Consider the following 115,343-nt stretch of genomic DNA (forward strand, 5'->3'; position numbering starts at 1 on the left):
GTGGAGTTTTTCCTATTTAGATTATACAAGCTGTATGCGTAAAATTTATGCCATCCCCCAAGTTTTCAACTTGATCCTGTATGGGCCAAAAGCCAGGGATATGATACTACCTTAATTACTGACGAGAATGGCCCGGCTACAATCGCTGATGTCAGCAAAGCAATTGCGGGTTATGCAGAAGCAGATACTTATGACCAGATGATAATATTTTTTTCTGGTCATGGAGTATGGAAATCGGTTAACTCTGAATTATGGCTGCTTTCTGGTGCTACCCGCAATGCCGGTGAGGCGATTAATATTAACGCATCTGCCTGGGCCGCGGAGAATGGTAATATTCCCCATGTAGTATTTATTGGCGATGCATGCAGGACAAACAGTTGTGATCCACTTTTAAATCGTGTACATGGAAGTGATATTTTTCCAAATGTTACCTCCTATGCAATCGTACCTGAGGTGGACCGATTTCATGCAACTAAAGTAATGAGTCCTGCCTATGAAAGCATGGAGAAAGGAGAGAGTGGAACCGCATTTGGAGTATTTACCCGCTGTATCCTTAACGGTTTACATGGTAATGTTATTGAAATTCTGCAACCTTATAAAGCAGATGGTGGCAGTACCAGAATTCTGCTTCCCAGAGCATTGAAAACTTATCTTGAAAAAGTAGTTCCTCAGGAAGTCAGTAAGTTGGATGCCAGGCATACACAACAACCAGTATCTTACATACAATCGGACTATCCTAAATTTTTAGCAAGGTTTGGTAAAGGAAATGATACGAATCTTTTTCCACCTCTAACCTTCCCGGAGGCCGAGTTTTATAATGCCGAAGAATCTACGAACCATTCGGGTATGGATGGCGTATTTATTGGTGGTAATTTGACACAGAATATTGATCCACGTTTATATGAAACCCCTGAAAGTTATTTAGGTAAGATTAACATACCTTTTTTACACTTTCTAATAGAACGAAGAGGAGGAGTTATTATTGATGGAGCTCATGATGTAACAATAGAACCAAGTTGGCCAAGTGCATACCTGTTTAGGAATGGCGAGATTACTTTTGCTGAAATACCGCCGTATTATCGTAACTCTTTTTTACTATTACGCCTGGGAAACGGAAACAGTGTACCTATAACCATACTAAAAGACTTTATAGTAATAGTTTTGTTAAAGGACGAGCAGGTAACGAATATAAGATATGAGCCTACACGGAATAATCAAAGTTATTTGGACAGTTTTGAGCGCCGGTCACTCATTCAGGAAAAGCGGGCCTTAATTGCAACGGCTATGGAGTACGGTGATTTCAAGATTACCGGAAGTATGCAGGAAGTGATAAACCAGGCTGGTTATTTACGTTATGACAATGCCTTTGATCCAACACTCGGATTATATGCAAGTTATGCATACGCTCAAATGGGGAGGCAAAAGGGAATAGGTAAGATTTATGAAGATATGAGCATGGAACCTGAACCGGTTCTGTTTGATGTTGAGTTATTGAATTTTTTGTCGACAATCAGATTTCAGCGTAGGTACTTTAACAAACGTAAAATTGGCATTGCTCCATTGTTAACGCAAGGCTGGTCATATTTTCCAATTGATTTCTCCTGTTTCCCTCAGCGGTTTGAAATATTGATCAAGGACCTGGTACCTGGCTTGTGGACAACATTTAATGCAAAGGGTACCCGTTTTATTTCAAAAACGTTACGATAGACATGGGTACAATCATATTCATACATGGAAGGGGGCAGCAGGGATGTAATCCATCGGAGTTAGAGAAAGTGTGGACAACAGCTTTGGAAGAAGGGTTGCACAAAACAGGATTATCGCTACCAGAGGACACCAGAATAGTGTTCCCTTATTACGGAGATATTCTTAATAACCTTGTTAAAGAAGGAAGTGGCACATTGGAAAAACTTCTGGAGAAGGGTGATCCAACTGAAGCTGAGATATATTTTTTGCGAGAGGTACTACAGGAGTTACTGGATAACGCGGGTGTAAACAGTTTACAAATCCTGGAGAATTATGATGAAAATGTTGCTGAAAGGGGGCCTCAGAATTGGGGATGGGTGATAGCAATGGCAAGAACGGTAGATAGGATCCCTGGTTTAAGAGATATGGCATTGAATCTGGCAACATCGGATGTTTACCAGTACCTGAGTTTGCCACAGGTTCGGCTGGCGGTTGGCAGACACGTATCGGAACTGATTGATGATAAACCTTGTGTTATTGTTGCTCATTCTTTAGGTACCGTAGTTGCATATAACGTGTTACATCAGCTGCCAACTGCTAATATTGATACACTGATTACACTTGGTTCTCCATTAGGTATTCGCGCCGTAAAAAACTATCTAACTAAACCGCTAATGATGCCATCCTGTATCGGCAAACTATGGTTTAATGCTTTGGATAGAAATGATATTGTAGCTCTTAAACCATTAACCAGACAACATTTTCCTGTAACTCCGGAAATCGTTAATAAAACTGATTTGGTAAATGGAACCTCAAATCGTCATGGTATTGAGGGATATTTAAGTGATCCGGAGGTTGCAGGGATCATTTATCAGGGGTTGAGAGAAAACATAGAGGGTTAATTATTATAATATCTTAAAGGAATCAGGATGAACATTAAAGGTAGATTCGAAGGTCTGACAAACCCAATTCTTCATTTCATCTTTATTAATGTTTGTAGATAACCATTGATAATCATAAGTAAAAGGACCATCAACGGCTATCCATTCTCTGACCATTGTGTAGAGCGTATTCCAGCCGAAAAAGTTGTTAAAGGTATCATTCACTCGTTCAACGGTGTACTTCTTACAAGCAGAATGGAATATATTTCCATTTTCATCATCAATAAATAATGCCTTATGTTTTTCAAATAGTTCATATGATTCAACCAGGCTAAATTTATTTTCTGGAAATTCAATCATATGTATTCCTGGCCAACAGAAAAATTGAGGGTGTTTGGCTTTATCTTCCTGAAAGCGCAGAAACTTTGAAAAAAATAGCCGGATTGGTAGGTTGGATGATGTGTACTGATAGCTTTCCTCTTGCTCGAGCAGTGTTCTAATACTTGGTGATTTAATCCAGTTTAATATAAAGGTTGCACTTTCGTGCGGGGAAAAACAACCTATAGAACTAGAGAGTTTTTCGCTAAAATAAATGTATTCGTCCTTTGAATAATTGCGAATCGCTTTTTTTACATCGGGATGGTAGTCTCTGATCATTTGGCAGATTAGCGTGAAGCGATAACCAGGGTCATTTGTGATAATAAAAACCTCATGATGGGTCAGATCAAATGGAAACCCATCTACTGGATTGATGGCAAGATCACAGACTAATAAAAACAACGCTATAAGAGGATGATCTGGAGTGGCAGGAAAAGCCTCTCCCAGAATTTCCAGAAAAAGAGTAAATGCATGATTATAAATTCCTTCAAGCATCCCGGCTTTGTGAAATGCATTAAAATCTAGTTTCCCGCCACTAGCAAAATATAGATACTGTAACTGTGAGAATCTGGCCTGTCCTTCAAATATGGATCTGGTTCCAAGAGGTGGCATAGTGTTGGGCGACCCATAGTAAAAGCTTTCAGTTTTTGAATCTTTTAATTTTCTAAAACCTTCACCCCAGTTGTTTATATTAGGTAAGAAAGATAAATCCGGATCAAAAGTTGAGGCTAATGTCCAGTTGGTGGCACCCCACATGATATGATAAGAATGGCCCCAGGATTCGAAGTATGGATTAGCTGTAAATCGTTCGATTCTAGAGGGATCAAAAGCTATTTGGCTGGCAAATTCTATGTCATACCAATTATTAAGTATTTGGTTAATGTTTTCATCTTTAGCGTCTGCAGCATTATACTTCAAGATTGATTTAAATGGTCCGATTGTCTCCAATACCTTTTTCAATATTGAGTATACAAGGTGATGCTGAACCGGAAACTTTAAACTGGAAACCAAGCCAAAATTAGAGCCAACATGCTGCCACCAGTGGATTGTCTCATGTAAATAGGTTGAGTAAGCCTGGAGTTGAGTGGCAGTAATATCTGAAGCCGTATAAATGCCTAAGGGCAGGTCATTTAATTCTCGTTGAATATCTTTTCTTAATCTCAGAACAAATTGCATTGGGTTATAGAGCCCTCTGGGTTCTCCGATATTTTCTGATGATAATAATTCAGGGTTTAATTTAATCATGGTTAAAGGATTTTATACCACAGGAAAGAGTTATTCTAATTTATCAATAATACTTTTTATTATTGATATTAATCAGTGTTAAAATTATTTAATATAATCCTCTTTTCTACTCAGATACAGTATTTTGCTCTCTTTAATATAAGATAATAATATTTTAAGGCCACTCATTGACTTAAAATTTATTATGTAAATGTTGCTATTGGCTTTTATATAGTATGTCTAACTACCGGATAACCGATTTTGTATAAATATTTATACCTGTTACTTCCAGAATTCCACTTCCGTTCGTCAATTGCATTTTAATAGCTTAATTTTTTAATTATTTTTACACCTCAACTAAAATCGGGTTTGCAAACTTGTCGCGGAAACCAACTTATAATGAGTATCAGCTTTTGCGCGGATTAACTGCGGGAGATACATTGCATTATTCTTATATCTTTAAAGAGTATTATAATGTGCTTTGCCACTACGCCGAAACAATCATCGGCGAACCTGGGCATGCCGAAGATATTGTGCAGGACGTTTTTGAAAGATTATGGCAGAAGCCATATGCTTTCGAGGATCTACGGCATCTGAAAGATTTCCTGTACAAGGCTACACGTAATGCCGCTCTTAATTTCTTAAAAGGGGCACAGCATAGTAAGGAACGACAGGCCAAATTTCTTCACGAACAAGAAGCATCCGGTACAGAGGAAGACCTGGAAATTATCCGCATGGAAGTTTTCAGAGTGATTTACCGCGAGATCAACAACCTCCCTGAGCAATGCGGGAAGATAGTGCGTATGAGTTATATTGATGGACTGAAAAACGAGCAGATAGCCGAAGCCCTTTCCATTTCTCTCCAAACAGTTAAAAATCAAAAAACCAGGGGTATGAAGCTGCTGAGAATGCGCGTATCACCTGCTGTTATTACCCTATTCTTATTATTTTCCCACCACTCATAATTTTTTTTCGATTCCTTTAGTACGATCGGAACATCATGTTGTAATAATGTAAATTGATTAGAACATGGCGTCTTCTTCAAACGATCCATTCCTCATTGCAGGGCTTATTTCCCGTTCGCAACAGGGGATACTGACGGCCGATGAGCAGGAGGTACTGGATGCCTGGATCGCTGCCAGTGAAAAAAACAGGGAGTTGTGGATGGAATTGAACAATCCCGATGTGCAACAACAAAACGTGCGTGCATTGGCCAGGTTTGACGAAACCGCAGCACTGGAACGTTTTCTTTCCAGCAAACCTGCAAATTCAAAAATACACCGGATGCAATTCCTTCGCACATGGAAATGGGCGGCCGCAGTATTTGTACTGGCATTAGGAGTATCAACTTATTTTCTGCTCTCACCAAATACAAGAATTGCTGGCTGGAAGTCTGCCCAACACGATATTCCACCTGGTAAAAATGGTGCTATCCTAACATTGGCAGATGGTACACAACTGGTATTAGACAGTTTGGGCGAAGGAAAAATCGCAACACAGAATGGAACACAAATTTCACTGAATAACAACGAGCTTAAATACGACGCTACCGCCGCAACAGACGGAATAGCATATAATACCATCACTACGCCTAAAGGTCGCCAGTATCATGTTGTTCTTCCCGATGGCACGGAAGTATGGCTGAATGCAGCATCTTCTATTCAATATCCTGTCGCTTTCAAAGGACGGGAACGAAGAGTAAAAATCAGTGGGGAGATTTATTTTGAAGTAGCCAGTAAGAGCTGGCAGCCATTTGTAGTGGAAACCAACCAAATGAAACTGGAAGTGTTAGGTACTTCATTTAATGTGAATACCTATGATGATGAGAAAACAATCCGCACAACACTGATGACAGGTGCTGTGAAAATTACACCTCGGCCAGGCGATATAAAAACCATTCAGCCGAAGGTGCTGGTGCCCGGCCAGACTGCGGATTTAAGCAGAGAAGATGCTTCACTGACTGTAACGGAAACGCCGGATACAGACAAAATCATAGCATGGAAAAACGGCCTGTTTAATTTCGATGGCATGGATTTATACAGTGTAATGCGCCAATTGGCAAGGTGGTACAACATAGAGATACAATACATTGGAAAGCCGGATAATGTAATCTTCAAAGGGAAAATGCATCGTAATACCAATTTGTCGGATGTATTAAAAGTATTGGAAACGATGGATGTTAATTTCGAATTGAAGGGGAATATTTTGTATGTAAAATAGCAGATAGTAAGATGTTGCTTAAACAAAACCGGAAGTGCTTGCGACACTCCCGGCAGATGTTCAAGTAATGTAATAATCACAATCAGGTTAAAGACTGCTTATTTGTTCACTTAAACACTCCGTCCTTATGAGAAGGACGGACTATGCAAAGCTATGCCAATTATTTTTTATTGCAAACGGGTTCCATATAGCTGGAAACGTGGCTCAACCAAATCTCTGTTAGTCATGAAACTAACATTCTTTCTTCTTACCGCTGCTCTGTTGCAAGTATCTGCCAGAGGCCTTTCTCAGAACATAGACTTTAACGGTAAAAACGTTGCACTGGAAAAAGTTTTTGCAGCTGTAGAATCACAAACCGATTATGTTTTCCTGTACAAGGCTACAGCTTTATCAATGGCAAAACCTGTCACTATCAGTGCCAGGGGAATTGACTTAAAAGCTTTTCTCAACAAGGTATTCGAGAACCAGTCACTGAACTACAAGATCATCGACAAAAACATTCTGGTTTCTCAGAAAGAAATCAGATCCGCTGAAACAATTCAAACTGTTGATACACTGCCGGCAAAACAGGAATTGATAAATGTCTACGTCTATTCTTCCGGTTTTACGCCACTGGGCAGTGCTACTATTAGCAATCTCTCCGACAAGCGGAACTATCTGACCTCGGGAAGTGGATTAGGGGTGGTGCCTGTAAAATTAGGTGACCAGATTCGGATCAGCTATATCGGGTATGTGGACCACGTATTTACAATAACAGAACCGATTATTACTGTAAAATCATACAGCTCGGAGCTGGTGCTCTCCGAAAACAAACTGGATGAAGTGCAGATCACTGTTTTGGGTACTACAAATAAAAGAATCGGAACAGCCAATATTGCTACAGTGAAAGCCAGTGATATTGAAAGACAACCTGTCGTAAATGCGCTGGATGCCATCGCAGGTCGTATTCCCGGCCTCCGGATCAGCCAATCGACAAACACAGCAGGAGCCAGGAAAGTAGAGCTACGTGGACGAAATGTACTGAACGAAAACATGTTTACTGATCCGCTGTACGTTGTTGACGGATTACCGATTGCTACTTTATCCGTTAATCCATTTGGTACGGATATCCCTGTTAGTGGTGGTTATTTAAATACCGAAAATCCTTTGTACATGATCAATCCATTGGACATTGAAAGCGTGGATGTGCTGAAAGATGCAGATGCTACCGCATTATACGGTTCCAGAGGTGCAAACGGCGTAATTCTCATCACTACCAAAAAAGGAAAGCCGGGTCCTACCAGGTTTAATGTAAGCTACTCCAAAGTTTTTTCGGGGGTGCAGCGTTACATGGATATGATGAATACCGAACAGTATCTGGCAGTGAGAAAGGAAGCCATGCTCAATGATGCAGCTTTTCCTACCATGGATAATGCCCCTGACCTTACAATCTGGGATCAGAAAGCTTATACAGACTGGCAACGCACTTTCTTTAAAAATGAGCAGTCGGATGATGTGCAATTGAGTGTAGAAGGTGGGCTGCTACAGAATACATATCGCGTTAGTGTAGGATATACCTCCACAACAGAAATGTACAACCAGGGCAGGGGGAACAATCGTTTAACAATGGGATTGTCTTTCAGCCACCGTAGCCCGAACGGTAAGCTGAAGGTAGACCTTTCTTCAAACAGTACTTATTCCAACAATGAAACTGCTACTGCGATAGACTTTTTCTCCCTTGCACCCAATGCTCCCGGTATTTATGATGAGAACGGGCAATACAATTTTGTTCCGTACAGAAACCAGTTTGGAACCATCTATCCATTCAAGAATATTAAAGACTGGGGAGAGAATCAAACGCTGAAAAGTCAGACTAATGTTGGATTTACTTACGAAATATTCAAGGACTTGTCGGCGGGTGTTAGTATTAATGGAGAATTTTTCAGCATTAAAACCGGCTATTATACTCCTAAAGCCGGGAAAGATCCTTTATTCTTTCCCCTGAGCATGGCATTTTTTACTAATGGTAGCGGAAAGAGCCTGTTGGTAAGGCCGAATATCAACTATATAAAGCTCTTTGGTGGCGCAAGAGTATCTGTTTCCCTGGCAGCAGATTACAGTTATGCTGATCAGGGTGTGGCATCAGTTATAGGAATGTTGTACTCTAACGATAATCTACTTAAAAGCCACTCAAATGCCCAGGCCGTAAAAGCCTTAAATAATTATGCAGAGCTGAAGGTTGCTTCCCTGTTAGCAACGGTTGCCTTCGACTGGGAAAATAAATACATAGTTAATTTAAACGGCAGAAGGGACGGCTCGTCACGCTTCGGTGACGGAACTCGTTTCGGGAACTTCGGATCTGCCGGAGTTTCATGGGTTTTATCTAATGAAGAATGGTTTAAGAATGCTAAAATGGATTGGCTGAGCTTTGCCAAAATCAGATCTACCTACGGTGTAATGGGAAATGCCAATGTGGGTGACTACCAATACCTCTCTCGCTGGTCGAATATTCCAACGGGTGCTATGGATAAATTGCCGGATTATGATGATCAGACCATTTATACACTCATACAACCCGTTAACCAGAAGTTTAGCTGGTCCAGTGCTAGTAAGTTCGAAGTTGGTGCCCAGATTGGATTTTTTAACAGCAAATTGAACATAGAAAGCAACTTCTATATCAATAAGGACGGAAAGCAGTTGACAAATATTACTACGCCGGTTTTCACAGGTTTTCCTTCTGTGGTGGGCAACTGGCCTGCTGTTATCCAGAACAGAGGGATGGAGCTGATGTTGAATGGAACAATCCTGAACACAAAAACCTGGGGTCTGACAGCACGTTTCCATGTAAGTAAGAACAAAAATACACTGGTGGCTTTCGAAGGGTTGGAAAGTTCTCCTTACCGCGATCTGTATAGAATCGGAACTTCTATAACTGCTAAGGCCTACTCACACTACATCGGTATCAACCCAATGAAAGGAACACCTGAGTTTGAGGATTATAACGGAGATGGGATTAAATCCAATGGGATGACTAGCTCGAACTTTCCGGACACAGACCTGGACGATCATTACCGGGTAATTGACCTGAATCCTAAATATTACGGAGGGATGGGCTTTCGGATAGACTTCATGAGGGTATTGTCGCTGGATGCACAATTCACCTTCGAAAATTCCCTGGTTCAGGATAAATTGAATAACCTCGGGTATGGAGGTATGTCCAACTCAGTGTTGTATAAAGAAATCGAAAACAGCCATTGGAAGCAACCGGGAGACAAAGCACTTTACGCAAAGTATTCCACTATGAATGGCGGCGCATTTTTCGGTTCGGATGCCTACTATGCCAAAGGTGCTTTTATGAGCCTGGATAATCTTAGTCTATCGTACAAGCTGCCTGCAATATGGTTAAAGAAGGTACACATGAAGGACGGAACTATCTCATTGAATTCATCAAAGATTTTCAAACTCTCGCAATACAGAATCACGGATGTTGAATTGGGCACTACACCACAGATTAGAAGGATTGCTGCTAATCTGAGATTAAGCTTCTAAAATCAATCGTATGAAAAGAATTATTTTCAATATAACTGCAATTGGTGTTTTATTGGTAGGCCTGCTGGTAACGGGTTGCAATAAAATGCTTAATATAAAGGACCCGGTAAATTCGATCACTACCAACCAGGTTTTCCTGTCCGATGATCAGGCTTCCATTGCACTCAATGGTTTGTATTCTTATCTGATCAATGGAGGAGAACAAGAAACCGGTTTGCCTGATGTATTGGGCAACAATTTGTATAGCGCCGGAGGTATTACGCTGGCGGCCGGGCATTTGGCGGATGAATTGTATCATCCATCACTCAGTGGGAACGATGCATATTATGTGGAAACAACCGCCAGGGTTACATTGTTGAAACTTGGCTACTCCTATAAATTATGGAAATCTGCCTATAAGGGTATTTTCAATGCCAACGCGCTGATAGAAGGTGTGAATGCTTCTACATCAAAAGAGTTTACGCAGGCTTATAGGAAACAAGTGCTGGGCCAGGCACTGGCAGTAAGAGCAATGGGATATTTCTACCTTGTAAACCTGTTCGGAAAAGTTCCTCTCGCCTTATCAATCGATTATAATAATACACAAAAACTCCCTTCTGCCAGCCCTGACGTTGTATATCAGCAAATTATCAAAGACCTGGAAGAAGCGTCAGGGTATCTTTCTGAAAATTACGATGGAAACAACACCGAGCGCATTCGGATCAATAAATGGTATGTTAAGGCAATGTTGGCAAGGGTGTATCTGTTTACTAAAGATTATGAAAAAGCCTACCAGCATGCTAACGATGTGATTAACCGGACAGATTTGTTTCAGCTTGAAAGTCTGAATAAGGTATTCGGCATATCCAGCCGGGAAGTTATTTTCCAGTTGAAGCAGATCAATGATGTGGCGTTACGCGGTAATGCCACACCTGAAGGCTACGTTTTGACAAACCGCTACCTTACGCCGCAACTAATGAATGCTTTCGAAGAGGGCGATAACAGAAAGACATCATGGACAGTGGCTATCACATCTACACCTGCAGGTTTTTCTCCGGCTAAGTATAAGATCAATATCAATAACAATGAGTTTGGAGGATACAGGTCCGAATATTATGTAGTCATGCGGCTTGCAGAAATGTACCTGATAAGGGCAGAAGCTAATATGTTGCGGAGCGCGGCCAATAAAAATACCGTGATCGATGATCTGAACACTATCAGAAAACGTGCAGGGTTGAATGATCTTCAATATACTTTAACCGATCAGCAGGTAACGGATGCCATCGCTCATGAAAGACGTATAGAGTTGTTTGCAGAATGGGGACATCGCTGGCTGGACCTGAAAAGGACAAACAAGGCTACGGAAGTGCTTTCAGAGATACCTTACAAACAACCATGGAGTCAGCACCAGTTGCTATATCCAATTCCTCCGGAAGAAATCCGCTACGCTAACCAGCTCACCCAGAATATCGGCTACAATTAAAAAGTAATCACCATTAAATCAAGAAAGATGTTTCAATTCAGCTATAAAAAATATTTCAAAGCGGGGGTGTTAGTAGGTGGTATGCTGATGTTTGGTATTTCCTGTAAGAAGGATTCTCCAAAAGAACTATTTCCAGCGTCTTTGACAATTGTAAATGGAATTAACGACAATTCCTCCTTTCTGACTGCCTATTTTGGAAATTCGCAACCCAAATTCTATATTAGGCTGTCTTATATTAGTAATGGTAGCTCTTTTGATTATGCTACCGAGAAAATGAACCAACCGCTTACGTTATTCAAAAACAACGATACACTACAGCCTAATAAACCTTTCCTAAAAACCAACTTAGAACTGGAGGCAGGCGGAATTTTTACGCATTTTGTTTACGGTAGCCCAACGCAGGTGAAACAAAAGACCATAAAGGAACAACTTCCTTCCCGTAGCCTGAACGACAGTGTTGCCAACCTTCGAATCATCAATCTTTTCGATAACAGACCTATCGATGTGGTGCAACTGGAGCCGGTACCAGGAACTATGGTTACGAATCTGGCATATGAGCAACTGTCCGATTTTATAAAGGTTCCTGTTAATGCATCTGTAATGAACTTTCGTTTCGAAGTGCGAGATCATGCAACAGGTGCTAAGCTGGCCACCTTGTCGGAAGTAAATATTTATCCGGGTTCTACTACGCAGAATTCCCAATGGTTGTTCAAGGCACGTACAATGCTGGTAACCGGAACATGGACCGCTGAGGGTGTTTTTTCGGCCAGGGCAAAAAGTATCGGTCATTTTTAATCCAAGTTTTAAATCATAAGTAACATTATATGCAGCCTATATTAAAGGTGGAGAACCTATCGCATAAGTATGCCAGTTCCTGGGCAATACGCGAAATAAATTTTGAGATCAATGATACCGGTGTTGTCGGATTGTTGGGTTCGAACGGAGCCGGCAAGTCTACCACCATGAATATCATTTGCGGAACTTTGCTGCAAACAGAAGGAAATGTTTCTATCAATGGATTAAACATCAAAGATGATCCTATTGAATATAAAAAACAGATAGGCTTTTTGCCACAGCAGGCGCCTTTATATATGGATTTTACAGTGCAGGAGTACCTGGAGTATTCCGCACAACTAAGACTGATGGATAAGCGTCAGATCAAAGGAGCAGTAGAAGAAGTGCTGGAGAAAACATCTATTACACAGATGAGATCACGTTTGATAAAAAATCTGTCTGGTGGTTATCGTCAGCGGGTAGGCATTGCGCAATCTATAATCAATAAGCCGAAAGTGGTGATCCTCGACGAACCCACCAATGGTCTCGATCCCAATCAGATCATTGAAGCAAGGAAACTGATAAAAGAAATTGCGCAAGACCGTGCGGTATTGTTATCGTCGCATGTATTGTCTGAAATTAACCTGCTCGCCAAAGAGATCATCATGATAGAATCCGGGCAGGTGGTATTTTCTGATACACTCGATGCTTTCAATAATATTCTCCAACCCAATACCATGGTGGCCAAAATGCTCCATATGCCTGCACCGGAAGAATTGATGGCAATAGAAGATGTACAGAAAGTAGAGTTGCTACCAGATAACAAATGCAGGATCTATTTCCAGCCTAACGACGATCTGGCTGAAAGAATTGTGAGGAAGAGTGCAGAGAAAAACTGGAGACTCACTTCTATTCACACAGAATCTTCCGGTATGGACGATGTATTCAAACAATTATCATCAAATTCTTCTTCAACCTTACACTAATGAGAGTAGTTTTTAATATAGCGCGGGCAGAATTACGGTATTTTTTCTTTTCGCCGATCGCATGGTTTGTATTGATTATATTCCTGATGTCTAGTGCGGGCATCATCATGGGAAACTTGGCGGATACTGCATTGGAGCAAGACACTATGCTTGAGTTGCAGGGGGATGCTTTCAGTGGATTCCTCAATATACCACTGACCAAATTGGTAATCGGCAAGGGGCTCGATACGTTGTTGATGATCTTCTTTTTGTTCATTCCGCTGTTGACCATGGGCGTGATCAACCGTGAATATGCTGCCGGAACAATTAAGTTGCTTCATTCATCGCCTGTAAAAACACGCCAGATTATCCTGGGTAAGTTTCTGGGTGTATACAGTTTTGTATGCCTGATGATCCTGATTTTCCTTACAGAAGTAATCGTATTGACCTTTTCAATTAAGAATGTAGAGTTCCTGCATATAATGGCAATGGTGCTTGGTTTCTTTTTACTGGCTGCTATGTATGTAGCAGTAGGGATCTTTATATCCAGTTTAACAGCTTACCCTATTGTTGCCGGGATAGGAACATTTGCAGGGCTGATTATGTTCACATCTCTGGCGCTGATGTTTCAGGGAACTGATTATCTGAGAGATGTTACCTATTTCCTTTCCAGCTCAGGGAGGGTAGAGAATTTGCTTTTTGGCTTAATTACAACAAAGGATCTTGTTTACTTCCTTAGTATTACTGCTCTTTTTATCATATTCACCATCATCAAAACGAAATCCGTTACTGAGTCGAAGTCATGGCGTGTATCGGCAGGCAGATACCTGATAGCGTTAGCGATAACGGTTGTTATACTCGTGGTTACCTCATTACATGGGTTGATAGGCTATTGGGATGTAACAAGAAGCAAAATAAATACGCTGCATGAAAATACCCAGGGAGTATTGAAGCAGTTGGATGGATCTCCGCTGAAGATAACACTCTATACTAATCTGTTAGGATATAATCTGGGCAGTGGCTTGCCCACAGCGCGTAATAACTATCTGTGGAACTTCTGGGCCAAGTATCGCCGCTTTTATAATAACATGGAGTTTGAGTATGTGTATTATTACGATGTGAACAAGGGCGATAGCTCAGTATTTCTGATGTACCCGGGTAAATCGATTGATGAAATAGCAGAGAAATATGCGGAAATGTTTAAAACCAATCTCTCTGGCTATAAAAAACCAGCAGAAATCAGGAGCTTGATTGACCTGGAGTCGGAATCGAAAGGTTTATTGATGCAGGTGGAGTATAAAGGGAAAAAGACATTCCTGAGAACGTACCAGGACCCGGAGGTTTTTCCAAATGAAAAGCATGTTTCCGGCAGTCTGTTGCGTATAATAAATGATACAACTCCCACTTTTAAATTTCTTACAGGGCACTATGAGCGTTCGCCGCTTAAGTCTGGCGAACGGGAATATGGAAACCATACCGTCAATAAAGCATCCAGGGGCGCGCTGATTAATCTCGGATTGAATTTCGATACCATCCCTGTCTTGAGTTCCAATAATTTTAACCACGATGACGTATTGGTGATATCAGATCCGAAAACAATATTGGATAAAGCCATTATCGATAGCGTTAAACAGTATATCGACAAAGGAGGAAATGCTATGTTCTATTCCGAACCAGGCAAGCAGTTTATCATGAACCCGATTCTGAATCATGTGGGGGTAAATGCGGATGAAGGCATCATTGTACAGGTAAATCCGCAGGATATGCCGCATAAGTTTGCCGGATTGATTTCTAAGAAAGGTACTGATATGGCTGATGAGCAATCGTTTTTCTACTTCAGGAACGGTATCATCAAGACCTGTAAAACAGCTATTACTGGTGCCAGTGTATTAAGCTATTCTGATACCACAGGATTTAAGGTAGAACAGATTACCACTTTACATAACAATGAAAATACCTGGGTAGAAAGAGGTGTGTTGGTAGTGGATTCCGCAGCGCCTGTATTCAATACCGCAGAAGGAGATTACAGAAAGGAAGCTCCTTATACTGTGGGCCTTCAGCTTACCCGCAAAATCGGCAACAAATTGCAGAAGATCATTATTTCCAGCGATGCGGACATGATGTCTTTGATTAAAGGGGACGGAATGGATTATGGAAATGCGTTCTACAGCTACACAGTTGATAACAGGCTACCTGTTTACCATAATTTCAAAGTGCCAACGGATATATGGTTGACGATCAAAAAGGTTCCAGCCAAAACATTGAAGACGGTGCTCCAATATGTGATACCTGCCTTGATTTTGGTTGCAGGTATCGTAATACTGATAAGAAGAAAACGCAAATAGCGGGTACTTTAATTGTTTCATAAAAAGTATAATTATGTATTTGCAGACAGATATGCAGACGATGGATGACTTGCGCTTGTTTTCAAAAGGAGACACACAGGGTATTTACGATATTTATAATCATTCATATACCCGTGGCGGACAAACCATAATGGAAGCCATGTTCAGGAAGCCGCTGAATAACAGGGAAGCGATCATCAAACGGATCAATACTATTGCTGCTTTCGTGAAAATGAAAGCCACTTTTCCTTTCGATGGTACTGTCTTGGACCAAGCAGAGAAATACATTTCTTTTGACGATAACCAGGATGGAGGAACAAAAGTATCGCTAAGCGAGAAGGAAGTACAGAACGGAATTGTTTCGATAATTGATCTTTTTCATACGTTCAAACAGTACCTGGAATCGGCAGAATTGGCAAAAGTAAAAGAGCTGGAGGAAGAACGGCTGGCAGCCATCGGAATATTGAATGATCCGGCTTTTATACCTGTATTTAACGAAAAACCGAATGCAAGAATTTCATTCGCCGCTGTTACGGCTTTTGATGTGTTGATCCGTAATAAGGAGAAGAGGAAAGTGCTGCAACTACTGCATTTTATATACCATATCGATGTATATATTTCAGTGGCACAGGTTACCCTGAAACATAACATGATATTCCCTGTAGTACATCCTAAAGGTACCAGTATTTTAAAAGTGGATGGTGTATACCATCCGCTTTTAAAAAATGCTGTTGCCAACAGCCTTCATATGTCGCCTGGCCGCAACCTGATTTTTCTTACAGGAGCCAATATGGCCGGGAAGTCAACCTTCCTGCGTTCGTTCAGTACTGCGGTTTATATCGCACATATGGGTTTTCCGGTAGCTGCGGCCTCTATGGAGTTTTCGGTGATGGACGGCGTATATACGACGATTAACTTGCCCGATAACCTGGGCATTGGAGCCAGCCATTTCTATGCAGAGGTACTGCGTGTGAAGAAAATAGGACAGGAGCTCAGTGAGGGAAAATCATTGTTTGTATTGTTCGATGAGTTGTTCCGTGGTACAAATGTAAAGGATGCCCTGGAAGGAACCCTGGCTGTTTGTAATGCTTTTACCAACCGGAAAGACAGTAAGTTTATCATCTCCTCTCATATTATCGAAGCAGCAGATGATTTGCGGAAAAAGGAAAGTGCTGCTTTTTATTTTCTTCCTACAGTGATGAGAGGTACTGTACCTGAATACACATATACCCTGCAGGAAGGCGTTACAAATGATAAGCATGGAATGATCATTATTAATAACGAAGGAATACTGGATATTCTGAAGCAGGGGAACAAAGGTGGAAAAAGGTTAAATAAGCAATTATGAGTTTTAAAATAGATCGCCAATCGGTAGGGGAGCTGAATTTGCTGGGGAAATTCCGGCAGGGATCAGTATATTTTTTATTCAATAAAGTAAAAACACGGATCGGGGAGAAACTGATGGATGAGATGTTTGTTCATCCGCTTAATGATGCTGCTGCTATTAATCGGCGGGTCGCGATCTTTAAGTTTTTCGAAGAGAAAGGTCTGGCATTTCCTTTTGAGGCCGACCAGGTTGCCCTGATGCGTGAGTATATCGATAATACAGGCGGAAAATCGCAATGGGCGGTGACAATGGATGTCCATCTGCAAAAACTATTAGCAGGCCTCACGAAGGATGGCCGTTTCAAAAACACGCTACTACAGTTGCAGGCAACAATTGTAACGCTGAAAAAGTGTTTTGGACTGCTGGAGTTACTGAAGCTGGAAAATGGCCCTTTACAGGATCGTGTAGATGCTTTAATCTCCATTATGAGCCAGAAGGATATCCGCAAAATTCTGGACAGCGATATCTACAAGTCAATGTCTACCAGCACTGTATCCGAATATGATTTCCTGCTGCGCAACAGGCATAACGAAGCAATGAAAGACGTATTGCAGTTCATTGCTGAAACAGATATATACATAGCAGTTAGTAATGTATCGCGTGAACGGAGTTTTTGTTATGCTACGGCAGTAGAGAAAGAGAAAAATCTATTCCAGGCCCGGAGTCTCCGACATCCCTGTATTTCAAAAGCAGTGGGCAACGACATACAAATGAAAGAGGGTAGTAATGTCATTTTCCTAACCGGTGCAAATATGGCAGGTAAATCTACCTGGATGAAATCTATTGGTATCGGTATGTACATGGCACATATTGGTTTCCCTGTTGCCGCTTCCGAAATGGTGTTTTCGGTAAGAGAAGGCATCTTCTCCAGTATCAATGTGGCCGATAACATAGCCATGGGGTACAGTCATTTCTATGCCGAAGTGGTAAGGGTGAAAGATGCAGCGCTGGCTGCAGCGACCGGCGAACACCTGTTACTGATGTTCGATGAACTGTTTAAGGGCACCAATGTAAAAGATGCCTTTGATGGCACCCTGGCGGTTACTGAAGGATTCTCAGAATATAACAATTGCCTGTTTATCGTATCCACCCATATCATCGAAGTGGGAGAAGCACTTAAAAACCTGTCTAACGTGCAGTTTCGATTTATGCCTACTGTACTGGAAGGAAATGTACCAAAGTATACCTATACTTTACAGGAAGGTATTACTGAAGACCGGCAGGGAATGATGATTATCGAAAACGAAGGAATCATTGCACTTATCAATAAAATGTAACCTGAGAAAAACACTCACCTGATAAGATCGCGGCAACATGCCGTGTTGATTACAATTTTAAAAATTACAAATATCATGAAGCAAATTTTTGCATCAGGGATACTTATGTCCCTGCTCTCCACATCTGCACTGGCCCAGGTACAAACTTTTACCGGATTTACGAGGCAGGATTTGAAAGATGATTTTATATATGCCGTAGAGTTGTTGAAGAAACAGCATCCTAATCCGTATAAGTTCACAGACACTATTACATTTAACAATAAGATGGATTCCCTGATGAACAGGGTGGATAAAGATCCATCGCTGTTAAGCAGTTTACGCTACTCTCCCGTGCAGCTATTCAATGATGTACATCTGAAATTGGATTATGATGAGGAGCATGTGGTGAATGTTTTGTATGGTATTAATCACTTTCCGCTGGCTACTACCACGTTTAAAGACAGGATTATTGTTAATGCCAAAGGGGAATCCATTCCTTTCGGTGCAGAGATTCTGAGTATTAATAGAATACCTGCCGCTAAATTGCTCGGCGAAATCGGCTACGCTACCTATAGCGATGGTTTCATCAAAACAGGCTCCGATCGCACTGCAACAAACTTAAGTTTGTTCATTAGTCTGGTTTTTCCTGAAGCCACCAGCTATGATATTGTATACAAAGAGTATGGTGCGAAAAATTCCACTACCATACAGTTGAAAGCTGTGGATGCCAAAACCGGATTCCATAACAGAAGCCTGGGAGAGCTACCCTTTAATACTTTCCTGAAGCGTGCCTATGTAACAAAAGAATATTTGGATAAAGAATCTACCGCTATCCTGACTGTTCTTACATTTATGCTGCAGGAAAATGCCATGTATAAGGAACTCAGTGATTTTTTCGCAGAAGTAAAGAAACGTAATATCGGAAACGTTATCATAGATATCCGGTCCAATGGCGGGGGTAACCCAAATATGTCTGCTTTACTATACTCCTTTGTGGCATTACAGCCGTTCGACAATGTGTTTAATTACCGGACAAAGAACATACAGATGCATGACCCCGAACACCTTTTGAATGGTTACGGAACAAAAATGGGAGAGGAGGAAATAAAGCAGACCGAAAATTTCCTGAAACAACGTTTCGATTACGACAGCGCTGCAGGATTTTACTATGGGAATGCACGCCTGACCGAAGGTTCTATTTCCAACTACCCTCCTGATAAGAATAATTTTAAAGGCAATGTATATGTACTAACCAGTGGAGGAACTGTAAGTGCAGCCACCTACTTTGCTGCACTGGTAAAGAATAATAAGCGTGGTTTGTTGGTAGGAACTGAAACCGGTAGTGGCGAAGCATCAACTACAGCGGCATGGTTTAATACCTATACGTTACCTAAAACGAAAAGCAAATTAACCGTTCCAATGAGTGAAATATATTTTATGAAAGCAAAGCAGGATAACGGGCGTGGTTGTCAGCCCGACAAAGAGCTGTCTTTTGACTCCTTTCAGCAATATATCCGTGCCGGTAAAGATCCGGAGATTCAATATACGCTGGATATAATCCGGGCTGGTAAGAAATAATACCTTGAAGATAATAAAGGAAGGGTGTCTCTTATGAGGCACCCTTTTTGGTATAAGGACACAGGTAATCATCTGGACTGTTGATCATAATTCGCAAATAGCTGAGTTGAAAACTGGATAAAATTGAACGGTAACTAATGCTATTTTACCAGCATATTGCAGAAAAGAAGTCATTTGTTTATTTTCAGCAGATAATTTGCTTATTTCATTCAAAACCACGTTATATCGCTATTTGCCAGGGATAGCCTGGCTTATTAACGAGCAACTATTGACCGTTATTAAAATCGAAATGATGAACAGGACTTCAAAGCTAAAAAGACTGGGTATCGCATTTGTCTGCTTTCTCTTTCCTTTACAAATGTTCTCCCAGGAAAATTTTGTTCCGCCATATAAAAACACCTGGACAAGTGCTCCTCATAATATTCCATCGCGTTCATCAACAGATGCACCATTGATGGGCAATGGCGACCTGCTGACAACTGTAGGGTATAAGCCCAATAACCTGAGATTCTATATTTCAAAGAATGATTTTGGCAGATGGCGTTCGAAATATGGCCATGGAGAGAAAGAATTTGACCTTGCCGGAAGCAGATTAGTAGCGCATATCGATATTAACTTTCATGAAAAGGCATCCAATTTTTCGGCCAGTCAGAATATCGGCAATGGACAAACTGAGATGCAAATTGGTCGGAATATTTCCGTCAATTCCTGGGTAAGTGCTACCCAAAACCTGATCTTTATGCAGGTGACTGCGCTGAATGAGGATGCTGTAGTGTCCGTGAATCTTGGAGCTCCGAAAAATGAATTGGCAAAAATAGCCAATGGGCAATGGAAAAATACTGAATGGCAAACCCGTTCTTTTGAAGAGGATGTGGATATTCCTGCTTCGGCAACAATTGCGGTAAAGACTCTCAATTATGATAATACATCCGAGATTCAAATAAAAAAACAACAACCACTTTTACTAGTAATAGCTGTTGAAAGCAACTTCTCACAAAAAAATACATTTGAATACATTAAAAACAAAATATCCGGTATAACAGAAAAAAGTATATCCTCACTACTTCAACAGCATAATGAATGGTGGAACCAATACTGGCAGAAATCCAGTGTAGTGCTGAACGATAGTGTAGTAATGAAGAGCTACTACCAGGGCCTTTATACAATGGCTGCCTGCAGCAGAGATCCGAATTTTCCTCCCGGCCTATTTGGATGGATTACCAACGACAGTCCTTTATGGAATAATGATTATCACCTGAATTATAACTTCGAAGCACCGTTTTATTCATTATATGCAGCTAACCGGTTGGAACAGGCATTGCCTTACGATGCACCTATTCTCGCATTTATGCCGAGAGGTGAATGGTATGCAGAGAATGTAACTCATACCAGGGGAGTGTTATATCCTGTAGGTATAGGGCCAATGGGGATTGAGGTGACCAGGCAACTGGATACATTCTATACAAGTCTGCATCCCGAAGGCATTGAAAAAGGTGGTATGTTCTGGCAGCAACGTTCCAATGCAGCCTATGCATTACTGAATATGGGGCAGTATTGGTATAGTACTTACGATACTGCATATGCCAGAAAGATCTATCCTTACGCTTTGGCTGTAGCTGAGTTTTGGGAGGATTACCTGAAGTTTGAAGATGGTCGTTATGTTATTTACAATGATGCGATACATGAAGGATCGGGGCATGATACCAATCCTATATTGTCGTTGGGTTTAGTCCGATATGTATTTAATCTGATGATTGATATGAATCGTAATATGCATTTCAATACGAAAGAGGTTGAGAAATGGGAACACATATTAAATCATATCAGTCAGTTTCCTACTCAGGTCAGGAATGGAAGAAACGTGTTTCGCTATACCGAGAAAGGAATGGATTGGAATTCCGGCAATGGATTAGGAATTCAGCATATCTATCCTGTAAACGCAATTACCTTGGATAGCGATGCTGAATTATTGTTGCTGTCCAGGAACACCATCGATGAAATGAGAAGATGGAATGATCAGAATACCAGTAATAGTTTCTATATGGCGGCTATCAGGGTGGGTTATAGTAAAGATACTATCTATAACAAATTGCATGATTATATTGCTAATAGCTACCCCAATGGCTTTATGATTAATAATGTGCATGGTGTAGAAAATTCGTGTGTAGTAACCAATGCTATTAATGAAATGCTGTGTATGAGTGTTGGAAATGTTATTCGTTTGTTTCCTTCTCTTCCTTCAAAAATTGATGCATCGTTTAGTCGGCTCAGAGCCTATGGTGCGTTTTTAGTTTCGGCAAAAAGAAAAGCCGGAAATATTTCTGATGTGGAGATTATAAGTGAAAAGGGAAAGCCGTTAACGCTGCTGAACCCATGGGGTAATAAAAAAGTGAAGGTATACAGAGATGGTAAACCTATTGGGTTTATGGTTGGAGAAAGGCTTACGATTGCAACAAGGGCAGGGGAAAAAGTAAGGATTATGCCACAATAGGATTTAAATCCTGGCTCTACTCAGATAAAATCCAAAGATTATAACTTTTAAGCATCTTGCATTATATTTAGCAACTAATCTATCGAATCATGTACAAGCATTTTAAGTTTTATTCAATTATCGGGGTTGGCGGACTACTAATGTCAGTAGCCTGCGGACAGAATTCCGCTTCTTCTGTTGTGAAATCGGATAGCACCAGCGTACCGGTTGAAACAGGTAAGGCGAATTCGGACTATAAACCCGCATTTGAAGGTCAGACCAGAATAGGCAGTGTAAAAACTGTAACGCCATATGAATTTAAGGTTTTGGATACTACCCTGAAATCACCATGGGGAATAACCAGTTTACCGGACGGTAGATTACTTATCACCGAAAAAGCCGGCAACCTGCGTATTGCCGCACAGGATGGGAAACTGAGTGAACCAATAACCGGACTTCCAGCTGTTAAACTGGCAGGACAGGGTGGATTGCTTGGCATAACCATAGATACTGATTTTAATAACAATAGAATGGTATACTGGACATTCTCTGAAGAACGCCCGGATGGTAACCTTACTGCTGTTGCGAAAGGTAAATTATCGGCAGATGAGAAAAAGATTGAAAACGCTGTTGTAATCTATCGCGCTACTCCGGCTCATAAAAGTACGCTTCACTATGGAGGCAGAATTCTTTTCGATAAAACAGGTAACCTGTTTGTGAGCACAGGCGAGCGTTCTGATCTGGAAACCAGACCATTGGCACAGGATCTGAAAGCTGCATTGGGTAAAGTGTTAAGAATTACAAAAGATGGAAAGGCTGCTCCTGGAAATCCTTATGAAGGAAAAGCAGATGCAAGACCTGAAATTTATTCTTACGGCCATCGTAACGTACAGGGATTAGCCATCAATCCGGCAACCGGTGAGCTTTGGGAAACAGAATTTGGTCCAAGAGGTGGTGATGAGCTCAATAGGATTCAGGCAGGTAAAAACTACGGCTGGCCAATTATTACATATGGTATAGAATATAGCGGTGCAAAAGTAGGAGATAGCTTGCAAGTGAAAGAAGGATTAGAACAACCTGCTTACTATTGGGATCCTGTTATCTCGCCAAGCGGTATTACTTTTTACAGTGGTAACGGAATCGCTGAATGGAAAAACAACTTGTTCATTTCAAGCCTTAGCAGAACTCATATTGCACGTATTGTAATTGAAAACAATAAAGTAGTAGGTGAAGAGAGATTGCTGGCAGATGAAGGTCAGCGTTTCAGAGATGTTACAGAAGGCAAAGATGGTGCCTTGTATGCTGTAACTGATATGGGCAGACTATATAAGATCTCGAAGAAATAGAATCTTTTTTGATTTAGACAGAAGCGTGGTACATTCATTTGAATTGTATCACGCTTTTTTATTATCTAGTTAAATAACATGATAAATCTTCTGAATCAATTTTCATTATCTTTAGAAAAAGAGATTGTTTAATACTGCAGTCGAATAATACAAAATAAATGGAACAGCGTTTTACAGTGCTCACTATTGGGGCAAATGACTACCAGGCGATGAAAAAATTCTACGAAACAACATTTGGATGGAAGCCCGTAGCAGAGAATAATGATATTTCATTTTATAAGATGAATGGTTTTCTGTTTAGTATTGGAAAGAGAAAGGAATTAGCCGGATTTATAGGAGTTAAGCCCGAAGGAAGCGGGTTTCGTGCTGTTACTTTTGGTTATAATGTTCCTACGGATGATGAAGTATGGTCACTTTATCATCAACTGAAAGAGAAGGGCGTTAAGATGCTGAGCGAGCCTACTGCACCCTCTTTTGGAGGTTTGTTTTTTTATTTTGAAGATATAGAAGGGAATATTCTTGAAATTGCTACAAATCCTTTTATACCACTGGATGAAAATAATAATCCGGAAGGGCATAAGGCTATTGATCATTTGTAATTGATGATCTCCAATAAAATAAATAACGATTTCCTGTTATCCTTATTTATATCCTCAATAAACTATACTAATTGAATAAGCTTATTCTGGTATTTTCTTTAATGTTTTTAGCCATTGGCTTATGTGGGCAATCTGTTCTCCCAGATAGACCTAACACGCTTGTTTGGGAAGTTACGAGCAAGAAAAAACCGCAGTATAAATCCTATATAATCGGATCTAATCATTTATATGGTGAAAAGCTGTTAAATTCCCTAAGAGGAGTTAAGGATCTTATACTTAAGTCTGATCTTGTGATTGCTGAATCATTACCGAAAACCAACGAGGAACGTCAATTATCCTTTGATCAGAAAATTCCATATAACACCTTATTTTCCAATCAGGAAATTGTTATTCTTGATTCATTTTTGACTACCCACCAGATAGCAAATATTAAAGCACTCGATAGTGCGCATTTTCCGGTAAGTCGGCTTTTATATATCGTTTTTTCTGAATTAACGGCCGAAAATAATTCCGATTTGCAACAGTTGGAAGAAGCGATGGATAATGTTATTGTCAGATGGGCAAAGGATGCTAATATTCCGCTGGTTGGGCTGGATAGTGGGATGACAATGAAGAAAGATGTATTAAGTCTTGGTATGGAAGATATTCAGATGGCAGAAGCTATTCGTTCTTTTGTAATTAGTCCGTCGTTACTTAAAACAGATGATTCATTGAGAAATATAGGGGGTAGATATGCAAGGATGGAAATTGATTATAGCTTCAAAAGTAAACCTGTCTATATTGAGAATGAGTCACTTCGCTATTTACTAGTAGAGAGGAATAAATATTGGATGTCACGATTACCAGATTACTTATCGAATAAGAATTGTTTTGTTGTTATAGGAATTGATCATTTGAAGTATAAGGAAGGACTGTTGGCTTCTCTTTCTAAGCTAGGTTTTAATATCAGGCCTGTAAAGCTTTCATTAAGCTTATAAGAAATACATTATAAAAAATTTTTGGGATTCTTATTCCCACATATCGGAGGGCTACTTTACAATTGTCTTTCGCCCTACTGCAATTACTCTTCAGTGGTCTGTTAATCATGATTACTTTCAACTTGTTCCTGAAAAAATAATTTGATTGAATGCAATTATCAGTAGTTACATTGAAAGTCAACCTCTCTGAGCTATTTAATCATTAGGGTTTCAACAAATAAATAAATATTTTGTATTGGGAGGTTAATATTTTTTTTGATAATAATTATTAATGTGTATATTCAGAGATATACTTGCAACAGATAGAAATTTAGAACCTGTATTATGAAATTGTTTGTGCCATGTATGTATCTATTAACAGTTTGTTTTCTCGTTGGTAAGTATTAAATATTAATATTCCCGGAGGTTTTAAGTTAAGTGCCCTATTGTGTTTGTGTAGCCAAACTAAGAAAAGAATCCCTGGAAAATAATGCCCGTAACCCAATGCAGTCTGATGGAATCTGCATGAAGTTTTTTCAGTAAACCTGTTTACTGATTTATTTCTCTATGAATACACGTGTATAACTATAGCAAAATCTGACACTTAAATGTAAATCTAAACTAAAAATCTAAGTATGAAATTCCCTTACAAATTCCCGCGGGTAGCGGGATTGGGCTCTACGCGCCTTATTGCTCCATTGACATTAATTTTGGTAGCTATTATTTTGCCATTAACGTTTAACTCATGCGAAAAGTCAAATCAGAGTAAGCCTCAGGTTAAAACTGAGCTCACTCCGGCTCAGAAGTTACTTGCAGCGATGCGAAACTATAGAAAGCAATCGACGGCAGCAAAAGTACAGACGGGAAGTAAAGCACGTAGTGCAAATTTAAGGACAGATCAAACTGATGATGTAACTTACTACATCAACTTCCCGACTATACCAACTGCAAACCAATTGAGCTTATACAACAATGCAAGTTCAATTCAGGATATTGTAAATTTACGTATTCAAAGTCAGGCAGTTGTAGAGTATACACAAAACTCGGCTAACGTTAGTTATCCTGTTACTTTTTCATTAGCGTCGGTAAAAAACAGTCTTCAACCATTAATTGAAGAATCGAAAGATTATTTACGCTCTAAAGGGCTTACGGATCAGGACATTCAGGATATGATAACCGCCAAGGAGGGAACAGAGGAGGATTTGATACCGTTTACAATTTCTATGGCCCAGATAGAGGAATCGCCACGCCCATTTGTACCTTATCCGGATGGATATACTTTTTACAATACAAATGGATATAAAATAGCTCATTGGAGTTTGACTGTAAATAGATTTTCAGGGGATACAACATGGACGCTTATAGGTACTAAACAGGAAGGGTATGAAGAACCCTATAGGGCTCTTAAATGGGCAGATGTTGGCCATTGTGCCCTGACAGCTATTGGATGGGATATATTTTGGGCATTAGGGCAATCAGTCTCCTCGACATGGACGATAGCAACCTTAAGAACAGCATTTGGAACAGTTGCCAGAAAAGTGCTTGGCCCAATTGGGGTTGCTATTGCGGCAGGGGAGTTTGCATGGTGTCTTTATAATCTCGATTAAGAATGTGGTCTAATGTATTATTAATTCTTATATTCTTATGGGCTTTAGTCAATAAGGGGTACAGTATTTACACTGCAATTATAAAGAAAGATAGCGGGAGAGTGAAAGTGGAGTTATTTTTTCTGATATTAATAATATTCCTTTTTGTGCTCCTGTATAGGATTTAAGTAAGGTGTTCTGAAATAACCGGGGCTGACCCAAAGAGTTTTTTGGGTCAGCCCCGGTTATTACTATAATTTTAATAATTGTGAAGCCAATTCCTCTTTAATTTCGTTATCAAAAATTTTATCAGTTGCCTTTTCTAAAAGGGATACAATTTCAAGTGCTTTATCCATACGCTCAGTAATCAAAGCTTTTGGGTTGGTTTCCTTTGGCCGTGAACTAGGAAAGTTATGTTTTGAAATTGGTTCTGATGTAGGTGCTTGATCAAAGCCTAATGGAAACCAATAAAAATACACGGTAGAATCTACTTGATTTCCGAAATGATTGTAACAATAATACCTGCAATCAGAGTTGGCTTTAATGGGCACTATGAAAGTATTCGGATTTGTCATATTCATAGAGCCTTTTGAGTTATAAGAATATGCATTACCACCCATTGCTTTAAACCATTTTCCAGCAGTATAAATTTCGCCAACAGCAAAAGAATGTGAAAAAGTATCTGCAATAGGAGGTTCAATATATACCATTAAAAAACCGTCAGTTTTGACAACTAACTTTGTTTCTTCAATTTTTTTTCCTTTGGCAATTTCCATACCATTCTGAAACATAGAAACTTTATTAATGGTCGTTAAGGTGCCAATAAAAGCATCCTTAATCTTACTTTCACCTTGAACCCAAAGGTGACCACTAATCTTTTCATCATTGGAAGTATCTACCTTGCTAGGTTTGAGACTAGGGTTGTTAATGGTTATAGTAATACTTGCATATGATTTTTGATTACCTAAAGTTGCCTCCACTACCAATGTGGAATTCGTAACTATTTTGGGATTTATTTTTATCGAGTTAATTTCACTTGAACCGACGAGATTTTTTGAGCCACAATATACTTTAAAGGATTTACCATTACTTTCCCATTTTAAGTGTATATCACTACCCGCTGCAAATTCTGTTACTGGAAGTTTTGTTATAGGATTATAACTATGTAAATTCTTAATGTATACTTCAGATGATAATGTCTTTTGAGTTTTCATGAAAAGTAAATTAAATTCGATTTTAGTATTGTTATTTATTTTATTATAAATTACTTACGTCCTTAGATTTTTATTAAAGTTTTCTGATATAATACGATTGAATTTGTATTCGGAATTTTACGAATGATAGATTCATCTTTGTTATTATTAAATTATAGATTGTTATCTAAATTAAGATCATCATTTAAATGAATTTTCGTCTCTAAAAAGGCCTTTTCTGAAATAATTAAAGAACCAGTTATCAACATATTACTAGCATTATACTTCTTTAGAGCTATTAAATTTTTTTTAATAGTATGATCTCCGGAGTTTTCGAGTGATTGTGGATATAAAACAGGCGTAGAACAAGTAATATGAATAGTTTCTATGAGTGTTTCTTTTCCCAGAGTTGCTACCAACACCAGTGTAGTATCATTTTGTATTCCATTAATAGTTGTTTCGCTTGAATTATTATTAATAGGAACAGAATTTCCATTACAATAAAGCTTTACTTGTGGGGCATTAGTATCCCAATCTACCTGTATCTTACTATCAGTAGAAAAATCGGTACATGGAATTAGTGGAGATTTAGGGTTAATAGTTATCAGATTTCTTAAATAGAAAAATGAATTTTTGCTTTTGGAGACTTTGAAAGATTGAGTTTTGGGTGTAAAATTTCCATTGGCAGTTTTATCGGAATATTCACATATCACCACCTCGGGTTTACCTTCAGTACTATTTACATTACCGGAAATTGTAATGAAGAAGTGTTTTGGAACTTCGCAAGGATTTCTAATGTTTGTAATTATAAATTCCAAATGGTCTTTTTTTGACTCAAAACACTTTGAAACTCCGGCTTTTTTATATTGTTTTGAGGATATCCAGTTAGTATCGCCAGATACCTTCTCTTTTGCATCTAAATGAAAAATGGTATAGGTATCATTTATAGTTGATTTACTATCGAAGGGGATATATATAATGATTTTTTTACAATAAATTTCCTTTCCCTTAGGATCAACCTTAATAATAATTTCCCCGGGTGCACTACATTGCAATGGAGATGGACTTGTGCTTATGTCATAACTTAATTCCATAGGAGAATCAGTTAGGATAACTGATTTTTTTTTATTCTTCATAGTCAAGATGTATTATTATTTGGATTCTGGATCTGTAATAAATCGTAAGTATCCGTCATGTAAAGTTGCTGGTGCTTTGTTGAGAACAGCCTCATTTGGTGCATTTGCTAAACTATAGCCTTGCCATTTATTATTGGAACCAGAGTTGGAATTTTGCCACCAAGACCAGCTACCATTCTTTTCGGAGATAGGCAGGTAATTTATGGTTTGAACAAATGGAGGAGTTACTCCTTCTTCAACAGAAGTATCCAGTACTCTGGAAAGTATTGGCCCAACTCTGAAATTAATTTCCATTGCCGTTAATGGCCCATTTACAAATTGAATTGGTATTTGTATTGATTTCACTGGTAAAATACCAGTTGTAGCATGTATAGAACCTCTCGGATCCATCAATAAGGTGATTATTTTACTTGTAGTTCCATCAAAAGGCAGGTTGATGTAATTGCCATCTACGCTACCAATTGGCCCGATTTCCCGCACATAGTTTTGTCCACTTTCAGGCGTTGTTACGCTGTTAAAAACTTTGTAATTGTCTGCATCAAAATAACCTATAACGCCGTCTTCACTTAAACGCATTTCACCCAGGCGAATGCTAAAATTGGAAGATGTAAATGGTGGAATTTGTGGAGTCGCTTCCATAAATTTAGGCCATTCGCAACTTTGTAATGGTGATTCTCGCAGGAGGAATTGTAATTTTGTTCTTACCAGCGCTAAAGGTCTGCCAATCAGAGTAGATAATATTAGGTCGGTTCTGTTACCTGGTGGATCAATTTTAGATAAGGTAATATCAATAACGCTCAATAGTGCTTTGAAATCCCTTTCTGATTTACCTTTCAACCCTATTATAAAAGCATAAAGCTGTTCCGATTTGGCTTTTATACTGTCGATAGTGATTCCGTTATCGTTTGGAGGAGGTACCCAATTTACAGTTTTAACTATTCCTGGTTGTACCAACAGTAACTCACCTGCACTTGTTCCATCTGGCAGAAATACCAGGATAGAACGATCCAGATAATTATGGATCAGCCATCCACATATTGGGTTTGCCTCCGGTGTTATATTGTTTTTAACATGGTCTATTAACGAAATATCCAATTTTGCATGTTGCAGCAATCGTGGAGGTAACTGAAAGGGAGCTTTAATGTGTGGAACCAGGTTTTCGGATATTTTTACTGCGTTATCAAGTACCACGGGAAAGTGTGACGCACTATTTATAGCACCACTAACATCTACAATCAGATCTAGCGTTCTTCCAAATTTATCATACAATCTAAGCTTTTTGATATAATATTGTCCGCTTCTGATACCATGAAATGGAAATTGACTTTTGTGAGATGTACTAATGGCTGGTACTGAATTTACAAATCCCTGGGCATATGTTGGCGTATCGTAGGGAGGGGAACTTGTATTATCGGCATACCCTATTGCTTTGGCCAATCGGATATTATCCTTGCCCGCTTTAAATGTTTCAATGGTTGGTCGCCTGAAAGCACGAGGATCACGCTGTGACAGGTATTCATTAACCTCCGATAATTCCTGACTTAGAAAACGCCAATTATCAATATCTTTTATCTGGTTATAAATAGCAGTTAGATCCTCGTTTTCTGGTCCGTATTGATCAACAAAGGCTTTTAATTTAGCCCCAAATGTAAATTGGGTATGCGGACTCAGGATAGATCTGCCTTTTAATGAAGCTGATTCTGATGTTCCCTGGGGCGACGATTTTAAATCATAATCGAAACCGTTGAAATTCCAGTTCTTTGTAGTTGTGCTATTCTTTTTCCATTCATATGGCACTGTAAGTGGAGTGATTTCCCATTCAAGGTATAATGGATTCCACTTTTGTGTCCACTTACTAAGTGAACAGGCAGGAAGAACACCAGGTGAATAATTCAAAGGTTTAGGATTTAGCATGGCTGATTCTACTACATTGGTAGTCAATCCTGTTTTACTGGCAATCTGTTTGGCATTAGCAGGATCCAATAAAAAGAACTCTTTGTAAATTTTTAATATTTCTTTTGGGAGAACCGTACTATTGGGCAATGTAGGAATAATATTGCCCAATGTACTTACGTCAATAGTTTTATAACTTATTTTGAATGAAGAAATTATCTGAGATGGCAATCTGACTTCCAAATTGTTATTTGAATTTGTGATGGCATCTGACTCTACCCCGGAAATCAACAAGCCAGGATTACCTGGTTTCCAGAAACGAGGTGCTGACACAGCTTTCAATTCAAAACCATTGGCAATACCTTTTTGTTTTGCGAATTTCTCTATACCTTTTAGGAATGCATCCTGAGCATTATCATTACCGGAATTATCAGGTTGAGGTACCTTCCCCTGTAACTTGTGGATTTTGTCTAATTGCTGTAAAACCTTGTCTAAGAATTCTTCAAATTCTTTTTGACTGAGAGTTGGAGCCATCTCGTCTTTGGAAACTTCGGTATTTTTCTTCTTCTTCTTCTCATTCTCATTATTCCGACTACTGAGATTTCCTAATTTCCACCATGCAGCATTAAGATCCCATTGTAAGTTGTTCAATTTTAGGATCTCAGAATCTAAATTTTTTTGATTTGCATTAAGTTCCAGCAACCATTTTTTATCGTTGGGGGTAATACTACCATCACCAGAGGTTCGCGACTCTCTGGTATCTGCATTACTTTTTCGTACAATTTTATATAGGGTACCACCGGATCTTTCATCAAACCATTCTCTTTGAACACGGTTTGCGACAATTGTATTGCCATTAATTTTATTAAGCTCAGGCAATAGGTCATATTGAAAAGCTTTCAATAGTTCAGTCATTTTATCCTTATTGGAATAGCCAAGAAGCTTATTTAACTGTTCTGATACCAACGTAGTAAATGCATCTACTCCTGTATTTCCAATAGCTACAGTTACATTATTAGTATTGCGTATGTCTTCTAATTGGTCTGGGATGGGTATAGATGATTTATTCCAGGGTAATCCAAAGGCCATCCCATTATATAAACTTTTATTTGCCGTACCTGGATTTTTACCTTGAGCAATAGTCCAATTCAACTTTTTCAAAACATCAGATATAGAACTTTCACCTGTAAATCCATTAGAACCTGTGGTTAATATATCACAGGCTTTATCTGCATACCATCCTGTAACTAAATAGCTTAAAGTGGTTTGAGCTGGTACATCGCTTAAATCATCGTAAAAAGAGAAAATACCCAGATTATTAGGTACGTATCCGGCATATTCAATGTTTCCGGGTGCTATCGCAGTCAGAAACATATTATCAGGCGATTTCTCCTTCCACCTATTCAGTGCAATAGGAACTCCAAGGTTAACAGTATAAACGCCCGAATCGGTATTTGTATCTGCACTAATGGGATAGCCTAAACTAATCGCTTTATGAGGTGAATTTTTACGATTAGGATCACTACTTTCACTCCACTTTTTCACAACATTTTTGGGAACCAAAAATAAACTGGAGTTGTCGAGTGTACTAGATGGACAATCACTTTCCAATACCCAGGAGCGTTGAACATTATTACCACCTGCATCCCGATGAATTCTTACAATAAGCCATCTATTAGGCACAAGAGGGAATTCTGTGTTGTCTGAATCTTTACTCATACGAAGTGAGCGGGGCAAAGTCCAGTGTAAATATGTTCCTGATCTGATATTTTTAATCTCTGAATCATAGCCTCTGGGCTGGGGGCTTTGAAAATTATTAAGGTTTGCGTAATTAAATCGCCACCATCTGAGTTGATCTCTGTTAAAAAGTACATTGGGGGCCATTAATATATCCAGTGCCATAGGCACAATCAAGGAGGTATCCATAGTGGGAGTTTTTTAGATGGTTTGACTATCAAATTTAATTGCCTCTACTGTTTTTATCATCTGGATGGCAAAAGTAGCGGGCGTTAGATTGTTAATTTTTAATTCCTTGGCAATCTTTTGAATTAGTCCGTTGGGATCTGATGGAGCAATGTTCAATACATTACTTTCAGCCGACCTCATACAATATTTTTGCTTAAAGCTTAAGTCCCGAATTGGTATAGTTTTTATTCTAGTGCCTATTGAACTATCATTCAGTACTTTTCTCAAGGTAATGCTTCCGTTAGAGCTTACACCAAAACCCAGTGACTCCTGTGGCTCACACAATTCTATTGTCTTGGGAACATCATCAAAAATGCATAATAGAACGTTGGGCGACAAATGATCTAAACGCATTATTGTTAAACTTTGATTATTCTTGTCTACAGCTTGAATTGATAAATTTGGCCAACCAGAAACCAGAGCAGATCGTAACAAAAATCCACACATCATTTTTGGACTAGTGGAGCGCGCGTTTTTTTTATTTTTCTTTATCATTTTCATTACCATAGAAGCTTTACCTAAAGCTTCTATGGTAAGCCTATTAAATAGGAATTGTTTACCGGAATCTACTCCCAGGCTCATGGCACCTTGAATACCAGCATTAATCCAATTCATGTCTAAATAAAAAAAGCGAATAGATTCAGGAGGTAACATTTTTTCATCAGCAACCAATTTATCGAATGGTATTGGATATAAAAGAGCAAAATGTTCTAACCAGTCGGCAACCGGACTTATATATTTTGTAATACTCTTTTTCAATTTCTCCTGAACATCAGGTTCTTCCAGAAAGGTGTGTATTGATGTGAATTCCTCAACTGAAGCGGTAGTCGCCCGCGAATTTTTTTGAATTACCCGCTTATCGGCTATGTTACCAATCTCCCTTATGACCCGAGGTGTGAGTAATGCCATGAAGTTTTCCTGGATCGTTGTATGAATTTTCTTTAATTTTTTATTTTTATTGGAGAAATGGCCTGAATGTAAGTGATTAAATAAGGAGGCTGCAGTATTATTGTTTTGATTTCTGAAAGCATTTAACTTCTTAATGAAATCTCTATCCGCTAAAGCCACCTCTCTGCCAGTTTCCCAGGCAGATGCAAGAGATACATCAAATACACCGTTTGTTTTATCATATATAAGTGCAGCATCTGTGGTTGGAAATGTGTTTCCTAAGTTTTTAGTTAGTACCGGGGTTAAGGGGCCACGATACCAGGCAAATGTATCTTCGCCACTACGAGTGTGATAGGCTAGTGGTACAAACCCGTTTTTAGTGCGCTTAATAATTGTTTCTCTGATCTTATTTGTGGTATTTGTTATTTTAGGTTCAGGTAATCGAAGAGAGTAAGAGGATCGGTCTAAATTAGTTCCATTACTACTGGATAGTACAAGGTTCCCTAATAAGGTTTTGAAATCTTTTAAATTGTCAGGTGCAGAGAGAAATGTCCAACTCGCAAGTGTAATCAGAGATACATTATCGTATTTGTTTAAGTTGGAAGTTGCAGATAAATACTGTTCCAGGCCTTCCAGTGATACAAGGTGAACAATGTTTTTTATGGCCTGAGAATTGTTGCCGGGAGTGGGTGCTGTAGCAAATCGATTTGCCGTAATTACGGAGAACAGTCCTTCTTCATGTAAATTCATATCAGGCCTGTTTGCTGTATTGATTTTACGAATATGTGATAGAAATGGTAGTTCTTCGAGAGTTGGAGCAATATCTTTAAATATTTTTGTAGACATATTAATAAATCTACAGGTAGTGTTACCATCAATATCTTTTTCTTTGCTGATATCACCAATTAGCGTAGTTGTTGCCGGCTTTAGAAATTCATTAATAGAAATTTCAGATGATTTGTCTGAATGACTTTGTCCATTATTTAATTCATTCTCAACAAATACCATAAGAGCGAGCCATGGGGTGCCTTTTTTGCTCAAGAATCTTTCCCATGGTAGTGCCGGATCTTTGAATACTATATGAGGTATTACTTCACCATATTTTCCTGTACTTCCTAAAGGAGGATATTTATTAATTATCTGGGTGGAGTCAAGTGTAAATTGGGGAGCCGAAACCAGAATTTCCTGCCTGGCATCGAAATTTATTTTTGATTTATCTGTTGTTAGTTCATGATTTACTGAGATGTAATAACTTCCCGCTTCTAGTGCCGGAACATAATTGTCGAAAAATTGCACATCATTTATAGTAACGTCTGAATTAGTATTTTTTTGATATCTCATAAAGTTTATGCTTGTTCCATTGGGGAATCGGTGAATAAATTTTTGGCATTAATTGCCATATTAGTCATAGGGTCGTTCTTTCCTGTGTAAATATTACTTTTGTTAAGTGCATCAAAAATTGCTTTTCTATTTTGGGAAACAGATGTATTAATTGTACTGATGTTAAGAATCGTTTCATTGCTGGCAGAAGGCCGATAGTCAAGAGATGGATCCTTCCTTATGTGCAAGGAGATTATTGCTCCCGGAACATACTCTTTAGATAGCTTTGCCGCAGAAATACTATCAGTTCTGTGACCGTTAGTAGGGGGAGGAACCTGAATTGTATATCCGGTGAGCTGTTTATCAATAGTGTCGGCGCTGGGCTTTGATGGGTTTTGAATAAAATTACCATTCTTATCCTTCAATGGAAGTCCCCATAAAGCAGCAGCTAAATTGTCATAATTAGGGGTGAATTTCCAGTCTGTTACATCTAGTGGAATACTCCCGTTAGCATTTTTACTAATTTTTACATTATGGATAGATGTAACTTTGACGAGGTTCATTGGTCTTATGGAAATATCCTGGCTAGGGGTATTATGTCCATAATCATTATTCGTACCATAGGTTAATCGGCTGGCCGGAATAACACTTTGTGTACTAAACTGAAAATTTCCTGCACGTACTACCCAAATTTTGGTAGTTTGGTCGGAGGTTGTTTGATTGCTGAAAATAATTTTTTTGGTACGCTTGTCTTTTTGCAGTTCCTTTACTAGCCCGGCTTTTGCATTTATTTTACAAACATCGGTTGGTTTGGGTAATAATTGGCTGAAGGATTTCCAATCAAGTTTTTGGTTATTGACGAGCGTTTCAGGAGCACCGAAATATATAGAGATTGTAACAATTGCCGCATGTATTTCTACTTTACCCCCAATTGGTGGACCCCAAAGATTAAGAGTCGCTCCTGTTGAAACTTTTTGTGTATAATGGCATAAATATAAATCAAAACATTTGGAGACTCCTACTTCAATATGAATAGTTGCCTGGAATGTAAATGGATGCCAGTTAACAAGAAAATTGGCCTCTGAGGTAAACCATGCTTTTATGCTATCATGTTGAAAAAGTAATTCCAGGCGATTACCTGCCATACCGCAAGAAGGTGTAATGGCAAAGTAGCTGTTACCTTTAATTGATACATCGGTTGATATCTGCCAATTAAAACCTAATCGTTCAACTTCTGGGAAATGGTCAGGAATTTTAAAAGCGGGGTGGTAACCACCTGCTGTAAAGACAAATTGACCGGCATTGTCATTATTCCCAAACCATAAATTGAAGGAAAAATCACCTGTTAAATGAATATCCGGGGTAAGTAAAAATGAATTTTCAGTGAGACTGGCGGAAACACCAAAATATCCATCTATCGGTTTTAAAACGGTTTCAATTTGCAATTCAATAAAAATAAATCTGTCGCTCATCTCAACTCCCAGCGGGAAGCTAAGCCATGCCAACCCCAATACTGCAAATTGTAAATCGTGCCCAAATTCAGCAACTAATAATAGTTTTCCTTCAATTATTTCGAATGAAGAAAATTTTACTCCCGTTGCTAACCAGTAGTCACCCGCTTTAGGAGTAATCCACTGAATTTTTTTTCCATCTGCACCGGCTTTCTGACCTTCCAAAATCTGCAATGTTTCCATTGCATGCTCTTTAGCGGTTCCGGTTTGTGGGCGACCAATAGCCATCAATGGGAAGTCCTGCACCTGGTTGAAATCTGGCATTACCAGGTTTCTGTTAAAACCTAACCCACCCATTAAGCCGGTTACCATAAAAAATGGTGGGCCTCCAAGTGGAATATTTAAATTAACGAAAGCAAAGAAGGAAGGCAAACCACTTTTCAGTTGCGCGTAAGAAGCTAGGGCAGACAGGCCAAATTTTTGTGTTTGTATAATAAGTTCACCATCAAACTGCATTACTATATCACTCTCCGGATTTTTCTTTGGAACCCGTATAGCTGCGCCTGCAATGGCTAAAGCAGTCGTAGTATATTCAATTCCTAGTCCATCTAAAATGAATTCGGGTTTGAAGACTTCTACGGATGTACCAAATGATAAGCCATTCAATGATATGGTTAATGGGCCAATTTCCATAGAAGCATCGATAGAGCAGGAGATACCCTGTTCAGCATATTTCAAGCTGATACTATCAATGAGGATAGGGCCAATTTGTTTTTGAATACTAAGGGTGAAGGCAGATGGTTTATCCTTTTCCTCCTCCTTCATTGTAGTTAAAGAACGTTTTGATTTTTTCTTATATTTTAATACAGGTAATGTTATCTGCTGATCCTCTTCCAATAATGTTATTTCATATCCGAAAGATATTCCAGGCTCGTAGGTAGGTAGATCTTTAATATCTAAATCTATATCACCCGGCTCTTTTGTAGTAATAATTAGATAGGCTTTTTTCAACATTAAAAGCCCTTTTAGTTTATCACCGACAAGTGGGATACGGCTGCCAATGTCTAAAGACTTCTTGGGTTTGAATTCGGCATAGGCAACAAATTGTCCTGAATCTGTTTTTTCACCCCGGAGTATAAATGTTCCAAAGTTGTTCTCATCAAATTTGATATCTGCATCAATATTTACGCTGGTATCTTTTAAATGTTTCTTTTTTTGCTTAATGATTAACGGGATATTCGGTAATGCTTTAAGATCCGCATCAATCCCATTCTTGAAGTGTTTACTGATTTCATCCTGTAACTTATTCTCTCTGAGTTTTGCTGATTTAGACATTGTAAATATTTTCCTTGTTATTACTGACTGGATATAGTAATGTATTCGCTTTGTTTAAAGCATAATACACCAGTGTGCATGAAATAATACCATTAAAATATCATTAGAAATAGATAAGCGATTAGGGATATTATTATGATTCAGTATCTACAGATTGGCAGCTGATTTTTAATAATATCAAAGTATGTGTCGATATATTTTCGCATTTGAACATTTCGTTTTGGGATATTTAAATTAAGATTTTGGAATCACAGACAGTAAAACATTTTTGCTTTTAAAAAGTTCAAATATTCGCAAGAATTTTTTTACAATATTTTTTTGAATCGATTCTGATGAGCTATGTCAACAGATGTGTTGTTGCTTATAAGTAAAGCAAAGAGAAGTGTTTATTCAATCAGAAAGTGTTCTTCAAGTATCAGAAGAAACTACACTAAGAGTAGCAATTTAGAAATTTGTTTTTACCGGCCATTTTGCATAATAGCCTACTACCTTATACTCCCCATATATACGTCCAAATACGAAAGCAAAGTAGCTTTCTGAATTATTCCTTTTCTCGGGGTATTGAATATATACTTCGTATAATTTTGATGCAGAGTCAATGGTTTGTTTCAATATTTTATAATAAGCATCAGTAGTATTAGAGTCAATTTCCTGAATATTATCTTCATCAGCCATTGGCAATAATCGCCTTACTTCTTTATGAAAGATGTCGGAGTAATAATCATTGAATTCGTTGTAATGAATTTCTCCATCCAATTCTCCATCATTCGTTGTTGGTAGTGGAAAATGTATTAGAGTTTTGATTAGTTCTTTATTGTTTTCTTTTACCGATTTTTGAAGAACGGAGAAGGTTGTACGAAATAGTTGGTCATCATTAATAGCTGCAGGAGGTGCTGTAACAATCTGCTTACTGGAAGAGGGGATATGGTCACAAGAGCTTAACAGAATTATTAATACTCCAGATATGATTAAAATACTTGGTTTCATACTTAGATAGGTTTTTTCGAATTCTACAAGGAAAAATGATTGGGTAGTTCCTGATCAACAATTCCTTTATGGAAACAAGAGATTTAATTATACTCTTTCAAACTTACTATTTTCATATTCAATTTTCCAAAAAAATAGTAAGTTTGTAACTTAATTGTTTCCCCTTTTTATACCAACTATCTGAGTATGGGATTAGATTTATATCATTGTATACCTTGTGTAAAGGAAGAAGATGTCACTATTTTCGAATCATTTACCCTTGATGAACTCAGCGACTGCCCTGAGTTTATAGACCAGCATAAGAACTTAATTACTGAGATTGTTGAACCCGAAGATTATTTCACTATTTCTATCTTTTCCAAATCTTCAGATCTCGAACATTATCTGGATAGATATAAGAAAGAAGAAAATACTATTTACCTTATTGGTAATTTCGATAACCTTGTAGATGAAATATCGAAGCACGAAACTGCAAACAACCTGCGAAGAGATGAGCGGTTTATTTTAACTACTACCTCCAAAATTGGCAATCCTGATATAATTTCAACAAACATTAATTATCCTGTTGGCGCCATCAAAAAGAAGGTAATTTATTTTAAAGAAATAGGTTATCAGCGCAAAGGGATGGAAATAAGGTTTTATGAAGACTTTACTAACTGCCAACCTTATTTCAAAAAAGCTGATGTCCTGAAGGCAGCTACTTATGTTTCCCGTAATAATAAAGAGAGGTCAGAACTCAATGAACATTTCAAAACTGCGTTTATTGATAACTTTATTGAAGGAACCAGTATCTTCTTTGGAAGCTGGTAAATAGTTAAAAACAATCAAATCGCGAGATTAGGCGGCGATTGAGCAATTCGTAAAAGATGCAAAGTACTTTTAAAAAGTAAGGAGGCTGGTTAATCAGCCTCCTTACTTAGTTAGAATTTTACAGAAAGTTTCTCTGAAACTAGTTTTCCATCTTTATAGTATTCGTAATACCATTGTCCGTTATGTCTGAACACCACACCCTTGTCAATTCCATTGTCGGCAATGAAATAGTCTGGCAAAGAGGTTTTCAGTAAGGTCATTACCTTTTTAGGAGTGGTATCTATCAGTTGGAACCCGTTTTCAGTAGCTTGTGCATACAGTGTTTGCCCCGCTTCTTTACTATTGATGATAGTTACAGGCTTCTCAGTAACCTGTGGAGCAGGAGCTGGTTGAACTACCACTTGCTGGGTAGCTTGTTGAGGTGCCACCGTAGTGCCATTGTAAGCATAATTTAAAGTGTCCAGGGAACCCAAAGCATTGGTTAAAGCTTCATTGTATGCCAATGCATAGTCTTTCTCTCTGCTTTTTCCTTCTTTACTGGTAAATAAAACGTTACCCTGACAGTCTTTTAATACTACAGTAAGATTGGTAGCAAGAAAGGCTTTTCTTGAAATTACATCCGCCATTAATGCATTACACTTGTTGGTAGCCAGTTCTTTAGGTAAGTCTTTGTTTTCGACATAGGCCGTAAACCCTTTCCCGTTCATAACCATTTGCACCAGGTTGTTCAGCCCATACTGATTGGGTTCTTTCAAAAAGCTAAATTTCTCAGGAACAATCACATACTTATAATTATTAATTGATTGTTGTGCAAATCCTGCAAAATGAAATAGTAAGAGAAAAATTAATGTAAGTCTTTTCATATCTTGTAATTACCTTTTGAAAGGTACAAAATTATATAAATCAACAAATGGCTAATCTAAATCTAATTGTTATAAAAACAGATAAACTACAAGAACAGGCTGCATTTTATACAATTTTAGGTTGGCAATTCGATTACCATAAACATGGAAATGGGCCCTATCACTATGCCAGCGTTGGTACAGTACCAGTTCTTGAAATTTATCCTTTACCGAAAGGTGTTACACAACCCGATAAAACAACCCGACTTGGTTTTGCTGTAGAAAACCTCCCCGTAATAATCGACCAGCTAAAATGTATGGGCGCCAATATTATTTCAGCTCCCGGGCATACCGAATGGGGCTTTACCGCTATTGTAGAAGATTTGGATGGTAGAAAGATTGAACTTACTGAAGTATAATTGCTTTAGTATTTTGGTTAACTATTGGTTAAGCCATCAACTTATTCCTTTTATTTACATTAATCTCTCCCTTATTGCGTTCATTGCAGTATGACGTTTAACCCAATGATGCATGATCGTAAGTCGATACGCCTGAGAGACTATGATTACTCTGATGAAGCATGTTATTTTATTACTATTTGCTGCCATGACAAACTCAATAGATTTGGAACAGTAAGGGATGACCGTATGTGTTTAAACCAATTGGGAATTTTTGCTCATAGTCAATGGTCACAATTACCTTATAGATTTGAAAATATTAGCCTCGGAGCTTTTCAGGTAATGCCAAACCATATTCATGGAATTATTTGTATTGAAGCAAAGCAAAGCTTCAGTTTAGGGATAATAATAGGTGCGTACAAATCCCTGGTTCTTAATTCAATACTTAAGTACTATAAGTCTCAAAATATCACATTAGGACAGCTATGGCAAAGAAATTATTATGAGCATATCATCAGAGATCAGAAAAGCTATGAATCTATTACTGATTATATTATCAGAAATCCCGAAACATGGAGTAAGGATACTTATTATAGTAAGTAGATTAAATTGGCTGGGGGAGCGAGCAAATGTTTTTAAGTTAAGGGAATTAAGCCCTCAATTTATTATTGATAAATTTCCTTTGCCGTAGGTAGGGCAGGGGTAAGTCCAAATGCTATTAAGTTAAGGGAATAGATTTTCTGTATTCCAAATATCTAATTGTTGGATTTATTTTCCATGGCCATTGGCTGGGCGGGGGCAAGCCCAATGCTAATAAGTTAAGTGGAAGGATGTTGATTGAATATTGGCTTCAATTTCATCGACAGGTTTCCTTTACCGTAGACTGGGCGGGGGCAAGCCCCGCCCCTACAGGATTTCATCGAAACTATATTTTCATCTGGTAGTAATATTTCATGTTAAATGTCAATCTACTAATTTCAATTCTTTAAAGAAATAAATCTACAATATAGAAACTGTAATGAGCTGAAGCCCTGTAGGGGCAGGGTTTACCCCTGCCCAGCCTACGGTAAAGGAAACCTGTCGATGAAATTGAATTCAATATTTAATCAATATCCTAAAAACATTTGGCTATCCCCGCCCAGCCAATGGCCACAGAAAATAAATCCAGCAATTAGATACCAGGTACTCGTTGAATCTATTTCCCATTTGGTTTACCCCTGCCCAGTCTACGGTAAAGGAAACCTGTCGATGAAGTTAAATTTAATATTCAATCAATATCCTAAAAACATTTGGCTATTCCCTGCCCAACCTGGGTAAATGATGAATTAAAAATCCAAAATTATATAGACATAGAAATATTTGGCATACCCCTTTACTCTAAGAAAAATGAGCCAAATAGACCAAAATCATTTGACTTTCTCCTAACTCACCATCAATTTTTCTCAGAAAACAAATAAACTAATAAGGATTCCTTAAATCCATCAAAAACTCAATTACCTTTGTTATTCAACTCGTTTTTATGATGAAAAGGAACCTCCTAACCCTGCTGTTGGCATTGCCAGTACTGACTTTATTTGCCCAAAATGTTCGTGAACCCAAAGGCCAGGCCGAATGGTCTAAACCTTATCAGCCTTTCAGAATTGCCGGAAACTTGTATTACGTAGGTACGTATGATTTGGCTTCTTACCTGATTGTTACTCCCCAAGGTAATATTCTGATCAATACCGGTCTGGCTTCTTCGGAAAGTCAGATCAAGAAAAATATTCAAACCCTGGGTTTTAAGTTGTCGGATACCAAGATTCTTTTAACAACTCAGGCGCATTTCGACCATCTGGGCGCTATGGCGGCTATCAAAAAACAGACTAAGGCTAAGTTTTATGTAGATGAAGGGGATAAGGAAGTGGTGCTGGATGGTGGGAAATCTGATTATGCATTTGGTACCAAGGTGAGTTCTTTTGCTCCGGTGGCCATAGATAAGGTCTTGCATGATGGAGATATTATAAGTTTGGGAGGAATGGATTTAAAAATGCTTCATCACCCCGGCCACACAAAGGGTTCCTGCAGTTTTCTTTTTGATGTTAAAGATGGTGCTAAAACCTATAAGGTGCTAATAGCCAATTTTCCGAGTATTGTAACAGAAAAGAAATTCAGCGAGGTAACAAAGTACCCGGATATTGCCAACGACTATGCATATACGCTGATTTCCTTAAAACAACAGTCCTTTGATCTTTGGTTGGCTTCCCATGCCAGTCAGTTTGGGCTACATGAGAAGCATAAACCGGGCGATGCTTATAATCCTGCTGCCTTTAAAGATTATGATGGGTATAGGAAAGCGGTTAAATATTGGGAGGATGCTTACAATGCCAAAATAGCAAAGGAATAGTCGTGGTATTTTAAAGACCGAAATTATTGAATATCTTAAGGTCTTTATTCTTAATTCCACGATTTATACAAAATGACAAATTTCGAGCTTAATCGCCGCCAGTTACTTAAAGCCGCTGGGTTAGCAGCTGGTACTACCATGCTATCTTTTCCTGCTTTTGCGAAAGAGGATAAACGTAAAGCCATGCCCGACTTCAAATACTCATTAAATATGAGTACCATCAGAGGGCAGCAGCTGGGATTTATCAAAGAATTGGAAGTTGCTTCCAAAGCTGGATTCAGATCGGTTGAAATCTGGATAGATACCTTCATGAAATATCTACAGGATGGAGGAAACGTTACTACCGCAAAGAAAGTAATTGACGATCTGGGGTTGACAATCGAAAATGCTATTGGATTTGCTAAATGGATTGTTGATGACGAGAAAGTAAGAGCAGAAGGACTGAAACAATTACAACATGAGATGGAGCTACTGGCAAAAATCGGTTGTAAAAGAGTTGCAGCTCCTCCGTTTGGGGCAAATGGCGCAGATGCAGGGATATTGGATCTGAATGTAATTGTTGGCAGATATCAGACTATCCTGGAAATGGGCAGAAATACCGGAGTAATGCCAATTCTGGAGATGTGGGGCGGGTCAACGAATTTGAAGAAGATTAGTCAGGTTATCTATGTAGCTACTGAATGTGGTGAAACTGATGCCCGAGTACTATTGGATACCTTCCATATTTTTAAGGGAGGCTCCAGCTTCGAAAGCGCGCCTTTGGTGGGAAGAAAGGCAATGGAGATTCTGCATATCAACGATTATCCGGCCGGAATAGCACCCGCTAAAATTTCGGAGCCAGACAGAGTATATCCGGGCGATGGAATTGCACCACTCAAGCCTTTATTAAAACAGTTGAGAAATCCGGCAAACCCGATTATATTGTCGCTGGAAGTATTTAATCCAAATTATTATAAGCAGGATGCCCTGCTGGTAGCGAAAACAGGGTTGGCAAAGATGAAAGAAGTGACTTCCAACCTGGGATAAAATTAAAGAGGATGTATCGTTAATGATACATCCTCTTTAATTTTTTATGGAAAAACAGTAATTGTTCGCCCTTCTAGTTTGAAATGTACTTGTCCTGAGTATTCCAACACTTTTAATACATCCGAAAGCTTCATAGAACGTGGAATTTTAGCGACAATTTTTCTCGAAATATCTTCTTTATAAACGATATCAACATCATACCAGCGCGATATTTGAGTCATTATATCCTTAATATCAGCATCCTGGATATAGAATAACCCGTTTTTCCAGGCCAGTGCTTCTTCCAGGTCAACCGCCTGTAGGGTGATATTGGTGTTATTGATAGTTAAAACCGCCTGCTGGTCGGGTTGCAGAATTTTTACATCTGTATTATTCAGTACTTTCACTTTACCCTGAACCAGGGAAGTAGCGCTGAAATTATCATCCGGATATGAGCTTATATTGAACTTAGTACCCAATACTTCCACATCAAAAGGTCTTGGACCGGTTACTTTCACACGAAACTGCTTTTCGGGATTGGATGCCACTTCAAAATAGGCTTCTCCTGAAAGCTCAATATTCCTGTTATTACCAATAAAAGCAGTAGGATAGCGTAAAGAAGATGCTGCATTCAGCCATACATGAGTACCATCGGGGAGCACAATCTGAAATTCTCCACCTTTAGGAGTAGTGATTTTATTATAACTCACGGTACTGGTTACGGTTTGCTGGTTGTAGGCTAGAACTCCTTTGCCTTTGCTGTCGTTTATGACAGCTGCATTTTTCTCTTTTTCCAGGGTGCCGTTTACGGTACTATCTAGTGTAATCACGCTGCCATCGGCCAGTTGAAGGGTGGCCTTATTATTGGCAGGCAGAATATCGGGAGTGTTTTTGACCAGGATGGTAGTTTCAGTTGGTTTGGCAAAATACCAGGTGGTAGCCATACCCATCAACAGCACAGCGGCAGCTGCTGCAATCCAATACCGTTTCATAGAACGAATGGCGGAAGGAGAATCAGCAAGTGGGGTAGTTGTCCGGATTCTGGCCCAAACATCTTCCAATGCGTTCTTTTCTTCTATGTGATAGAAAGATTGCAGGGCCGCTTCAATTGATGTCCATTCGGTGGTATTCAAATAAAACTCTCTGCTTTCGGGCGATTGTTGTTCCAACCATTGCTCAAGTTCCCTGGCATCCGTTTCACTGATTGTGCCCTGAAGCCTTGCCAGTAGCAGGTCTGCCACCTTTTGCATGGTTTCAATGTTCTGTTGATCTTTTATAGAGAGATTAAACGACAATTTATTCCTTTTATAGCGTTTACAATTGTTACGCAAGTTAATAAAACACCTTTCTTTATTTATTGAACTAGTCTTAACCGTTTATTTTTTATTTTTTTTCTTTAAAATAATATTGTTTGCATGTATGATCCTAATTATTTAGCTTAGCCCGCTGATTATTGCAATACCAGCCGTCAACCAATTTTGGATAAGTAAACAGAGAGAGAAGTGCATTTAGAGGACATCATACCTGCGTTTAGAGAAGGAGACCCCCAGGCTTTTGATGCTTTCTTTAAAGAGCATTACCGGCCACTAGTCTTTTTTGCACAACAACTTCTTACTACTATTGGCGGGGCAGAAGATATAGTAAAAGATAGCTTCGTAAAACTTTGGCAAAAACGTATCGACTTCGATCATCACAAAAGTATTAAAGGCTTTTTATATACAACCACCAGAAATGCCTGCATAAATCTTCTCAGACATGAAAAGGTAAAAGATACCTATCAGAAAGAAATGGTATACCTGGATGATCAGAAAGGTGAGGAACGGATTCTTCAACAAATGATCCATTCAGAACTCCTTCAGTCTATTCACCGTGAAATAGAGAAACTCCCCGAAAAAAGACGACAAGTACTTCAAATGATTTTCCAGGAAGGCTTAAAACTGGAAGAAATTGCCGAAATTCTCGGTATTTCTGTATTTACAGTAAAGGAACACAGAGCTAAAGCCCTGGCACAACTACGACTGAAATTCTCAGATTACCAGCTGGCTTTATTTTTTGCCTTTTCCAGCGCCATTCTTATGAAAACCAGGCTATGAGATTTTCTTCGTATCTAGCATAAAAAAATGATATGGGACTATTTTCTGGTTTAATGGGAAATGCGGGTTCGGTAAGTATTGAACAACTGCAAAAAGACTACGGGAAGCTCCTGATCGACACTGAAACAATTGAGCTGGGATTTAAGCTAATCCGGGATACCTTTATTTTCACCAACAAAAGACTAATACTGATTAATAAACAAGGCGTTACAGGAAGTAAAATTGAATACCGGAGTATTGTATACAAAAGTATTTCCCGATTCAGTGTTGAAACAGCCGGTACTTTTGATCTCGATGCTGAATTAAGTATCTGGATTTCCGGGGAGGCAGAACCTAGCATTGTAAAACAGTTTAACCGCTCTGTTGATGTATATGAAGTACAGAAAGTGCTTGCTTTTCATGTGCTTCAATAAAAATATTGGTCGATTTGTCACCCGATTACTATCAATTGTAGTATTAACTGTATACCAGTTTAATATTATAGTATGAGATCCATTTTAAATTTGATTGGGGTACTTGTTTTATTCTCCTGTAGCAGCAAAGGCGATACAAAACCTGATAATAGCAACAATGGCGGAAAACAGAATACTTATTATGTAGCGCCGGTCGGCGATGATATAAACAGTGGTAAAATCAATGCTCCTTTACGCTCTGTCAATGCTGCACTGGCTAAAGCCTTACCTGGAGATACAGTAATGGTTAAAGGTGGAGTATATCATGAACGGGTTCGTTTCCCAAAATCCGGTATGGCAGGGAAACTAATAACACTCAAATCTGCCCCGGGCGAAAAAGCCATTATTGATGGCACCGGATTATCGGTGGTAGGATGGGAGGCTCTGGTAACTGTGCTGAATGGCAGGTATATTACTATTGAAGGCCTGGATATTTGCAACTTCACCTCAAATGGTAATAGTACAGATCCTGAAGGGATTTCTATTACAGGGAGTTCAAATAACATCACTGTCAAAAATTGCAACATCTACAATATTAAAAATAAGGCTACTCTCAATGAAAGCAGAAGTGCCCATGCCATTTTTGTAGTTGGTAATGCAACAGAACCAATAACAGATTTAGTAGTTACCGGTTGTACGATCCACGACATGGAAACCGGTACCAGTGAAAACCTTACTCTCGCGGGTAATATTGATGGCTTTTCTATCACCAATAATAAAATTTATCACACCGAAAATATTGGGATCATCATTGCAGGCGGAGATAACCTGAATCCCGCTGGTAATATTGCCACCAATTATGCCCGAAATGGTGTGGTAAGTGATAATGAGGTATATAATGTTTCTATGAGCAACAGCGCGGAAATCTGGGGCAAGGATAACTATGGTGCAATTGGTATTTATGTTTGCGGAGGTGCAGGAACTATCATAGAACGTAATAAGGTATATGGGTGCGACCGAGGTATTGGTCTTGTGAGTGAAAGCAATGTATTACCTACTAAAACCTGTATCGTTAGAAATAACTTCGTGTACAACTGCTACCGAACCGGTATCTATATGGGTGATTATTTGAACTATACGCATGGCGGCACTAATGATTGTTATGTAGTAAATAATACACTGTTTAATAATAACCGCTTCCCTGGAGCTTTTGGGGAAATTGAGGGGGAACTGAGATTAACTGAGAACTGCGTTAATAACGTGATTAGAAATAACCTCGTATATGCAGGACCGTCAGATCTCTTTGTACATAAATATACCGCCTCGGGCAGTGGTAATATAATAGACAATAACCTCTATTTTACAACAACCCAGCCTCAATGGATGTGGAATATAACTAATGGCGCAGCAATTACCGATTTTGCGTCCTGGCAGCAAACCAGCAAAGCAGATGCTGCATCTATTTATGGTAAAGACCCTTTGCTAATAAGTATTACTATTCCCGATCTGCATATTCAGGCTACTTCGCCAGCGAAAAATACAGGTGCTGTAATTAGTGAAGCAGTAAATGGTACACTGGATATCGACGGTAAGCCCCGTATTACAAATGGCAAGATAAGTATAGGGGCACAACAATAATTTAATTAAAGTCCAATTGGTTTGGGTGGTCTTTTACTGAGGGCCACCCATATTTTTTTAGCTGAGTGGTCTGTTTATCTTTGCTGAAATTTTAAAGCAATGGCTTATATAATGGTTGATGTTGAGGCGGATGGGCCTATACCCGGCGATTATTCTATGATTTCCTTTGGAGCTGTATTAGTAACCCCGGCATTAGATCAGACGTTTTACGGACAAATTCGTCCAATTTCCGAACAGTACATTCCAGATGCCCTGGCTGTTTCTGGATTTAGCAGAGAAGAAACCCTCAGGTTTGAGGACCCAAAGATCGTAATGCAGAACTTTGCAGAGTGGATAAAACGCGCTGCAGGGAATGATATGCCGATCTTTATCAGTGATAATAATGGATTCGATTGGATGTTTATCTGCTGGTATTTCCATCACTTCATGGGTAAAAACCCATTTGGACATAGCTCTCAAAACCTGGGCAGCTTGTACAAAGGACTGGTACAGGATGTTTTCAAGAATTTCAAACATCTCAGAAAAACAAAGCATACACATAACCCGGTAGATGATGCCAAAGGCAATGCAGAAGCTCTACTGACAATGAAGCAGGAATTAGGACTCAAAATCAGATTGTAATTTTTACAGCAGGCACAAATCTGTGTACCTGCTGTAAATATATGTTAATGTGGCAGTTTATCTCTGAACTTTCCATACACCCAGGTTCCCAGAATCGCACTTAATAAAGTAACCGCAATTACTGTGGCTCCGGTACCTATCTGAGCAAATAAGGGCCCCGGACAAGCTCCTGTAAGCGCCCAGCCCAAGCCAAATGTTAATCCGCCATAAATTTGCCCCTTATTGAATTTCTTGGGATGAAACACAATAGGCTCCCCGTAAATGGTTTTTATATTGAATTTCTTAATCAGCCAGACTGAAATAATTCCAACAACAATGGCACTACCTATTATTCCATACATATGGAAGGACTGAAGCCTGAACATCTCCTGAATTCGAAACCAGCTCACTACTTCAGATTTAATGAATACCACTCCGAATATCAGTCCTACGAATAAGTATTTTAAATTGCTGTACCATTTATGCTTTATAGCGCTTTCATTGATACAGATCGTATCTAACGATCTTGTTTCAAAATCCGTATTACTATTGTTCATTACGTTCATAATTAAAGTGAAAGAATAAATGGCAGGATAACATTAGCCATGAAGAAACCTCCTGCCATAAAGCAACAGGTAGCTACCAATGATGGCCATTGTAAAGTTGATATACCCATAATGGCATGGCCACTCGTACAACCACCGGCATAACGTGCGCCAAATCCAACTAAAAATCCTCCACCTATCATCATTATCAATCCTCTTGCTGTAAATAATGATTCCCAATTAAATAATTGAGTTGGTACCAGGGCACTGTAATCGTTAATTCCATATCCCGAAAGTTCAGTTACCAGGTTAGGATGTATATTAATAGCCTGAGGATTCATCAGCCAGTTAGCTGTTAGAATACCTCCAATAAAGATTCCTAATACAAAAAACAGGTTCCAGACTTCTTTTTTCCAGTCGTAGTTGAAAAACGGAATCTTAGCTGGCATACAGGCTGCACAAACATGACGTAATGATGCACTAATCCCAAATGATTTGTTTCCAAGAATCAGCAACGCCGGTACAGTAAGTCCAATTAACGGTCCAGCTACATACCATGGCCAGGGTTGTTGAAGAAATTCCAAAATGTTCATTGCGTATTTAATGTTTTATGCAAATGTCGGGCTTCCTGATCTGTGGTTTGGTGACTTTTGTTACATAACTACTTTTTTTCAAGTATTTCTGCTTATGTGATAAAAGTTACCGTTTGTACGCCCTGTTCCATTGCACCTTTGCATAAAATACGAGCGATGGAAATTTTGGGTTACATATCAGCAATACTAATAGGATTATCATTAGGTCTGATCGGAGGAGGAGGCTCTATTCTGACGGTGCCTGTATTGGTATACCTGTTTAGGTTGCAACCCGGCCTGGCTACCTCTTACTCCTTATTTATAGTAGGATTTACAAGTCTGATCGGTGCATATGGCAACTTTAAAAGAAAGCAGGTAAGTATTCCTACAGCGCTTTTATACGGATCATCTTCCGTATTAACAGTATTGGCTACACGCAGATATTTATTGCCTGTCATACCAGAGGAATTGTTTCAATTAGGTGGCTTTACTGTAACTAAGTCAATAGCTATGATGGTATTGTTTGCCGTATTAATGATTTTAGCGGCAGTATCAATGATTAAGCCCTCCAAACAAACAAATGAATTGGTTACGGAACAATCTACATCCTATGGCCGGTTAATGTTGTATGGAGTGGTAATTGGTTTAATTACTGGATTGCTTGGGGCAGGAGGTGGATTTTTACTGATCCCTGCACTTATTTTTCTGATGAAAATGCCAATGAAGAAGGCAATCGGAACTTCTCTTTTCATAATTGCCTTAAACTCTTTAATCGGCTTTATCGGAGATATAGGACATTTTACGATTAACTGGAATTTACTGTTAACGCTTAGCGCTTTGGCTGTTACAGGAATACTGATAGGTGGATGGCTAAGTAAGCGCATTAACGGAGCTTTTCTGAAAACAGGATTCGGCTGGTTTGTACTGGCAATGGGCGTTTATATCATTGTTACAGAGTTAATTAAGTAAAATTCGGAATGTGACAAATATCACTGTTTTTGTATAATCAATAAAGGAACTTTGTAAAAGAAAATTGATAAGTTATTTAATCTATAATTAGTACGAGTTATGAAAATCGAACAAATTTATACTGGTTGTCTGGCACAAGGTGCTTATTATATCGAAAGTAATGGTGAAGCAGTTGTAATTGATCCATTAAGAGAAACCACTCCATATGTGAAAAGGGCGGCAATGGATAATGCAAAAATTAAATTCATTTTTGAAACTCACTTCCATGCAGATTTCGTAAGCGGACATATAGATCTCGCTAAGGAAACCGGTGCCACCATCGTTTATGGCCCCACCGCCAAACCTAACTTTGATGCCTATATAGCAAAAGACAATGAGGAGTTTAAAGTCGGGGAACTAACATTCAGCGTATTACATACTCCGGGCCATACCATGGAAAGTAGCTGTTTCCTGTTGATGGATAATACAGGTAAGAATATAGGACTGTTTACAGGCGATACCTTATTTATCGGGGATGTAGGACGCCCGGATCTTGCACAGAAGGTATCCAGCGATTTAACGCAGGAGAAACTGGCCGGTCATTTATACGATTCGCTGCATTCTAAAATATTACCACTGCCCGATGATATTATCGTATACCCTGCACACGGTGCCGGTTCTGCCTGTGGTAAGAATATGAGTAAAGAAACTACTGATACGTTAGGGCATCAGAAAGCAGTGAACTATGCATTGCAGCCGATGGATAAAGCAACTTTCATCAAAAAAGTAACAGATGGATTAACACCTCCACCTGCCTACTTCCCTCAAAATGTGATGATGAACATTCAGGGATACCAGAGTATCAATAAAGTTATGGAGAAAGGTTTGCAAGCGTTATCTGCAATTGAATTTGAAGAACAGGTCAATGAAACGGGCGCTGTAATGCTTGATACAAGAGATCCGCAAACCTTTGCAAAAGGATTTATTCCAAATGCTATCAACATCGGAATCGATGGGAGCTTTGCTCCATGGGTAGGTGCTATGTTACCGGATCTTACTCAACCTATTCTTGTTATTGCCGAACCGGGAAGAGAGGAAGAGGTAGTAACCCGCCTGGCCCGCGTAGGATACGATAACACTATCGGTTACCTCAAAGGTGGAATCAATACCTGGAAAGCAGCAGGAAAAGAAATAGACCATATAGTTTCTATATCTGCTGAAGATCTGGCGGAGAAAAGAAAAGAGGATACTTTTATAAATATCCTGGATGTTCGTAAGGAAAGCGAATATTTGAGTGAGCATGTAATAGGTGCGGAACATATTCCATTGGATTATGTAAATGAGCATCTCAATAAAATTGATAAAAACAAAACTTATTACGTGCATTGTGCAGGTGGTTACCGGTCTATGATCTTTAACTCGTTATTGAGAGCCAGAGGCTTCGATAACCTGATAGATATCCGGGGTGGGTTTAAAGCAATTAAAGACAGCGGACTAACAGAGGTGAGTAATTTCGTATGTCCGAGTATGTTATAGATTTTTTAATATCGGGGCGGATGCCCGCCCTGAATTTAATAATAATGATTTATCTGGAATATTTTTTCGATAGAAGAAGCTAAAAGGAATTGATATGAAAAGATATTTAGCAAGTTGGAGTATTACGAGAGTAATAAGGCTGGTATTTGGCGGGATGATTATATTTGAAGGTATACGTCAGGCGCAGTGGGTACTGGCAGCAATGGGTGGAGTTATAACTTTGATTACATTGCTGACCGCCGGATGCTGCGGTAGTGGTAGTTGCAGCGTCAATAGAGGAAAGTGTTAGTGGTTATTCATCAAATTGGTTAAGTATTTTTAATAGGGCCTGCCGACTTATTCCTAACTGCAATTCTTCTGCATCCAGAATTTTTTCCTGTCTCAGTTGTTTCACTGTCCGGTTAAAACTTCTTAACGTAATGCCCAGGTAAGCTGCCAGGTCTTTTTTCGAGAGAAAGATTTGTTGCTCATTTTCTAATGTAAGTACTCTTAACAACGCATATTCAACCGGGTAGAGCTGCTGATAGGCAGACCGGGTGCAGGTTTGACTGATTCTGGTGGCTAATTCCTGCATAATCATCGCATTAAATGCCGGATAGTTTTGCAATAATGAATTGAATAAGGAGCGGTGAATAACCAGGGTTTGAACTTCCGTAATTGCTGTAATATTGCATAAACACTTTTCCTGCCTGATTGCTTCGATATCTCCGACAACTTCTCCTTTACCCAAAAACTCGAAAATATAGTCTTTCCCGTTTTCTTCAAGAATGTAGCATTTCGTGATCCCTGAAACAAGGAATTGAACAGTAGTTATTTCAGAACCTTGCTGAATAAAGGTTTGACCGGCTGTATAGGTCCTGGTTTCAACGCCTGAATGCTGTTGGGAATATTCTTCAATAAAGTTCAGCAGGGGTAAATTTGTTCTTAGCATATCCGTAAAAGGACAATTGTCCCAATTCTTTTTTATCTGAAAATTACATTTGCATTCTAAAAATGTAAAAATAAGATGATTCATCAAATCAGTGTAATCGCTTTTGATGCCGATGATACATTATGGGTAAATGAGCCCTACTTTCAGGAAACAGAAGCTAAGTTTTGTGGTTTACTCGAAGACTACCTGCCTAAGCACACGGCTTCACAGGAGCTTTTTAAAACAGAAATGGCCAATTTAGACCTTTATGGTTATGGCATTAAGGCATACATATTGAGCATGTTGGAAACGGTATTAAGGATTACAGGTAATACCGGGAGTCCTGAAATTATGCATAAAGTGATCCAATACGGCCAGGAAATGCTGAATAAGCCAATAGAGCTGCTGGATGGGGTTGAGGACGTTTTAAAGGCTTTATCGGGTCATTATCGCCTGGTTGTAGCCACCAAGGGCGACCTGCTCGACCAGGAGCGTAAATTGAAAAAATCGGGATTGGAGCAATATTTTCATCATATTGAAATTATGAGTGATAAGAAGGAAAAAGACTATCACAAATTGTTAAAGAACCTGGATTGTGCTCCTGCTGAATTCCTGATGATGGGAAATTCGTTGAAATCGGATGTTATTCCGGTTTTGGGAATAGGCGGACATGCAATACATATACCATATCACACTACCTGGGAGCATGAAAGAATCGACTATAATGTAGAAGATCCAAAGTTCTACAAAGTGGATTCTATCAGAGAAATCCTGAGATATTTACAAAAATGAAACAGCTACTAGATTTAGAAACCTGGGCTAGAAAGGACCATTTCGAGTTCTTTAGTCGATTTGAAGAGCCTTTTTTTGGGGTTTGTGTAGATATTGATTGCACTAAAGCCTGGGAACAGGCTAAGGCAATGGATGTCTCTTTCTTTCTGTTGTACCTGCACCGCTCACTTGCCGCAGTGAATGAAACCGGGCCGTTTCATTATCGCATCAATGACGGCCAGGTATGGGTTTATGATACGGTAAATGCATCCCCCACCATTAACAGACCAGATGGCACCTTTGGTTTTGCCTATATCGATTGGTATCCTGATTTTGCCACATTTTCAGCAAAAGGAGGAGAGGAAATCGAACGGGTTCGTAATAGTAAAGGCTTAAAACCTGCTATTTCAGGCGAAAACGTGGTACATTATTCGGCCTTACCCTGGATCGATTTTACTTCTATCTCCCATGCAAGGGCCTTCTCATTTCCGGATAGCTGTCCAAAAATCTCTTTTGGAAAGATGACAGAATCCCATGGTAAAAAGTCATTGCCAATGTCGGTGCATGTTCATCATGCGTTGATGGATGGTTTTCATGTTGGGGCATATATAGATTCTTTTCAGCAAAAGATGAACGATCCGCTTTTATAGGGAAATATTTTTCCCTATTTTGAGCAGATGTGCTGATAATCTAATACTATGCTATTGAAAAAATCTATGCTCCTTGCTGGCTACCTGCTAGCCTTTACTACCTTATTTGCAGCTCCGGTTCAAAAAGAAGTTGATGTATGCATTTATGGAGGTACATCTGCCGGCGTTATCGCTGCATATACTGCGAAAAAATTGAATAAATCTGTATTACTGATTTCCCCCGACCGCCACCTGGGAGGCCTGACCGCCGGAGGATTAGGATTTACGGATATTGGTAATAAATTCGCTATTACAGGTCTTTCCCGGGATTTTTACCGCAGAATTGGCAAGCATTATGGAAAACTAGAGCAATGGATTTTTGAGCCGCATGTAGCGGAAGGTATCTTTCAGCAATATATATCCGAAGCAGCCGTAGAGGTGTTGTATGAGCATTACCTGCTGAAAGTAATAAAGGAGCAGGGGAGTATTAAATCCATAGAAATAGGTGGCGCTACTCCAATGGAGGTGAAGGCCAAGATGTTTATTGATTGTTCCTACGAAGGCGATTTGATGGCAATGGCTGGTGTTAACTACATAGTTGGTCGTGAAGCCAATGCACTGTATGCTGAAACCTATAACGGTGTACAATTAAGAGAGAAACATCAGTTTCCCGATGGTATAGACCCATATAAGGAGCCTGGTAACCCACAAAGTGGCCTGCTATGGGGCATAAGCAACGAATCAGCAGCTTCGCAGGGGAGCGGAGATAAAAAGGTACAGACCTATAACTTCAGAATCTGCCTGACAAATCAACCTGCCAACAGAATTCCTATTACTCAGCCTGCTCATTACGAACCGGCAAATTATGAATTACTGATTCGCCACCTTGAGAAATCCAAAATTACCAGCATTCATAATATTCTGAAATTCGATTATATGCCTGGTTATAAAACCGATATTAACAATAACGGGGCATTTTCGACAGATTTTATAGGAATGAATTATAAGTATCCGGAAGCCGGCCGGGAAGAGCGTAAAGAGATTGTAAAAGCCCATGAAGAGTATACCAAAGGGTTACTGTATTTCATTGGTCATGATCCCAGAGTGCCTGAACCTATCAGAAGTGAAATGCTGAATTGGGGATATCCTAAAGATGAGTATACTGATAACAATAACTGGTCATCCCAACTCTACATCAGGGAAGCCAGAAGGATGGTGGGCGCCTATGTAATGACACAAGCCAATTGTGAGGGTAGGGAAACGGTTAGTGATGGGGTAGGTATGGCTGCATACACGATGGATTCTCATAACACTCAACGAATCGTTGTAAATGGAATGGTAAAGAATGAAGGGGATGTACAGATAGGAGGTTTCGGACCGTATCCTGTTTCCTACAGATCGCTGATTCCGAAAGCTGCTGAATGTAGTAATCTGTTAGTGCCGGTTTGCTTATCTGCCTCCCATATTGCCTATGGTTCTATCAGGATGGAGCCTGTATTTATGGTGTTGGCCCAATCGGCTGCTATGGCTGCCGTAGAAGCAATTAACAGCAAGCAAACAGTTCAAAACATCAACATAAAAAAAGTAAAACAACAGCTAATCAATAATCCATTGGCAAATGGAAGCATTCCTGAAATCCTGGTAGATAATGATGATTCTACACATACAGTATTGGTTGGAGACTGGAATAGAGAAACTAAAAGCGGAGGATATGGTCATTCATTGTATGCCGATTATAGCAATGGGGCAACAGATAAAAGCATTGAATTCAAACCAGATATTAAACAATCGGGCAAGTATCATGTGTATACCTATATTCCTAAAGTACATCAATTAACCTCTTCTACTATAGTGAAAATTTTCGATGGTAAGAAGGAAAATGAAGTTAAAATTTCTACAAAAGATTTGAAAGTAGAAGGACAAACTTCAGGTGAATGGGTTGATTTGGGAAGCTATACTTTTAAATCTGGAAATTCCGCCAAAGTGGCTATCAGCAATAAACAGGCAGATGGTACTGTAGTTGCAGATGCTGTTTTATTTATTGCAGAAAAATAGCACGATCTGCGACATTTTTTTACAAGATGTGGTACTTACTCCCTGGTGAAATGCATAAAATAAAGGCTATTCAACTGGCACGATATTTCGACTAAATAAAGCAGATGTTTCTAACAGGGGTGGTTCGACAATCGGACCTGAGATAAAACCCAAACAACTTGATCTAGACAATGCTAGCGTAAGGAAAAAAAATTAGAAACAACTGGGAAACTCCGGTAAAACCGGAGTTTTTTTTATTCTCTTTTTTCTGTCATTAAAGGTGGTAATGAAAGCATTGGAATATTGGAATGATATGCCAGCTTTTTAGAAATGCTTTTATTGAAGATAGAAGCAAAAAATCCTTGTTTCTTCGGAACCATGATTATCATGGATGCCTCATATCTGTCGGCATAATCCAATACAGTATCTACAATATCCCTGTCATCGAGGTAGTCGAATGCCGCATTGTATTTAGCAAAGATCTTATGCAAATCGGTAATTGCTTCTTTGGTATTAATATCGAAGCGACTGTCTTTAGCCGGAGATTCAACGTTTACGACTCTGACTGGTACAGGAAAAGCGTCAAGGAATTTATATAATTGATGTACTGGTACTACCGTAGCATCTTTCAGATCGGTAGTGAATATGATTGAATTGAATTTATGACCGATTGGCGTTTCTTTAGGCACAATCAGCACAGGCACATCACTGGCTTCTATCATTTTAGAGGTAGTGCTTCCCAAGAGTAATTTTTCAATTCCTGCTTTACCGGATACACCCATCACAGCAATATCTACTCCTTCTGTTTTCATGAAGTTATTGATAGTTCCAGGCAATGTAGTTTCCTCTGCCACCATATCTACCTTGATTTTCCCGTCGGTCATCGTTTTTACCCTGTCGTGCAGTAAACCAAGATTTTCCATAGTTTCGAGGTAGATTTCCTGGCTATTTTTGATATAGCTGTTAGGAAGGTCGGTACCTACCAGTAAAGCCTGGTATGCACTATATAAAATAATCCTTTCTATCTGGAGAGAGCCCGCTACGAAAGCACCATATTCGGCTGCACGGAAGGCGTTTTCGGAGAAATCAGTGAAAATAAGCATCGTTTTCATAATACCATTCATTTTGGTGTTCCAGTAAGCTACGAAATTTCAGTGGAATTTAGTATGTTATCAAATTATAAAGTGTGCAGATATGAACGTAAAAATGTTCGTATACGGACAATCGATAGTAATACTATCTCAATAAATGCCTAAGAATACAGTGTTTATTTAAATGGCATTCTGTTTGGCATTTGTGAGGATCGATTTCAATAAATTTCAACCAATGTTCAGTAGTTACTTAAAAATCGCTCGCCGAAGTATTGCTAAGAATAAGGTTTACTCCATGATAAGTGTAATAGGTTTAACTATAGGAATAGCCTGTTGCATGCTTATCGCGCTATATGTGAAGGACGAATGGTCGTACGATCGGTATAACCAGCATTACAAAGAAATTTACAGGGTATTGCATGCCTATCAGCATACCACCGATTACAAGAAGATTCCTGATCCTTCACCCGCTGAGTTTCAGGTATGGGGTAATGCTCCGGTTAAAGAGATGCTGCAGCACGATTTTCCGGAAATCACTACAGTGGCACAATTTACAAGTCCATTGACCCTACTGCTTGAAAATGGTACCAACCGTTACCAGGAAAATCGTATACCCTTTGCCGATGGTGCACTCTTCGATATTTTTAGCTGGAAGTTTCTGGCCGGAGATAAAAAGGCTTTAGATCAAATTAACAGCATCGTGCTAACGAAAAAGCTGGCATTGAAATATTTTGGGTCTACTCAGGTAGTAGGTAAAACGCTGATAAATGATGGCCTTGCATTAACCGTAACCGCCGTATTGGATGATATTCCGTTGAATTCACATTTTACCTTTGATGGACTCGTATCAATGCTTAACTTCAGGCAGGCACGTCCTGATATCTTTAAAATGTGGGGATACGTGGATTTCTATACTTATTTCAAGACTGTGCCAGGTGCTGATATTACAGCAATGAATAGGAAGTTACCATCTATTCTGAAAAACTATTATACTGATGGCAAAGATTCTAAATATAGTGTAACCTTTGAGCCTTTGAAAGATGCTTATCTTTTTTCCGAGGCCGGCCGGCAACCCGGTGCAACAGGCAGCATGTCTAATATTCTGATCTTCTCCCTGGTGGCAGTTTTTATTCTTTTTATTGCAGGGATTAACTTTGTGAATCTCTCTACAGCCCGCTCTATGGAAAGGGCAAAAGAAATTGGTATCAGAAAGGTGGTAGGAGCCCAGGAAAGATCATTGATTTTTCAATACCTGACAGAAGCCATATTAATTACTACTATCGCAACTGTATTTGCTGTTGTAATTTGCATCATTACATTACCGTTTGTAAGACAACTGACAGAAAAGGCATTACCTTTAAACCTGCTCTGGTCGGGCAGTTTCATAATACTTTACCTGCTTGCACCTCTTCTTATCGGTATTCCGGCAGGTATTTATCCGGCATTTGTATTAGCCAGATTTAAGCCTGTTCAGGTTTTGAAGGGTAAGTTTACTTCTTCAGGCAAGGGTATCCAGCTCAGAAAAGGACTGGTGATCTTTCAGTTTAGCTTATCTATAGCCTTAATTGCATGTACTGTTATTGTATTCTCTCAATTGAAGCATTTATTACAACATAATCTTGGGTTCAGCAAAGAACAATTATTGGTGATAGACTATGGAAATGATGATGAAGTGAATAAACATATAGATGCAGTAAAACAAAGACTGGCCGCAAATACAGCAGTAAAATCAATAGCTGTTTCAAGAGCTGTGCCAGGCGATTTCTTTCCGAACGGATCTACTGGTATAGAAGGCGCAGATGGTAAGGAGCTGCGTTTTGATCCTTATATTTATGAAACAGATGAAGATTTTGCTTCAACCTATAATATCAAAATGGCGGCAGGCAGATATTATTCCCTTAGCTATCCATCGGATATGATGAATTCGTTAGTCATCAATGAAGCTGCTGCAAAACTCTACGGTTATAACAACCCTCAGGATATTATTGGAAAGAAGTTTGAACAATGGGGTAGAACCGGTAATGTAATTGGTGTTGTAAAGGATTTCAACTATGAATCCTTACACAAAAAAATAGGGCCGCTGGTATTGAGACGCGGATATTCTGATGCATTTTCCAAAATTACCTTAAAAATACAAACTGATAATTTACCTAAATCTATTACGGAATTAGAACAAACCTGGAATGCTATTGCGCCGCAACGCCCGTTTTTATACTCCTTTCTCGATCAGTCATTTAATAAGCTTTACGAGAAAGACAGGCGTTTTGGTCAGATGTTTGCGGCCTTTGGTGCACTCACCATCCTGATTGCCTGTTTAGGATTACTTGGCCTGGCTACCTATTCAACCGAAAAGAGAGTGAAGGAAATAGGGGTACGTAAAACATTGGGTGCATCTACTTCCAGTATCATTACTTTACTGTCAAAAGATTTTATCCAATTAGTTTTAATTGCCATTTTGATTGCTATCCCATTAGGATGGTTTGCGATGAATAAATGGCTGGATTCCTTTGCATACAGAGTAAGTATTGAATGGTGGGTATTTGCAGTTTCAGGAATTACTGCACTGCTTATAGCTATATTGACTATAGGTTTCCTGGCAATGAGGGCGGCAAGGGCCAATCCGGTGAAAGCATTAAGATCTGAATAATATTAAAAGGCCGAAGAATAATTTTTCTTTGGCCTTTGATTTTTTTTAGATTGATGAAATTATTTTATATCGATAGATCTGCTTTCTTTTTTGACTTTTTCTTTTTTGGGAACTTCCAATGTCAAAACACCATTGTTATATGAGGCAGTAATTTTTTCGGCATCTACGGTCTCATCTAAAGCAAAGCTACGGGTAAATGATTGGTGTTTGTATTCCTGTTTAATCCAACCTGTTTTTTTATCCTCATCCTTTTTTTCTTCTTTATGTTCAAAAGATACAGTGAGTCTGTTATCATCAGTATCCAAATGAAAATCCTTTTTATCTAATCCAGGTGCAATTACCTCTATCTGATAAGATTTGTCAGTTTCTTTTATGTTTACCGGTACCTTGGAGTTACTGAATCCTTTAGGCAAATCATCAAAAAAACGGCTGAGATTATTTTCAAAAATCTGGTCAACAAAACTGCCAAAAGTAGCAGGGGCACTGTTTCGTTTAACGACTTCGGCTTTCATAATAATGCAATTTTAATGTGTTTAATAATAGATTAACAAGGGTCCTGGTAATAACAGAAAAGAAGTGTAAAGAGTTTATTACATCAGCCACCAGCGAAGCACATAGCAGATAATTGGGGGCCCGATGAGAAAAAGGAGAAGACCGCCGGCCCTGAAGTCCTTCGCGGTAATATATCCAGTAGATAATGCTATTGCATTTGGTGGGGTAGAGATTGGCAACAGAATTCCGATAGAACAGGAAAAACCTACAACAATTGATACAAATAAGGTTTCCTGTGGCAGCAGGGTATTGGCAAATGGAATAAGAATGCTGGCTGCGGCCGTACTACTCATGAAATTGGAAATAAATACTGTCAGGTACGATAATGTAAGAATAGCCATAAACTGCTCCTGCGGTAGTCTTACATGATTGGTAATGTAATCCAGCAATCCTGTTTCCTGAGCCGCCATTCCAAGGGTTAGTCCACCTGCCACAAGTAACAATGTATCCCATGAAATCATTCTGATATGTTTTTGCTGGATAACACCAGTTATCGTTAAAAGCATCATGGGCATGAATGATACGGCCGCTACCGGTATTTTAGTAATGGAGCTGGTTAACCAAAGGATCAGTGTAATCATAAATGTGATACCAACAATCCATCTTCCACGCATCTGGGCTGCAGTAAAAGGTTTTTCATTTGCAGCCAGTGTTGGCACTGCAGTTATTTTAGGTTTATACATCGTAGCCAGCATTAGCCAGCCCATAAAAGTAAAAAGCAGTGCCAGTGGAGTACCCATTTTCATCCAGCTGAGAAAGCTGATTGGAACACCTTTTTTGGCTGCTGCCTCCACCGCCATAGCATTCATTGGGCTGGCGATGATAGTACCTAATCCTCCAAACGAAGCAGCGTAGGCAATACCTAAAATGATGCATTTGATGTAGGGGTCGTCTTCATCGAGCTTCTGAGCCAGCGGCATAAAAATAGCAATCATCATAGCTGCGGTTGCTGTGTTGGATACACCTAGCATAGAGAGTAACATTGTAATAAGCATGATGCCCAGTAATAATATTCTAGGCCTCGTTCCAAATATTTTTAGCGAAAAGTTAGCAATGCTTTTATCCAGCGCAGTTACCTGAATTCCCAATGAGATAAAGAAACCGCCCATCATCATCCAGATCACGGGGCTCGACCAGGTACCTGCATATTTTTCCCAGTCCGGGGTTACATTTCTGATAGAGGAATCTTTCAGGAAGTAAACTGTATAGCCTATTACAAACATGCTTACTGCAAAAGGCGGTATTACATCAGTAAGCCAAAAACCAATTGCCAGCATTATCAGTACTGCAACATTGTAACAGTTTGGAGGGAAATCGGCTGGTAGCAGGAAGTATCTGACTATTGCAGTAGTAATAATTACCAGTAAGAAGTAAGTGACCTTCTGGCTAAGGGGCCAATTATCTTTAAGTTCTTCTATTATTTTAGGGGGTTCAAATTGCATTACGGCTATAGCTTAAGCATGTGTGTGTATTTTAACAATCTGAATAATAAATGGTTAAAGCGACTAACCTTTTCTTATGCCATTTATCCAGAAATAGTTTGATTAAAAGGGTGTATTTTCCTATTTTGGTGGATCAGCTCACTTGCTGTCCAATACAACAATCGCTTATGAAGAAATTATTGTTTGGCTGTGCAGCCATGCTAATGGCTGTTAGCTCCTATGCCCAGGATAATGCTTTATGGCTACGTAATCCAGCCATATCTCCCGACGGTAGTACTATCGTTTTTGGCTACAAAGGTGACATTTATCGCGTTGATGCGAAAGGAGGCGTGGCAGTGCCACTTACCATCCATGAATCGCACGATATGATGCCTGTTTGGAGCCACGATGGTAAATCCATCGCTTTTGCAAGCGACAGGTATGGCAACTTCGATGTTTTTGTTATGCCTGCTACCGGTGGTAAGCCCGTTCGTTTAACTACCAATAGTGCAAACGACTTCCCTTACGATTTTACGCCAGACAATAAACAGGTATTGTTTGGAAGTGCAAGAAATGCTCCTGCTGCCAGCGTAAGATTCCCTTACCGGGTATTCCGCAATATGTACACGGTATCGGTCGAAGGAGGAAATCCCGTTCTGGTAAGTGCTGCCGGCGCAGATTATGCACATTATGATCAATCGGGTAAAAAAATCATTTTCCAGGACAGAAAAGGATATGAAGATCCAATGCGTAAGCACCACGTATCTTCTGTGACTCGTGATATCTGGATCATGGATGTAAACAAAGGAACCTATGATCAGATTTCTACCTTTGAAGGGGAAGACAGAGAACCAGTTTTTGGAAACAATGGTCAGATTTATTACCTGAGTGAAAAAGGTAATATCTCTCAAAACCTGTTTAAAGCATCTGCAACCGATAAAGGTAATATGCAGCAACTGACCAGTTTCACCAAATATCCTGTGCGTGATCTGTCTGTTGCTAAAAACAACACATTATGCTTTACCTATAACGGTGAAATTTACACGCTGAATGAAGGTGGAAAACCGCAAAAAATAGATGTCCGTGTTTTCAACGATGGCAGAGCCAACACAATTAAAAATGTACCTATCGGTGGTAATACTACCGAGTTTGCAATCAGTCCTGATGGTAAGGAAATGGCTTTCATCGTAAGAGGTGAAGTATTTGTAACCAGTGTAGATGGTAATCAGACTAAACGTATTACCAATACTCCGCAACAGGAAAGAATGGTTGCCTGGTCGCCGGATGGTAGCAAATTAATTTATGCTGCTGAAAGAAATGGTAACTGGGATATCTATCAAACTACTAAAGCACGCAAGGAAGAATCATTTTTCTTCAACGCAACAACGCTGAAAGAAGAACCGGTTATTGCTACAGAAGCAGAAGAGTTTCAACCAGTATTCTCGCCTGATGGTAAAGAAATTGCCTATGTCGAGAATCGTAATGTGCTGAAGATTTTTAATATCGCTTCTGGTAAAAGCCGCACTATTTTGCCGGCCGGTCATAACTATTCTTATGCGGATGGTGACTGGAGCTTCGAATATAGTCCGGATGGTAAATACCTTGTAGTAGATGATTCCCGTGGTCATTTTAGCTCTTCCAATGCTGCACTGATTCCTGTTGATGGTAAAGGAGAAATTATTTATCCGGTTAACGGCGGCTTCGGTGAAGGTAACAGCAAATGGGCCTTGGATGGAAAACTGTTAACAGTTGAGAGTTCCCGCGATGGTCGTAAATCGTTGGCAAAACAAGGTAGCAGAGAGTACGATATCTACGGAGTTTTCTTTGATCAGGATGCCTATGATAAATTTAAATTGTCGAAAGATGAATTCGGCTTATTAAAGGAAGTCAAGGATACTACGAAGAAAGATAAATCCAAGGATAGCCTGGCCAGCAAGGGCTGGAAACCTGATTTCAATAATCTTGAAAACAGAAAGGTTAAATTAACCATCAATAGTTCTTCAATCAGTGACTATGTTTTAAATAAGGATGCCAGCAAAGTATTCTATACATCAGCTTTCGAGAAAGGATACGATTTATGGGTAACCGAACCAAGAACCGGTGAAACAAAGATCCTTGCCAAACTTGGTGGTACTCCTGGTAGTATCTATATCAGCAAAGATGGTAACAGCCTCTTTGTAAGTAACAGAGGCAGTGTTGTAAAAGTGGATGCAGCCAGCGGTAAAGTTACTCCTATCAATATAAGTACAGAACTGGCGCTTGATCAGGAAAAGGAAAGGTCCTATATCTACTGGCATGCCTGGAAACAAGTAAAGGAGAAGTTCTACGATCCTACCCTGAGAAACATGGATTGGAAAGGATACGGCGATAATTATGCACGATTCCTTCCGCATATCAGTAATAACTACGACTTCCAGGATTTATTGAGTGAGTTGTTGGGCGAACTGAACGGATCACATACAGGCGGACGTTATTCTCCTCAACAAGTAAATCCGGATGTTACTGCCTCTTTGGGATTGTTTGTTGATGAAACATCCTACACTAATGGCCTGAAAGTGGATGAAGTGATGGCTGGTGGACCGTTAGACAGAGCTGATGCTAAGCTACGCAAAGGCGATATTATTGAGAAAATTGATGGTAATACTATCGCAGACATGAAAGACTGGGCGTCTTTACTCAATAGGAAAGCCGGACAAAATGTATTGCTCAGTGTTTACAACCCAACTACTAAAGCCAGATGGGAAGAAGTAGTGAAACCAATTTCCGGAGGTGAAGAATCTGCATTGCTCTACAAACGCTGGATCACCGCCATGCGTGATAAAGTAGATCAACTGAGTGGTGGAAAAGTTGGTTACGTGCATGTTCAGGGTATGAATGATGCCAGCTTCAGATCTGTTTATGATGAGGTGATGGGTAAGAATAAAGAAAAGAAAGCGTTGATCGTCGATACCCGGTTTAACGGTGGTGGTTGGTTGCACGACGACTTATTCAACTTCCTGAATGGTAAGAAATATCTTGAATTTGCACCGCAAGGGCAACGAGTGAAAGGTGGTGAACCTAGCGGACAATGGTTAGAACCTAGTTGTGTAATTATGAGTGAAGGCAACTATAGTGATGCATTTATCTTCCCATATGTATACAAACAAGGAAAAGTAGGTAAACTGATTGGTATGCCAGTTCCTGGAACCGGTACCGCAGTATGGTGGGAAACACAGATAGATCCTACCCTGGTATTTGGTATTCCAATGATTGCTACTATCGGTAAGGAAAACAGGCCAACAGAAAACCTGCAGCTGGAACCAGATATCAGAGTGCCACTTCCGTATGAAGAATTCCTTGCAGGCAAGGATGCTCAGTTAGAAGCGGCTGTAAAAGAAATGCTGAAGGAGATTAAATAGTAATTTCTCGCAAAGGGGCAAAGGAGGCAAAGGGAACAAAGTTTTTTTAGATTGAAGTGATTTTTTATATTGATTTTATTCTTTAATTGAAATAAATTGATATAAAATATCTTAATCTTTATCAATCTAAAAAAACTTTGTTCCCTTTGCCTCCTTTATACCTCTGCGAGCAAAACTTCAAATTTTCTATAAATTTGCATCTGATTTTCACAGGTAGTTATGAAAGTATTGATTGTAGAAGACAATAAAGAATTGGCTAGCGGTATTTCGGACTACCTGAATGGGGAGAAGTACATTTGTGAACTGGCGTATGATTTTGAAGCTGCCCGCGAAAAGCTGCTCTTATTTACGTACGACTGTATTTTGCTGGATATCATGTTGCCGGATGGAAATGGCCTGGAGTTACTGAAAGTGATCAGAAAGGAAAACATATCCAGCGGGGTTTTGATCATTTCTGCAAAGGATGCACTCGACGATAAGGTAAACGGATTGGAAGGAGGGGCGGATGATTATGTTACCAAACCTTTTCACCTCCCTGAATTGCATGCCAGATTAAGGGCTATTTACAGGCGTAAAAAGCTGGAAGGCAGCAGTAACCTGATTACTTTTAATGAAATTGTGCTTAATACAGATACGGTAGAGGCCACTGTAAATAATACTTTACTGGATGTTACCCGTAAAGAATTTGATCTGCTTTTATACTTTGTAGTCAACAAAAACAGAGTACTCTCAAAACAATCCATAGCGGCTCACTTATGGGGCGATTACACCGATAGCCTGGCAAATTTTGATTTCGTATATCAGCATGTCAAGAATTTAAGAAAGAAGATTAGTGCGGCACAGGGCATAGATTATATTGAAACAGTATATGGCCTTGGCTATAAATTTAATACCTCCAAAACATGAAGCTGCTCAATAAGGTAACTATTTGGTTTGTTGGCATAGTCTTTCTGATTACGCCAATAACTATGATTATTTCCAGAACCAATATCAAACGAAATCTCGATCAGGCTGAAGTAGAGAGGATGAGGGAAGTAAACGACCGGGTAGCCCGACAATTGGAAGCAGGAGAGAAGCCCGATAGGTACACTCACGGGCGGCCAATCGCTATCTTACCAATTCAGGGGCCTTTGCCTGCAGAAAAAGAATCTGTTGTAATAGATAATTTTGTGTCTGAAGACCTGGGGCAAAAAGAATGCAGAATTACAGTAAATTCTTTTTATCAGGTTGGGGATCAGGCATATGAGATCTCTTCGTTTAACTATGTGATCAAATCTGAAGAGATCTTCAAAGGAATGCTAAGTGCAGTGGTTTGGAAAGTTCTGCTCATTCTGTTAGCTGTTTCGCTGACAGCCAGACTACTGTCAAAAAAGGTTTTCAAGCCATTTCATCGTACGATGAAGGCTATCCACCAATTCGATCTGAAACAAAAACAACCTATTCAATTACCTCCTACAAGTACTAAAGAGTTTCAGGAGCTCAATTCATTCATAAAGAAAATGACAGACAAGGCGATGGACGATTATGCTGCAGTGAAGGAATTTAGTGAGAATGCTTCGCACGAACTACAAACTCCCCTGGCTGTAATCAGAAGTAAGCTCGAACTTTTATCGGAAACCAATATCGATGGTACTCAAGCTGCTCTGATTGGTGATATGCAGAATGCTATTGAGAAATTATCCCATATCAACAGGTCTCTTCTCCTACTAACCAAATTGGAGAACCAGGAATATAAGGCTTATGAGACCATCAAATTCTGCAGAGTTACCAAAGAAGTAATTGCGATGTACGACGACTGGCTATCTATGAAGGAAATTACATTAACCACCAGTCTTGATAAGAATATTCCTCTTATAATTCATCCTTCCTTAGCCGAGATGCTGATTAGTAATCTGATGAGCAATGCTATACGTCATAACCATGAAAAGGGAATGATCCGGGTAGAACTTACCCGCAAGGATTTCTGTATCAGCAATACCGGTTTACCTCCCGAAATTCCAACTCATGAACTGTTTCAGCGATTCAAGAAAAGTAACCAGAGCAATGAAAGTATTGGTTTGGGATTGGCAATTGTGAAGCAAATTTGTGAAGTAAACGGATTTTTAATTACTTACGAGTATCAAAATGGCTGGCACCTTATCCGTATTGTGTTTGAACCGGGTAAGAAGGGGGATTCAATCCGTTCTGCCAAGGAGTTGGAAACAGTAACTATTTAAAAAAAATTATTTTACTTCAAGTTTACTTCAAAATGCTGTAGTCTTTTTGTAGTTGAAAATCCTCTTTGGGTTCAACAACAAAAATATCTTTTTCATGTGGAGTAAGAAACTTTTGCTGTTGTTGGTATTACCGTTGCTATTAAATTATGGGTCGTCCGCACAACAGGTCTTTACACTTCAACAGGCTATTGACACCGCTATTGCCAACTATGGGATTATCAAAGCGAAGGCCAACTATACTGCCGCTTCAAAGGAGTTAGTTTCACAAGCCCGCAGAGAATATCTGCCAAACTTCAATATCGGTGCTCAGCAGGATTATGGTACAATTAATGGCCAGAATGGCCCACTTTACGGCTTTGGTGGCCTAAGTGCCGCATCTGCCGGTCCTTCTCTCGATCAGCAGAACTGGAATGCCGCATTCGGGGCACTCTATCTAACCAATATTAACTGGGATTTCTTTGCATTCGGTCGTGCTAAAGAAAAGATCAAAACCGCAGTAGCAGCCGCTACTCAGAACGATAAAGACTGGCAACAAGAGATTTTTAAGCACAAGATCAAAGTAGCGGCTACTTATTTAAACCTGGTTGCTGCACACCAGCTTACCCGTTCGTACCTCGATAATCTGAACAGAGCCGATACGATCCGGCATATTGTCAGAACCCGGGTGTTAAATGGACTTATAGCAGGTGTAGACTCATCGCAGGCTAATGCAGAATACTCGAGCGCTAAAATTGCCCTTACAAAAGCTAAGGATTTCGAACAGGAACAAAGTAACCTGCTTGCCCAATTAATGGGTATTGCACCACAAGATCTGATACTCGATACTTCCTATGTTGCACGAATTCCGATTATTCCGGTTACTCCGGAGGTATTAGACAATCACCCGCTTCTGCAATATTATAAAAGTCGTATAGCCTTAAGCGATGAACAATCCAGGTATTATAAAACACTTTATTATCCGGCATTTTCATTAGTAGGATTGCTGCAAACCAGAGGATCAGGATTCGGCAATAATTATATGCAAAACCAACACGATTTCACCCAATCATACTGGGATGGAGTAAAACCTACCCGCAGTAACTACTTATTTGGTGTAGGAGTTACCTGGAACATTTCCCAACCATTCAGAATTTCTAAACAAGTGAAATCGCAAACCTTTATTAGTAAAGGGTTGGAAAACGAGTATGAACTGGCAGATCAGCAAATCCACGCGCAACTTGCATTGGCTGATGTAAAAATCAAAAATGCCTTAGATAATTATAATGAAGTTCCCGTTCAGGTAAAAGCCGCCTCCGATGCATACTTGCAGAAGTCGGTCCTCTACCGGAACGGACTAACTAACCTGGTGGATGTGACGCAGTCGCTCTATGCACTGATCCGCGCCCAAACCGACAGGGATATTGCCTACAGTAATGTATGGCAGGCACTTTTGCTGAAAGCTGCTGCGGCAGGAGATTTCAGCATTTTCGAAAAGTAGAATCAACGCTATAGTTAAACGGAAGCCAGGCTGGCTTTTTCATCAATATACAACCATCATGAATTTAATCAGTTTTGCCCTTAAAAAACCTATTACGATCCTGGTACTGGTTGCCGGCTTGTTCTTTTTCGGGATCAAAGCGGTGAATACGATTAAGGTCGACATCTTTCCTAAGCTGGATATGCCGGTTATCTATGTATCTCACCCCTTCGGCGGGTATACGCCTACACAGATGGAAGCATTCTTTGCAAAACAGTATATCAATATATTCCTGTTTGTAAATGGTGTAAAGAATATTGAAACCAAGAATATTCAGGGGCTTACCCTAATGAAGATCAACTTCTACCCTGGTACCAATATGGCCCAGGCTGCAGCTGAGGTAAGTGCCTTCTCTAACAGGATTCAGGCGGTATTCCCACCCGGGTCTAACCCGCCTTTCATCATCCGTTTCGATGCTTCTACCTTACCTGTCGGACAATTGGTACTGAGCAGCGATAAACGTACTAATAACGAATTACTGGACCTGGCCAATGTGTATGTTCGTTCTTCCTTTACTTCAATTCCGGGATTAGTATCGTCGCCTCCTTTTGGTGGTAACGTCCGTACTATCGTTATTAAAGCAGATCCGGTATTACTACGTCAGCATAACCTGACCCCTGATCAGCTGGTGGAAGCAATGCGACTAAATAACCAAACATCCCCTTCAGGTAACGTAAGAATAGGAGATAAGAACTTTATCACACCTGCGAATACAACCATTCGCAACGTTAAAGATTTTGAAAACATTCCACTCTTCAAAGGGGATGTGAAAAATCTGTTTCTCAGAGACGTGGCTACTGTTGAAGATGGTGCCGATATGGCTGCCGGATATGCTTTGGTGAATGGACGCCGCTCTGTTTACTTAAGTATTGCCAAAAGTGCAGATGCCTCTACCTGGGAAGTAGTTCAAAATCTGAAAAAATCAATTCCCAAAATACAAGCTCAACTACCGGAAGATGTTAAGTTGAGTTACGAGTTCGACCAATCTACCTATGTAATGAACTCAGTTAAAAGCCTTTTAACTGAAGGAGCCATAGGAGCTATTCTTACGGGGCTCATGGTATTGTTGTTCCTGGGTGATGCCAGAGGCGCGATGATTGTAATTCTAACGATTCCTACTTCTATTATATCAGCAGTATTATTCCTGAACCTATTCGGCCAGACGATCAATATCATGACGCTAAGTGGTTTAGCGCTGGCAATTGGAATCCTGGTAGATGAAAGTACGGTAACCATTGAGAATATACACCAGCATCTGGATATGGGTAAACCCAAGGCCCTGGCTATCTGGGATGCCTGCCAGGAAATCGCTTTTCCTAAATTGCTGATCTTGTTCTGTATCCTCGCGGTATTTGCACCGGCGTTTACTATGGGCGGTATTCCGGGTTCCTTGTTCCTGCCTCTTGCTTTGGCAATAGGATTTAGTATGATCATATCTTATTTTCTTGCCCAAACATTTGTGCCGGTTATGGCCAACTGGGTAATGAAAGTAAAACACCATAAAACTCCAGGTGGCCGTAATTTCACGGATGCTGAAGAATTTGCAGCAGCAGGACTATCGGCAAACGGAGAAAAGAATACATGGAGTCAGAAAAAAGAATTGGTTGAAAGAGAGGATAGTAACAGAGATGGAAAGATCAGTCAATTCGAAAAACTACGTAACAGGTATCTCCGCTTCATCAACCGTATGATGCCCTATCGCAAACCAATTGTAGCCGGGTACCTGGTGATTACCTGCGCTATTGTTGCTTTGCTGCTGATGGGTATTGGACGGGATGTATTGCCTAAAGTAAATGGCTCACAATTCCAGTTACGTATGCGTATTCCTGAAGGTACACGTATCGAAAATACTGAATCAGAAACCATTAAGCTTACTCAGGGAATTGCCGATATTGTTGGTAAGGAAAATGTTGAAATCACTTCTGCATATGTAGGTCTGCATCCTCAACAATTCTCTACCAGTCCTATCTTCCTGTGGATGGCTGGCCCTCATGAAGCAGTATTGCAGGTAGCCCTGAAAGAAGATTATAAGGTAAACCTGGATGAACTGAAAGATAAGATCAGAGAAAAAGCCGCACAGATAAATCCTCAAATGAAATTATCATTTGAACCTATCGAATTAACTGATAAGATTTTGAGTCAGGGTTCTCCTACTCCGATTGAAGTACGTTTATCGGGCCGCGATAAGAAGCTGAATGAGAAGTATGCTCAAATGGTGGTAGCTGAATTGCAAAAGATTCCTTACCTCAGAGATGTACAGATCGGACAATCTACCAAATATCCTTCTGTTGGAATTAATATCGATAGAGTAAGAGCTTCACAGTTAGGAGTAGATATGACAGATATAAGCAGGTCTATGGTAGCTTCAACCTCTTCTTCCCGGTATACAGAGAAGAATGTTTGGATCGATGAGAAGTCGGGCAATACCTATAGCGTACAGGTTCAGATTCCGGAAGGTAAAATGGCCAGCAAAGATGATATTGGTGAAATACCTTTGTTAAAGAATTCTTCCAGACCAATTCTGAGTGATGTAGCCACCTTTACGGATGGTACCACTTATGGAGAAGCAGATAACCTGGGAGCAATGCCTACACTCACCGTAACGGCTAATCTGAATAAAAAAGATTTGGGTGCCGCTACTACAGAAGTAAATAAAGCATTGGGCAAGTTAGGAGAATTGCCGCGTGGATTAACTGTTCAGACAATTGGTTTAAGTAGTACGCTTACAGATACATTGGATAGTTTGCAAAGTGGATTGGTGGTAGCTATTGTGGTAATCTTCCTGATGCTGGCAGCTAACTTCCAGTCGTTCAAAGTTTCAGGAGTTGTACTGGCAACGGTACCAGCGGTATTGTTAGGTTCACTGGGTTTGCTGATAATTTGTGGATCTACCCTGAATCTTCAATCCTATATGGGTATGATTATGTCGGTAGGGGTGTCTATTTCCAACGCGGTATTATTGATAACCAATGCGGAGCAAATACGTAAAACTAATGGAGATGCGTTGATGTCTGCTACTGAAGCTTCGGCACTTCGACTACGTCCGATTCTGATGACGGCACTGGCAATGGTGGTAGGTATGATTCCTATGGCCAGCGGCCTGGGTGAAGCAGGTGATCAGTCTTCTCCTTTGGGTAGAGCAGTAATAGGTGGACTGATAGCATCTACCTTTGCAGCATTGTTTATATTACCTTTAGCCTTTGCATGGGCACAAGGAAAAGCTACTACAAGGAGCGTGTCTTTGCACCCCAGAGACGAGGAAAGCGAACATTATATTCCATTTGGACAGAACGCATAAGAATGACAAATAATAATTATCTCATTGCTAATAAAGTATATTATATGAAAAGCGGTTACCGTACCTTGTTTTCTTTCTTACTGCCTATAGGCGTGGCAGTTGGATTGAGCAGTTGCACAGCTTCCGGTGCCAAAGATGAAAAACATGAACCTGCTGCTGCCGTAGCAACTGCAGTAGAAGCGTTTTCATTAGAAAAAAGCAATTTAACTTCTTCAATCCGAATTCCTGGTGAGCTGGTAGCATTTCAGCAGGTAGATTTATATGCAAAGGTGAATAGCTTTGTGAAGAAGCTGAATGTGGATGTTGGAAGTACTGTGTCGACCGGGCAATTGCTGGCAACTATGGAAGCTCCTGAAATGAATGCGCAATTATCCGGTGCAGAATCCAAATTAAAATCACAGGAAGCAATTTATTTGTCGAGCAAGGCCACCTACGATCGTTTGCTGGAAACCAGCAAAACTCCGGGTACCGTTTCTCAGAATGATCTTGATCTGGCATTTGCCCGTCAGAAATCTGACCTGGCGCAATTGGATGCTGCCAAAGCCGCGCATAGGGAAGTGGGAGATAATAGAAATTACCTCGAAATCCGCGCTCCATTCAATGGTGTTATCACCGCCCGTAATGTAAGTGCAGGTGCTTATGTGGGTCCATCTGGTAAAGGATCTGAGCTGCCTATCTTTACATTACAGGAACAAAAGAAATTGAGGTTGGTAGTGAGTGTTCCTGAAACGTATATCAGCTACCTGGCCAGCGGTAGCGATATTAAATTTACTGTAGCTTCATTGGCTAATAAACAATTCGAAGGTAAAGTAATTCGTATGGCCGGGGCTTTAGACCGTAAGCTACGCTCACAGCATATCGAAATAGATGTACATAATGATAATAAAGAGTTGCTGCCAGGTATGATTGTAGAAGTTTCCCTGCCGCTTAACAGCAGTAGCAGTAACTTTGTAGTTCCTACTTCCGCTGTACTGAATTCAACAAAAGGGGTGTATGTGATAAAGGTAGATGATAAGAAAACCAAATGGGTGCCAGTAACAACAGGACGTACCGATAATGGTAAAACTGAAGTTTTTGGAGCATTAAATGTAGGTGATGTACTTATAAGTAATGCAGGAGAAGAAGTACGAGATGATGCACCAGCCGGCAATATAAAAATAAAGTAGTGAGTGACGATTCAATACTTAGGGCTGTCTCTACGTTGTAGAGGCGGCCTTTTTTGTTTTTGAAGTATTTTATATTAAATTCAACGGAAGTAACTGCTTAATGGATGTAATTGGCAATATGGTAAAGCGGTACCATTTCCTTAATAATAATAACAATAATGGATGTAGGTTTTGAATTTTTGTTACCAATAGAATCTAAAATCTCTAGTATCAAGTTTGAACAACCAGTATACGAATGGCAAGGAGAAAAATTTCCACAAGGGCAGGAAGAAGCTTGGTTTCATTATTTTAAATTAATTAGATCAAATATTCCCAGACATATAATTTCATTATTGCCTGATAGTTTTCAAAACGAACAATGGCAATGTATCTCAATTATTGATGGAATTGATGATTTGGTGAACGAACTTTCAGTGAATGTGGATAAGGTGAAAAAAAATAATGTTTTATTGGATCTATTTTCTTCCTTAATTGGAATTGAAAAAAGATGGGTTATAGTTTTTGAACCGGATTATGATTGCATAAATGAAGTGTTAGAAGGAAATGTTAACATTGCTTTTCGTAAAATTGTTGACTCACTCACAATAGAGAGAGATGGTTTTGTGATTTGGTTTGAAAGAAAAGATTAGGAGATGAATTTATTTTATAGGCCAGAAAATACGTTAAAGGGTCTAACTGGAATTTATTTGTGCTGAGCAGAAATAGGATATAGTAGGAGGGACTTCAATAAATATATGGTATTTATGCTCTGTTAAACTATTTCTATTATCGTTCAGAAGTTGTCACCAAGAAGCTATACATTCAGCAATTGATGATGTGTTGTTCCGTGGGGCTATTCAATACAGACAAATGTATTTTTCAGGAGGTAATGAACTTATGTTTGGAGTTCCAAGAGCGACAGGCGAATTACCTGCATTAAATTCACTTTAGATAGTTGTGTTAAAAGTATCGATTAAAAAAAATAATGAGGTACCATTTAGTGAACTTAGATTTTATAGTTCATTGAATCCAATACCATTTACGCTTTGCATGAATGGAAACGTTCTATTGCCAGAAACTATTTATGCGAGGAATATTTCTGGAGAGAATTTTATTGAATTTAGGTTTGATAGTGGTACTAAGAGATTGTATGAAATTACCTTAGTAGCTATACAGAATAATACTGTTAAATTACTTGAGGATAGGTACATTTCAACTAAAGTTTCAATAAACAATGAATTCTTTAATTGTTACATTGATGAAGATAGTGATTCTGAGATTTCTTTGCCTATGCAAATACTGCGATCTGAAACATCAATAAGCATATTTTGGAGTATAAATGATTTAAACTATTATTCTGTTTCTGAAAATTGTTTGATAGGTGTGGATAGGAACAATTTTTTATGTTCTATTAGTATAATGAAATTATCTAAGGAAGAACTATTTGAAATATTTGGATTTTAAAGGGTTATTTCGTTTAGTTAAAGCGGGTATCTTTCTATTTATTAATGCAATAGAATTAGATTGTTGAGTTAAATTTTGCATTTGGGGCTAAATATAATCTATGGGAGAAACTAAAAACAAATCGTCTGTTTTATTATCTATTTTCAAGAGGAAAGGAGGGGAAGGACCAATGACTAAAATTATCAGTGATGATAATAAACAAAGTTTCCTAAATCAAATATCTTTGCTTATAGTGGAAGAGCAGCCGTTAATATGTTTTAAGCGAGATGAATCTAATTGGTTATTGATAACGAATACTCGAATAATTGAAGAGAAAGAAGGAATAAGATTGGCTATACCTTATTGTGAATTAGTGGAGGTGAACCTTGCTATGCAAGAGGAATTCAGAGATAAGGTAATGAATAAGAAAGATTTTACACGCCTTGTATTGAAAGATACTTCTGGTAGGAGCTATATTGTGAGAATGGAAAAAGGAGAACCTTATCAGGGAATTTATCAAATGTTACATCACATAGTATCAAGTAAAAAAGCCGCTCATTAAGCGGCTTTTTTACTTGAGGCTTTTCATTTATTCCTTACTTCCCCAATACGCCTCTGAAATACCCCACTGATTCAGCAATCCCAGGCAGCGGGTCGCTCATATCTTTCTCAAACTCTATACTGCAAACACCAGGATAGTTGATCTTCTTCAGTGCTGCAATGAGTTTTTCGAAATCAATAACTCCGCGACCTATTTCAATGGCTTTACCGTCTTTAGTTGCGGCGTTTACATCTTTGATATGCAGATCAAAAAGTCTTTTTCTATAATTCAGTACTGCCTGTGACGGTTCTTCTCCCGCACGGATAGCATGGCCTATATCAAGGCAGATCCCCATTCTCGGATCTCTGTCTTTAATCAGATCATAAACACTTTTAGGGCCGGGATACAGGGCATCTTCAGGGCCGTGATTGTGAATAGCTATTTTAATATTATAGCTTTTAACTTTTTGTTCTGTATAGTCTAATAATTCGGGATTTGGCACACCAACGATGAGTGGTGCTCCCACTTTCTTCGCATATTCAAAGGCTTCATCTACGGCTTTCTGGGTTTTCATATAAATTACCCCAACTGCGTAGATGGCAATGCCAGCGCTGGTAAACTGACCGGTAACTTCTTTAATCTTCTCCTCAGTACTATTCAATGGCAAATGAATGTCTTTAATGGAGAGATTGAGGATGTTCACCCTCTTCAGCATAGAGATAGACTGCTCTACATTAAATTTGGCGAATGTATAACCGGCCATACCTACTGGTAGAGTGGCTCCTGTGGCTTTTTTTGAAATGGCTGCATTGGCATTTATGCGGGGAAGCGTTACGGCTCCCAATCCTAGGGCCGTTTGTAATATGAATTTGCGGCGTGTCGACATATGCTGTTTTTTACGTGGTTTAGCTGTCTGTTTGGCTAAAGGTCTTCAAAAATCTTTGTTTTTAATAGCGGAAAAAGAGATTTTTTAAGAATATTTGCAGCGGGTTAACCATGTTAGTTTATCGACTCCGCACATTTCAATTGAAAAATCATAGGAAAAGATGATGAAGAGAGTAGTTTTATTATTTTTCAGTTTATGCTTATATGTTACATCTTTAGCGCAGTTTAGTGATTCTGTCCATTATTATGTAAAATATGGATCTACGGGTTCAATAAATAAAACCAATGATGGAACAGCCTATTTGCTGAATAATAATTTAGGTTTTAAGATCAGTAAGAAGAAAATTACATTAAATACCAGTGCCAGTTATATTTATGGTAAGCAAAACCATGCATTAACGAATAATGATGTTAGTGCCGCGTTAGACTTTAGCGTTAATACGGGAAGTGACAGATTTTATTATTGGGGGCTTACCACTTATGACAGAAGCTATTCCCTGAAAATAAATGATCGGTTTCAGGCGGGTGCAGGAGTGGCCTATGATGTAATTAAACGCGAAAATGCCTTCCTGAATCTCAGTGATGGGCTTTTGTTTGAAACCAGTAATTTGTACTTACATGATACTATTCCTGATGTTTATCAAACATTAAGGAATTCTTTCAGACTTTCCTATAAATGGGTAATTAAGAAAATGATTGTTTTCGAAGGAGCGAATTATTTCCAAAATTCTTTCATGAATGGAAATGATTACATCATTAAATGTAATAATAGCATGTCGGTGAAGCTCCGTTCATGGCTAAGCATAACCGCTGCCTTAACTTATAATAAGTTAAACAGAACAGAGCGGGAAAACCTGCTTATGAATTATGGGCTTACGGTTGAAAAGTTTTTTTGATGGCTTTATGTCTTACTGCCACCAGCAATTGTTTGCAACCATATAGGAGAACGCTCAGTGAAATTATCAGACAACAGGTTACTGCAAGATTGATATCATCATTTTTATATCCCTGCCATGGAACATAAAGAATAATAATTCCGGCAAGAATAATCACAATAGCTGCAGTTAACGAAGGTCCATCCTGAATTTTGTCTTCTTCTCCTGAAAGTGGATCTATTGGAATGAATGTTTGTTCATACAATGCTACATTAATACCGGGGAAATGCCCGTGGCCAATAAGTGCTGTAATGTCATTGTCGGTATATGCACCTTCAATTTTTTCGATATCATACATTTCTACTGCCTGTAATTCTTCTTTTAACTGTTGCAGGAAATGTGTTGTTCCTCCTTCGGGGGCCAGTGAGAAAACATCCAGGACCATATCATCATCGGGTAGCAGGTTTTTGTCGAGATATGATATGAAATCCTGATACAACCTTAACCTGTCCGGGAAGCATTCTTCAATAAACGGAATGCTGGAAAGCCCGTTGGTAATGGCTGCCTGTCTGCCGATCCTGATAGTAGGAGGTTCAGAAGAATGCTGGATGTTGTTGTCGATTCGTTCCAGGTCTTTTTCACTTATAAGGGTTAACCAGAAAAAGGGTAAGGAATTGTTGGCGACAAATAGATCCTCAGATTCGTTTCTGTTGGTTCTGATCAGATATGCGCTTTGTCTCATTCTCAAGGTAATTTTTAGGATTGTAATGGATTTTCGGATTGAGATTGTATCATGGATAAACAATCATTTAGAGAATGAGTTGCGAAAAGAACTAAAAAAATTTTCTTAAAAATAAAAAAGCCAGGATGAAGGATCATTCTGGCTCAAAATCAAGTGATACGGAGTTCATACAGAAGCGCTTATGAGTTGGAGGGGGGCCGTCGTCGAAAATATGGCCAAGATGTGAATTACATCTTCCACATAAAACTTCTATCCGATCCATCCCATAAGTATGGTCTTCTTTATAAATGACGCTATGGTTACTTACCGGTTCAAAAAAGCTGGGCCATCCGCAACTGCTGGCAAATTTAGCATCAGATTTAAAGAGGGGATTGCCGCAAACTGCGCAATAATACATTCCTTTTGTATCGGCATCCCAATATTTGCCGGTAAATGGCCTTTCTGTCGCATTCTCCCGTGCAACGGCATACAACTCAGGGGGTAGAATTTTCTTCCACTCAGCATTGCTTACATGCAATATGTTGGTATCCGTCCGTGAATAATAAGGGTTCTTCATGACTTGTTTATTATTAGTAGTCTGACTATGACAGGCTATTTGCGTAGCCATTATAAATATGATAAATAATATAGATCTCATGACAGCTCCACTTAGGTGAACTAATACTATAAAGTTACGGGTTTCCTGGCTAAAAGAAATCCGGGTACCTTCCAACCCGATAGTTTGTGGAAGATACCCGGAAAAGGTTGAATAGTTTTTATTGATTTACTCTGAATTTCTCGGTGGCTCCGATGGTAGTTTTTGTACAGGTCATCGGTATAGTACCATTTTCGCTGGAAACATATTTACCATTATTACCACGTAATGAAATTGTACCATCTCCATTATCTATCCAATCAAATTGTTCCCATGGTCCAATTGCGGTGCGGTTACAGTTCATAGACTGGATGCCGTTTTCACTACAAACATAGTAACCGTTGTTTTGCAGCACTACCTTGCCACCTCCCGGGTTCACCACTGTAAAATGTTCCCAGCCTTGTGCGGCAGCGCGGTTACAGTTCATAGGATTTACTGCATTTTCGCTACAAACGTACATATTGTTATTGCCTTTTAATGTAATACTCTGCCCATAAGGAATGCTGGGGCCACTACCTCCTCCTGGCGAAGTAGGGCGAACAGCCGTTAATGCCAGTGTTCCTTTCAACATTCTTCCTCCATCCCTGGTCAGTCGTAAATAATAATCGGCGGTGCAATAAGTACCGTCCTCATCTAAAGTCACGAAATTAGATCCTGCAGGTACGTAGGCAGAGGTCTCTGCTGTTTTTGCAATCTGATTACCTTCATTAAATTCATCAAACATGGAGATATAAATTCCCTGGGCACCTAACCGAACCATGTTGTAAAACTGCCTCCACATAAAATCGCCATGCGCTCTCTGATGCTCCTGTAAGTCGCCCGGTAATACACAAGGTTGAAAATCTATGCCATTATTATTGCAATAGGTCTGATCTGCCTGCTGAACGTTGGTATAGAAATTATCTACATCATTTACATTACCAATACGGCCAACCATCCATGGAGAAAGCATATTAAATGCTTTGTAGGTAGCCAGGAATGAAGGTCTTGAGTCGCTGGTTTCTGTACGCCAGTGAGTAGGAACTCCTCCTATCACATAACAACCCTGGTTTTTAAACCAATTGATAACATCCAGGCACACGGCGGCAGACCATGGGTGGTTGGTATCATTAAAGCCAAATCCCCAGATACATACCACCGGCTTGCCATTTTGCTTGGCATATGCAGATGAAGAGGTGTAAGCCGACATCTTGTTTGTCCAATCGGTCTTGATCTCTGACTGCATGTTTGTCCAGCCACTCACATCATACATTATATAAAACTTGCGTCCGTAGGTTTCAGCAGCAGTTTTTACCTTTGCGGTAATAGCGTCTCTTACCGGACCTTCAGAACCATTTGGATTGAAACGTTGGAGGGCAGCGCAATCAATTTCATTTTGCTGCATCCATTGGAACTGTACGTTTACAGTCTGGTCGCTAAAGGAAGAAAAAAGTTTAGCAGATTGACCATTATTTAGATTTGCCCAACCAGTTTGATAGGTGTTGGTATAATCTCTGACATCGGGCCAGGATTTGATTCCGTTGTTGGAAGATGATGGGGCTTGTCCCCAGTTTTGTGTCCAGTGCCACCAGGCGTTAATAGGGGAGCCGTCGCCAATAGCGGCAAACCAGCCCTGATAACCCACTGTAATCTTTCCAACAACATCACCAACAGGGGAGCCTAATGCTACAACTCCTGACTTAGTGCCGGTAAGCGGAGCAAGCTTATTATCGGGTTCTTGCTTCCGACAACTAAATAATAAAGTAATGGATAGAATGAGAAGAAAATACAACTTGTTTTTCATGTGTGGAACAATTGATGATTAGAAATTACTATCGGGTTTTCTTTTTCCGGGCCTGAGTTAATTACGTGGAAACTATTCTAGTGCAAGAAAGGAAGGAGGCACTAATATTTCACATAATAAAGGGCTAATAACTGCATTAATTTTCCATAACTTTATATCGTGTGCGGTAATGCTGCGGTAAACATTTTTCAATGCAGATATATCGCACTACTTTTAATTTTTTGATATGCCAATTAACCGCGTTTTGTTACTTACATTGTTTATTCCGTTGCTGACTTGCTGCACCAGAAAGGAAAATAATGTTATTGTTTCCAAAGGCTACAAAGAAATTGATGCTGTTCTCAAAGACTCAGTACCTACCGTTTTTAACGGTAAATGCTATACTGTAATACACGTAGAAGGAAAAGCTGTGTATGAGAGAGGATTCGGAGAATATGATGGAAATACAAAACTTTTGATTGCATCCAGTTCCAAATGGTTGTCGGCAGCCGTTTTAATGAGCCTTGTAGATGAAGGGAAGTTAAACTTGACAGACACCATTGGCAAATTTCTTCGTATCTATACCAACAATCATAAAGGCCATATAACAATTGCACAATTGTTATCACATACTTCCGGATTTCCGGGCTCTTCAACCCAGGGATATGAAAGCAATGTTCTGATTTCATTAGCCCAGGCAACAGACCAGATTGCCATGCATGTAGATCTGCAAAACGAACCCGGAACTAACTTCTGCTATGGTGGACTAAGTATGCAAATTGCTGGTCGTATTTGTGAGATCGTTTCAAAAAAAGGATGGAAAATGCTGGCGGCAGAGAAAATATTTACTCCCTGCGGTATGACCAACACCGATTATGGTATTACTTCTAACCCCCAAATTGCAGGAGGCGTCAGGAGTACCGGAAACGACTATATTAAGTTTCTGGATATGATGATGAACAAGGGATTGGCTTATAATGGAAAACAAGTGCTGAGCGAATCGGCCGTTGAAGCAATAGAAAAAGGATACATAGGTAATGCAACCATAGAGTACTCCCCATATCCGGCACAATTATTAAAGAGCCGCAACTTTTATGGCCTGGGAAATTGGAGAGATGTGACTGATAACAATGATAATCTTATTGAAAATTCAAGCCCCGGATTATTTGGTACACATCCCTGGATTAACAGGTCTAAGCGGATGACCGGAATTGTACTAGCATTTATGGACAAGGGATTTATCCGCACAGCTCCTACCTGCCTGGAAATCAGAAAACTGGCAAGAGAGTAGCTGAAGGTTAAAATACTATCAATCTATGTCAAATTCATTGGACGTCATACACTCCTCAACTTCTAAATTTGAGGTATAAATTAGCGTTATGTTAAAAAAAATCTGCCTGTTCCTTATTAGTACAGTTGTTTCCGTAACCTCCTTTGCACAATATAGGTTTATCAGTAATTATGGAAATCTGAATAATACCCTATATCATGTAAAAGAAGATAAACAGGTGACTGTAACTTTCCTTGGTGGGTCTATTACTAATATGACAGGCTGGCGCGATCAGGTAGGAGATTACCTCAGAGCCGCATATCCACATACCCGTTGGAAGTTCAATAACGCCGGCATTCCTTCTTTGGGAAGCTTGCCACATTCCTTCAGGTTTCAGCGCGATGTAGCAGATCTGGGTAAAACAGATCTTTTGTTTCTGGAAGCTGCTGTAAATGACCATGTAAACGAAACCAACGAAGTAACGCAGAGACGAGCGATGGAAGGCATAATCCGGCATGCATTGACGGTAAATCCTCAGATGAATATCGTTTTAATGGCTTTCGTAGATGAAGATAAAATGGCGGATTATCGTAATGGTAAAGTGCCGCTGGAAATTCAGGTACATGAGGATATGGCAAAGAAGTATAACCTGCCATTTATAAACCTGGCAAGAGAAGTGACTGCCAGAATCGATGCTCATGAATTTTCCTGGAAAGATGATTTTAAAGACTTGCATCCTTCTCCATTTGGCCAGCAGATTTATTTTAATACAATTAAAGTATTGTTGGATGAGGCATTTAGTAAACAATCTCCTGTTAAACTGGTAGATGCTAAATTGCCAAAACCTGCAGATAAGCTTAATTATCAGAATGGCCGGTATGCAGATATTCATCAGGCAAAAATTATTAAAGACTTTACTATCAATGAATCCTGGGAACCAACAGATAGTATAATGACCAGAGAGGGTTTCGTAAAAGTACCAATGTTAGTGTCGTCAGGCGCTCATGCTGTAGTGGAATTTCCATTCAGTGGAAGAACGGTTGGTATTGGGATCGTTTCAGGTCCTGATGCGGGTACAATCAGCTATAGCATTGATAATGGTCCTGTACAAACGAAAAATACACATACTCAATGGAGCAGCTGGCTGTATCTGCCCTGGTACCTCATATTGGGCGACAACTTAAAGGAAGGCAACCATGTTCTAAGAATTGAAACGGGTGGAGAGAAAGAGACTTGCAGAATTGTATATTTTCTGGTGAACGAATAATCATCAATATAAAAAATAACAAGGCCACAAATTATACATCAGTAATTTGTGGCCTTGTTATTTTTAGTGGGTATTTACTAACAAATGAATTAATTATGAGCTATAATTTTTATTAGTTCACTGATGAATTTTTTTAATTCTTTTTCTTTGTTTTTAAAGTCAGTTATTCCTGTAATAGTAATAATCCTTCTTCCATCTTTATAATCACCTTCCAATAAGTTATTAGGATCAGATAAGGCAGCACCCTGTAAAAAAATGAGCCTGAGCGCATCCTGCTTAAATAAATTGAACCCAACTATATAGCGTTTATACTCCTTAGGGTTGAATGGGGGAAGCTTACCTGAATAGAAAAAAACGGGAGCATTCCATGAAATCCCTTCTCCTATATTCTTATCTGTTGCCATGATAGAACGGCGGATTTCACTAATAACATCCGTCATCGGATGCTTAAGATCTTTCATGAAATTATCTACAGTTTCGGGGGCCGAAATGCCTGTTGTTAGTGCGGGTTCTTTTTTCATAACTGTTACTTGTATCTAAATTAAAAAATATATCGACTTATTACACTATAATATGTAAGTACTAATATTATTTTTCTTTTGTTATTTTTGGCAGATAGAAACCGGGTGCCGCTTAAACTTATGCAAAATAATAACCTTCAGAAATACTGGGATCAACTGATTCTTCATCAACGTGAAGGTTTATTTGGCTTATATAAAGAGTTATACAGCGATTTACTGAATTATGGCCGTGCCCTTATTAAAGATGAGGAACTGACAAAAGATGTAATCAATCAGTTGTTTCTTTATTTGTGGGATAAACATCAAAAATTAGCATCTCCCAGGGAAATTAAATCCTATATTCTGGTTTCGTTTCGAAGAATGTTGTTATATGAAAGCAAAAAACAACAACAGTATCATCCCTTCATTGCTACAGAAGCCACTACAGCCGAACTGCAACAGGCATCGGCAGAATTTGACAAAATCAGTGCTGAAACAAATTCGGAAGTAATAACACAGCTTAAAGATGCCCTGAATGCATTGAGTCCACGCCAGAAAGAATTACTCAGGATGAAGTATTACGATAATTTATCCTACGAGGAAATAGCTGAACGCACAGGGCTCAGTATTAGAACCGTTTATAATAAGACCCACGAAGCATTACAGCGACTTAGAAAAATTCTGGGTCCAAAGAGTTCAGGGAATTCTTCTCTCATTATCCTCATTCTCTTATTGGAACTAGCCGGAGAGCAATTGTAAAAAATAGTTTTAATTTTTTTTTCGAATTGACCGGGTAAAAATCGGATGCTCCATTCTCTATATAGTAATTACCTGCAAAATGGAGAAGAAATTATACGATACGGTTACGGAGCTGATTGCCGATGAATCCTTTATCAGGTACTGTATTGCACAGGAAACAGATGAGGTGATTGAATGGGAAAACTGGATGATTCAACATCCGGAGAAAAGACCTCTAGTGTTGGAAGCAAAGAGTTTTCTATTGCAGCTAAACACTGCATTGGACGAGGAAATACAGATCCAGCAGGCGTTAGATGAATTTAAAATATTATTTGATCATACTCATACAACTGAATTTACAACATCGAAGCAAGGTAAAAGAAAATGGGTACTGGCTTCTTCCATATTTGCTGCAGTCCTGACTATCTTAGGCGTAATCTATTATAAGCAGACTAATATTCACTATCACGCCGCCAATCCAACCATTATACACAACGATCAGGCCCTTCGTAAAAATATAAAACTAGTGGATGGTAGTACAGTAGTACTAGCCAAAAACTCGACTATATATATAGACCCGGATTACAATTCTTCCAATAGAAGTATCCGTCTCGACGGAGAGGCCTGGTTTAATGTGGTAACTAACAATAAGCAACCATTTACAGTAGGTACATCCCAGTTATTAACTACTGTTTTAGGCACCAATTTTATGGTAAGGGCCTTCTCTAAGGAAAAGGATGAACAGGTAACCTTATTATCTGGTAAAGTAAAAGTAAAATCTACTGGTTCTGCCAGAGAAACTATACTTACCCCTGGTGAAACTGTATCACAGGATTTGAGTAAATCAATTATCGACACGCTTGCATTAAGCCAATGGACCACTGGCAAGTTACAATTCCATCATATTCCAATTGCAGCAGCATTAAAACAAATTGCTGTCTGGCATCATGTGAAAATCGAAATACTTGGCACTCCATCTGTTGAAGCAACTATGAATGCCAAATTTACCAATGAGTCTTTGCCTGAAATGTTGGATCTGCTAAGCTTTAGCGCTGGGTTTAGCTATCGAGTTCAGAGCGATACTATTTTCATTCAGTTTTAATTTATCCCATCTTATCAACCATTAACTTAAATACTGATTAATGAACTTATTTCATACGAGGGTACGCCTTTCAGGGCTAATGCTATACCTATTCCTGTTTATTCTGCCACTGAATTTGCTGGCACAGGATCCGGGCAGTAAGCGTATCGGATTTAATAATACGAAGCTGACGAATGTTTTCGAGCAGATCTCAGAAAAATATAAAGTCCGTTTTATTTATAATACGGCGGCTCCAAACAGTAACCGGACAATCACAATTCCACAGGCACAACGAGGATTGGATGACTTGCTTGCAGCCATTAGCACCCAGGCCAATGCTAAATTTCAGCGATCCGGAGATCAGGTGAGTGTTCAATTTCTTCCGGTTAAAACATTTACCGCAAAGGGTAGAATTACCGATAAAAATATGCAGGCACTTCCTGGTGCAACTGTGATAAACCAACGAACTGGTGAGGGAGCAAAAGCCGATGCAATGGGATATTTTCAGCTCAATTCGGCACAGGGCGACCGTTTGATGGTTTCTTATATTGGCTATAAAGCTGCCGGTACATTTGCAAAAGAAGAAGAAAACAACTTCAGACTGGAAGACGACGCCGGTAACTTGCAACAAGTTGTAGTTACAGGTTATATGACAAAGAAGGCAAGCGAAGTAACCGGTTCTGTGCAGAAAATTAAAGGGGAGGATCTTCGTAATTCGGCTACAACAGCAGATGCAATGAGCCTTCTGAAAGGAAAGGTAGCCGGTTTTTTTATTGCGGGTAATGGAAATGGCGGAGATCCTACCCGTACTTCAGAAGTTGTAATGCGTGGGCAATCCGGGTTATCAATTTCCGGTACTGGCGCCAATGATGGTAGTACCGTTTCTCCAATGGGTCCACTCATCGTATTGGACGGAATGATTACGAATAGTCGTGATATCAGTGAAGTTGCCAATGTAAACGATATTGAAAGTATAACAGTACTTAAAGATGCCGCATCTACAGCCATCTATGGCTCCAGAGCGGCACAGGGAGTTATTGTAATTACAACGAGAAGAGGTAATAATAATAAAGCACAGGTATCACTAAGTGCCAAAACAGGTATTGCTAGGCCTAATTACGGAAAGGTAAGACTTATGAACTCCGACGAATTGTATAGTTTCATAAAGGATGGTCTTACCAATGCCTATAATAGTAATCCTGCTTACAAAAACACTTATCCTACTGTAGCAGACTTTTTAAAGGCCAAATCATTTGTATCAACAGACGATATTAAAACCAATACAGACTGGAGTGATTTGCTTCGCAGAAATGCCTGGATGCGTGATGTAAATCTTTCGGTTACTGGTGGTAATAATGCCGTTTCTTATTTTGTTGCCTTCAATAATTATAAGGAAGATGGCACCCGGTATATCAATAGCATGGAGCGTAGCAGCGGAAAGGTAAACCTGGATGTGAAAATCAATAAAAGGCTTTCGGCATCTCTGAATCTGAACGGATTATTTACCAACACCCTGAATCCCGCTCTTGGATATGACCAGGAACTTACTTCCTATTATCCCTGGTTATCACCCTATTTCAGTGATGGGAGTATCGCTGATACCTTTGCCTATAAGAATTACAGAGGTAACACAGTAACGGCAAATCCACTCTACGACAGAAATTACAACAGCACAATTGGTAAAGCAAAATATTACAATGGTGCCGTAAAACTGAACTATGAAATAGCTCCTTGGCTAACATTCAGTACAACCAATGGCGGCATTGTCAGAGATAATGTAAGTGAGGAGTATATAGACAGACGTACTTATGTTACACGAAATTCTTCTGTTGTTAATATAAGTAATCAGGCCGATGGTAAGCAATGGGGCTCTCTCCAGCAAACAACCACTAAAACAACCGGTTATTTAAGTTCTAACCTGTTGACCTTTAAGAAAGCATTTGATTTGCATCAGCTGACCGTGGTAGCCGGGCAGGAATACAGTAGGAACAAAGCATCCGTTACAACCGTGGGGATGAGTAATATCAGAGCAGGAGAGCGTTCTTTTCTGGCAGCTTCCCGTGTTGGAACAGGAAGAAGAGGTATGCCACCAATTTTGTCTTATTCCTATGATAAACTGGCTTTTTCTCTCTTCTCACAAGCCGATTATTCGTACCGCAATAAATATATGGCCAGTGCAGCTTTCCGTAGAGACGGTTCCAGCAATTTTGGCCAGAATAACAGATATGGCAACTTCTTCGCGCTAAGCGGTGGTTGGTTATTATCGTCTGAAGAATTTTTCCGGCAAAGCAGTGTAACGCAATATGTAAATAATGTACGTGTACGTGCCAGTTACGGAACCTCAGGTAAAGAAGCCGGACAGGATTTTCTTAACTATACATCCTATGTAATTTCTCCGGCCAGTAATGGCTACGGTGGTAACCCTGCTGCATATATTACACAATTGGGCAACCAGAATTTAAGATGGGAGGTAACAAATACAGCGAACCTGGGATTGGAGTTCTCGGTGCTCAAACGTATCGATTTTGTTATTGATGCCTATAACAGAAGAAGCCATGATCTTATTCAGCAAACTACGCCAACCGGTGCTACCGGCGCTCCCAAGCTCTATACAAATGTTGGAGAATTAATTAATAAAGGGCTTGAAGTCTCTTTAAATACTATTAATATTCAAAGTAAGGATATTACCTGGACAACCAACCTGAATTTAAGTTTTAACAAAAACCGACTGGGTAAGATATATCAGGATTCTCTGGTAACGCCACTGGGATATTATTCGGGAAACTTCTATGTAAAGTCGGGCGAAGATCTGGGTGTAATAAAGGCTATAAAATATATGGGAGTGAATCCTGATAATGGAAATGCCTTATTTGAATATTACAATGCAGCGAGCGGTAAATGGGAGGTGAAAGAAGGTTATAACCAGGTTATTGCAAATGGACTGAATGCACAACAACAAGTAGCAGGAAGTGTAAATCCAAAATTTGTTGGAGGTCTAAGTACCAGTTTGCGCTTTAGACAATGGACTTTCGCAATCGCCTCAAATTTTGTTTTTGGTAACAAGATCTTCTCTGATATACCATTGGCCAAACAAAGCATGGGAAATGCGAAATCCGGTAACCTATATGCTTTTAAATCAAATCAGCAAGTCTGGAAGCATAAGAACGATCAGGCAAACATACCTGCACCCAATGCCGATGTAGATTTTATACCAACATCCAGTAATACAACCACCTTCAATTTAATGAATGGCAGTTATTGGAGAATTAATAATGTGAGGCTTGCCTATCAGCTCAAACCTGCAACCTGCAGAATATTGGGTATTACCAATGCCAGCATGTTCCTGAGTGCAGATAATCTGTATGTCTTTACGGCTAAGGATTTTGTAGGGATAGATCCTGAAGTAAGCGGTGCTGTACCAGGCAATGGAACCAATTATTCGTATGCCCTTCCACGTAAGGTATTAGTGGGTCTTAGTGTCAACTTTTAATGCTTAGAGAAAATGAAATTAAAATCTTTATCAATAATAATATCGGGGGTTTTGATATTCTCCGCCTGCAATAAACAATTCGATAACCTAAAGCCTTCCAACGTAGTTTTTGAAGGATCCTTATTGTCGACCAAAGATGGTATCATACAGGCTGTAAATGGTATTTATACCAGCATGGTAAATGCTCCCACACTTAATAATAGCCAGTACGACTATTACTATAATTATCTGAACATTAGTGAATTCAGAGGTAATAATGTGGTGTATGCAGCCGAGCCTGCTGGTACCAGTAAAGACAGGGAAGAGGATGCCTATTACTATGTAAATAGCAGCCAGGCAGGGCAAACAATGAGCTTTATGATTTGGCGAACAAGTTATAGCACAATTGTAGGCATCAACAAAATATTAAAAGCCATTCCTGAAGATACAAAGGATGCAGAGTTGAAGCATATCCAGGGCGAAATGCATTTTATGCGCGCTATGCTCAACTTCAATCTGGTAAATATTTTTGGCCGGCCATATTATCAGGGGGCAGAAGCCAATCCGGGAATAATGTTGAAGAAAACTGACGACCAGAAAGAGGTACCAGGAAGAAGTACTGTTAAGGAATGCTATGAATTTATATTGTCGGATTTGCAATTATCTCTTTCAGAGTTAAATCTGGCGGCTTCCAATAATTATGTAACCAAACCGGCTGTACTGGCCTTACTCAGCAGAGTATATCTTTATATGGGCGGCACACCTGAGCATGCAGATGTTGAAGCCAACAAGGCAGTTGTAAAATATACAACAGATCTGATAAATACTCCTGCTGTTTCATTAGTTACTGATCCGGTAAAATTTGCTTCTTTCTATATCGGAGATAAAACTATTGCTAATCCTGAGGTCATATTTGCTTTTGATTACCGGTTTAATGGTTCTTCAATCTTCCAGTTTTTTATAAAAGACAGACCGGCTAGTCAACGTGGCGAGGTAAAGGTATCACCTGATTATATTGCTTTACTGGAGCCAACAGACAGGCGTCGGAATTTCGTAAGCGCTAAAGGGGAAGTACTAAAATATGTTGGGGATAATGTGAACTATGATAATGCACCTTTTATCTGTTTCCGTTTGGCAGAAACCTATTTGAACAGGGCAGAAGCTAATGCGAAATTAGGTAATGACGCTGCTGCTCTGGCAGATTTGAATGTTATTCGCACCCGTGCCGGACTTCAGGAGGTGGAACTCAACGGTCCTGCACTTATGAACGAAATTCTGGTGCAAAGACGTATAGAGCTTGCCTTTGAAGGGCATGCGGCTTTTGATTATTTCCGTAACGGTAGAGATATGATCCGTAACTATTCATCTGCCAATAAGGTAAAAGATATACGAAAAGTATCGGCTACAGACCCAAAAGTAGTGATGCGGATAACTGAAGATGAGTTATCCTCCAATCCACTGCTCAAACAAAATGTTCAATAGAGTTTTATGAAGAAATTATTAGTTCCTGCTGTCCTGCTGTTTTCTATATCGGCATTTGCACAACAGTCTTTTTCGATTAAGGGGCAGATTAGAAAATTAGATGATCAGAAAATATATCTCGAAAGAACGATTGGGAAAATGCAACAAGTGTTAACTGATTCATGTATTTCAAAATCGGGAAGCTTTAAGTTTATTGGAACAGTTCCGCCTGAAGATATTATGAAAGCAATCGTAAGAAATGCTGATGGGTCGTTCAGGGTTAAGTTTGTACTGGAGCCTGGAACTATCAATTTCAATGGGGCAGCAGATTCCACTGGTTGGATATTCGCCAGAGGTACTACTTCCAACGATAGTTATTATAAATACATTCAGGATGGTTCTGATTTATCTGCTGAGTATGGTGAAATAATGGCAAAGATCCGTAAGGCTAAAAAAACAATTGATTCGGTTAATATCGATAAGTATATTAAGGAATTGCGAGCCAATGAAGTTGCAGGACAGGAGCGTAGTATCGCTTTTATTAAAAGTCATCCGACTGACATCAATAGTGTTTTTCAGACAATGGACCTGACTTATACTATGAAGGTAGATCAGTTGGAAGCACTCTATAAGCCGCTTTCTGAAAATGTAAAGAAATCTTTTGTTGGCAGAATGGTGAAGGATAAGATTGCCGCTATGAAAATTATAAGTGTAGGTGCTATAGCTCCGGAGTTTATAATGCCAGATACTAATGGAAATATAGTGAGCTTATCGTCATTTCGCGGTAAGATCGTATTGGTAGATTTCTGGGCAAGCTGGTGTGGGCCGTGTAGAGGAGAAAACCCAAATCTGCTCGCTGCTTATAATAAATATGCAGGAAAAGGACTCAAGGTACTGGCAGTGTCTTTGGATACAAATGAGGGGAAATGGAAAAAAGCAATTGAAGAAGATGCTATGCCCTGGACGCAGATTTCCGATTTGCAAGGCTTCAGTAGCAATGCAGCAAGGTTATACGGAGTTTCGGCAATTCCAATGAATTATCTGATAGATAAAAACGGGAAAATAATTGCGAAAAACCTGAGAGGAGAAAAGTTGCAGGAGTTTTTAGAGAAAGTGCAATGGTAAAATATAATAAAGATTGAATTGGCAAAGGGCAGGGGTAATTTGCCTGCCCTTCTTAGTTTAAATGAATGTAATATCATTTCTTAATTGGATCAATAGGGTTGCGATATACCAGTTTCCCATCTTTATAGGTGCGCAGAATTTTAGTATCTTTAATAATAGTGGGATGTATCTCAATTGGATTCATGTTAAGAACTACAAGGTCAGCAACTCCATTGGGTACAATAGTACCTTTACCAGTAGCCAGTTCGCCCCATTGCGCAGCTCCATTTACGGTAATGGCTTTCATTGCATTGTATGCATCAATTCTCTGATCTGGGTCCAATACTGTAGTTGGCTGGAACAATGTTTTCCTGTTTACAGCGCTATAAACAGCGGTGAGTAAATCTGGCTCGGTTACCGGAGCATCTGTATGAATGGTGAAACTATCTATACCCATATCCATTCCCCATTTGATAGGACTAATATCCTGTGCCCGGGTATATCCTAGGGTTGTATCAATATGCCAGCGACCCCAGATATAGGTATGTGTTGGGAACCAGCTTGGGCGAACATAGTTTTTAGCGGCTGCCAGTTTTGCTACCTGGTCTTTTCTGCAGGTCTGAACATGCACCAATACATTAATAGCACCTTTTGGTATTTGATTTTTTAAACTATCTAGCAGGAATAAAGCCTGACCAATAGCCGTATCGCCATTAACATGGATATGTACCTGCATCCCGCGTTTAAAAACAGTAGACAGGAAGTAACCTGCAGAATCGGGATAGATTAGATTTCCTTTGAAACCCTTTTTCTCTCCAACCGGTGGATATAAATATGGCTGGGAAAGTGCTGCCGATCTGCCTTGTGGAGAACCATCAAAGGTAAATTTTATAGCACCAATTTTAAAATGATGATATGGCTTGTCATAGTGGCCATAATACTGATAGAAAGAATCTAATTGGAACTTATTCTGATCATAGTCTGGTAAAACGATAAAATCACCAGTTAGTTTATTGTTAGCACTTGCGTATTTGATTAAATTAATGGTACCTGGATCTGCTCTACCTTCACAAAGTGTTGTAATTCCATATGCGAACCAGACTTTCTCAGCTTTTAACAGATTGCTCATTGCACTATCAAAAGAAATATTTAAGGCTTTACCCATGTACGATACTGCAGCAATATTGGCATTTTCAGTCAATAGTCCGGTAGGTCCGTTTTTTCCCTGAACTATTGTGCCTCCTTTAATTGTGGCATTTTTGCTGTTAAAGCCTAAAATATTCAGTAGCGCAGTATTGGCTACACCCATATGACCACTGGAGTGTACCACATACATAGGATGCTTACCTGAAATATTGTCTAACTGTTCTTTGGTAGGATGAACGTGTGGAGTAATAATTGCATCATCATAGCCATTTCCTAATACCGCCGAGGTATCGTTTGGATTTGGATATAATCTGTTCGTATAAACCTTCATGGTATCCAGCAAGGCATCGATGGTATTTACTGGTCCATATGGCTTGCCATACAATCTGGCTGCATTATACATTGCCGCAGCATATTGCCCTACATGCGCATGCGCATCAATGAATCCCGGAAATATAAAATTCCCTTTACAATCTACAACGTTTGTCGTGGAAACTGAATCCTGCAACACAACTTTATCTGTGCCTAACCTAAGAATCTTGCCATCCTTAATAGAAATTGCCTGATAGGTTAATTTTGGATCGGTCATAGGAATGACCCTCGCATTTTTAAGAATAAGGTCGGCACCCTGGGATGCCGGAGCTTTGGACGAAGATGGGGAGCATGAATAAAATCCCATCATCACCACAATTGATACAATTAGTAGTTTTCTAAGGAGCATGGTGAATTGTTTATGAGAAATAATAAATAAATGTCTGAGGTGATAAGTATCCTGAACAGGGAATGAAATTTTTCAGGGTACAATAAATAATCAGGTTGATAATAAAAAGTACTGTAAGGGGATCGGGAATAGTCATAATACTTAACAAGCTTTTTTATAGTTCTATTGTTTAGGGGTGTTTGTAAAAGACCTTGCATTTACCGAATGCTATTACGACAAATGTTTATAAACAGATTTGCTAAAATAGGATTTCAGATATCTTGATTGATAGGTGAAATTAATTAATTTTTTATTAGTTCGATATCCTTATTAAAATTTACAGAAAAAATATTTGGCAAATTCTTATAATAAAAATGCTCTCCACGTCGGAGAGCATTTTTATTATAAGAGTTAGAATGGCCTTACAAAATTATCGGGTATTGTATCTTTATATTTAGTCTTTAGGGTTTCTAGCTTTATTATTAATTCCTCCCGAATCGCTTTGTAACTGGTAGCATTGTAAACATTTTTCATTTCATGCGGATCTTTTATAAGATCATACAACTCCCAGCTATCAATATCATTATAGAAATGAATTAGCTTATACCTGTTGGTTCTTATTCCATAATGCCGTTTCACGCTATGAAACGCCGGGTACTCGTAATAGTGATAGTAAATCGCATCTCGCCAGGGTATCTGCTGCCCGGCAAGTAAAGGTGCGAAAGATTCCCCCTGCATTTCAACTGGGGCTGATACTCCTGCATACTGTAATAACGTTGGGGCATAATCGAGGTTCTGTACGAGATGTTTTTCAACTGTACCAGGTTTTATATGACCTGGATACCGCATTACCAGCGGCATATGCAGAGATTCTTCATACATGAACCGTTTGTCAAACCATCCATGCTCGCCCAGGTACATACCCTGATCGGAAGTATAAATAACAATTGTATTTTCAGTAAGATGATGATCATCCAGGTATTTTAATACTCTACCTATATTCTGATCTACCGACTTTATACAACGCAGGTAATCTTCCATATACCGCTGATATTTCCAGGCTACTAAAGCTTTTCCTGTTGGTAATTTTTGTTTGTAGTCTTCAATTACAGGAGCATATTCCTTATCCCATGCTGCTTTCTGTGCCGGATTAAGCCTGTCGTAATCATGTATGAAATTGGTCCACGACCATTTCCCATCCTGAATAATACCACTGGTATCATATAGTTTGAGGTCATAAACCAGGTACATATCCTTTTCTATGCTCATTTCCTGTTGTGCGGCAGCCGTGCGGTTTTCATATGAATCAAACAATGTTGCCGGTGCTTTAAATTTACGACCCCGGAAATCATTGAAGTTGCTGGTATCAGGCATCCAATTACGATGAGGTGCTTTATGATATAACAACATGCAGAATGGTTTAGAGGTATCTCTGTGCTCCATATACCGGAGCGCATAATCGGTGATCAGATTAGTGGCATATCCTTCTACCCGTTCAATGCTTCCATCCATATGAATAAAATCCGGATTGTAATAATGCCCCTGATCCGGCATGGTTATCCAATAATTAAACCCGGTAGGTGTACTTTTCAGATGCCATTTGCCCACTAAGGCAGTTTGATATCCTGCTGCCTGCAATAGTTTGGGAAATGTTACCTGGGAGCTGTCGAATGTAATACCATTGTGTATCTGTCCGTTTACATTTGAATGCTTCCCAGTCAGAATTACAGCCCTGCTGGGTGCGCAAATAGAGTTAGTACAAAAACTATTAGTAAAGATGGCTCCCTCTATCGCTATTCTGTCTATGTTGGGTGTATGAATAAGCGAAGGATTATAGGCACTGATTGACTGCAATGCGTGATCATCTGTCATGATCACAATGATATTTGGTTTCTTTTGTGCTTTTACTGAATGAGCCATCAACAAAAACACAAAGAAAAGCAGACTATTTTTCATGATCTTGTTATTTAATGACTGCTGCTCCATCCAGTATTACGGCGAATACCGTCATGTATTCATCCTGCACTGCCGGTGGCACTGACTCAGGATCTACAGCTTTTCCCTGAGCCAGCCCCATGGAACTTTTTAGCAATAGGATAGCCACTACCAGTTTGGTACGCAGTTTTTTCATCGATAAAATTGTCTTGAAAATTTGGTTAAATCCTGTTTTTTTAGTGGAATTTAACGTTAATGCTTGTACGTTTTTCGTTTGCAGTATATTGTAAAATGTATGGTTGGTCTGTATTGATGTTTGTGGCATCGAAGGATAAGGTATGTAGCCCAATATTTGTAGGAGTTACATTTTGTAAAATTCTGATGGTTTTATTTTTACTGTCAAGTAGTGTAAAACCGGTACTGGCCCCTGATTCTTTCAGATAGTATGCAATTTCATATACTCCTTTATCAGGATGCAACAGCATATCGTAATAGCCGGTAGTGCTTTCTGGTACAGCTTCCGGGAAACCTGTTTCATACACAGGAGTAGTAATCCCTGCCAGTTGTAGGCCCAATTTTACTTCTGGGGCACTCATTAATAAATCCCAGATCTTTCCACTGCGATAATTTTCAATCATTACAACTATTGGGCCTTGGTCGATTGCCAGATATTGATTGTCGTACCAGTTTCTGCTTACATTAAATGCATCATGAAATCCATAAACTCCCCAGATTTTGTAACCCATATCATTCATGAAATGCTGTAATACCTGCATGGAATAGTATGGCGTAAATGGTATAGCAGATAAAGCTGCTGTAGGGGCTATTGTGCCTTCATCTTCATCCGGGGCATGGGCTCTGTAACCATCAGCTCCATCGGCAGCTGAAAGCCCCCATTGGTTGGATGCATACAAATAGGTTTTAGGTGCATCTGTCAGGCAATAGGCTCGGTTAATTAGCGTATGATTAATATTCTGCTGAATATAGCTGGTATACTGATCTTGCATTTTATGCGGATCTAATCCCAGGAACGAATAATGTGAAAGGAAAAGCGGGCCAACTCTGTCTCTTCCCAGAAATTGCTTATATCCATAGAAGGTATTACCGTTGCGGAAATTACCATTTCTTGTCCATCCATTTGTATAAATTTCAGGCGTAATTCCATGTTTAGGTGCTCCTAATGCAAGAATATAAGTAATCAAACTTTCATTCCATCCGCTTATAGGTAATTCAAAATAATTGTTTTGTGGATACCATCCCCAGTACAGACTTTTCGTGTTATTGGTATACCAGTTCCACTCAATCTGCTGATAAAATTTATCGGTCAACTGGCGTATTTCAACTTCCGTAGCAGTATTACCTGCCAGATATGCTTTGGCACTAAGCAGGCCGGCCATCATAAAAGAGGTTTCTACCAGGTCTCCGGCATTCCCTTTATTACCGAAGGGTATTGCTTTCCCTGTTTCGCCATTCATCCAGTGCGACCATGCCCCGTGAAATTTATCTGCCTTATCCAGAAAATGAACGATGTCCAGAATTCGTTGTGTACCTTCTGCTCTGGTAATCCAGCCCCTCTCAATAGCACAGATAGTTGCCATTACTCCAAATCCGCTTCCCCCTGTTGTTACGGTATTGCCGGAAGTGGAGGTAGCTCTTTCCGGAGCCATACCCGAAAAGTTTTTACCTAATTGCCAGAAGTATTGAAAGCAACCTTGCTGTGTTTTATCCAGCAAGGTTTTATTAACTGCCACAGAAGAATCTGTGGCAGTTGAAATAGGCTTACCTGATTTATTACAGGCAATAGTCGGTAACAGGATAACGGAGAGGCATATACTAATGAGTAATTGCTTCATATAATGAGTTTAGAAAGATTAATAATTAGGATTTTGGATAAGTATTCCTTGTGCTTTATCTATTTCATCTTGTGGAATAGGTAGCAGTTCATGTTTCCCTTCAACAAAATTATTTTTACCATCTGCCTGTAAAGCTTTTTTAGCAATACCCCAGCGCACAATATCATAAAACCGCTCATGTTCCATTGCCAGTTCTATCCTGCGCTCCTGGCGTATCAGATCAGTAAGTTTATTCTTGTCGCGCTCCGTAATGGCAGGAAGAATATCGCTTTTCCCTCTGGCTCTAGCCCTTACCATTTCCAGTTTGGCAAGCGCTTCATCTGTTTGGCCCTGTTCGTTTGCGGCTTCAGCATGCATTAACAAAACATCTGAATAATGCAGCAATCTTATATTCATCCATTGGCCAAATCTACTATTGGTTTGCAGACGGACTTTTGGATTTGTATAAACTTTCTGATTATATCTTGGATTGGGTAAATTTGTAGGTAGCGTTTCTCCGTAGGGAGTTGTTTCTCCGGCATAGAGAATAGTAGCATCTCGACGCGGATCTCCTGCTTCATATGCTGCTACCAGAGTTGCTGAGGGTACGTTAAAGCCCCAACCCAGATCGAAAGTTCCTGCACCTCTGACGCCTTGTACCTGTGCATATTGGCAACCATAACCCGTATACGAAATTGTATATAAAGCCTGTACTTCAAAAATTGATTCACTACAATTTTCTCCTTCTTCCGAATATAAGTAACTATAGGAAGATTGCAGATTATATTGTCCTGAATTAATAACTGCTGTTGTCATACCAATTGCTTGCGCATACTTTTTTTCGTAGAGGTACACTTTCGCAAGCAGCCCTTGTGCTGCACCTTTGGTAACCCTGCCTATGTATTTAGGATCCCATTTCAATGGCAGGTTAGCAGCTGCGTAGGTCAGGTCCTCCTCAATCAGTGCATAAATAGCTTCCTTACTGGCTCTAGGAACATTAAACCTGGCTTCATCAGTGATCAGAGAATCTATTTTAGGAACACCTCCGAATGCACGTACCAGATTAAAATAAAAGTAGCCTCGCAGCATTTTGGCTTCTGCTATACTTAATCTTTTATCTTCCTCCGAAACATTTCCGCTGGCAATACTTACCTGCTTTAATACCTGGTTACATTTATTAACCCCTGAATATAAAGCTGTATAGTAAGCCTTTACCAGGCCATTGCTTGGCGCCAGGGTAAATTCGTCCATTGCTTTCTGATCTGCACCGTCGGCTGGTGTGCTGCCTTTGTCGGCATCATCGGAACGAATACTTGAGATAGCGATAAATGGCATTACATGAACTCCGTAATCCCTTAAAGTAGCATACATTCCATAAATGTATTGCTCAAATTGTCCGCCCGGATATGTTTCGGTAGTAAAACGGCCCTGAGGTTGTCTTTCAAGGAAATCTTTTCCGCAACTCCCCAGTGTAATGGCAGCTACCAGCAGTGATAAACTTTTTATATAGCGTTGCATGAAATATTTTTTTTGATTAGAAATTCAGATTGAAACCAGCCATGAAAGTAGCCGGAATAGGATAGGTGCCTTCATCAACACCCATTCTGATAGGAGAATCTCCACCTACTTCCGGCGTGTAGCCACTAACTTTAGTGAAGGTTTTCAGGTTTTGGGCGTTAAGGAATAGTCTGCCGCTCTTAATTTTCAGGTCCTGCATCCAGCTTGCATTGAAATTATAGGAGAGCTGAATAAAACGAATTCTGAAGTAATCGCCTGGTTCTATGAAATAGGTTGATGGTTCTAAGTTCCAACCTCTTGTATCATCCATAATAGGTTCTTTGTTGGAAGTTCCGGGGCCTGTCCACCGGTTCAGGCGATTGGTTTCATAATTGAATACTGCATACTTATTGCGTCCGCGGTTTACAAATACTTTATTGCCACCCGATCCCTGTGTTTCAACATCCAGGCCCCAACCTTTGTATCGCAGGTTGAATGAGAGTCCATATACCAGGTTTGGAGTGGGGGAACCGATATAGGTGCGGTCTTTGTCGGTAATTTTACCGTCTTCGTTTACATCTACAAATTTTATATCGCCCGGCTTAATACGAGGGTCGGATTTTTGTGCAGATTTCTCAATCTCTTCAGTCGATTGGAATATTCCGTCCTGGATGTATCCATAGAAGCCTCCGATTGGGTATCCAACGATTGTGCGGGAAGGAGTGTTGGTGATATTGTAACCGATATTATCACCTATAGCTAATACTTTGTTTTTTAAAGTAGTTAGGTTTCCGCTAACTGAATATTTGAAATCCTTGCCTATACCATCGCCCCAACCGGCAGTGAATTCGAAGCCTCTGTTGAGGATAGTACCGGCATTGGTTTGAGATTGTGTAGTTCCGATGGCACCAGGGATATCGAGATTAACCAGGATGTCTTTGGTTGTTCTATGATAATAATCGGCTTCTAAAGTAAAGCGTTCATTGAATAGCGTTAGTTCAATACCGGCATCAGTACCTTCCATAACTTCCCAATGAATATTAGGATTAGGTATGAATTGAGGTACGGCTGCCGGATATAATTTGTCGCCAAATACCGCACTGTTACCAGTATTCAATAATGGATAGTAGAGATAATTACCGATTTTGTCGTTTCCTAACCTGCCCCAGGAGGCTTTAAGTTTCAGGAAGTTGATTGCTGGGATAGAATGACGGAGAAATGGTTCTTCACTGATCACCCAGGCAGCACCTGCAGCAGGGAAGTTGCCCCAACGTTTGTTGGGTCCGAATTTGGAAGTACCATCTCTGCGGAAAGAGGCATTAAACAAATATTTGTTGTTAAAGGAATAATTGGCGCGGAATAAATAGGATTTAAATGCCTGCTCTTCACCACTACCGTTATTTACCTGGCTTTCCAAATCCGGGCTGGTATTCAGGTACCAGAGGTCCGGATTATCAGGGATAGCTATTGACGGACTTTTCCTTGAACCTGAAATGAAGTCACCACCTTTGTATTGAGCAGTGAGGCCGGCGAGGAGATTCAGCCGATGTTTCCCAAAGGTATTCTCATACTTTAAAGTGTGATCTGCCTGAAAGGTTTGGTAGTTGTTTTTGCCCATACTCACACTATTGATGAAGTTATACTGGGCAGAATCACCTACGATATATCTGGGCGTGTAGGAGCGGTTGGAGTTAAATCCGAGATCGGTATAGCCTACAGTTTTCCAGGTGAGGTGGCGCAGGAATTTAATCTCTGCAAAGGCACTACCTACAAAACGATAGCCGTAGTTGATAGCTTTATCTTTAAAGATCTCCATATTGGCAACAGGGTTTCCAACCTGTGCTCTCTGAAATGTTGGTGATGCGTTATATCTGCCATCAGCACTATAAGGCTCAAAAATGGGAGCGGCTATAAGGGCATTAGGAACAAGGTTGATATCTCCGTTTTTCCTATCCCAGCGGCTACCCGACATATCTACGCCTACCCGAATATTTTTATTGATATCGTATTCGTCGTTGATGTGAATCATATACTTTTTGAAAGCATCATATTTCAGAATTCCATCCTGGTTAAAATAGCCTGCACTCAGATATGCTTTATTTTTTTCGGTACCAGTGGCTACACTGAGGCTATAATTCTGAATCATGGCATCGCGGAAGATCTTATCCTGCCAATCGGTGTTGGCTTTGTAGGGAGAGAAGTCGAAAGGTTGACTATTCAGATTTTTAAGCTGCTCACTATATAACATTTTAAAGCCTTCAGCATCTGTAACCTTTACTTTATTTACAAGGTGCTGGATACCTGCATAGGTGTTGAAGTTGACCTTCATTTCACCGGTACGGGCTTTCATAGTTGAAATAATGATAACTCCGTTTGCACCTTGTACCCCAAACATGGCGAGGGAGGATGGATCTTTTAAAATCTCAACGGAAGCGATATCCCCGTTATTGAGGAAGTCGATATTATCGTGGAATACCCCATCTACGACATATAGTGGGTTGGTATTGGTGATAGAACCTACCCCACGGATACGGATAGTGGGAGCGGCACCGGCACGACCAGTATTTGTGACGGTGATACCGGCTACTTTACCTTGTAAGGCGGCCAGGGGATTTGAACCGGGTCGGTTTACGATTTCTTCTCCCTTAATGGAAGCAATGCTACCGGTAAGGTCTCTTTTCCGGGAAGTACCATAACCAATTACAACCACCTGGTCCATGTCTTTAGTGGAAGTTTTTAGCGTTACCAGCATATGCTGGGTATTCACGCAGGTAATTTCCTTCGATTCATAGCCAAGTAGCTGGAATTGTAATACCGTTCCTTTTGTGCCCTTAATATGGAAGGAACCATCGCTGTCGCTTACAGTACCAATACCAGTATTGGATTTGTAGACAATTGTCACTCCCGGCAGGGGAGCACCTGTAGCAGCGTCTTTAACGCTGCCGCTGATTTGCTGCGCATGTAACCATGCTGGTAGCAATAGCAGTAAAAGCAAGTAACAAGTTTTCATAACGTTCATTTGTGGATAAAATGGAAGTTTGGCTGACGAGTTTTAGTGAAAAACTTTTCGGTGATAAATGTAGTTATGGAAATAACGGGCAGGCATATTGGATGCTCCAACATGAATACTACAAGCAGGTATAATTAAGCAGGTTTTCCTACAACAATACTACTTCATTATTATTTTTAAATATGTGATACTATTTGATAATCAATATTATATATTCAACATGAACTCAGTAAGGTTTTGGTCGCCCGGCAGGTTCATTTTCTTACGCAAACGATAGCGTTTTACCTCCACCCCCCGGATTGTGATATTAAATCGTTGGGCAATTTCTTTGGAAGAGAGGTTCATTTTCAGATAAGCAGCCAGTTTTAAATCCTGTGGTGTGAGATCAGGATATCGGGCATGAAGTTCCTGGAAAAACCGTTCATGGGCGCTATTAAATCCATCATCAAAAACTTTCTGCTCATCTTCAGTAGATATGTTTTGATCAATCATCTTCATTAATCTATTATACCTTGTTAATGAAAATTCGCCTGAACTTTGAGCTTTTAGTTGCAGCAGTTCCTTTTTCATTTTTTGCAATAGTTCCTTCTTCTGCAATAATGTAATGCCTGAATTGGCGAGTGCCTCACTTTTACTTACTACATCGGCGGTCAGTTGTTGTTGCCTGATCAGCAGTAATTTTCGTTCATTTTCCTGTTGCTCTTTCAGTAATCTGGCTTCCAACTGTTGTTGCATTTGGTTCCTGGCAATCCTTAATTTTCGTTTGTATATCTGATATATGAGGGTACTGCCTGCTATTCCTAACCAGAGATAAAGGCAAATGGCCCACCAACGTTTATACCAGGGGGCAAGGATCGAAAAATGAAAAACAGCTTCTTCATCTCCCTGGTCCGACTTTACATGAAATACATATTCTCCCGGTGGGATATTGGAAAATTCGCGATGTGATTGCGGTACATAATTACTCCACTGATCATACCCTTCCAACCCATCAATTTTGGTAGCAAAGCTGGGTTGCTGATCATAAACAGGAGCAGAAAATCTGAATAGCAGGCTATTATCACGGGAAGAAAGGCCATTGGCTGTAGCTTCAGATAGCAGACTGTGTTTGTCGTTACTTCTTAACTGAATGGCTTCTATAACAGGTGAAATTTCTACCTGACGAATACTTTCATTATTGGCAATATTATATAACGAAAATCCATCTTCCGTACAGAAGAAGGTCCAGTCTCCGAACTGATAGAGATTTTCAGAATCATTTACCATGAAAATATTCTGGTGCCTGAGCTGCTTTATTTGTATTGATCCGTTTTCTTCCCAGGTTACAAGTGCCAGTTTATTATCGTTATTCATCACCCACCATTTCTGATCAGTGATCGACATAATCTTCCTTATACTGCCAATTGGAGAAAGTTTGTTATTCAGGAATGTATCCGGTTTGAAATTTCCCGGAGAGGCTTCATAATAAATTCCACGATCCGGAGATACTACGCGTATGGATCCATGATAGTTAATAAGATTTATCTTACCCGGAACTGGTAAACCATTCATGGCTTCCATTGGAATGAGTTGATTGATTTTGTCTAACTCCGGCGTTAAAATAATTTTGTAGAGACCTTTATAAGCATGTCTCACCCAGATTGTTCCATCAATGTCTTCCATTATTCCTTTTGCAGCAATTCCTTCAGTTCCGTCAATATGCTGATGATGAACAATTTTACCGGCTTCATTTTTCCTGTAAATGTCTAACCCCAGATAATTTCCTTGTACATAATAGCCTGGATAATGCTGAAGGGGTTTAAACATCCAGCCGCCGGGGGCGGATGAAATTTTTTCTACTTTACCATTATCAATTCTATATGTAAAAGTATTGTGACCACATATTAATTGTTGATCATAAACTTCCAGATTCCATATCTGCCCTTTTAGTTCGGGAACCAATGTAAACTCATGTTCTCCGGGTGATATGTAGAATAACCCATGATTGGTTGCGAGGTATAATTTATTTTGATAAAGAGCTGCGCTGTAAACACTTCCTAATTTACCATCAAGATCTTTATAATGAAGAAAGGGCGATTGCAGGATTACCTGATCAATACCATGATCTAATCCTACCCATAAATTTCCTGCTTTATCAGGAAATAAGGCAAGTATGGTATTGTTTTGCAAACCAGTGCGCTGATTGATTTGCTTTTTGATCAGACCATTTCCATCAGTTATGATAATGCCGTTCAATATAGTACCAAAAACAAAGGTGTTTTCATTTATTCTGATACATCTGTTAGCTTCATTCTTACTCAGGAAATCACTTGCCGGGGAAATAAAAGGTGTGAAATTATGGCCATCAAAAATGAACAGACCGTTCTTAGTAGTACAAATTAGCATCTTGCCTGGAGCGTAAGGAAGTATGCCTGCAATACTTACATCTTTCATTACTTCACTACCAGGAATGAGTACCAATGAATTATTCTTAAATTCAAATATGCCAATTCCCTTACAACCCACCAGGTAGCGGTCATACACAGCATGTATAAAGCTTATCGGAGATGGTGTAACGGTTACGCTTATGTGATCTTTCTCCCAATGATAAATACGACTAAATGAATGGAAAACTACTGAGTTATCATTAAAAGGAACGATATTCCAAATTTCCTCCCTTTTAAATACACTATCAATAATGCCACTACTAAGCGACCGGTATTTCATTTGGTTATCAGGCATTTTTTCCCAGTAACCAAATTCAGCAAAGCCTCCGGTATAAATTCTATTGCGATGATCAGCAGCTACTGTTCTCACAATTTGTCTGTATGGCAGATAGTGCAATTGCCATTCACTACCATTAAAATGCAGCAATCCCCTGGAATTGGCTACATAAATCTGTCCGTGTGTATCCTGAGCTATTGCCCAGTTTTGATTATAACCATTATATGTTTGTTTGGTGTAGTGTAATATTTCAGGCATTCCCAGATCTTCGGGGAATATTTGTGCCTGAACAGGGGAGTGTAAAAGTTGGACAATTAAGAGCAGAACAGTATAGCACTTATTCATTTTCACTTACTATTTTGGTTGATAGGTTTAATCAGCGAATGTAGGTTTTTCCTGAATATAGTGTATTTTCATTGGGATATAAGCGGCTTAGTATTTACCGGTAGCCATGTTCTGAAAAGCGTTAGATGTTCTTTTTATGAAAACTAAAAAAAGAATTAAGCTCCGCTGTAATACCTCAATTTTATTAATTATCTCAGTCTTTAGAACTATTCATTTCTAATATTTGTTTTTAGGACAAATTGCCTTGTGAAAAACCTTTAAACTATGTTAAAATGAACATGCAATTATCAATTTCAGCAAAGCGTCCTGTTGCTCGATTATTAGGGAGTAAGACTGTTCTGCAGCGATTACTGATTCTTTTTTCAGTATGCCTTTTTACAGTTAATACAACTAAGGCACAGGATGTTGGTTATTATACCGATGACCAAAGTGGTGTAACGGTACAGGCTACAATTGCTCCGCCTCCGATTCCGGAATATGTGCAGCCAGCTTGCCCTGGTGATGGATATATCTGGGTTCCCGGATATTGGGCCTGGGGGTCTAGTGGTTATTACTGGGTTCCCGGAGTATGGGTATTACCACCAGCAATTGGCCTGTTATGGACACCGGGATACTGGGCCTTTTATGGTGGACACTATGGATGGCATCCGGGTTACTGGGGTCATTCTGTAGGTTATTATGGAGGTATTAACTATGGGTTTGGTTACTTCGGAACCGGATTCTATGGAGGCCGATGGGAGAATGGACATTTTATGTATAATTCTGCTGTTTGGCGTGTAGGTAATAACGTCCGTAACACTTACGTGAATAATGTAAATATCCATAACACAAATCGGAGTAGCTTCAATGGACCTAGTGGAGTTAAATATAATCCATCAAACGAGGAGCGCCAATCGGTACGTGAAAATCATACCCCATTGGGTAATCAGTTAATCCAGCACGAACAAAACTTTGGTAACGAAAGAGGCCAATATCATGCTCCGGATACCAGGCCGGCAGTTCATAGTATGAGCGTGCCTGGTGGTCAGCGATTCGACCAGGGTGGACGTCCAATGGGCGGTGGTCGCGGTGGCGGCGGTGGAATGCGTGGCGGCGGCGGCGGTATGCGCGGTGGCGGCGGACACGGTGGCGGTAGAAGAGGATAATTATCTTATTTTAATAATAATAAAAAAAGGCTCTGGACAGGGCCTTTTTTTATTGTTGGATATTATATACTTTCAGAAGAGAGTAATGATCTTCTTAATTCAGAATAAATGAAAAAGACTTTAAAAGAACATAGAGCCATACAACAGTTATCTCAACAGGAGCTTGCAGACCGTTCAGGTATTTCACTGAGAACTATTCAAAGATTGGAAAAGAACGCATCTACAGGTAGTGCTTACGTTATCAGAACTTTATGTTCAACCTTAAAAATAGAAATAGAGGACCTGTTTATTGAGTCTGAAAAAAATACCAAAGAAGAGGAAGATATGATACCTGGCAGACCGGCCAGTTTTATTGATGATACCAGTGCAAAGAATAAGTATAGTATATATTTGAAATATATTAATTTCAGTACCCTGACTTCCCTTATCTTTCCTTTTTTGGGGTTAATAATATCTCCTGTATTCTATCTACTATACAAAAAGAAACTAACAGAAAATACTGATAGGCAAGCGGCATTGAAAATACTCAGTTTTCAAATCTTATGGGCGGCATTTACCTTGGCGTTATTAATCTTTACCCCATTGATTGATTACTTGTTTCTGCATGTTTCAGAAATAGAGGAAATTCCACTTTTCATGTGGGTTTATCTGATTTTACTCTTTTTTCACCTATTATCAACGTTACTTACAGCAATCCGGTTAAACAGGGGGAATAGACTTTTGCCCTTAGTTCCCAATATTTTATAGCTTACAATGTTCTAAGTAAGAATCTATAACAACCGGTTTATTTAAAAATCGATGTGTAAGTAATGCCTTATTTTCCCGTAAAATTCAGTAATGGCATAAGTATGTCATAAGATTGGCGGCCTTCTGTGATAGGCATTTTCTGCTAGTCGCAGTAGCTTTGGCTAAATGAAATTTGCATATGGTCAATAAGTTTTGTCAGATTGTTTTCGCCGTATTTTTGCTCTTAGGGAATGTTGTTTCGGGGCAACAGATCATCAACGATTCGATCAGGGCTCAGTTGGAAATCGGAATTAAAGGTTTCCAGGAGCGTTTTCACGCCCCCAGTGTAGTGCTGGCAATTGTACATAAAGACAACATTATTTTTAGTTGGGCCTCGGGGTATACAGATCTTGAGAATAAAACACCCGCAACAATAGATTCGAAATACCAGATTCAATCAGTTTCCAAACTCTTCACCGCTATAGCAACCATGCAGCTATTGGAAAAGGGGGTGATTGGATTGGATGACGATATCAGAAAATATGTGCCTGAATTTACTGGCATCAATCGTGGTGGCCGGCCCAGTGGTACTACCTTTCTGGAACTCTCGACCCATACCTCCGGACTGCCAAGAAATTCACAGGCAGATATCGACTTCGCCAAAAATGTAGATTTATGGATGCTTACCCGAAACGACTCTATCTCATTACGCGCCGCCACAAAGGAAGACTTTTTGAAATCGCTGCGCACTGTTTCGAGAGAATACCCGGAGTATGAATTTTTACCGCCAGATACCCGCCAATATTCCAATATGGGTTATGCATTGCTGGGTCTTGCATTGGAGAGGGCCGCTAAAAAAGATTTTCAGCAATTAGTTGTTGAGGCTATCTGCAGACCTCTTAAGCTTAGCAATACAGGGTATGGAACTATCAGCAGTAAGGAAAATAAAATTGCCCAAGGATACTACTACCAGAGTGATGCAGAAAAATTTGTCAAAACCCCCAACTTTTACGCCAATGCCATAGCTCCGGCAGGAGGTATGTATTCTACAGCCAGAGACCTTGCAAGGTTTATCAGCGCTCAATTTAGTAATACTATTGGTATGCTTTCGGCCAACTCGGTCAGAAGAATGCAGACCTTTGGAATAGGATGGCAACGATCTTATCCCTTTGTAAAGCATGAAGGTGCAATGGTTGGTTTCCGTACAGAGGTTGTGCTTCATCCCAAGTTAGAGGTTGGCTGGGTAATTTTAACGAATACAACGGATTTTGATTTTAGCAGGTTCAATGAGTATGTGTCAAGGCTTGTGTTACCCATATTTGCAGATAAGCCGGTAACAGATCCGGGTCAATTCGTGGGCACGTATAGGTTAGAAGGAGGGGGCGAAAGTATTCAAATATATCTGAAGGATGGAAAGTTGTATTCGACCTATCTGGAGCAAATTCTGCAACCTGAGCCACTGTCTTTTTCAGGAAATAATGCCTTGAAGTCAAAGGGCCTGAATGGCCACGATGTGAATTACAATTTCCTGTCAGATGGAAATTCAAAGATTATAATCCTGAATTTGAATCAACTTATGTGGGTAAAGGAGTAGCAATAAATTGTTTCATGTTGATTAATAGTTAATAATCCAGAATTATTAAGGTTACGGTGCATTGATAATTTTTTCAATTTCACTACCATCGCCTAGTCCAATATGATAATATTGTACTACTCCTTCTCTGTCTATTAATACTAAAGTAGGGTAGTAGCTTATTTTGTATGCCATGCCTATTTCATTATATTTATCCCAAATGTTGATCCAGTCCATTTTATTTTTTGAGATAGCATTTAAGGCTTTTTCCTTCTCAGATTCACTTGTAATACTTATTATTTCCAGTTGTTCTATAGAGTATTTCTGTCTGAGAGACTTAATAATGTTCATTTCCTGTAAACATGGGATACACCAACTAGCCCAGAAATCTAATAAAACAAATTTCCCTTTAAATGTTACCAGGTTTTGTTTTTGATTACGGATGTCGGTTGCTTCAAACAAGGGTGCTATCTCAGATACTGTAATTGGCTTAATTGAAGCGTCTATGGTCTGAAGTAACATTTTTCCTTCAGTATTTTGAGTATATTTTTTAGGAAAAACTGTACTAAATTTTTTTTGTAACTCGAGAAGGTACTCTTTATCGTTAGGAATAATAGCAATTGAAGAAGTTATGATTTGGTCTTTAAAATACCAAAATGAGACATAGTCATTAGGATGTTGTTCTATAAAAGCAATACATTTATTATTCATTGCTTTAAAGAGGCTTATAAATATTGAATTGATAGAATCATTACTTTTGATGTCAGCTTCATGGCATTTCCAGAAGGTAGAAAATGCTGTGGCTTCTTTCATTCTGTACTTTAAAAGCTGGTGATATATGGGATGCCGTTCATTTAGTTGTTCTATGTTCTTGGTATACGAAAATTGTAATGGCTCCTTTTTATTGTTTTTATTATAAGATACTTTCGCAAATGAAGGATTCGAAGTAACGAAGAAAATGCTCGAATTGCTATTGTTTAACTCATTTCTAAGAGAAATATGAAAAGTAACCTTTTCAGAGAAAAAAGAGTCAATAATTTGTAATTTATTATTTTTAAATGAATCAGTAACTATTATTCCTGCTTTTCCATTATTATAGCTTATAGTAAGATGTTTTGAGTTAACGGAGGAATCAGTTACTAGTATAATATTCATTATTTTCTGTCCAAATGCAGGAATATAAACGAATGATATTAAGAAGTTATTAAAGAAAAATATGTTTAAGAATTTCATTTATAATGAATTAAGATGCAACTCTAGTGGTTTGTTCTGACTTATTTTCCGTTATAGAAAATCCTATTCCCTCATTTTTTTATTGCTTTCATCATTTCCGCTTTTTCTTACTTGGGCTGGCTTTATTCTTCTATCTGTATCTTTCCAGTTTGCAGTAAATATTAATTTTACTTGGAGGTCAAGGTATGGTGGCTTATTGAGCTGGCAGAGTAAGTTTTTTGCATTTGAGCCTTCAAAGATTTTAACTCCTGAATCAGAACCAACTATAAGGGATTTAAACACCTGATACTATCTGCCTGTATAAATTTAAGATCATGTTCCTCGAATATGCCTACATTTTGGGTATTCTCAAAATCACGTTTTTTAATCCTCTTAGGAAATGGTGGAACGGCTTTCCAGTTTTTGATTAACTCCCTGTTCACGATTGTTCCACTAAAATGCAGGTTATATAACCCATACCATGCCCCTTCTCCCATAGATACGGCTACACGTACAAAGGCTGATATCCTATTTCCTTCAATAACATAAACGCCTAAATCGGCTGGATTAAGTTTTTTGTAAAAGCTACAGGTAAATAAGGCACTATCCGTGTTTGATCCGTGTGATACGTATATTTTATTGTTCCTGGTAAAGAAAACAGGATTTACAGCGGGGTATTTATCATTTAGATGATCGGGCCTGCTTATATTTGTATAATAACCGTCAAATCTTAATTTACTACTGTCAATCAGTGTCGGATGTTTTGAATAATCAGGAGAGGATAATTGTTTCCCTTCCCAGCATGAAATCAGGCTCAATGAAATTATCGTAAAGCTCAGACATTTACCAAAGTACATAGGTATTCAATTTTAGGTTAATGGGATTGCCATTCTCATTGACTTACTTTTCAAGACCTATAGAAAAATAGGTAAAATATTTATAAATACAATGCGTCCCCTGCTTGTTAAGCTACCATTACTTCCATTTTTTGTGAATATCCCTTATTGTCATTGAATCGTATCAGCTGGCGCAAAATACCTATGGCAGGCGTTTATAGCTGTCTAAAAACCAGGTTAACTATTTTCTGCACAACGCTTTTTTAATTCACATTTCATAACTCTAAACCCATTTTTTATGTCAATCAAGTCTACCTCCGTAGCAGAACCATTAAAGAATCTGCAGGAAGATTACCAGGCACTCGTTAATGCAGGATTCAGTTGTTCCATTGCTGCTTTTATTAATGATCGCAGGTATCCGTTAAAACAGTATTGTAAACCTTTTAGTCCGCATCCCAGGAGTGAGGAGATCATTTCAGTAGCCCGATTATTTTGTAAGGAACATGGTATTTGGTTAGATAATGCCCAGCATTATATCACTTGCCAGTTGTTTCTATATCCGTCTGCAAGTTTTGAACGTATTTTGGTCATGACAAAAAACAATGCAATTGATTATTACCTTAATGACACTATGGGTAGGGATTTGTTCAAGAATCTTTCTGCCTCAGAGCGGGAGTCGGCTGCCCAGATAATTAAGCGTATGGCGTCTCTTGATACCTCTCTAACCTTACAACCCGAAAGTGAGTTAATAGAAGAAGCTAATGTTAAAATGCTAAGGGAAATTCAAAAAAACTCATCGGAAGGGTGGTTCTCAAAGTTCCTGGAAATGTACAATTATCATATTGAGATCACTCACAGGAATTGTAATTCTTCCGCTCTGGGCTTTCAGCCAACGGTTGCCGAATACATAGATATGCGTTATCATACCAGTGGAATGCCTCATATTGTTTTGTTGTTAGAGTATGCCGAGAATAATTTCCTGGACTGGGAATGGATGGAGACTAATGGAATTGCTTCTTCTTTAGAGCGGGTGCATTGGCTTATTGCTGCTTTTGGCTGTCTGAGCAATGACATTTTCTCTTTCGAGAAAGAAGTTATAGATGAGAATACCGATGCTAACCTTCTGGCAGTAATTGCAATTAATGAGCCATCATGGCAACTTAGGGAAGTAATCTTTCATGCCACAACTATTGTTAGAAGAATATTGACCGAATACTTTGAGAAAATCCAATTCCTAAGGGTACAGATTAGCAATTTAGAAAGTATAAACATTGAAAAGGCACGTGGATTAATGCAACATTTGGAAAGTATAGAACGTTGTGTTCAGGCCAGCTGGATGTGGCAGGTATATACCAAGCGATATAAACGCAGTAATTCCATTTGGGATGAAACGCAGCTCTTTGATACTACAATTTCAAAAGCTGTATAACTCTTAATATTTATTCCTGTAGATATTCGTGACTATGTTTTACGTGTTGGTTGAGTACACGAAGCAACAGGCTTTCACTCAATGGTTTGGTAATGACATCGGCAACACCAAGCGATTGGATTTCCGTTTGCTGATATGCTTCACCGGTTACGAATACTACAGGAATATTTTTAAATCGTGGATCCGTTTTTAGATATTGTAAAGTCTTTTTTCCAGTCATTACTGGCATTTGGTCATCCAGTATAATAATATCTGGTAACCGTTTTGCTGAATAAGAAATCTCAAGTTTTTCCAGAAGTTCCTTTCCGTTTGAGCAGATCCTAACCTGGCAATCATTTTTCTGTAATGATAATTCCAATAGTTTTGAGCCCATTGGGTCATCTTCTGCAATTAGGACTTCTATGTTGCTTAGGTCATAAATTTGATTTTCAGGTTCTTCTATATCTTCCGGTTTTCCTGCTCTCAGAGGTAGGGATACAGAAAATAAGGTGGCATTATCTTCACTTTTTGCTTCTATAATTCCACCCATGGCCTTAACCTTATTTTTAACAATAAAGAGTCCAAGACCGCTACCTTGTTCGCCAGGTTTATTATCTCGTACAAATGGATCGAAGATAATATCTAGCTTTTCCTGATTGATGATACCTGTATTTTTTACCTGAATTTGCCAATGATTATCATAGCCGGTAACCATAAAATAAACAGTACTCCCTTTTGGAGAATATTTAATTGCATTTGCTAAAAGATTGGTGGCTATTTGCTGTATCTGTTGCCAATCAGATATAATCGCAGGCCCCATATTGTTTATCTCAAAAAGGATCCGGATCCTTTTTATTTTTGCAATTACTTCATTGCTGGCTATTAATTTACTGAAAAACTCTTCGGGGTTAGCTGTGCTTTCTTCTATGCAGCTGATAGCACCCGCTTCAATTTTTGCAAAATCAAGGACATTATTAATGATGTTACGGGCATTCTCACAGGCATATAATTGTTGATCAATAAATGGCTCAATACATTTTAAATGTGCATTAAGCTTAATATCCCTTTTCATAAGAGTTGCACTGAGATAGATATTATTCAGGGGAGCCCGTAATTCATGAGTTACTTCTGCAACGAAAATACGTTTAAACCTATTAGCTTTTCTAAGTTCATATACCGCATCGTTGGAAAAAATATATGGTTTACTAACTACAATAATCATAACCAATACACCAGCTATAGCCATTGATTGAATGATAAATCCAGAATTGTAACTAACAGGAATAGTCTTGAAGAAACTAAAATAATAACCAACTTGTACCATTGCCAATGTTAGTATGGCTGCAATCATGCAAATGATTCTTAATCGCTTCTGGGCAAAGATCAGACAGCTAATAGAGATTAAGAATGTAATCATGAATTGTAGTTGTATTATTCCACCAAACAAAAAACAATAAAAGGCAATTGCCGTACATTGCAGGAAGTAAAGTACCAAACCTGCCAGGATATGTTTTCTGTAATAATTAATAATGATTACACTGGCATTTATTAAGAATTCAATGATTATTGAAATAAGTACTTCACTACTTTTGGTTAATAAATAAACTATGGGTGCTATACAAAATATTGCCGTACCAATTGCCAATGAAAGAGAGTTAGTCATTACAATATTGGCTACTTGCTTTTCATCTTCTATGTCATTTGTTCCGATGTTTCGAATATAATTTATCTTACGAATAACAGCCGCTTTAAAGGAGTGTAACAGATTAAATGAATTAAATACCATTTGAGGGATGGGTTGTAGGTTATAAAAATCGTCTCTGAACTTAAAATACGAATCACTACTCCTAACTAAATTACACTAATTTAATTGAGATATATTTTTTTTTTATTGATTTTTTGGAGCAACAATATTCTTATTCAGATATTTATTAACAAAAATTCTGTTCTGAAGATAAAATCCTTGCCCTATAGTCTGTCAATAATACAAACGATGAATATACATATTTCCGGATGATGTTTTCATGATGCACTATGTCTATAGGCACTTAAATTTGGACCAAAATTTTTAATTCTACTCCCTCGATAAATAATTCGGTTTAAATGTTCTGGTCTGGTTGTATTTAAGGCTTGATTTTTTCCGATATATAAATGAAGTTATTATTATAATAGAATCAATTTTTAACAAAAAAACTTACGCATCAAGATAATTTTGATGCTTTGTTAAAATGATCTTGTACAATGTATGAACTTGCAAAATCGTTATTCTTATTGATCCTACAACTTTGATGTTATTTTTTGTATCGTGTAATCTCTATTTATTTAGTATAATTTTTTAACCCGACATATTATTGTCTAATACCTATTGAGAAGTAAGGAAACCCATGTAGCATCACTTTCCTATCTTAAGCAGTAGAATTGATTCAAAGAGATGAAGATTAAAATATTCGTTTTTAGCCTATTGTTAGCTGTTGTAGCATTGCATTCGCATGCGCAAAGTAACGATCTAATGAACCCATCGTTGGATAATATTACGCCACCGTCTCCGAATGTAAGTTCATTATTGAAATTTGGAAACATTCCGGTTGGACCATCAACAGGAATTCCACAGGTGACCATTCCCATTTACAATTTTGAAAGTAAGGCTTCAGGTTTGAAATTGGATGTTTCTCTGGATTATCATGCTGGTGGTGTGAAGGTGGGTGAGATAGGATCTAATATTGGAATTGGGTGGACTTTAAATGCAGGTGGAGTTGTTTCACGAACTATGCGCGGTTTACCAGATGAGGTAGATCTGGGCTATATTAATTGTCCAGTAGTTCCAACACAACTATTCGAAGGTAATTTGCCTCGTGCGGAAGAGGACAGACCTTTTACTAAGGTATTTTATAATACCCTTGATGCCCAGCCAGACATTTTTAGATTTAATGTCAATGGGCGCAGTGGAAGCTTTATGTATGGAAAGAACCGCGATTTCCTGATGTTGGAAATGCAAAAAATAAAAGTTGAGAAATTTGCCCAATCTATACCGATGTACTCTGCTGATAGCTCTATCACAAAATTTGTCCTGACAGATGAAAATGGAGTTAAGTATTTTTTTGAAAGTTATGAGATAACAAGCAATTATGCATTGCAGCTAACAAGGGGAAGAGATTATGTTTCTTCCTGGTTCCTTACAAAACAATTATCACCCAATAACGTCGATAGTATACTCTATACCTATGAAGATTATTCTACTCCTACTTATGTAGCAGGTAAGAGTCAAACTATCATTGAAGGAGTTGTCGATAATGGTGGGGGATCT

Annotated in this window: 85 protein-coding genes (1 of these 85 running past the window's edge); 55 read left to right on the forward strand and 30 right to left on the reverse strand. The window is 39.2% G+C overall.

The annotated features are described in order from the left end of the window. Positions 1-198: 198 nt before the first annotated feature. Complete coding sequence (locus tag DVR12_RS19570; protein ID WP_116977493.1) at positions 199-1,707, forward strand: hypothetical protein; 1,509 nt, start codon at positions 199-201, stop codon at positions 1,705-1,707. A gap of 2 nt (positions 1,708-1,709) precedes the next feature. Beyond that, entirely contained in the window at positions 1,710-2,588 is an 879-nt protein-coding gene (locus DVR12_RS19575; RefSeq protein WP_116977494.1) for a lipase family protein, read from the forward strand. 3 nt (positions 2,589-2,591) lie between these two features. Here DVR12_RS19575 and DVR12_RS19580 read toward each other — a convergent pair whose 3' ends face one another. Next, positions 2,592-4,190 (reverse strand): hypothetical protein, encoded by a 1,599-nt coding sequence (locus DVR12_RS19580; protein ID WP_116977495.1) that lies wholly within the window; start codon positions 4,188-4,190, stop codon positions 2,592-2,594. 356 nt (positions 4,191-4,546) lie between these two features. Between DVR12_RS19580 and DVR12_RS19585 the strand changes: the two genes are divergently transcribed. The 15 genes from DVR12_RS19585 to DVR12_RS19655 all read left to right on the forward strand — a co-directional run bounded on the left by DVR12_RS19585 (position 4,547) and on the right by DVR12_RS19655 (position 26,662). After that, positions 4,547-5,134, forward strand: a complete 588-nt coding sequence (locus tag DVR12_RS19585) for an RNA polymerase sigma-70 factor (RefSeq protein ID WP_158563310.1) — start codon at positions 4,547-4,549, stop codon at positions 5,132-5,134. A gap of 64 nt (positions 5,135-5,198) precedes the next feature. Continuing rightward, positions 5,199-6,389, forward strand: a complete 1,191-nt coding sequence (locus DVR12_RS19590; RefSeq protein ID WP_116977497.1) for a FecR family protein — start codon at positions 5,199-5,201, stop codon at positions 6,387-6,389. 225 nt (positions 6,390-6,614) lie between these two features. Next, a complete protein-coding gene (locus tag DVR12_RS19595; RefSeq protein ID WP_158563311.1) occupies positions 6,615-9,917 on the forward strand; it encodes a SusC/RagA family TonB-linked outer membrane protein in 3,303 nt (1,100 codons plus the stop codon). A gap of 10 nt (positions 9,918-9,927) precedes the next feature. Then, positions 9,928-11,379 carry a RagB/SusD family nutrient uptake outer membrane protein gene (locus tag DVR12_RS19600; RefSeq protein ID WP_116977499.1) on the forward strand — a complete coding sequence of 484 codons (1,452 nt, stop codon included), beginning with the start codon at positions 9,928-9,930 and terminating at the stop codon, positions 11,377-11,379. 27 nt (positions 11,380-11,406) lie between these two features. After that, a complete protein-coding gene (locus DVR12_RS19605; RefSeq protein ID WP_116977500.1) occupies positions 11,407-12,174 on the forward strand; it encodes a hypothetical protein in 768 nt (255 codons plus the stop codon). Positions 12,175-12,203: 29 nt separating this feature from the next. Next, the gene (locus tag DVR12_RS19610; protein ID WP_116977501.1) at positions 12,204-13,139 is read left to right on the forward strand and encodes an ABC transporter ATP-binding protein; all 936 of its coding nucleotides are present in this window, start codon (positions 12,204-12,206) and stop codon (positions 13,137-13,139) included. Further along, on the forward strand, positions 13,139-15,463 hold the full coding sequence (locus DVR12_RS19615) for an ABC transporter permease subunit (RefSeq protein WP_116977502.1): 2,325 nt from the start codon (positions 13,139-13,141) through the stop codon (positions 15,461-15,463). Before DVR12_RS19610 ends, DVR12_RS19615 begins: the two co-directional genes overlap by 1 nt. A 34-nt stretch (positions 15,464-15,497) precedes the next feature. Next, positions 15,498-16,811, forward strand: a complete 1,314-nt coding sequence (locus DVR12_RS19620; protein WP_116977503.1) for a MutS-related protein — start codon at positions 15,498-15,500, stop codon at positions 16,809-16,811. Next, positions 16,808-18,127, forward strand: coding sequence for a MutS-related protein (locus DVR12_RS19625; protein ID WP_116977504.1), 1,320 nt, complete (start codon positions 16,808-16,810; stop codon positions 18,125-18,127). The genes DVR12_RS19620 and DVR12_RS19625 overlap by 4 nt, the downstream gene beginning before the upstream one ends. A gap of 75 nt (positions 18,128-18,202) precedes the next feature. Next, positions 18,203-19,684, forward strand: coding sequence for a S41 family peptidase (locus DVR12_RS19630; protein WP_116977505.1), 1,482 nt, complete (start codon positions 18,203-18,205; stop codon positions 19,682-19,684). A 292-nt stretch (positions 19,685-19,976) separates the two neighbouring features. Next, positions 19,977-22,175, forward strand: coding sequence for a glycosyl hydrolase family 95 catalytic domain-containing protein (locus tag DVR12_RS19635; RefSeq protein WP_116977506.1), 2,199 nt, complete (start codon positions 19,977-19,979; stop codon positions 22,173-22,175). 89 nt (positions 22,176-22,264) lie between these two features. Next, complete coding sequence (locus DVR12_RS19640) at positions 22,265-23,500, forward strand: PQQ-dependent sugar dehydrogenase (RefSeq protein WP_116977507.1); 1,236 nt, start codon at positions 22,265-22,267, stop codon at positions 23,498-23,500. A gap of 158 nt (positions 23,501-23,658) precedes the next feature. After that, the gene (locus DVR12_RS19645) at positions 23,659-24,099 is read left to right on the forward strand and encodes a VOC family protein (protein ID WP_116977508.1); all 441 of its coding nucleotides are present in this window, start codon (positions 23,659-23,661) and stop codon (positions 24,097-24,099) included. A gap of 71 nt (positions 24,100-24,170) precedes the next feature. Next, complete coding sequence (locus DVR12_RS19650; protein WP_147323491.1) at positions 24,171-25,076, forward strand: TraB/GumN family protein; 906 nt, start codon at positions 24,171-24,173, stop codon at positions 25,074-25,076. 614 nt (positions 25,077-25,690) lie between these two features. Next, entirely contained in the window at positions 25,691-26,662 is a 972-nt protein-coding gene (locus tag DVR12_RS19655) for a hypothetical protein (RefSeq protein ID WP_116977510.1), read from the forward strand. A 230-nt stretch (positions 26,663-26,892) separates the two neighbouring features. Here the strand turns inward: DVR12_RS19655 and DVR12_RS19660 are convergent, their stop codons facing one another. The 6 genes from DVR12_RS19660 to DVR12_RS19685 all read right to left on the reverse strand — a co-directional run bounded on the left by DVR12_RS19660 (position 26,893) and on the right by DVR12_RS19685 (position 38,809). Next, positions 26,893-27,855, reverse strand: a complete 963-nt coding sequence (locus tag DVR12_RS19660) for a hypothetical protein (protein ID WP_116977511.1) — start codon at positions 27,853-27,855, stop codon at positions 26,893-26,895. Positions 27,856-28,007: 152 nt separating this feature from the next. After that, positions 28,008-28,970, reverse strand: a complete 963-nt coding sequence (locus DVR12_RS19665; RefSeq protein ID WP_116977512.1) for a hypothetical protein — start codon at positions 28,968-28,970, stop codon at positions 28,008-28,010. Positions 28,971-28,985: 15 nt separating this feature from the next. Then, on the reverse strand, positions 28,986-32,789 hold the full coding sequence (locus tag DVR12_RS19670; protein WP_116977513.1) for a hypothetical protein: 3,804 nt from the start codon (positions 32,787-32,789) through the stop codon (positions 28,986-28,988). Between the two features lie 12 nt (positions 32,790-32,801). Beyond that, positions 32,802-35,057, reverse strand: coding sequence for a hypothetical protein (locus DVR12_RS19675; protein ID WP_116977514.1), 2,256 nt, complete (start codon positions 35,055-35,057; stop codon positions 32,802-32,804). A 5-nt stretch (positions 35,058-35,062) separates the two neighbouring features. Next, positions 35,063-37,822: a DUF6603 domain-containing protein gene (locus tag DVR12_RS19680; protein WP_116977515.1), complete on the reverse strand. Its 2,760-nt coding sequence runs from the start codon at positions 37,820-37,822 to the stop codon at positions 35,063-35,065. Positions 37,823-38,266: 444 nt separating this feature from the next. Beyond that, positions 38,267-38,809 (reverse strand): hypothetical protein, encoded by a 543-nt coding sequence (locus DVR12_RS19685; RefSeq protein ID WP_116977516.1) that lies wholly within the window; start codon positions 38,807-38,809, stop codon positions 38,267-38,269. A 186-nt stretch (positions 38,810-38,995) separates the two neighbouring features. Between DVR12_RS19685 and DVR12_RS19690 the strand changes: the two genes are divergently transcribed. Continuing rightward, positions 38,996-39,619: a hypothetical protein gene (locus DVR12_RS19690; protein WP_116977517.1), complete on the forward strand. Its 624-nt coding sequence runs from the start codon at positions 38,996-38,998 to the stop codon at positions 39,617-39,619. Between the two features lie 110 nt (positions 39,620-39,729). Here the strand turns inward: DVR12_RS19690 and DVR12_RS19695 are convergent, their stop codons facing one another. Next, positions 39,730-40,482, reverse strand: a complete 753-nt coding sequence (locus DVR12_RS19695; RefSeq protein WP_116977518.1) for a hypothetical protein — start codon at positions 40,480-40,482, stop codon at positions 39,730-39,732. A gap of 47 nt (positions 40,483-40,529) precedes the next feature. On the opposite strand from DVR12_RS19695, the gene DVR12_RS19700 reads away from it, so the two are divergent. The 4 genes from DVR12_RS19700 (at position 40,530) to DVR12_RS19715 (ending at position 44,268) form a co-directional block, all read left to right on the forward strand. Further along, positions 40,530-40,880 (forward strand): VOC family protein, encoded by a 351-nt coding sequence (locus tag DVR12_RS19700; RefSeq protein WP_116977519.1) that lies wholly within the window; start codon positions 40,530-40,532, stop codon positions 40,878-40,880. Positions 40,881-40,970: 90 nt separating this feature from the next. Further along, positions 40,971-41,462 carry a transposase gene (locus DVR12_RS19705; RefSeq protein WP_116977520.1) on the forward strand — a complete coding sequence of 164 codons (492 nt, stop codon included), beginning with the start codon at positions 40,971-40,973 and terminating at the stop codon, positions 41,460-41,462. 916 nt (positions 41,463-42,378) lie between these two features. Further along, a complete protein-coding gene (gene bla / locus DVR12_RS19710) occupies positions 42,379-43,242 on the forward strand; it encodes a subclass B3 metallo-beta-lactamase (RefSeq protein ID WP_199417151.1) in 864 nt (287 codons plus the stop codon). Between the two features lie 72 nt (positions 43,243-43,314). Then, a complete protein-coding gene (locus DVR12_RS19715; RefSeq protein WP_116977521.1) occupies positions 43,315-44,268 on the forward strand; it encodes a sugar phosphate isomerase/epimerase family protein in 954 nt (317 codons plus the stop codon). Positions 44,269-44,312: 44 nt separating this feature from the next. On the opposite strand, the gene DVR12_RS19720 is transcribed toward DVR12_RS19715, so the two are convergent. Beyond that, positions 44,313-45,542: a FecR family protein gene (locus tag DVR12_RS19720; RefSeq protein ID WP_147323492.1), complete on the reverse strand. Its 1,230-nt coding sequence runs from the start codon at positions 45,540-45,542 to the stop codon at positions 44,313-44,315. 207 nt (positions 45,543-45,749) lie between these two features. Between DVR12_RS19720 and DVR12_RS19725 the strand changes: the two genes are divergently transcribed. The 4 genes from DVR12_RS19725 to DVR12_RS19740 all read left to right on the forward strand — a co-directional run bounded on the left by DVR12_RS19725 (position 45,750) and on the right by DVR12_RS19740 (position 48,991). After that, entirely contained in the window at positions 45,750-46,340 is a 591-nt protein-coding gene (locus DVR12_RS19725) for an RNA polymerase sigma-70 factor (protein WP_116977523.1), read from the forward strand. A gap of 32 nt (positions 46,341-46,372) precedes the next feature. Beyond that, positions 46,373-46,753 (forward strand): PH domain-containing protein, encoded by a 381-nt coding sequence (locus tag DVR12_RS19730; protein WP_116977524.1) that lies wholly within the window; start codon positions 46,373-46,375, stop codon positions 46,751-46,753. A 72-nt stretch (positions 46,754-46,825) separates the two neighbouring features. Then, positions 46,826-48,370, forward strand: a complete 1,545-nt coding sequence (locus tag DVR12_RS19735; protein ID WP_116977525.1) for a right-handed parallel beta-helix repeat-containing protein — start codon at positions 46,826-46,828, stop codon at positions 48,368-48,370. Positions 48,371-48,469: 99 nt separating this feature from the next. Then, positions 48,470-48,991 (forward strand): 3'-5' exoribonuclease domain-containing protein, encoded by a 522-nt coding sequence (locus DVR12_RS19740; RefSeq protein WP_116977526.1) that lies wholly within the window; start codon positions 48,470-48,472, stop codon positions 48,989-48,991. Between the two features lie 44 nt (positions 48,992-49,035). Here DVR12_RS19740 and DVR12_RS19745 read toward each other — a convergent pair whose 3' ends face one another. Both DVR12_RS19745 and DVR12_RS19750 read right to left on the reverse strand, forming a co-directional pair. Continuing rightward, complete coding sequence (locus DVR12_RS19745) at positions 49,036-49,527, reverse strand: DUF6691 family protein (protein WP_199417152.1); 492 nt, start codon at positions 49,525-49,527, stop codon at positions 49,036-49,038. Positions 49,528-49,538: 11 nt separating this feature from the next. Continuing rightward, positions 49,539-50,108, reverse strand: a complete 570-nt coding sequence (locus tag DVR12_RS19750) for a YeeE/YedE family protein (protein ID WP_199417153.1) — start codon at positions 50,106-50,108, stop codon at positions 49,539-49,541. Between the two features lie 156 nt (positions 50,109-50,264). On the opposite strand from DVR12_RS19750, the gene DVR12_RS19755 reads away from it, so the two are divergent. The 3 genes from DVR12_RS19755 (at position 50,265) to DVR12_RS19765 (ending at position 52,860) form a co-directional block, all read left to right on the forward strand. Further along, the gene (locus tag DVR12_RS19755; RefSeq protein WP_199417154.1) at positions 50,265-51,056 is read left to right on the forward strand and encodes a sulfite exporter TauE/SafE family protein; all 792 of its coding nucleotides are present in this window, start codon (positions 50,265-50,267) and stop codon (positions 51,054-51,056) included. A gap of 99 nt (positions 51,057-51,155) precedes the next feature. Next, a complete protein-coding gene (locus tag DVR12_RS19760) occupies positions 51,156-52,571 on the forward strand; it encodes an MBL fold metallo-hydrolase (RefSeq protein ID WP_116977528.1) in 1,416 nt (471 codons plus the stop codon). A gap of 94 nt (positions 52,572-52,665) precedes the next feature. Next, on the forward strand, positions 52,666-52,860 hold the full coding sequence (locus DVR12_RS19765) for a hypothetical protein (protein ID WP_116977529.1): 195 nt from the start codon (positions 52,666-52,668) through the stop codon (positions 52,858-52,860). 3 nt (positions 52,861-52,863) lie between these two features. Here the strand turns inward: DVR12_RS19765 and DVR12_RS19770 are convergent, their stop codons facing one another. Beyond that, a complete protein-coding gene (locus tag DVR12_RS19770; protein ID WP_147323493.1) occupies positions 52,864-53,502 on the reverse strand; it encodes a Crp/Fnr family transcriptional regulator in 639 nt (212 codons plus the stop codon). Between the two features lie 75 nt (positions 53,503-53,577). Between DVR12_RS19770 and DVR12_RS19775 the strand changes: the two genes are divergently transcribed. From DVR12_RS19775 to DVR12_RS19785, 3 genes are read left to right on the forward strand one after another with little or no spacing between them, the layout of a single operon-like run. Beyond that, a complete protein-coding gene (locus DVR12_RS19775; protein ID WP_116977531.1) occupies positions 53,578-54,273 on the forward strand; it encodes an HAD family hydrolase in 696 nt (231 codons plus the stop codon). Next, on the forward strand, positions 54,270-54,902 hold the full coding sequence (locus DVR12_RS19780; protein WP_116977532.1) for a chloramphenicol acetyltransferase: 633 nt from the start codon (positions 54,270-54,272) through the stop codon (positions 54,900-54,902). Before DVR12_RS19775 ends, DVR12_RS19780 begins: the two co-directional genes overlap by 4 nt. A gap of 48 nt (positions 54,903-54,950) precedes the next feature. Next, the gene (locus DVR12_RS19785; RefSeq protein WP_116977533.1) at positions 54,951-56,936 is read left to right on the forward strand and encodes an FAD-dependent oxidoreductase; all 1,986 of its coding nucleotides are present in this window, start codon (positions 54,951-54,953) and stop codon (positions 56,934-56,936) included. Between the two features lie 233 nt (positions 56,937-57,169). On the opposite strand, the gene DVR12_RS19790 is transcribed toward DVR12_RS19785, so the two are convergent. Further along, the gene (locus DVR12_RS19790; protein ID WP_158563312.1) at positions 57,170-58,027 is read right to left on the reverse strand and encodes a universal stress protein; all 858 of its coding nucleotides are present in this window, start codon (positions 58,025-58,027) and stop codon (positions 57,170-57,172) included. Between the two features lie 214 nt (positions 58,028-58,241). On the opposite strand from DVR12_RS19790, the gene DVR12_RS19795 reads away from it, so the two are divergent. After that, positions 58,242-60,653, forward strand: a complete 2,412-nt coding sequence (locus DVR12_RS19795; RefSeq protein WP_116977791.1) for an ABC transporter permease — start codon at positions 58,242-58,244, stop codon at positions 60,651-60,653. Between the two features lie 59 nt (positions 60,654-60,712). On the opposite strand, the gene DVR12_RS19800 is transcribed toward DVR12_RS19795, so the two are convergent. Together DVR12_RS19800 and DVR12_RS19805 are read right to left on the reverse strand one after the other, a co-directional pair. Further along, on the reverse strand, positions 60,713-61,165 hold the full coding sequence (locus DVR12_RS19800) for an Hsp20/alpha crystallin family protein (protein ID WP_116977535.1): 453 nt from the start codon (positions 61,163-61,165) through the stop codon (positions 60,713-60,715). A gap of 78 nt (positions 61,166-61,243) precedes the next feature. Beyond that, positions 61,244-62,647 carry an SLC13 family permease gene (locus tag DVR12_RS19805; protein WP_116977536.1) on the reverse strand — a complete coding sequence of 468 codons (1,404 nt, stop codon included), beginning with the start codon at positions 62,645-62,647 and terminating at the stop codon, positions 61,244-61,246. 167 nt (positions 62,648-62,814) lie between these two features. Between DVR12_RS19805 and DVR12_RS19810 the strand changes: the two genes are divergently transcribed. From DVR12_RS19810 to DVR12_RS19850, 9 genes are all read left to right on the forward strand, one after another. Next, positions 62,815-66,024, forward strand: a complete 3,210-nt coding sequence (locus DVR12_RS19810) for a S41 family peptidase (protein ID WP_116977537.1) — start codon at positions 62,815-62,817, stop codon at positions 66,022-66,024. 219 nt (positions 66,025-66,243) lie between these two features. Continuing rightward, positions 66,244-66,930 (forward strand): response regulator transcription factor, encoded by a 687-nt coding sequence (locus DVR12_RS19815; protein WP_116977538.1) that lies wholly within the window; start codon positions 66,244-66,246, stop codon positions 66,928-66,930. Beyond that, the gene (locus DVR12_RS19820) at positions 66,927-68,240 is read left to right on the forward strand and encodes a sensor histidine kinase (protein WP_116977539.1); all 1,314 of its coding nucleotides are present in this window, start codon (positions 66,927-66,929) and stop codon (positions 68,238-68,240) included. Before DVR12_RS19815 ends, DVR12_RS19820 begins: the two co-directional genes overlap by 4 nt. A gap of 94 nt (positions 68,241-68,334) precedes the next feature. Beyond that, positions 68,335-69,717: a TolC family protein gene (locus tag DVR12_RS19825; protein WP_116977540.1), complete on the forward strand. Its 1,383-nt coding sequence runs from the start codon at positions 68,335-68,337 to the stop codon at positions 69,715-69,717. Positions 69,718-69,775: 58 nt separating this feature from the next. Further along, positions 69,776-73,054, forward strand: coding sequence for an efflux RND transporter permease subunit (locus DVR12_RS19830; RefSeq protein ID WP_116977541.1), 3,279 nt, complete (start codon positions 69,776-69,778; stop codon positions 73,052-73,054). A gap of 44 nt (positions 73,055-73,098) precedes the next feature. Further along, positions 73,099-74,220: an efflux RND transporter periplasmic adaptor subunit gene (locus DVR12_RS19835; protein WP_116977792.1), complete on the forward strand. Its 1,122-nt coding sequence runs from the start codon at positions 73,099-73,101 to the stop codon at positions 74,218-74,220. Positions 74,221-74,378: 158 nt separating this feature from the next. Continuing rightward, entirely contained in the window at positions 74,379-74,849 is a 471-nt protein-coding gene (locus tag DVR12_RS19840) for a hypothetical protein (RefSeq protein WP_116977542.1), read from the forward strand. Between the two features lie 307 nt (positions 74,850-75,156). After that, positions 75,157-75,663 (forward strand): hypothetical protein, encoded by a 507-nt coding sequence (locus DVR12_RS19845; RefSeq protein ID WP_147323494.1) that lies wholly within the window; start codon positions 75,157-75,159, stop codon positions 75,661-75,663. 100 nt (positions 75,664-75,763) lie between these two features. Then, on the forward strand, positions 75,764-76,204 hold the full coding sequence (locus DVR12_RS19850) for a hypothetical protein (RefSeq protein ID WP_116977544.1): 441 nt from the start codon (positions 75,764-75,766) through the stop codon (positions 76,202-76,204). 34 nt (positions 76,205-76,238) lie between these two features. Here the strand turns inward: DVR12_RS19850 and DVR12_RS19855 are convergent, their stop codons facing one another. After that, the gene (locus tag DVR12_RS19855) at positions 76,239-77,069 is read right to left on the reverse strand and encodes a sugar phosphate isomerase/epimerase family protein (RefSeq protein WP_116977545.1); all 831 of its coding nucleotides are present in this window, start codon (positions 77,067-77,069) and stop codon (positions 76,239-76,241) included. A gap of 160 nt (positions 77,070-77,229) precedes the next feature. On the opposite strand from DVR12_RS19855, the gene DVR12_RS19860 reads away from it, so the two are divergent. Further along, positions 77,230-77,964 carry a DUF481 domain-containing protein gene (locus DVR12_RS19860; protein WP_116977546.1) on the forward strand — a complete coding sequence of 245 codons (735 nt, stop codon included), beginning with the start codon at positions 77,230-77,232 and terminating at the stop codon, positions 77,962-77,964. On the opposite strand, the gene DVR12_RS19865 is transcribed toward DVR12_RS19860, so the two are convergent. The 3 genes from DVR12_RS19865 to DVR12_RS19875 all read right to left on the reverse strand — a co-directional run bounded on the left by DVR12_RS19865 (position 77,942) and on the right by DVR12_RS19875 (position 81,102). Next, the gene (locus DVR12_RS19865) at positions 77,942-78,685 is read right to left on the reverse strand and encodes a hypothetical protein (protein WP_116977547.1); all 744 of its coding nucleotides are present in this window, start codon (positions 78,683-78,685) and stop codon (positions 77,942-77,944) included. The two genes, DVR12_RS19860 and DVR12_RS19865, sit on opposite strands and share 23 nt — an antisense overlap. A 133-nt stretch (positions 78,686-78,818) precedes the next feature. Further along, a complete protein-coding gene (msrB, locus tag DVR12_RS19870) occupies positions 78,819-79,322 on the reverse strand; it encodes a peptide-methionine (R)-S-oxide reductase MsrB (RefSeq protein ID WP_116977548.1) in 504 nt (167 codons plus the stop codon). A 118-nt stretch (positions 79,323-79,440) separates the two neighbouring features. Next, positions 79,441-81,102, reverse strand: a complete 1,662-nt coding sequence (locus DVR12_RS19875) for a lectin (protein ID WP_116977549.1) — start codon at positions 81,100-81,102, stop codon at positions 79,441-79,443. Positions 81,103-81,328: 226 nt separating this feature from the next. On the opposite strand from DVR12_RS19875, the gene DVR12_RS19880 reads away from it, so the two are divergent. Together DVR12_RS19880 and DVR12_RS19885 are read left to right on the forward strand one after the other, a co-directional pair. Further along, complete coding sequence (locus tag DVR12_RS19880) at positions 81,329-82,372, forward strand: serine hydrolase domain-containing protein (RefSeq protein WP_116977550.1); 1,044 nt, start codon at positions 81,329-81,331, stop codon at positions 82,370-82,372. 88 nt (positions 82,373-82,460) lie between these two features. Continuing rightward, complete coding sequence (locus DVR12_RS19885; RefSeq protein ID WP_116977551.1) at positions 82,461-83,618, forward strand: SGNH/GDSL hydrolase family protein; 1,158 nt, start codon at positions 82,461-82,463, stop codon at positions 83,616-83,618. 89 nt (positions 83,619-83,707) lie between these two features. Here DVR12_RS19885 and DVR12_RS19890 read toward each other — a convergent pair whose 3' ends face one another. Further along, positions 83,708-84,139, reverse strand: coding sequence for a DUF1801 domain-containing protein (locus tag DVR12_RS19890; protein WP_116977552.1), 432 nt, complete (start codon positions 84,137-84,139; stop codon positions 83,708-83,710). Positions 84,140-84,259: 120 nt separating this feature from the next. Here DVR12_RS19890 and DVR12_RS19895 point away from each other — a divergent pair, with 120 nt between their 5' ends. From DVR12_RS19895 to DVR12_RS19915, 5 genes are all read left to right on the forward strand, one after another. Beyond that, a complete protein-coding gene (locus DVR12_RS19895) occupies positions 84,260-84,877 on the forward strand; it encodes an RNA polymerase sigma factor (RefSeq protein WP_116977553.1) in 618 nt (205 codons plus the stop codon). A 79-nt stretch (positions 84,878-84,956) separates the two neighbouring features. Further along, on the forward strand, positions 84,957-85,958 hold the full coding sequence (locus DVR12_RS19900; RefSeq protein WP_116977554.1) for a FecR family protein: 1,002 nt from the start codon (positions 84,957-84,959) through the stop codon (positions 85,956-85,958). Between the two features lie 40 nt (positions 85,959-85,998). Further along, a complete protein-coding gene (locus DVR12_RS19905) occupies positions 85,999-89,427 on the forward strand; it encodes a SusC/RagA family TonB-linked outer membrane protein (protein WP_116977555.1) in 3,429 nt (1,142 codons plus the stop codon). Positions 89,428-89,439: 12 nt separating this feature from the next. Next, positions 89,440-90,888, forward strand: coding sequence for a RagB/SusD family nutrient uptake outer membrane protein (locus tag DVR12_RS19910; protein ID WP_116977556.1), 1,449 nt, complete (start codon positions 89,440-89,442; stop codon positions 90,886-90,888). 6 nt (positions 90,889-90,894) lie between these two features. Continuing rightward, the gene (locus DVR12_RS19915; RefSeq protein ID WP_116977557.1) at positions 90,895-91,992 is read left to right on the forward strand and encodes a TlpA disulfide reductase family protein; all 1,098 of its coding nucleotides are present in this window, start codon (positions 90,895-90,897) and stop codon (positions 91,990-91,992) included. Between the two features lie 73 nt (positions 91,993-92,065). On the opposite strand, the gene DVR12_RS19920 is transcribed toward DVR12_RS19915, so the two are convergent. The 7 genes from DVR12_RS19920 to DVR12_RS19945 all read right to left on the reverse strand — a co-directional run bounded on the left by DVR12_RS19920 (position 92,066) and on the right by DVR12_RS19945 (position 105,139). Next, positions 92,066-93,838 (reverse strand): amidohydrolase, encoded by a 1,773-nt coding sequence (locus DVR12_RS19920; RefSeq protein ID WP_116977558.1) that lies wholly within the window; start codon positions 93,836-93,838, stop codon positions 92,066-92,068. A gap of 390 nt (positions 93,839-94,228) precedes the next feature. After that, entirely contained in the window at positions 94,229-95,773 is a 1,545-nt protein-coding gene (locus DVR12_RS19925; protein WP_116977559.1) for a sulfatase family protein, read from the reverse strand. A gap of 7 nt (positions 95,774-95,780) precedes the next feature. Continuing rightward, positions 95,781-95,948 carry a hypothetical protein gene (locus DVR12_RS27630; protein WP_158563313.1) on the reverse strand — a complete coding sequence of 56 codons (168 nt, stop codon included), beginning with the start codon at positions 95,946-95,948 and terminating at the stop codon, positions 95,781-95,783. 40 nt (positions 95,949-95,988) lie between these two features. Continuing rightward, a complete protein-coding gene (locus tag DVR12_RS19930) occupies positions 95,989-97,605 on the reverse strand; it encodes a glucoamylase family protein (protein WP_116977560.1) in 1,617 nt (538 codons plus the stop codon). An 18-nt stretch (positions 97,606-97,623) separates the two neighbouring features. Beyond that, positions 97,624-99,102, reverse strand: a complete 1,479-nt coding sequence (locus DVR12_RS19935) for a RagB/SusD family nutrient uptake outer membrane protein (RefSeq protein ID WP_116977561.1) — start codon at positions 99,100-99,102, stop codon at positions 97,624-97,626. 16 nt (positions 99,103-99,118) lie between these two features. Next, positions 99,119-102,091 carry a SusC/RagA family TonB-linked outer membrane protein gene (locus DVR12_RS19940; protein WP_158563314.1) on the reverse strand — a complete coding sequence of 991 codons (2,973 nt, stop codon included), beginning with the start codon at positions 102,089-102,091 and terminating at the stop codon, positions 99,119-99,121. Between the two features lie 207 nt (positions 102,092-102,298). Continuing rightward, positions 102,299-105,139, reverse strand: a complete 2,841-nt coding sequence (locus DVR12_RS19945) for a two-component regulator propeller domain-containing protein (protein WP_116977563.1) — start codon at positions 105,137-105,139, stop codon at positions 102,299-102,301. Positions 105,140-105,411: 272 nt separating this feature from the next. On the opposite strand from DVR12_RS19945, the gene DVR12_RS19950 reads away from it, so the two are divergent. The 3 genes from DVR12_RS19950 (at position 105,412) to DVR12_RS19960 (ending at position 108,604) form a co-directional block, all read left to right on the forward strand. Further along, the gene (locus DVR12_RS19950) at positions 105,412-106,284 is read left to right on the forward strand and encodes a YXWGXW repeat-containing protein (protein WP_199417155.1); all 873 of its coding nucleotides are present in this window, start codon (positions 105,412-105,414) and stop codon (positions 106,282-106,284) included. 108 nt (positions 106,285-106,392) lie between these two features. Continuing rightward, positions 106,393-107,031 (forward strand): helix-turn-helix domain-containing protein, encoded by a 639-nt coding sequence (locus DVR12_RS19955; protein ID WP_116977564.1) that lies wholly within the window; start codon positions 106,393-106,395, stop codon positions 107,029-107,031. Positions 107,032-107,209: 178 nt separating this feature from the next. Continuing rightward, positions 107,210-108,604, forward strand: coding sequence for a serine hydrolase domain-containing protein (locus DVR12_RS19960; RefSeq protein WP_116977565.1), 1,395 nt, complete (start codon positions 107,210-107,212; stop codon positions 108,602-108,604). A gap of 51 nt (positions 108,605-108,655) precedes the next feature. Here the strand turns inward: DVR12_RS19960 and DVR12_RS19965 are convergent, their stop codons facing one another. After that, the gene (locus tag DVR12_RS19965; protein ID WP_116977566.1) at positions 108,656-109,816 is read right to left on the reverse strand and encodes a TlpA family protein disulfide reductase; all 1,161 of its coding nucleotides are present in this window, start codon (positions 109,814-109,816) and stop codon (positions 108,656-108,658) included. Between the two features lie 263 nt (positions 109,817-110,079). Beyond that, positions 110,080-110,652, reverse strand: coding sequence for a hypothetical protein (locus DVR12_RS19975; RefSeq protein ID WP_116977568.1), 573 nt, complete (start codon positions 110,650-110,652; stop codon positions 110,080-110,082). A gap of 277 nt (positions 110,653-110,929) precedes the next feature. Between DVR12_RS19975 and DVR12_RS19980 the strand changes: the two genes are divergently transcribed. Further along, a complete protein-coding gene (locus DVR12_RS19980; protein ID WP_116977569.1) occupies positions 110,930-112,060 on the forward strand; it encodes a terpene synthase family protein in 1,131 nt (376 codons plus the stop codon). Between the two features lie 10 nt (positions 112,061-112,070). Here DVR12_RS19980 and DVR12_RS19985 read toward each other — a convergent pair whose 3' ends face one another. Beyond that, positions 112,071-113,825 (reverse strand): hybrid sensor histidine kinase/response regulator, encoded by a 1,755-nt coding sequence (locus tag DVR12_RS19985; protein WP_116977570.1) that lies wholly within the window; start codon positions 113,823-113,825, stop codon positions 112,071-112,073. 645 nt (positions 113,826-114,470) lie between these two features. On the opposite strand from DVR12_RS19985, the gene DVR12_RS19990 reads away from it, so the two are divergent. After that, a protein-coding gene (locus tag DVR12_RS19990) for a hypothetical protein (RefSeq protein ID WP_147323495.1) crosses the window boundary here: on the forward strand, positions 114,471-115,343 show its beginning. The gene runs 2,541 nt beyond the window's last position; the window shows 873 of its 3,414 coding nt (coding positions 1-873); it begins with the start codon at positions 114,471-114,473; its stop codon lies beyond the right edge, outside the window.

Origin of the sequence: Chitinophaga silvatica (assembly GCF_003419895.1) — a bacterium.
GTDB classification, from domain to species: domain Bacteria; phylum Bacteroidota; class Bacteroidia; order Chitinophagales; family Chitinophagaceae; genus Chitinophaga; species Chitinophaga silvatica.

Bases quoted from the DNA above. Each gene is read 5' to 3' on its own strand.
- DVR12_RS19945 (WP_116977563.1), bottom strand. From the start codon at position 105,139: ATGAATAAGTGCTATACTGTTCTGCTCTTAATTGTCCAACTTTTACAC.
- DVR12_RS19800 (WP_116977535.1), bottom strand. From the start codon at position 61,165: ATGAAAGCCGAAGTCGTTAAACGAAACAGTGCCCCTGCTACTTTTGGC.
- DVR12_RS19900 (WP_116977554.1), top strand. From the start codon at position 84,957: ATGGAGAAGAAATTATACGATACGGTTACGGAGCTGATTGCCGATGAA.
- msrB (WP_116977548.1), bottom strand. From the start codon at position 79,322: ATGAGATCTATATTATTTATCATATTTATAATGGCTACGCAAATAGCC.
- DVR12_RS19590 (WP_116977497.1), top strand. From the start codon at position 5,199: ATGGCGTCTTCTTCAAACGATCCATTCCTCATTGCAGGGCTTATTTCC.
- DVR12_RS19940 (WP_158563314.1), bottom strand. From the start codon at position 102,091: ATGAAAACTTGTTACTTGCTTTTACTGCTATTGCTACCAGCATGGTTA.
- DVR12_RS19695 (WP_116977518.1), bottom strand. From the start codon at position 40,482: ATGAAAAGACTTACATTAATTTTTCTCTTACTATTTCATTTTGCAGGA.
- DVR12_RS19880 (WP_116977550.1), top strand. From the start codon at position 81,329: ATGCCAATTAACCGCGTTTTGTTACTTACATTGTTTATTCCGTTGCTG.
- DVR12_RS19955 (WP_116977564.1), top strand. From the start codon at position 106,393: ATGAAAAAGACTTTAAAAGAACATAGAGCCATACAACAGTTATCTCAA.
- DVR12_RS19775 (WP_116977531.1), top strand. From the start codon at position 53,578: ATGATTCATCAAATCAGTGTAATCGCTTTTGATGCCGATGATACATTA.
- DVR12_RS19760 (WP_116977528.1), top strand. From the start codon at position 51,156: ATGAAAATCGAACAAATTTATACTGGTTGTCTGGCACAAGGTGCTTAT.
- DVR12_RS19850 (WP_116977544.1), top strand. From the start codon at position 75,764: ATGGGAGAAACTAAAAACAAATCGTCTGTTTTATTATCTATTTTCAAG.
- DVR12_RS19730 (WP_116977524.1), top strand. From the start codon at position 46,373: ATGGGACTATTTTCTGGTTTAATGGGAAATGCGGGTTCGGTAAGTATT.
- DVR12_RS19690 (WP_116977517.1), top strand. From the start codon at position 38,996: ATGGGATTAGATTTATATCATTGTATACCTTGTGTAAAGGAAGAAGAT.
- DVR12_RS19740 (WP_116977526.1), top strand. From the start codon at position 48,470: ATGGCTTATATAATGGTTGATGTTGAGGCGGATGGGCCTATACCCGGC.
- DVR12_RS19960 (WP_116977565.1), top strand. From the start codon at position 107,210: ATGGTCAATAAGTTTTGTCAGATTGTTTTCGCCGTATTTTTGCTCTTA.
- DVR12_RS19830 (WP_116977541.1), top strand. From the start codon at position 69,776: ATGAATTTAATCAGTTTTGCCCTTAAAAAACCTATTACGATCCTGGTA.
- DVR12_RS19920 (WP_116977558.1), bottom strand. From the start codon at position 93,838: ATGCTCCTTAGAAAACTACTAATTGTATCAATTGTGGTGATGATGGGA.
- DVR12_RS19755 (WP_199417154.1), top strand. From the start codon at position 50,265: ATGGAAATTTTGGGTTACATATCAGCAATACTAATAGGATTATCATTA.
- DVR12_RS19925 (WP_116977559.1), bottom strand. From the start codon at position 95,773: ATGAAAAATAGTCTGCTTTTCTTTGTGTTTTTGTTGATGGCTCATTCA.
- DVR12_RS19625 (WP_116977504.1), top strand. From the start codon at position 16,808: ATGAGTTTTAAAATAGATCGCCAATCGGTAGGGGAGCTGAATTTGCTG.
- DVR12_RS19675 (WP_116977514.1), bottom strand. From the start codon at position 35,057: ATGAGATATCAAAAAAATACTAATTCAGACGTTACTATAAATGATGTG.
- DVR12_RS19910 (WP_116977556.1), top strand. From the start codon at position 89,440: ATGAAATTAAAATCTTTATCAATAATAATATCGGGGGTTTTGATATTC.
- DVR12_RS19630 (WP_116977505.1), top strand. From the start codon at position 18,203: ATGAAGCAAATTTTTGCATCAGGGATACTTATGTCCCTGCTCTCCACA.
- DVR12_RS19820 (WP_116977539.1), top strand. From the start codon at position 66,927: ATGAAGCTGCTCAATAAGGTAACTATTTGGTTTGTTGGCATAGTCTTT.
- DVR12_RS19855 (WP_116977545.1), bottom strand. From the start codon at position 77,069: ATGTCGACACGCCGCAAATTCATATTACAAACGGCCCTAGGATTGGGA.
- DVR12_RS19860 (WP_116977546.1), top strand. From the start codon at position 77,230: ATGATGAAGAGAGTAGTTTTATTATTTTTCAGTTTATGCTTATATGTT.
- DVR12_RS19750 (WP_199417153.1), bottom strand. From the start codon at position 50,108: ATGAACATTTTGGAATTTCTTCAACAACCCTGGCCATGGTATGTAGCT.
- DVR12_RS19885 (WP_116977551.1), top strand. From the start codon at position 82,461: ATGTTAAAAAAAATCTGCCTGTTCCTTATTAGTACAGTTGTTTCCGTA.
- bla (WP_199417151.1), top strand. From the start codon at position 42,379: ATGATGAAAAGGAACCTCCTAACCCTGCTGTTGGCATTGCCAGTACTG.
- DVR12_RS19635 (WP_116977506.1), top strand. From the start codon at position 19,977: ATGAACAGGACTTCAAAGCTAAAAAGACTGGGTATCGCATTTGTCTGC.
- DVR12_RS19745 (WP_199417152.1), bottom strand. From the start codon at position 49,527: ATGAACAATAGTAATACGGATTTTGAAACAAGATCGTTAGATACGATC.
- DVR12_RS19875 (WP_116977549.1), bottom strand. From the start codon at position 81,102: ATGAAAAACAAGTTGTATTTTCTTCTCATTCTATCCATTACTTTATTA.
- DVR12_RS19620 (WP_116977503.1), top strand. From the start codon at position 15,498: ATGTATTTGCAGACAGATATGCAGACGATGGATGACTTGCGCTTGTTT.
- DVR12_RS19765 (WP_116977529.1), top strand. From the start codon at position 52,666: ATGAAAAGATATTTAGCAAGTTGGAGTATTACGAGAGTAATAAGGCTG.
- DVR12_RS19975 (WP_116977568.1), bottom strand. From the start codon at position 110,652: ATGTACTTTGGTAAATGTCTGAGCTTTACGATAATTTCATTGAGCCTG.
- DVR12_RS19930 (WP_116977560.1), bottom strand. From the start codon at position 97,605: ATGAAGCAATTACTCATTAGTATATGCCTCTCCGTTATCCTGTTACCG.
- DVR12_RS19835 (WP_116977792.1), top strand. From the start codon at position 73,099: ATGAAAAGCGGTTACCGTACCTTGTTTTCTTTCTTACTGCCTATAGGC.
- DVR12_RS19655 (WP_116977510.1), top strand. From the start codon at position 25,691: ATGAAATTCCCTTACAAATTCCCGCGGGTAGCGGGATTGGGCTCTACG.
- DVR12_RS19645 (WP_116977508.1), top strand. From the start codon at position 23,659: ATGGAACAGCGTTTTACAGTGCTCACTATTGGGGCAAATGACTACCAG.
- DVR12_RS19865 (WP_116977547.1), bottom strand. From the start codon at position 78,685: ATGAGACAAAGCGCATATCTGATCAGAACCAACAGAAACGAATCTGAG.
- DVR12_RS19615 (WP_116977502.1), top strand. From the start codon at position 13,139: ATGAGAGTAGTTTTTAATATAGCGCGGGCAGAATTACGGTATTTTTTC.
- DVR12_RS19985 (WP_116977570.1), bottom strand. From the start codon at position 113,825: ATGGTATTTAATTCATTTAATCTGTTACACTCCTTTAAAGCGGCTGTT.
- DVR12_RS19895 (WP_116977553.1), top strand. From the start codon at position 84,260: ATGCAAAATAATAACCTTCAGAAATACTGGGATCAACTGATTCTTCAT.
- DVR12_RS19965 (WP_116977566.1), bottom strand. From the start codon at position 109,816: ATGAAATTCTTAAACATATTTTTCTTTAATAACTTCTTAATATCATTC.
- DVR12_RS19915 (WP_116977557.1), top strand. From the start codon at position 90,895: ATGAAGAAATTATTAGTTCCTGCTGTCCTGCTGTTTTCTATATCGGCA.
- DVR12_RS19890 (WP_116977552.1), bottom strand. From the start codon at position 84,139: ATGAAAAAAGAACCCGCACTAACAACAGGCATTTCGGCCCCCGAAACT.
- DVR12_RS27630 (WP_158563313.1), bottom strand. From the start codon at position 95,948: ATGAAAAAACTGCGTACCAAACTGGTAGTGGCTATCCTATTGCTAAAA.
- DVR12_RS19770 (WP_147323493.1), bottom strand. From the start codon at position 53,502: ATGCTAAGAACAAATTTACCCCTGCTGAACTTTATTGAAGAATATTCC.
- DVR12_RS19795 (WP_116977791.1), top strand. From the start codon at position 58,242: ATGTTCAGTAGTTACTTAAAAATCGCTCGCCGAAGTATTGCTAAGAAT.
- DVR12_RS19670 (WP_116977513.1), bottom strand. From the start codon at position 32,789: ATGGATACCTCCTTGATTGTGCCTATGGCACTGGATATATTAATGGCC.
- DVR12_RS19980 (WP_116977569.1), top strand. From the start codon at position 110,930: ATGTCAATCAAGTCTACCTCCGTAGCAGAACCATTAAAGAATCTGCAG.
- DVR12_RS19715 (WP_116977521.1), top strand. From the start codon at position 43,315: ATGACAAATTTCGAGCTTAATCGCCGCCAGTTACTTAAAGCCGCTGGG.
- DVR12_RS19610 (WP_116977501.1), top strand. From the start codon at position 12,204: ATGCAGCCTATATTAAAGGTGGAGAACCTATCGCATAAGTATGCCAGT.
- DVR12_RS19600 (WP_116977499.1), top strand. From the start codon at position 9,928: ATGAAAAGAATTATTTTCAATATAACTGCAATTGGTGTTTTATTGGTA.
- DVR12_RS19680 (WP_116977515.1), bottom strand. From the start codon at position 37,822: ATGTCTAAATCAGCAAAACTCAGAGAGAATAAGTTACAGGATGAAATC.
- DVR12_RS19935 (WP_116977561.1), bottom strand. From the start codon at position 99,102: ATGCAACGCTATATAAAAAGTTTATCACTGCTGGTAGCTGCCATTACA.
- DVR12_RS19570 (WP_116977493.1), top strand. From the start codon at position 199: ATGATAATATTTTTTTCTGGTCATGGAGTATGGAAATCGGTTAACTCT.
- DVR12_RS19705 (WP_116977520.1), top strand. From the start codon at position 40,971: ATGACGTTTAACCCAATGATGCATGATCGTAAGTCGATACGCCTGAGA.
- DVR12_RS19735 (WP_116977525.1), top strand. From the start codon at position 46,826: ATGAGATCCATTTTAAATTTGATTGGGGTACTTGTTTTATTCTCCTGT.
- DVR12_RS19580 (WP_116977495.1), bottom strand. From the start codon at position 4,190: ATGATTAAATTAAACCCTGAATTATTATCATCAGAAAATATCGGAGAA.
- DVR12_RS19685 (WP_116977516.1), bottom strand. From the start codon at position 38,809: ATGAAACCAAGTATTTTAATCATATCTGGAGTATTAATAATTCTGTTA.
- DVR12_RS19950 (WP_199417155.1), top strand. From the start codon at position 105,412: ATGAACATGCAATTATCAATTTCAGCAAAGCGTCCTGTTGCTCGATTA.
- DVR12_RS19905 (WP_116977555.1), top strand. From the start codon at position 85,999: ATGAACTTATTTCATACGAGGGTACGCCTTTCAGGGCTAATGCTATAC.
- DVR12_RS19785 (WP_116977533.1), top strand. From the start codon at position 54,951: ATGCTATTGAAAAAATCTATGCTCCTTGCTGGCTACCTGCTAGCCTTT.
- DVR12_RS19825 (WP_116977540.1), top strand. From the start codon at position 68,335: ATGTGGAGTAAGAAACTTTTGCTGTTGTTGGTATTACCGTTGCTATTA.
- DVR12_RS19780 (WP_116977532.1), top strand. From the start codon at position 54,270: ATGAAACAGCTACTAGATTTAGAAACCTGGGCTAGAAAGGACCATTTC.
- DVR12_RS19805 (WP_116977536.1), bottom strand. From the start codon at position 62,647: ATGCAATTTGAACCCCCTAAAATAATAGAAGAACTTAAAGATAATTGG.
- DVR12_RS19790 (WP_158563312.1), bottom strand. From the start codon at position 58,027: ATGAAAACGATGCTTATTTTCACTGATTTCTCCGAAAACGCCTTCCGT.
- DVR12_RS19640 (WP_116977507.1), top strand. From the start codon at position 22,265: ATGTACAAGCATTTTAAGTTTTATTCAATTATCGGGGTTGGCGGACTA.
- DVR12_RS19810 (WP_116977537.1), top strand. From the start codon at position 62,815: ATGAAGAAATTATTGTTTGGCTGTGCAGCCATGCTAATGGCTGTTAGC.
- DVR12_RS19605 (WP_116977500.1), top strand. From the start codon at position 11,407: ATGTTTCAATTCAGCTATAAAAAATATTTCAAAGCGGGGGTGTTAGTA.
- DVR12_RS19575 (WP_116977494.1), top strand. From the start codon at position 1,710: ATGGGTACAATCATATTCATACATGGAAGGGGGCAGCAGGGATGTAAT.
- DVR12_RS19595 (WP_158563311.1), top strand. From the start codon at position 6,615: ATGAAACTAACATTCTTTCTTCTTACCGCTGCTCTGTTGCAAGTATCT.
- DVR12_RS19700 (WP_116977519.1), top strand. From the start codon at position 40,530: ATGGCTAATCTAAATCTAATTGTTATAAAAACAGATAAACTACAAGAA.
- DVR12_RS19660 (WP_116977511.1), bottom strand. From the start codon at position 27,855: ATGAAAACTCAAAAGACATTATCATCTGAAGTATACATTAAGAATTTA.
- DVR12_RS19665 (WP_116977512.1), bottom strand. From the start codon at position 28,970: ATGAAGAATAAAAAAAAATCAGTTATCCTAACTGATTCTCCTATGGAA.
- DVR12_RS19840 (WP_116977542.1), top strand. From the start codon at position 74,379: ATGGATGTAGGTTTTGAATTTTTGTTACCAATAGAATCTAAAATCTCT.
- DVR12_RS19815 (WP_116977538.1), top strand. From the start codon at position 66,244: ATGAAAGTATTGATTGTAGAAGACAATAAAGAATTGGCTAGCGGTATT.